The sequence below is a fragment of the Paenibacillus sp. GCM10027626 genome (genome assembly GCF_042676285.1).
GTDB lineage: Bacteria > Bacillota > Bacilli > Paenibacillales > Paenibacillaceae > Paenibacillus_Z.
Genome location: NZ_JBHTHC010000028.1, coordinates 1 through 96,290 on the forward strand (window position 1 = coordinate 1; position 96,290 = coordinate 96,290).

Genomic DNA, 96,290 nt, shown 5'->3' on the forward strand with positions numbered 1-96,290 from the left:
CGGCATATCCATTGGCATACCTTTTCCTAAGGAATGGCTTCAGCCTCTGTTCTGCCGACTCCACCTGTTCTTCATACCTCATGGCCTGTCAGCGATGACGCACGCAGGAGTATTGGCGGGATGGTTTTGGGAAACATGGTTCCATCATTCCCATCCTCAGTTGCAAAGTTAAGATAACATAGATGTAATCTCCTGCTTTTCACGCTGTTATGCGCTTATAGCAGAACTTGTCGAATGGTACCCGTTAGCTTAATAACTAGTGATTTATCAATCTTATTAATTTCTCTCTAGTTTCGGTCAAACGATTCTTGGCATTTGTGGTGTCTGGAGGTTCAACCCATCCGAATCCATCTGATTCATAGCGTGGGAAGACATGCATATGGTAGTGTGTTAAATCATTAAATTTACCACCATTTTGAATAATGGTAATTCCATCAGGTTGGAACTGGGCTTTTAGCAGCTTTGCCAGCACTGCGGATGTCTTCATGATCTCACTGGCAGTAAGTTCATCCAGATCATCGACATCATGGTAGTGTTGTTTTGGAAGTATTAGTATGTGCCCTTCATTTAAAGGAGCAATATCAAGGATGCAAGTTAGAAAATCATTTTCGTAAACAATGTTTGTATCGATCATATTATTGGCAAGTTTGCAACCAAAACACTAATTCTCTGACAAATCATTCCCCCCTCAATACTCCGTTTCAATAATAAGTATTCTGCAATACTTTCCCACTATCCTGCCCGTTAGTTGAGAAAAGCCAGTGCGGTAGACCTTTCGGTATTGAACTATCACGTCAATCTTTCGGAGATAGTTTTACTTATTTCTTCAGGGTTTTTAACATCAATGATTAACTTTGATATTTTAAATTTACCAACAAGAAAATTATTCAAGTCAAAATGAAGGGTATCAACCTCATTATTAAAAAAGTAGAGATGATAACCTCCATTGAATCTAAATAATCCATTTCTTGTTCCTCCAAAAGAAAAACCATAAATCTTGAAAGCATTTGGTATGGGTCTACCTGTTGTTATCCCCTTAATCGAAGAGTATGGAATTTGCAACCCGTTATCTAATTTTAAAAAGGGCGGATTTCCAAGATCGATATTTAAATGGGTTTCCATTAATTGAATTGTACGTTCCATTCGTTTAGTCCACCATTTCATAACGCTTTAGTATTTTTAAAATATATTTTCATATTATACCATATATAATCTTATTTATAGAATTTATTGAGCTAATTTACCCAAGAACTGAACATGCAAGCGAATATTTCGCCGGTTGCATGATGGAATATTACATTATCCTGCCCATTAGCTTAATGAACACAAGGAGCAGGCTGCCGCGGCAAACTTCTCCTTGTGTGCTGAACTAATGTGCTAATCGTCAGATGTCCAATGAAACAAATTCCTCCCCCTAATTTTTTACACGTAAGCGTCTATACATATTTTTTTCATAATGATAACGTACCCTTCGTAGACGGAATAACATCGCCTGTTATCCTAATTGCTTTCTTCAACGCATCGCCGAATGCTACGAAAATTGCCTCATTTATATGGTGTGTATTTCTGCCGTATTCCAAATTGATGTGCATGGTTATCCCGCTATTATGCGCTACAGCGTGAAAAAACTCTTCGGTTAATTCGGTTTCAAACTCGCCTGCTCGTGTTGACGGCATTTCCACGTTAAACACTAAGAAAGAGCGATTAGATATACTCAAATCCACTAATGCTAAGCTCTCATCCATAGGTATACGCGAACTACCATAACGGTTTATGCCTTTTTTATCCCCTATAGCCTTTTTGATTGCTTGCCCCAAGCATATTCCTATGTCCTCAACCGTGTGATGCCCATCTATCTCTAAATCACCTTTGCAATCCACATTTAGTTTTATTCCTGCCCTAAAAGCAAAAAGCGTGAGCATATGGTTAAAGAATGCAATTCCCGTGTTGATGTTGCCTTCACTGTATTCATCGAGATTAAGCTCCAGTTTAATTTCTGTTTCTTTTGTTTTTCTGTTAATTAATGCCTCTCGCACCATAACAAACTCCCTTCTTAACTGAGGTATTGCCTTTTGGTATTGCTAGCCGAATGAATTCGATTAAGACCACACCCTTTATCACTTTACTTCTCTAATATATTATCGCAATAAAGTGATAATGTAAAGTTATGTAAGTCGGTCAGCCACGCTATCCTGCCCGTTACTTTAATGTAAAAACGGCAACCGATCGCGTGGCAGACTGCCGTCATGTCTTGGTGCTGTTTGAGTTTTTACAATGCCCTTCCCATTTTCCGCCGAATTTTCCTGTTCACGATTGAGATATATGATGCATAATAGCACTGTGTAGGAAATCTGCGAAATCCTCATTGCTATATTGATTAAAGTAGTTTTTGAATCGTGCATCGAATTTGTAGGTATTGGCAATGCAAGCCAGTAACTCTGCATCACATGTCATGAATTGCATTAGATTTTTTTTCCACTCCTCGATTAATCGCTGAACTTCATCGGAGGAAGGATCTTGATGGATACAAGATGCAATTTGTTTGAATATTTGTTCAACTTCGGAAAAACGCTCCTCTTTTTCATCTAGTGATAATTTTTCTATCGTTTGATTATACTCTTTATACGCCTCTGTTTCGCCATAAATGAATCTTGCCTCATTTGCATACTGTTCTTTCAATGGCAAAACGGAAGAACTGTTGAAGATCTGCAAATTACTAATATCATTCCCCGAAACGTATTCTTCGAGAGCAACCATGATGGTTTCTAGTCTTTGTTTTCTCGATAATAAGGTTTGTCTCTGCTTCTTTAATATTTGTTTCTGTTCTTGCTTGGTCAGCTTTAAAATGTCCGCAATTTCTTTCAAGGAAAAATCCAATTCCTTTAAGAACAAAATAGTTTGAAGTTTTTCCAAACTGCTTCGATCATATAGGCGATACCCTTTTTCCGTCAGATGTGTCGGTTTAAATAAATGAATTCTATCATAATAATGCAGGGTCCGAGCTGTAATGCCTGTAATCTGGACAATATCTTTAACCGCTAATAATGGTTTCTTCATCCCAAAATCCTTTTACTTCGTCTAGTATTTGAGCAGCAGGTGTTATTGTGGCCTCAAAGATCGTTCTTCCTGTTTTTCTTAAATAATATTGGATTAAATAATATCCGCAAGCGTAGCCAGCGCTAAAAGGCATATTGACCGGTTTAAAGTTTTGAAGTTTTGCGATCTCGTCACCGTAAAGATACGGAGCAAACTTATCAAACCCGGTTAATTGCAATTGCTCTCTAAGCACAGGCTTTATGCGCCTGTTAAGTGTTTCTGCGTTTGTTTTCGTTACCCAAGGGCCGAGCAATTCTTCTCCAAACATGAACGTAGCATAGTTTTCAGCTAGTCCTTCACTTACAATTAGCTCGCCCAAATTAACGGTGTGATCCCACTGAATAAATTGATATCGCACATTATGGTTGCATTCGTGCGCCAGCGAAGCCTTCATTCGAGGAATCGTGTACTCATTAGGCAAGAGTGTACCCCAGATAAACCCGGGAATGCCCCCAAAGCCGCTATATCCTTCGTTTATTGTTAAGGCACGGTTTTCCGGATTCCCTAGTTGAATGGTAAACAAATATTCGGATACGGGGAGATTTATTTCATGTTCAATAAATAGACGGAGGCTTTTCCTTACAGCATCCTCACACTCTGACCAAAAAGAATCTGACGAAATCAACTCTATCTCAGATGAGATCTGCTGGGTAATCTGATCAGGGGATCGATGCATCATACTATTATACGTAATAACGTCAAAACCATTCGCTTCTTCAGCTCTAAAAGGGATTTGTTGAATTTGCCATTGTTTCATAAAGGGAGCCATCATTTCGTTTCTGAATAATTCAAACTTTTCCTCGGGCGAAGTTTGGGCAACTTTTTGATAAATTTGGTCTGAACGCAATGTTTTTATGTTCATATCTCTCACTCCTAGTTATTTATAGTGAGAATTATGCACTATGACCTAACGTCATAGTCAAGTACTTTGGATCAAATACTGAAATTTAGGTACATTTTTGGCTCAACCTTGAAATCAGTGCTTGACTTCCTCTAACGCCAAACTAACTGGATTTTATGTAGGTAAATAAGCCAGATTAGATGATTTTTGCAATCTAACTGGAAATGATGCAGCTAGTTCGGACCAAATCGTTCCCTTTCATCTCGTTCCCCAATTCTAACGGCAGTTTTTCCATTTAGATTAGCTTTCTAGCCAACCCATGCAAGAACGAACTACAGAAATTACATTTAGTTAGCCAAGGCCAAGAACGATCTGTCGTGGAAGCCTCTCAAAGTCAAGGACTGATTATGGTTTTGAGCCACATTTTTCATATTAAAAGTAGGATCGAAAGAGGAATTCCCATATTATTGACCTTCACATTATTTATTTGGCTATACGGAGAGTACCTCTTCACAACCCATTCATAAAATACTCGATAAGCCGAACTGGAATCAGATACAGAAAAAATGAACGTGCCCTGTACTTCTCTACGGCTTAACTTTGTATCGACAAGAAATTTGTCATCCTCTTCATTTAAGAATATATCATAAGTTCTAACTTTATTTTTGAATCCCACAGCAATTAAAGGAATAAACGTCGAGTATATTTATCCCCTTCCTTCCTGATATAATTGATCTCAGCAGAAAGCGGAACATGCTTTAGGTTTATTTGACGCAAACGGGAAGCTGATCTATTTCATCAGGTTTGAGGTGGAGGAGCAATACATGGTACAAAGCATGCGAGGTGATGTTCATGATCAAAATACTTGTGGTGGATGACGAGAGCAGCATCCGGGCGGCTGTAGCTTATGCGCTGCGAAGGGAAGGGTATGAGGTGGAGATGGCTGCGGACGGTCAGGAGGCGCTGGACAAGGTGGAGACGTTCCGACCTACGGTTATGGTGCTTGATGTCATGATGCCTCGTGTAAGCGGTTATGACGTATGCCGCAAGCTGGATGGCCGGCCGCGGCCTGCGATTCTGTTACTGACTGTCAAGGATGATATTGTCGATAAAGTGCTGGGACTGGAGCTAGGCGCTGACGATTACATGACCAAGCCCTTTGATATGCGGGAGCTGCTGGCCAGAGTCAAGGCGCTATCACGCCGGGGAGGTTATGTACAACAAATGCAGCAGGAGCAGCAGGATGTGCTGAGACTGGGAGAATTGTCCGCAGAGCTGTTTAGCCGCGCGGTATCTATTCAAGGTGAACTGCTGGATTTAACGCCTAAGGAATTTGATCTGCTGGTATTGCTGATGCGCAATCCGGGGCGGGTCTATTCACGGGAAGTGCTGCTGGAGAAGGTGTGGGATATGGATTTTGCGGGTGGCACACGCACGGTGGACATGCATGTGCAGCGTCTGCGCAAAAAGCTGGGCAGTCACCACGGGCTCATTCAAACCGTTTACGGAATCGGCTATAAAAGCACGGGGTCACCCTAGATGACCGGCAAATTTCGGCTGGGCCTGAAGGGGAAAATGTCGTTGTTACTCGCCCTGCTTCTCGTTTTTATCGTAACTTGCCTGAGCGTGCTGGTGCTGAGCGGCATCCGTGAGAACCAACGAACCATGCTGGAGCAGTCTTTTACCCAACAGGCAGAAGCCGCCAATCTGCGCGTGCGTGAGGAATATCTGACCGAAGGCAGGATTCCGCCGGACCAGTTTATGAAGCAGACGGGTCAACGGCTGGCCGTGGATTTGGGGGCACAAAGCGGTATGGCGGTGACGCTGTATACGGTGGATGGCTCATTTGCCGGCACCTCGCTGCCATTTCAGCCTCGGGCCGATGTGCAGGATGCTCTGCAATTTACAGCTCAGGGGCAGTGGGCATACATTACCGAAGGGGATCAGCTGTTGTTTCTCGCTCCCCTGTACAATGCCGAACAGCGTCTGGGCACGGTGCAGTTTCATGCTTCGCTCGCCGAGCAAAATGCTTTTTACGCCCGAATTCGCCAGTTGTTTCTTATTGCCGGTGCCACCGTGCTGGGTGTCGGTTTCCTGATCGGTTACCTGTATGTCCGGCGGCAGGTCAATGTCATTGACCGGCTGAACAGAGCGGCATCGCAAATTGGTCAAGGGGATTATCTATCGGCCCCTTCGGTAGTCAGAAAAGATGAGCTGGGCGAGCTTGCACAAGGAATCTATGAGATGAGCGGCAGCATCTCCACGTCTGTCGGTGCTTTGCATGAAGAAAAGCAGAAGCTGCTTGAAACAGTGGGGCGGCTGCGAGAACTGGAGCAGCAGCAAAAGCAGTTCATCGGCAATATCAGCCATGAGCTAAAGACGCCGTTAACCTCGATTATCGCGTACGCCGACTTGTTGAATATGTACAGCGATGATCCTGCCCTGCTGGATGATGCCGGAAGGCGCATCCATGTAGAGGCACAGAGACTGTACAGTCTTGTGGAGAAGGCGCTGCAGTTGTCAGCGATGGATGTTTACGAGTTTGAGACACAGGCGGAGGCCGTTCCGCTGCGACCCTTGCTGGAGGAGGCTGTGGCCCGGATGCAAGGAAAGGCGGACAGCTGCAGGGTTACGATTCATACTTCGTTGGTTGAAGGTGAGGTGTGGGCCGATCCTGAGAACGTGATGCACATCATGCTTAATTTACTGGACAATGCGATAAAATATAACCGACCAGGCGGACAAGTTCACCTGCTTAACTACACTGCAGCGTCAGCAGACGGAGCACACCGGATGATCATCGAGGTTGCCGATACGGGAATCGGTATTCCGGAGGAAGCCGTATCCCGTATTTTCGATCCGTTTTATACGGTCAGTAGAGACCGATCAAGAGCTAGCGGCGGAACAGGACTTGGGCTAGCTCTGGTTCGCAATCTGACCGAGAAGCAAGGGGGATCCGTACAGCTTGTAGAGACGGGGCCGGACGGGGCGCGTCTCAGGGTGGAGCTTCTACTGCATGCCTCCGGTTCGGAAAGGATAAACTATACACAAAATGACGAAGGCGAAACCCGGAATGAATGAGCTCATCCGGGCTTTTCGCCGTGATTCAGACAGTTCCGGCCTCATGGATTGTTTACAAGTTCGTTACAAGCTAGATATCTTTGCGCAATATTGTCTCTCTATACTAAAGGCCATGGGAGAGATTGCAGCGGGTTGGATCGAAAGGAGACAATAACTGTATCAAGCGGCCCGGGTCAGAATAATTTTTTTAAGCAGGAGGTCCTCGATGAATATCAACAAAGGGAAATACATCGCCGGTCTGCTTGCCGCGACCTTGCTGTCAGCCGGCATCTTATCCGGCTGTAACGCAGAGCAGAAGGGCAGCACAGCGCAGGTACGCAGACCGCCGGATACAACTGACCAAACCAGCACCGGGACGGGAGGAAAACGTGAACTGACAGTAGTCAAAGATAGCAAACCGCCTGCTGAGCAAGGGATTGCCGTGCAGCGTATACACCGGATTGATAGCGCAAATATCGAGAAATGGCTCTCAGATCAAGAACTGGAGATCCAAGTAACCACGTTGGAGAAGCAGGCCACCGCTACGAAGGAAGCGCAATATAGCTACAGCCGGTTCCGTTTTGATCTGGAGACTGGCAAGCGGCTGAGCATTGAGGAACAGACAGGAGCGGGTCAGGGAGAAGTCATCAAATCATTCCTATCGCCGGATGGGAAATACAGCTTCATTCAGACCTGGAAGAACAAATATACGGCCGTGAATGCGATCAAAAATATGGCTACAGGGGAGCAGCATGAAGTCGCGGTCGACAATTATATGGAAGTGGGCGGCTGGCTCAATAATGACTCCTATGTTCTTGCCGCCGGCTCGATGAATGGCCGGGGCGAGATATGGAACATATCCGTGGACGGTACCCGGGAGAAGATCGAGCTGCAGGATTCTGAAGTAGAGAGCTTCACCCAATTTGCAACGGGTAACGGGACGATTTATTACACAGATGCCAAAAACCGCATGAAAAGCTTTACCCCTACACAATCCCGGCCAACCCTGCTTGCAACGGATGTCTCCACCTTGAGTCTGTCGCCTGACAGTCAGCGGATTGCCGTTTCCACCGCAAGAAGCGGCGGGCAGGAAGAATCGCGCCTGCTCATCTACGATACGGGTGGTCATGTACAAGGCTTGCTGATCGGTAAAGGCGATTTGCTGTCCCATCAATCCTGGTCCCCCGATTCCTCCAGGCTGGCCTTCGCGGTTTATACCGAGGATAAGGGCGGGATGAATGGTATCTATATTTTTGATACGGTCTCCGGCAAGGTCTCGCCGCTCGGGTTATCGTATTACCCGGTATATCCGCTAAGCTGGAACCCTTCCGGCTCCAGGCTGGGTATCACTGTGGATGATAAAGAGAAGCTTATCGTAACACATATTGTCGATTTCAAAAAATGATTTTGTTAAGAAAAAGGAGAGATTCGTTGTGAAAAAAACACTTTTGTCCGCCATCGTATTGGGAATGACTTTATCGGGAGCCGCCGGTGTATATGCCGGAAGCAAGCTGGAGAAGATCAACGCTTATCTGAATCAAGGCATTACCTTTAAAGTAAACGGAGCCGTTCAATCCTTAACAGACAGTAATGGCAAAAAGCTGGCGCCGATCACCTATCAAAATACGACATATTTGCCGGTGCGGGCCATCTCCAACCTGGCTGGAATCAATGTAGGGTTCGATGCTGCCAGCCAGCAGATTTGGCTGGAAACGAAACAGGCCGGCGATAGCCCTGCAGGTGAATGGACAGCCATCAATTACAGTGACGCACAGATAAAGGCAATCAAAAAGGCTTTCGCCAATTTTGAATCCTTTGAGACGGCCTATGCTCCAAAGCAAATGGCCAAAGACGACAGCTACGTTGAAGCGAAAGCTACGGGCGATGGAGTCAATCTGATCTTTAAGCAAATGACCGTTAATGTGTCGCCACGGGATTATTCCACCGACTATAAATCCAAGGCGGTCAAGCTGTCCAACGGCGTCAGCGCGAAGTGGTATACGCCTTCCGATACGCCGCTGCTGGGCTTCCAACTGGACGACCGGACGGTGACGATCAGTTCTCCTGACGGTTCCCTGAGCAGCAGCCAAATTGAACAGATCGCTGTTAGTGTAGCTGAACTGAAGTAAGTAATAGCAGAAGTACAGTTTTTAAAACCAAAAGGAACTCCTGATTTGGGGTTCTTTTTTGTTTTATAAACATAAGCTATGGGGCTCCATCCGCCGCGGCGCACCAAAACGGGCAGGATAATGAAAAAATCGCCCTTTACAACCGAACATACATTCGATACAATTGAATTGGTTTATTTTCCCACCGATATGAAAAGAAAATGAACGGAGAGATGTTCACTTATGATTATCGAAACCAAAATCATCGAGAAACCAGCCTTTAGCGTCGTTGGCATTACAGAAACGATTCATTTCGATCCGTCTTTGCCGCCTTCACAGAATGCCATTGCAAAGCTATGGAGCCGATTCGGCAAGCGTATTGAAGAAATTCCGGGCCTTCTTGGCTCGCGCAGCTTTGGACTCATGATGCAAAATCCGGACAACTCGTCTGACAAGCCATTTGATTATACGGCCGCCGCGCAAATCTTTCAGGATGGTGACATTCCCGAGGGGATGTCCCGTATTGAGGTGCCGGATGCGCGTTATATCGTGTTGACTCATCGAGGCCCGCTGGATGACATTGGAAGCGGGTTCCATCATTTCTGGGGACATTGGTTGCCTAAGAGTCCTTATGTTTACGACGGCGGAACAAACACAGGTAAGTATGAGTTTGAGTTTTACGATCAGCGCTATACGCATCCAGACGATCCGCATTCTGAGATTGATTTGTATTTTCCTATTCGCGCGAAATAATGCTGACGATAGCGCAAGAAAATTCAAACCATGATAAGGCTGCCGCGTTGAATGGCAGCCTTGTTACGCTGACAGGCAGGATAGTGTAACCATAAAGGTTTTAATACCATTTGGCGAATTAATCAAACCAAACATCGGTTGTCTATGCTTATGATGATGTCGGTTATTATACGCGAACATGGCATACTGGATATGAGCGCAGCGAAGATGTTATTCCTTGAAGCTTACTAGGTTTAAGTCAATGTCCTTGTATCAACTGTGTAAATTATCGAAAATCAGTTCACCAAACGGCTAACTCGGTAAGTGGTTGAGAGGCTTCCATGACAGATCGTTCTTGGCCTTGGCTAACTAAATGTAATTTCTGCAGTTCGTTCTTGCATGATTTGGCTAGAAAGCCAATCTAAATGGAAAAAATGCCGTTAGAATTAGAGAACGAGATGAAAGTGATCGATTTAGTCCGAACTAGCTGCATCATTTCCAGGTAGATTGCAAAAATCATCTAATCCGGCTTATTTACCTACATAAAATCCAGTTAGTTTGGCGTTGGAGGAAGTCAAGCACTGATCTCAAGGTTGAGCCTAAATTTTAATTCAGAATTTAAACGATCGTATCTTTCCACATGATCCGGGAGAAATGCTCATTGCGTTGACGGACAGCTGACGCATTGGGAAATTTCGCGTCAGCTCCTGGGGTCTTTTTTGTGCTGGGTGAATAACAGGTAAAACAAGCAAATTGAAAATCGTCATTCCTTTCGGTACAATTAATTCCAAACATCGTATGATTCCAACCGAGGGGCGATCACTTGCGTAAAGATACCAAAACCATCGGCGAGGTGGCCAAGCTGCTGGGCACAACCGTTAAAACCGTCCGTTATTATGACGACATCGCTCTATTGAAACCATCGAGCCACAGCGAAGGCGGACACCGGTTATATACTCCTGAAGATATTTCCCGTCTGCGGTTGATCACAACGCTGCGCTATCTGGACTTCGGCATTGACGAGATCCGCCAAGTAATGGCCGGAGAGATTCAGCTCACTACAGCACTCGACTGGCAGATTGAAGCGTTGGAGACCCAGGTCAGCACTCTGACCAATATGATTTCGATTCTGCGCCAAGCCAAAGAGCATGATTCAACAGGCACTTCCCTGCATTACTTGAATGAGCTGGTCGACTCTTTGTCCATGAATGCCGATAAGCGAAACCGGTTCATATCCAGCAAAATAGAAGAAATACAGGCGCTCGGTCAGTTGCCGGCCGAATGGCAGGATACCTTTTTATATTTGTTCAATAAATATATTATCAACGAAGTCAAAGTGACGGCTGGGCAAACCGTAGCTTGGAACGAACTGCAAGCGCTTATGAACGATTCGCAGTACCTGGAGGATCTTGTCCATTACGAACTGCACTTTTTCAATATGGTCAGGCACCCCCGCGTTCCCGCTGCGGCCTGGATCAGAATGCTGGAGAACATCCGGGTCCGGGTGGAAGCGGCCCTGCAACAAAGATTTTCAGCAGACAGCGCTGTTGTACAGACTATTGTTGAAGATTTTGTGTTGATGTATGCGAGTCCGGAGCAGTTCCGTGATAAAGCCGCCTTTTTCCGCCAATATGCTCAATCCATGCTTCATGCTCCTACCGAACGGATGGAACGGTTCAATAAGCTGTGCTTGCTCCTCAATCCCAAATGGGACGTCGTTGTAAGAGGCAACGCCTTGCTGATGCAAGGATTGCAATGGAAACTCAGGCAGGAGGACTCTCACTCCGCTCCTTGTTGAAGTGTATACTCCGGATGGTCTCCAAGGTTACGGTCCAAATATTGCAAGGGCTGCCCTTTCAGATAATGGTCAAAAAAATCAAGCGTGTACTCGTTAATCAGCTCATGCGTTCTGCGCGCGTCCACCCCTTCCATCCATTCAAACAAGGGGGTGAGCAGATACAGGTCCGAGAAACTCATATGTTTGCTGTGCTTAAAAACCATCCAATAATTCCCGCCGGCGGTTACCGGCTCATACCGTGCAAACAGCTCATCATAGTAGGCTGCAATCTCTTCCCTGTCCGTCCCCAGCGCGGCAATCTCTGCATCGCCGGTGTGGTCCACCCCTTTTAACGTGTCATCAGCACTCATGAGCAGAAAAGGCTTCTTCAAGCCGTCTGCAGGAATCCGCTTTTCACCGTAAAGCACACCATCCATATTAATACCCGCTTGTATTCTGGAATCGTCCAGTAGCATTTGCACCGTCGTGGCTCCCCCAAAGGAATGGCCGAACATGCCCACATGTTCAAGATCGATCCGGCCGGTAAACAGACCGCCAGGGTCATTCGCAGACAATGCCTCGATTTGGTCAAGCACGAACTTCGCATCTTCCACCCAGACTTGATTGCGCCCGTCCATAAAAGAATACTTCATTTGTTCGTAGCCCGTCTTGCCTTCCGAATCAAACTTCACAACATGCTGGTCTGGAAATACGGAAGCCACGCTGCTATAGGCATGTTCAATCCCTACGACAATATAGCCGTGACTTGCCAATTGCTCGACTTGAAACATGTTCTGATTCTTGTAGCCCATAAATCCATGTGAGAACAAAAGCACAGGATATTTAGATTCCATATCCGCTAGCCCGGCATTCACAATAGCGTGGGTGTTGACCAGTTTCAACCCTGAGAACAAAAACTCCGGCAGCTGCAACAATTCATGCAGTCCTTCTACATACGGAGCAGGATCAGATAAATATGGGGCCGCTTTCCCTCTAGCCTCCGAACTTGCCGGATACCAGATTTGAACCATTAATTCGCGGGAATCACCTGGCGCTTCAGTAAACTTTTCTTCCCGTGCAGAATCGGTCCAATGGTAGGTCACTGTTCCTATCGCGTAGGGGCCTGTGGGTTTCGCAAAAGAAAATATAGGGAACAGGAGCGGCAGAACAATGGCCACGGCAGCATAAACCGCCGCAACTCCTCCAAGGAGTACTGTCTTCCATCGCCGCCGCGGCTTGCTTGCTGGCCTTGCTGCGGCTCGGAAGAAAAGTCTTGCTCCTCCCGCAATCGCCCATATTGTGATCAGATATACCGGAATCATCGGCCACCGCAATCCTTCCACGAATGCATGGACAAGCAGCAAAACAGCACCAATGCCGCCGCCTATCAGCCACTCGCGCTGTGATTTGGAACGCCCCAAGGTTAACCACCCCATCAACAATACATGAAATAAGACAAGCCCGATTTCAATCAATCTCATGATCTATATCCTCCTTGAATTTCTCTTCTGGCTGCCGCCTGATCCCAAGTATAAAACCTCCTTCTAGAGGAGTTTCAACACCTGTTTATTCAAGGAAATACTGGCCAAGTATTCGGAAGAAGCCGGTCTTCTTAACTAATGGGCAGTTTAGTGATGGTGGCTACCGCCAAAAGTATTGCTCCATTTTTCTTCATAATCGGTTCTAAGCGCCGATCTTAATTCCGTGGAACAATTCAAAAAAACGGCCGCTGTTCGCATCATTGCGACAGGGCCGTTTTTTGTTTTTCATACGCTAGCTTCAAATTGCTATTCTTGCCAAACACTCATAGGGTCCCATGGTTTAATCTGATCGACAGTCACATATCTGCGTTCGCTAACTGTTCTCCCGCGCCCCTATCGTATTCACATGGTGCAAAAGCCCCTCCAGCATTTCGTCGGTGAACGCCCCTTTGCTGAAAGCGACTAGCGATCGAAGCGGCATTTCCCGGATAAACACAGCCATCATCTCCGAGCTGTGCTTATCTTGGGAATCGGACAGTTCTTGCGTAAATTGGCGAATGATCGGCTCAACCCGAGGATCGGCGATCAAATCCGACAAGGACGACTGGCGGTCGTATTGCCTTACGATCGAAGTTGTCGAACGGAGGGTTACCGTCTCTTCCAGCAAAATATGCCGAGAAGACTGGCCGATCAGAATATCGAACTCTCCCGTCTCCGCGTGCCAATCTTTAAGCTCTGGATCATAATAAGCGAACGCCCTCTTATCCAAATTAAAGACTATTTCTTTGGCTTCCCCGGCATGGAGCTCGACTTTCGCGAATGCCTTCAGTTCCTTCTCCGGCCGAACCAATCGGCTCACCTTGTCCTTTACATACAATTGAATCGTTTCCTTGCCTGTTCGATCGCCTGTATTTCGAACCCAAAGACGCACGGTGAGCGTTTCTTGATCGCTGAAATCTTTCTTATCGAGATACAAATCGCTGTATTCGAACGACGTATAGCTTAAGCCGAAGCCGAACGGATAAAGCGGCTCGATATTGCGGCTGTCATAATAGCGGTAGCCGATGAAGAGGCCTTCGCGATATTCGCAGCGATCGCCCTCGCCCGGAAAACCGAGGTAAGCCGGCGTGCTTGGCAGATCGACCGGGAACGTTTCCGCAAGTTTGCCGCACGGATTCGCATCTCCGAACAGAATGTCCGCAAGCGCGCCTCCAAAGGCTTGGCCGCCCAAGTAAGCTTCAACGATTCCGCCCGCATGCTTCGCCCAAGGCATCTCCACGGGGGAGCCGTTGCACAAAACGACAATGACCCGCTCCTGAACTTGCGCTACGGCGCGGATAATCTCGGCTTGGTTAAAGGGAATCCGCAGATGCCGCCGATCATACGCCTCCGATTCGCAGCGCTCGGGTAGTCCGACGATAACGATAGCCGCTTCGGCTTCCGCCGCTGCCGCTCTCGCCTCCTCTTCCCACGCCTTGTTGATGGCCTCGCTGTCCAGATCGTAGCCTTGCGCGTAGACAAGCTCTCTGCCTTCGCCCAGCTTGGCGGCAATTGCGGCTTCAACATCGTCCACTTGCGTCGGCTTCATATGCGAACTTCCACCGCCTTGAATTTTCGGCGAACGGACCATTGCTCCTATAAGCGCGATCTTACGCTGCGCCTTGGACAACGGAAGCAGGCTCGCCTCGTTCTTAAGGAGCACCATGCTTTCTGCTGCGGCCTTCCGGGCAAGATTATGATGACGCTCATAATCGCAATCGATCGGCTGCCCGGAACGCTTCGCGGAGAGAACAGCCAATTGCAGCACCCGCTCGACCGCACGGTCCAGCGCTTCTTCGGTCAATGCCCCGCTTTGCACCGCCTTGATAATGCTTGCAGGACCGTAGCCTTCGCTCGAAGGCATCTCCAAATCAAGCCCGGTCCGAATTCCTTCCGACAGCACGTTCACCGCTCCCCAATCGGAGACGACCGCGCCCTCAAACCCCCATTCCTGCTTCAGAATTTGATTCAACAAATGCGGATGCTCCGAGCAATAAGCTCCATTGACCCGATTGTAGGCGCTCATGATCGTCCACGGCTGACTGCCCTTGACGGCAATCTCGAAGGCGTTCAAGTATAGCTCCCGCAGCGCTCTTTCTTCTACGACAGCATCGGTCGTCATCCGCCGCTCTTCCTTATTGTTGCAAGCATAATGCTTCAACGAGGTGCCAACGTTCTGGCTCTGAACGCCGTTAATGTAAGCTTTGGCCATCTCACCCGACAAATAGGGGTCCTCCGAGAAATATTCGAAGTTCCTCCCGTTTAGGGGAGAGCGCTTCAGGTTCACGCCAGGCCCGAGCAAAATATCCACTCCCGCCGCATGACACTCCTTCCCGAGCGCAACGCCGATCTCCGTCAGCAGTTCCCGGTCCCAGGAGGACGCCAGCGCGGACGCCGATGGAAAGCAAGTGGCCGGAGCGCTGTCGCTCACATCGAAGTTGACTTCAAATTCGTCAAGCTTCCTTAACCCGTGGGGGCCGTTCATCATGACGATGGACGGGATGCCCAATCTTTCCAGCGCGTTCGTTCTCCAATAATCCTTGCCTGAGCATAAGCTCGCCTTCTCCTCCAAGGTCATGAGGGAAAGCCATTCCTTTACTTTTGTAGGCTTCATCCGTCTGTTCCTCCCCGCTCCTGCCTATCCTTTTACCGCGCCGATCGCTATGCCTTTAATGAGATATTTTTGAAAGAAGGGATACATGGCGATAATCGGCAGAACGCCGACTACGGCGATTGCCATCTTCACGGTCATGCTGGGCAAATTCGCCCCGGCCTCGCCTAATTGCGCGCTGAACTTGCTTTCCGTCAGAAACTGAATGTCCGTCAGCATTCGATTTAGAATGTTCTGAACACTGAATAGCTTGGAATTCGTCACGTAGATCATGCCGTTAAACCAGTCGTTCCAGTAGATGATCGTCTGAATTAGGCCTACGGTGGCCACGATCGGCATCGACAGCGGCAAAATAATTCTCCAGAAAATTTTGAATTCTCCAGCTCCGTCTATTTGCGCCGCTTCGATTAAGGCCGGAGGGATCGTCGTCATGAAAAAGGTCCGCATCAGCAGCACGTTAAAACCGTTCATCAGCAATCCGGGCACGATAAGCGCCAGAATCGTATTTTTAATATCGAAATATTGCACATAGATCAAATAAGTCGGGGTCAGCCCGCCATTGAACAGCAAGGTAAAAAAAACGAAAAATGCAACTCCCCCGCGCCATGGAACGCCTTGTCTCGACATCGGGTAAGCGAGCATCGCGGTCATGAGCAAACTCGCCGCCGTGCCGAAAATCGTTATAAACACCGTTACGCCGTATGCCCGCACGAGTTGATCGGAATGATTCCATAAGTAACGGTAAGCCTCCAAACCCAGTTGATCGGGAAAAAAGGTGTAGCCCTGCCGCAAGATCGAGCCTTCATCCGATACGGATGAGATGACGAGCAGCAGGAAGGGCAGCACGCAGGCCGCCGCTAGGGCAAGCATCGGAAGATGAAGCCAAATTCCCCTGTTGATCCTATTCATGCTTCTCCACTCCAGTCCCAAACCTTAGAACAATGCGCTGTCCTTGTTGAATTTGCGCACCGCGTAATTCGATAGCAGCACCAGCACGAAGCCGACGATGGACTGGTACAGCCCTGCGGCGGAAGACATCCCGATATCTCCGAGGTTCATAAGTGCCCGGTACACATAGGTGTCGATTACCTGAGTCGTATCGTTTAGCGCTCCCGAGCCTAGCGGAACTTGATAGAACAGGCCGAAATCCGAATAGAAAATTTTGCCGATAGCGAGCAAGGTCATCATAATGATGATCGGGGACAGCAGAGGCAGCGTAATGCTGCGGATTTGCTGCCATTTGGAGGCACCGTCCAGCTTGGCCGCCTCGTAATATTCCGGATCGATCCCGATAATCGCCGCCAAGTAAATGACGCACAGGAAGCCGGCCCCCTTCCACAAGCTGATGATCGTCAGGATGAACGGCCAATACCGTGATTCGCTGTACCACGAAATCTCCTCTATCCCGAGAAACGGAAGCACGGTCTTGTTCATGAAGCCAGTATCCATGCTCAGCAAAGAGTAGGCCAAATAGCTGACGATAACCATCGAGATGAGATGAGGCAGCAACAGCACGCTCTGATAAAATCTCGACATGAATCGGCTGCGAATTTCATTAAGCGCAATCGCGATGCCGACGGCAAAGGCCGTATTCAGAATAATAAAAGAAAAATTATAAAGGATCGTGTTTCTTGTGATGATGTAGGCATCCTGGGTCTTGAACAAATATTCAAAGTTTCTAAGGCCGACCCACTCGCTGCCGAGCAGTCCCTTCGCAAAATTGTAATCCTTGAAGGCGATCAGCAGCCCGAACATCGGCAAGTAGTTGTTGATTAGCAAATAGGCCAAGCCCGGTACCATCATGAGCAGCAGAACACTGTATTTGCGTATGCCGTTCTTCCGGCGGAGCCGATAGGTCTGTTCCATATTACTCCCCGCTTCCCACGCTGATCGTTGATGGCCTAAGAAGCCTAACTGGGCCGAGCAGGCCGGAGGGCTCCTGCTGAACAAACTTGGAAAACCAATCCTGCTGATCCTTGACCAACGTATTCGTTACCTCGATAGTTAACTCGTTCGCCCCTCGCTGCCAAAACTCCGAAATATCCCACACATAGGGAGCGCACAACCGGACTCCGGCTTCCCGTCCGTTTACCCAAACCTGGGCGGTCTCGTATACCTCGCCCAAATCAAGCCAGACAGAGCCAGCAGCTTCTTCGTCCCGCACTTGGCATTCGTACTTCATCGTACCGGAAAATCTCGGCAGCAAATCGCGAGAGCTTATGTTCCGCAAGCTCGTCAATGTCCCCCAAGGCTTGAACTCAGGGTAGTCCTGTGCCGAGGCCAACGAAACATGCCACTCCGTCGGCTCGATCAGACGGCTTGTCGATTCCGACGATGGCGCCGTCTTCCCCGGACTAATCGGATAATTCGCCTCGTCGCCGGGCGGAATGCGCAGCAGGACGGCCGATTCATAAGCGCTGAGCGTGAGATCATGAGCATAATTCCGTCCTTCTCCGATCCGATCCAACGTATTGCCGAAGGCGTCGTAGCGCAGCCATACTCCCTCGCCCGGAAGAATGACGCGAGTGTTCAACGTCTCTTCGGGATGCTCGTTGAACAGCATTACGGTTTCCAGACGGTCATGACGATACTGGTACGCTCGAAGATAAGGCTGTCTTTCGCTTGCCTCCAACTCGTACATGCCCCAATCCCGCAACGTATCGGCAAGCCGAAGCAGAGGCACAACCGCGACCTTGGCCTGATCTTCCAATCTCCTCAACGACTCCGCATATGGCACGGCTTGACTTGCCCGTTTTGGCAGCGAGTCGACAAAGACGATCTGCAAGCCTGATTCTGCCAATTCGGACAGCTTTGCGATCAATTCAATCGGCAACGCTTCTGCACAAGGAACGATTAAGCAGCGATACCGTTCTTCGTGAACGGCAAGCTCTCCTCGAATAACGCTTGAACGAAGCAGCATATCCGCCGGCAGGACATCGCAATCAATTTGACGCTGCATGAGCTGCTTGACGGGCTCTTGGAACAGCATGGATTCCCCGGACCATTCCGCTTCCGCGTGATACAACACCCCCGCAGTCGCCACGTGCTGTCCGTCGTTCAATAAATGGCAAAGCCGGTTTGTATAGGCATTGAGCAGCCCGTAGTATCTGAACTGCGGATTATAGCCCCTCGCATAGAAATGCGGAGGACAGTCCCAATCGGGAAATTCCTTCTGGGAAAAAGCATGGGGAACGAAATGGTTGACGCCTCGGACCAGCATATGATCGGTCAGCCATTTCATCAGCTTCAAGCCTTCCGCCCAGCCGTAAGCTCCGAAAATCTCGCAAAACGTCCGCCCCCGCTTCCGGGGATCGATATGTCCAAGCGATGCCGCCAGCTTGGTCATTCCATAGTGGAAAAAGACGCTGTCCGTCTCGCCGCCCATCCAGGAAAAGGACATTTCATCAAAGCCGGGTACGATCTGCCACAGCACAACGTCAAGGCCCGACATATCTTGGCCCCCCAGCGCGCGGAAGAAGTGTCCGGCCCCGCAGCCGAGTCTGGCGTGGACGTTGTTGTCCTCCATAAGGTGACCAATGTAGGCGACGCCGCGCTCTTGGCACCAGCGTCCAATTCGGCCGCTAAAATGTTCCGCATACAGCTTGCTGACGACATTCATATAGGCATAACGGAGAGCAAACGTATGCGGACCGCCTTCGTGCCACAGCAAGGGGAGATGCCGGCGAAGATTTGGACCGTATTCCTCCTCAAGCAGATCAAGGAGATCGTCTCTCCACGGCAAAGCCATCTCGGCGTTGCCCAACCCCGATGCGTAATCATATGAAGATTTGCTGTTGTAGAAGCCCGGCTCGTCGGAGAAAAAGCCCGCGAACGCAGCGCCAAAATCGTCCTTATAGCGTGCATAATAAGCTTCATAAATCGTATCGATCAAGATTTGCGTCGATTCCGGAACGATCGGGTTCAAATAATCTTTCCTGCGCTCGTCCCCTCCTTCGCGAGTGACGACGAACAAACAAATCGTCCAAAAGCCTTCAGGCACGGGCCAATACAGCACCCCATCCTGTACGGAAGCTTCAAGGTCGATGGGAAGGAACTCGCCGTCCAGCCTTCCCGTGGCCGGATCGCGTCTGGCGGCGGCGGCGCCTACAGGCCTTGCTCCATCCAGAACGGACCAAGGGCGCAGCAGGAAGGAGGCTTCGGGATCCGGGCCTCTCGCATCGATTCGCCGCTCCGACAGAAACTGCCGCTGATGCGCAAGCGGTGCTTCCTTCACCTTGCCTGCGGCATGGCCGGTCGGAAAGTGATCGTCGTCGAACACCCAAATCTGCATGCCGTGAGTCCGTGCCTCGTCCATAATGATGTCCATGTCTCTCCACCACTCCGGACCAAGCATGTCGGGATGGGGCCTGGACTCAACGCATACCGCTCTTATCCCCGCTTCCCTTATGCGCGCAAGCTCCTCGCGGATGACAGCTTCCTCTTCTCCGCGCTGCCAGAGGAACGGGAGAATATAGTTCCGTTCCTCGCCGCCGAGCAATTCCTGCAATTTGCTATTGCCGCTCATCGCTCGCCCCCGCCTTTAGCCCATGCATCCAATTGGCGCTGCTTCTCCGCTATAACTTTATCCAGACCGGCGGATTTCAGCTTTTGATTAAATTGAGGAAGTACTTCATCCGGGTCGACGGAGCCGGTCTCAAGCACAAGGTAGTATTGCGCGATAACGTTGGAGACTGCGGCGATTTCCGTCTTCACGGACTCGGGGTCCATCGTAAAGCCCATCGCTTTCGACTTGACCGCTTGCTCGTTGAACTCCTTCATTTTCTGCCAAATATCAGGGTCTTCCCCCTCAAACACATAAGCGAGAAATTGATTGCCGAACAGCCAGCTCATATTCAAGTTATAGCCGTTCGTCAGCATCGTTACGCCTTCCGGGTACTTGATCACATTGTCGGACACTTTGACATAATGCTTGCCTTCAATGCCCCAGTCCAGCAAATTGACGAGCTCCGCGTCTCCGTACATTAAGTCCAGAAACTTCATCGATGCTTCCGGATTGTCCGCTTGCCGCGGAATGCCCCACATAATGTTCAAAACATGGTCCGTCATCGATACCGGAGCCGATAACTCTGCGCTAACCATCTCCTTGCCGATCGAACGGGATTCCTGCGCATCAAAGCCAGGCTTCAGCTTCGAAAGGTAGCCGAAGGCCCGATCCGCCTTTATTAATTCGATCTGGCTCGACTTGTTCGTAGAAGCATCCTTCAGCAAGTAACCCGCCTCATACCAGCTTCTCATCCGTTTCAAAAGCTCGGCATACTCCGGCGACTCAAAGCTGTTGACAAGCTGCAAGCCGTTGTCGTAACCAGGAAGGACGCCCATTCCGTTGCCTAACCCGTCGTGCCAGCTGTAGTTCGTTAAGAAAGAAAACCCCGCACCGCTTGGAATTAATGGCGTTATCCCCGGTTCTTTATCTTTAATGATCTTGAGCGCGGCTTCCACGTCGTCCAAGGATTTGATTTTGCCTGCATCGATGCCGTGCTTGTCTGCAAGGTCTTTGCGCATCGTGAAACCGTTGGCAGTCGCCAAATCTCTTACCGGCGTTACGCCGTAGATTTGGCCGGCCACCTTGCTTGCGTTCAAATATACAGGATCAAGGGCCTTGCGAATATTGCTCCCATGCTTGTCGAGCAGTTCGTTAAGCGGAAGCAATTGTCCTCGGGATACTTGAGAGCTAAACCCGAACGGCGAGCCTGCAACGATGAGATCCAGCTTCTCGTTGCTCGTCAGCATCAGATTGACCTGCTGGGCGTATGCGCCGTAATTGATCGGCATCAAATTGACGGACACATTGATTTTGGCTGTTGTGATTTTGTTGATTTCAGCTTCTACCGCCTTCAGATCGGGCGGCGTTCCCGTTACGCTCAGAAAGGCGACGTTCAGCTCATCGGTTTTCTGCGGCTTGCCGTCTGACTGAGCTTCCGTCCCGGAAGCGTTCTCCGGCTTCGCCGATTCGCCTGAGCCTCCATTGGAACCGCATGCCGACAACAATAGCAATACGATTACTAAACTTGCGGACAACCATGCCTTCTTGCTCATTGTATTTCCCCCTAGTCTCGTCATTTGGCTTTCTCTTGCCATTGTAGCCGGAGACCGCCGTTTTCTTCTGCTTCAGCTTCGACTTTTGCCTGACGTGATTTCGACTTTGTCATTGGCGCCCCCGCGCTCGCCTGCCGAAATTCTACCGGGGTCAAGCCCGTCTGCTGCTTGAACAGTTTGGCGAAATGGGAGAAGTTTGCATAACCGCTGGCCATCGATACGGCGCTTACAGGAAGCTCCGAATGGGTAAGCAGCTGCTTGGCCAGCTTCATTCTTTCGCGCATAATAAACTCCGGAATCGTGCAGCCAAGCTCCTTCTTGAATAAACGCGTCAAATAGTCCGGATGCAAATAAACGTGGCTGGCTGCCGCCTCCCTGGACAGGTTCTGATCCAGATTGGACATAATGTAACGGGTTGCGCGTTCGACGACATCTCCCATGGAAGACGCCTCCGCATACCCCGCCGCTTTCGTAATGATATGCGCAAGCCAGCGCTCCAGATCCGCCAAGGATCGCGACGCCGCTTCCGATAACCGCAAGCTGCCCCCGTCGCAAAACATAAGATGCGCTTGGACACCTTGCTGCTGCAGTACCGCGTGCGTCATTTGCAGGAAATTTTCTTTGAATGCGAGCAAATATCGGCTGTCGATGTCCGACCGCTGCCTCAGCTTGCTAATAAACGCTGCCGCTTCCTCCAGCAGCCTCTCCTTAACGCCCTGCCGGAGCAACGCCGCCCACCCGCTCATATCGGGCAAGGCAATTGAAGCATCGACGGAACGGTTCTCCGCGGCAAGGCTGACATAATCGGCTCCGTTCACGTTGTTCTGATCCAATCTCAGCAATCGGTGCAGCATCGATGCAACCTCGTGTCCGGGTATGGCTTGCCCCCCGTAACAAGTTAACTCGCAATAAAGGCTTGTTTTGCAAAATTCGACCAATCGGCGGCACATGAGGGCGAGTTCGCTCTCTCCTATGCGCTGATCCGGGGCAACAGACATAATGAGCAGCCAAGAATCGCGGCCAACCGACACGAATACGCTCCCCGGCCCAAGCCTTCCGAACAGTTCTTTGCCCGCATTTTTCAGCGCATACTCCAGCAGCTTTCTGTCTCTAACCAGAAAATCCTGATGCCAATGTCGAACGACCATCAATATCGGAAGCACTTCGGCATCCCTGCAAGCTGAAATTTGCCGGGCGGCCGCTTCGCGAAGAAAATCTCCACGATTAGCCGGAATCGCCTCACTCAACAGATCCATCCAAAATCGCTCAAGGTTCAAGTCCTGCTGATGCGACCACCACAGCTTATTTCGCTGCGCCTCAATCCGCTCTTGCTCCCGGTTCGCAATTTGCGCCGCTTTATGGATAGCCGTTTCCAGTTCCTCCTTGGACAGCGGCTTAAGCAAATAATCGGAGCAGCCAAGACGTACGGCTTCCTGCGCGAACCGAAAATCGGCGTGACAGGTCATCAGAACCGGCACCGTCCGCAGCTTCTTCTGCCTCATCCACTCCAGCAGCTCCAGCCCGGTCCTCTGCGGCATTTCAATATCGCAAAGAAGCACATGAATGTCATGCGCCTGAAAAGCCTGCTCTGCGGCAGAAGAACTATAAGCGACATAAACGTTGGCAACGTCTAGTCCCCCCCAATCCACCATACGCTTAACCGCTTCCACAAAATGAATCTCGTCATCGACGATTAACACGTTCAGCATCGTTGTCGTCCTCTCCCTTGGGGAACGGCTTCAGCGGCAGACGAATCTCAACCCTTGCTCCTCCTGAATCTCCGTCCCGGTTGGCTAACTTCAAGTCGGCACGTCCTTCATACAGCAGCTCCAGCCTGCGCCGCGCATTCCATAAGCCATGCCTGCTTCCGTCCTTACGCTCCAAGCTCCTCCCCTCTGCCAAGCTTTCCAGCACCTCTTGAGGGAAACCGCTCCCTGTATCCTCCATAACGAGAAGCAAGCGAGGCTCGCTTCCGTCCGATTCCAGCTTTCCTCTAAGGGTAAGACGGAACGGCTTTTCCAACGAAAAGGCGTGCTTAACGGCATTCTCCACGAACGTTTGAATAACGAGCGAGGGAACGGCCAGCTCTAATAAATAAGACGGAACCTCGATCTCGCTGTTCAGTTGGCCTGGAAACCGCAGTTCTTGAATCCGAATGTAATTCCGCGTATGCATAAGCTCATCTCCAAGAGAGACGAATGGAGCCCCGCTGCGAAATATATACCGGAAATAGTCCACCAGGCAGCGGGACATTTCCTGAATCAGCTCATAGTCGCCAACGACGGCAAGGCTGTGCATAATGTTCAAGGAGTTCAAATAAAAGTGAGGGTTAATCGTCGTTTGAAGCTGTCTCAGCTCCGCTTGTTGCTTGCTTAATTGTTCCTCGTAAACATGGATTTTCAGCTCTCTAATCTGGGAAAGCATGTCGTTCAAGTTGTTGTACACGACGCGAAACTCTTCGGTCGAGGAGCTGGATTCGGGAATTCCTTGCATATGTCCTTCCCCGATTCGCTTCATCGCGGCGAGAAGCCTCCGAATCGGCAGCAGAATCGTGCGGCGAAGCAGCAGCAGGCTCAGCGGCAGCAGCATGATCGATCCAACTGAAACCACCATGTTCCATTCCCGGAGATTAAACAGGCCCTTTAAGATTTTTTGTTCCGGTATAAGCGCTGCGAGGCGAAAGTTTCCCTGCTTCGATAACGCCCCCACGGTTAAATAACGCTCTGGCTTCCCGGATAAACTGTAGCCTCCCTCGGCGAAGCTAAGATCGATTTCATTCTCACGAATGAATGCGGTATGCATCATCGGTTTTCCTTCTGTCGTGGCGAACAAGGAGAGGCCGCTTTCCCCCAAGTCGATTAGCTTAAGCGGAACAAGCAGGCTGTCCGCCTTCACCCAAGCGCCGACGAAGATGTTTCGATCAGCTTGAAGCAGCCGCATAATATAGTAACTGCCATCGATCTCGCGAACGATCCAATTTCTTGCCTTATGCGGAGACTTCATGGAAGACAAGCTTAGCAATCGGACGATTTCTTCTCCTACCGCGACTCGCTCGGAGTAAGACGGCCGCAAGCTAAACGATTCAATAAGACTGTTGTCGATAGCCGAATAAATAAAAAATTCGTCCATCGTTCCGTAACGGGCAATTTCGTTCGTAAGCTGCTTGGAGAGCTGCACCTTTAACAGCGCCGCCTGCTCCTCGGACTGCCGCTTATCCAACAACGGAAAATTCGGGTCGGAAACGATCATGCCGATGAGGAAGCTGTCGATCTCTTCCAAAATGCCGTCTACTTGATTCATATAAAGCGAAATATAGCTTTGATTGCTCTCGGCTACCTGCGTTCGAACGACTTGCGCGGCGTAATATTGGTTGAAATTAAGCAGGGCGATAAGCGGCAAGAGAATCGCGGCTACGCCTGCCACCAGTTTGAAGCGAATCGTGTGCCTTAACCCGCGACGACGGCTCTCAATCATTGACCTTCCCATAAGCTGAGCAGAAATTCCTTATAACGAATGTTCTGCTCGATTTCCTCGGCTTTCGTCGCATCTTGATTCTGGCGAGAAATTAACACAGACTTCTGCAAATAAATGAAGTAAAGATGCGTCACCATCCGCGTGCGCTCGATCCAAACGAGCTTTTGCCCCGTTTCCTCCGTTTGCAAATCCAGCGAAAACGCGCTTATGGATAGATGGGTTTCCTCGCTGATCAATTCCTTGAACGCCGGCAGCTCCGCCGGATTTTTGCCCATGCTGGCAAAATACACGCTGAAGAGCGAATCGTAATACAGCAAATCCGGGTGGTGCTCCCTCAAAAACAAATATTTATTCAGAATGGCCTCTATCGAAGCGCGAGGCGATTGGAAGTCGAATTCGAGAAGCAGTCTCCCGAACATTTTTTTGAGATTGTCCACGTACACCTCGGTCGCGAGCTGCTCCTTGTCTTTGAAGTGATGGTACAACGTCCGTCTGGACGTACCCGAACGGGCAGCGACGAGAACGAGATCCGAGCCTTCGATCCCCTTCTCGCAAAACGTTGTAAGCGCAGCCTCCTTGATCATTTCCCTCGTAAGTTGCAGCTGCTTTTCTCTAAGCTTCATTGTGCTTTTCCCCCTTGTTCTAGGCTTGCAATCCAGCTTTCTCTGCATCCGCCGGTTCGTCTTCCTTGATTTGAAGAAAGCGGGAGCCCAGCGAGACGCGCTTGTTCTTATGAATGATGCCGTCGAGCCACGTTATTAATTTCGTACCTTCTTCCTCCGCCTCGTAGAAGGCTTTCATCGGCAGCAAAGTATGCGGAGTCGTATGAGTCGTCGAATCGTATTCATGGTCGGTGAGAAAATAATAAAAATTTGGCAATTGTTCGTCAAGCCCGCGGGTGGACGCCCGGAATTGACGGCTCCATTCCTCCGAGCTTTGCCTATTGATCTCGTCCCCTCTGCCGTTCAGCCTATTCTGAAACGAAGTCAGCACTTTGTCGTGGACGGTGCAGGCATGAAGCAGGACCGAATGAGCAGGCATGGCCGTGCCGTTATGGCGGAATGCGGCTCCAATCATATCCGCTTCCATCGGATAAGAGAACGTCCGCTCAAATTCAGCCTTCCAACTGTTGTCCACAATGGCCGGCCATTGATCGGAAACGAGAAAAGAACTGTCCGAGAGATGATAGATTTCGGCACTGGCGTAATGATTCGCGATTTCGCTCCCCCAGAAGGCGGAACCGAAGCCTCCGGCACTGGAGCCTGCAATGAGCAGCTTATCCGGCGTTTCGAAATTCCGGTAAATCCACTGTAACGCTTCCTCTACGTTATTTCTGCCGTTATGCCTGACCGTTCGGGATTTTGACCCGTTTTTGCTCCGATAACGGGCTGTCGTATGGCCGATATGAAAATCGCCGGACGCATAAGGAATAAATACGACGTTCCATTCCGAGAACGGATTGTCGGGGCGTTGGTCGAAAATTCCCCGATGCATGCTAAGGATATAAAAAGGAATTCGCGCGAAGTAATAGCCGAATTGTCCATGCTTGAGATAAGAGCGCAGTGACAAAGGGATATGCGCCGTCTCGCCGTCCCAGCAGGCACCGCCTCCGCAAAAATAAACCATCAAATTGCGGCTTGCACCTTTGCGGGTGTACAAAAAAAACTTCGAACCGTCGGTTGCCGCTGTTTTTGTGCCCAGCTTCACTTTATTCCACTTGCCAGGCTTCGTTTGCTCAAAGCTGGTTTTGCTGCTCGGTCTCTTGAGAACTTTACGGTTGAAATACACGATGGCAAGCACAGCGGCGGCAATGGAATAAAAAAGAACGCGCTTAATCGTTTTCATTGGTTGATTCCCTCTTCCCGTCTTTAATTATCGTCTTTAAGATTTTGGGTGCGAACATGCTTCCAGCCTTTATTGCGGTATATCTCGGGGCTCTTACCCGTAAAGGCGGCAGCGGCTTGCCCGTCCTCTGCCAACCGATAGCGCAACCACGCGGTCAGATAGCCTCTATGCATGCCTCCGTTCCCCATGCTTTCCAGATGATCTGCACATTTAGTCATAGCCATGGCTGCCGCTTGCCCCGGGCGAACCGCATGATAGGCTTTCGCATTGGAAGCTGCCGGAGAAATAATGAAATCGTGCGTACCGGCCATGAAAAACAAGTCGGCAGACTGGTCCTCGACTCCATACACATCCTTTGCATCGCACCATTTCAGATCCGGCAGAGCAATCGTAACAACCGTCTGAAGCGGCTTCTCCAAATACTTGTTGGCGTTCAGAACCCCGGTCGCGCCTTGAGATTGACCAACCGCGCCAATCCGATCCGTCCGAATCTTGCCGTAGAACAGACTTGTTGGCTTGTCATTCTCTCGCAACACATAGAGGGCGGTGTCCGCAATCTCCTTGCCGGTTCCCGTATTGCGGCAATAATTGCCGACAATCACAAACCCCCAAGTGGCCAGATGAGCCAACAAACCTCCATAATTCTCCGGCTGAGCATCCGAGCCGTTGCCCCATATGACAACCGGGCAGGCATCCGTCCGATCTTCCGGATAATCGATCCGATATAGCGGGCGTCCCTGTTCGTCATGAATGACAACGCTGGCGCTTTGGTAAGGCCCCGATTTGCCATACAACCGCTCCAGCGGCTCCGGTCGATAGCGGTATAACCGCTCGCGTAATTTAAGCACATACATAAGCAGCACAAATATAGGCATGACCACCCACTTTATCCATGGGCGTGCTGTCGGCTGTTCCGAGGTCGTCATACGGTCCCGCAATCCTTTCTCATTCATTTTATGTTACACCTCGTTTATTCATTACACACCATGTGTAACAAATTATAATTTTGAAAACCCTTTCTGTCAACGCTGTATTGGAGCGATTTCGGAAGACGGTCTCGATCGAGTATGGACGCGACCCCATGTTACTGCACGGTACCATCAGGGGGGATAGTGATCCGGCTGCCCTCCACTTCATCCTCCCAATGCCGACGACTAGGGCTAACGAACTTGAGACACGCTATTGGCCGAAAAATCAACTTGCCCCGCGTGTAACGAACCTGAGACACGCTATTGCTGGAAAAAAGGCGGGGAAGCGGCCGATTTTCGGTGAATAACGATCGGTAGATTCGTTACAACTCAAGAGGTCCCATTTTGAGCCATATAAGGATTGTCAGGTTCGTTAGCGCCCTTCAAATCTTATCAGATGGATGATGCTGCCAATTAAACAGGTTAGTACTTTAATTAGGAATGAAATGCAAGTACAATAGTACGTGATCAAAAAAAGCGAGCATCAGATTAATTGTGCACGAGAACGTTAGTTCTGATATACTGAGAAAAAAGGAGAAATGTAGCATGGGAGTTTCTGTTTATTACACTTGTATGAGGAACCATAACCTTACCAACAGTGAGGAGCAAGAGATAACGGCCATCATTGATAAATACAATGCGGGTTTTGAAATGAAGGATATTGGAGAAACATTTTGTGTTTATGACTATGATCTGGATGAACCAACAGTAATTTTTGCAGGTTCTACAAAGCTGCCCTTTTCGGATGATTTTGAAGATACATTGCATGCGCTGTTTTATTGGTTGGCCTGTTTGACGGATATTAGAAGAAGTATTTCTAATGGGGATTGGCATGTGCATCTAGATGATACGGATGCCATTTGGGATGAGGAAACGGGTTGGCAAATGCCAGAAGATTAGTATAAAGAGCCTTTCGGCTCTTAAAGGTGGAATAGTGACTAATAGATTCATTGTGAAGGGAATTTATAGATTTGGAGGTAAGGAAGATGTCTCAAATAGATGAATTACATAAAAAAATAGAGGGTTTATTGGCTGAAAAAGTTGTTGATGAAGATATTGAGTACTTTGAAGAGTACAAGAAGATAACAGGAGTAACAGATAAACAAATTGAGGACTTTGAAAGAGATTTTAGCATTTCATTACCAACAGATTTTAAGGCATTTTATAAACTTAAGGATGGCAGCGGCTATCCGCTTAATCTCTTGTATACTTCATATAAAGATAGTTGTATTCCATTTACATTGCTTTCCTTTGATGATATTAGAGATACTAAGAAATTTTTCTGCGATCGCGATAATTTAATGAGCGAATATTACAGCGATGAGGAAATAAGTAAGCTTGATTCTCGTATTAAGCCGTATTTATTTAACAAGCGCTGGTTCCCTTTTGCACAGGTTGTAGGAGGGTCACTGTATTTAATGTTAGACTTTGACCCAACAGAACATGGTACAGTTGGGCAAGTTATCTTTTATGTACATGACCCTGATTTTGTTTATTTTATAGCTCCAACATTTTCAGATCTTTTACAAGATACTATTCAAAATCTTGAAGATGATTGGTATGAAGAATGCCTGTGAAAATAAGGAGATGACATGATCGGCATTTGGTAGAAGAAGGCGGGGCACGGTCGACATCACGGGCAAGCCGCCGGCGACGATCGAATGGGAGTAATGAAAGAAACTCCGAAAACCCACTACATTCAAGGGTTTTCGGAGTTCTTTTTTTAGAGTCAACCCTGCGTGGGGCTGGTCTTCATTTCATAGATTTTTTGGAGCGTATGGACACTCTTCGTCTTCTCGTCATCGTCCTCTGTGTGGAGATACCACTCCACAAGCCTGTACCCGAATACGAGAAGGATCAGCTCGTAGACGCAATGATCGGCGATAGGGGATACATCCGCATACTCCGAAAAGCCTTTGTAATACGCGGGGACACATCGCTGGTAGTATTCGACCATGTGATCGATATCCGCTTCATCCGCAATCAGGCTTGCGAGATCCTCGCCCAGGTAGCCCCATCCGGATGTATCCCAGTCGATGAGCGCGATTTTCCCGTCGGCATAGATCAGATTGGTCACCCAGAAGTCCCGGTGGCATAGCACGAGGGGCAATTTTTCGATGCGGGCGAGTATCTCGTCTGCGTGCTCATCGATGTCGATGAGCATTTGCCGCACGTGCTGCGGGAATTCGCAGTCCTCCGAGCGTATATAATCGTAGACGACCGGCCATGACCGGTAATGCAGATACGTATTCTTCATGAGATCTGCATGGCTCAGGTTGGTCAGGCTCTGCAGCACAGCGGGCTGCTCCGCATACAGCTTTCCTTGATAGCGTCCTAACTCCAGCGCGGCCTGTTCATACATGTCACCAGTCAAGTCTAAACCGGTTACGCCATCGATATATTCCAGCCACAGCTGGAATTCATTTTCTTCGGCATTGATCTCGGCGTGATAACATGTCGGCCAGCGGAAGGCATCCGAGAACGTCGCTCCCAAGTCAGACGCATAGAGATCATATTCCCGGCGCCATGAACCCGGATCGCCGTAACGCTCCCATTTCTTCTGGATTTTCAGCACGATACGGTACGGCAATTTTTCGCCATCCGCGGTTTCGGCGATCCCCGTTACCAGGTACACATTTCCCACAGTTCCGCCCTGTAACGGCATGGTTTGGCAGTCGGCCGAGATGATATCCTTCTTGAACCGTCGGCTTAAGGCATAGATCAGCGTTTCTAATTTAATATTCATTTTTTCCATCCCCCGTTTTTCTTCGTTTGCTTGCTCCACATGGCGATCGTTTTGTTTCGAGCCCTCTTGTCGATGAGGTAGCTCGTTTTATCCTGGACATACTTGTTCTCATGCTGCTGGGCAACATAATGCTCCCACCGTTCACGCGACAACGAACCGTCGGCAAGCGCGGCGAGAACGGCACAGCCCGGCTCGGCCTGATGGCGGCAATCCGTAAATCGGCATTGCGGGAACCATTCTTCCACATCAGTAAAGCTTGCGCGTATGCCTTTGTCGGCATCAAAAAGCCCAAGCTCACGCATACCCGGCGTATCGATGACCATCGCGCCGGAGGGGAGCATGAACAGCTGACGGTGCGTTGTCGTATGCCGCCCCCGGCTGTCGGCCTCCCGGATCGCCTGAACCTTCATTACATCCTGTTCTATCAACGCATTGAGCAGGGACGATTTACCGACGCCGGACATGCCGAGAAAGACGACTGTTTTACCAGGCATCAAGTAGGGATCTAGTTCTTTCAGTCCCAGGCCTGTATGACTGCAGATCGCGTGAACCGGCACATCAGGGATGCTTTGTGTGACTTCTGCGAGCGGGAGATTATAATCTGGGGCGAGATCAGCCTTGGTCAGAATGACGACCGGCTGGCCGCCGCTCTGCCTGGCTTGTGTAAGGTACCGCATGATGCGGGTAACGTTGAAATCCCAATTCAGTGAAGAAAGGATAAACACATAGTCAAAGTTGGTTGCGACGACCTGTTCTACCACGGTTTTCGCATAGCCTGCGTCATGCCCTGAGTAATCCGCGCGTGAGAACTTGGAGCGGCGGGGCAGTACCGTAACAATGAGAGAATCTCCGCTCTCGTTGTAGTGCAGCAAGACAAAATCACCGACGCACGGAAAGTCTACGCGCGTTTCCGCACTGTGATAGAACACGCCTTTGAGCACCGCCGTTACTTCGCCGCGCTCGGTCATGACCGTGAAGCGCTCGCGCCGAAGCTCCGTCACCCTGCCGGGCAATAATCCGTCGGGAATTGCTTCTATTTCTGTGTAGCCATAGGTTTTCAAATCCATCATGTTTTTTTGTTAGCTCCTTTAATGTTGTTTTTTGGACGCAAAAATGCCACGGACAAGCAGCCTCTAAAGAAGCTGCTGTCGCGCGGCATCAGGACGCAAAAAAGATACGACCTTCATCGTATCCTGCAAACAGCAATATTCACGAAAGGTTACTTTGGATGGCATACCAAATAATACGGGCGTTTTCCCGCTTTTTTCGCGTATGCCTGCTATTCAGTTTTAAGACCAAACCACCATATAAGTAGTTGCCATTAAAACACATCTCCCTTCGTGTCAGGAACTTGCTTATCGCTAAGCTGTCTATAAAATAACCTATTTTGGCAAAAAAATCAATGCCTTACAGCGCTAATTGTGTCGGCCTGCTCCATCGAGTCTGAAGTTGATAAAGAACTCGCGAGCATCAGAAGTCAGCATGAGAGCTTCCTCAAGTTGTTTGAAGGAAACGACGTCAATGACGACCTGTTCTTCGAACGACTCGGGGCAGGATAGTCGAATCAATTCGCGAATACTTTGGATATGATATATTTGCGAATTTCGCAAATAAGAAGTTATACACAATTCTCGAAAGGCGGAAAGATATGAAGAAAGATGAAATAATCTTAAAGTCGATCGTCCATCAAACATTTGTTGGGGAATTCTATCCTTACAATGTTGAACAGAAAAATGATGAAGAGATCGACTCATATATCAATAATATAGTAGGGAGTTTAAGCTCAATAAACAACTTGAAAGTCGAAGCAGACTTTAATCACTATGGAAGTGGTTATGCGTCATATGTACCTATCTTCTGCTACAAAAAAGATGGTTCATCAACAGAAATTGTTAAAGAGAACAAGACAATCAATGGTATTTTGCTGTATGTGTGTAGACACGCACCTATCGCTGTATATGGAAGAAGTCAAGTTACACGAGATTCACATGGAGGAAGTCGTGAGTTTTTAACATCCAAGTTAATAGGAACAGTACCTTCTGGAGATTGGATGGAAATAGAGAACAGGATAAAGGAATATTTGAATAATTATCATTTTGAGATTCTAAGTAAAGATTTTCTTGAAGAACCTCTCGATTTTAATATTTCAATTCCTACAAATTTTAATGAAAACGGAAGTTATACGATATTTGATTGTTTCTTTTTCTGGGAGGATTAATCAATTGAATGCTAAACAAGAAGTCGAGAACTGCGTATAACATATTCACGCATGGGGCTTCTCCCCTCGCCGGGGAGAGTATGGTCCAACTCAACGCGAAGATGGCATGATCGTCGTTCAATCCCAAGGAAGGGTTAGTGCCGTGCCCGAGCCAGCCCTATTAAAGGCTAAGTAACGAAATATCAGTAAAGTTTGTGCCAGTGGATAGAACTTCTCTTTTATTGATTTTTATTATTACTATACTGTTTTTCAATTTCATCAAATTCTTCTCTTGTTACCCCCAACAAAATGTTATCATAAAATTTTCCATCCATATAAATAATTCTTCTTCTCCGTCCTTCTTCAATGAATCCAAGATTTCTGTGGAATTTAAGTGATGCTTCGTTTATTTCAACACAGCTGGAATTGCATTTTTGCATGCGTAGTTCATAGAAGCCATATCGCATAATAATTCTTGTTGCTTCTGTTGCGTATCCATTGTTCCTATACCCTCTATTCACTCCCAAACCAAAACTAAACACTCCATTTTTATGGTCTAATGAATTTAAGTTAATGAATCCAACTAACTGATTATTTGATAGCGTTTCGATAGCAAACATTTTTCTGAAATTGTCCTTGAAATTATCAAACCTATCCGACGTTTCAGCAACGTCTATATCATTTTTAGGAAGTTCGATACCCCATTCCATTAACCGAATTGCTTCACTGTCGGTACTTTCCAATTTCCATTGTTCCCAATCACTTCTTTGAGTTGCCCTTAGTCTAATCTTTGTTCCTTGCCAAAAATAACTTGAATCAATGATTGTCATTTATTTGTTCCCCCAACACATGTTTGAATTAAATTGGCTTACATCATTTTCCATTGTACCATATGTTGGACCTGTCGTATCATATTTTACTCATAGTTGGTCAAGATTGGCAATTATGCGCCGCGGCGCTTGTTCGTTTTATTAAGAAGGGCAGTTTAAAAGACAGGCATACCGAACTCATAAGTCGACTAGAACTCAACTCCGACCTACGTTTAGTTGTTATTCTTCACCAAATTTAAATATTGGATCGAGGCATCTTTAACCACTCCGCAATGAGCGCAGGCGGTTAACCTTGGTTGCAATCTCTCGACAATCGCTCCGCTTTGAAGTGATTCCTCCATATTTGCAGTGAACTTTTCTATCGGCCTCCGGAGTTTACCAAAAAATGCGGTGAATAAATCACCTGCAAGCAAAATATTATCTTCAGGGTGTTGACATCCTCCCCCGCCTACACTTTGCTTAGAGGCGGGGGATTCCCCTTATTCGCCTCATTAGCGTGAAGCAGGTTCAGTTACCGTTACCTTAGGATTTTGTTCCATGATCACAGAGGAGATGCGTACTCTCATATCTGTATCCGAGCAAACTCCGGGGTTCAGTTCCGTCCATGTTGAACGTCTTTGGTGTGACGGATAGAACTTCTCGGTTAGGTATTCAGCACAGTCAGATGCCTTATGCAAGGTATCTAGCCCTGCACAACGGCTTTTTACGCCGTCGTTTTGTCTTATATGACAAGTGATGGTCTACGGGATATGACGAAGGCGGCATTGACGTCCGCGTTATCGTGATAGCCGCAAGAGCATTGGAATTGATCTTTCCTGCGATGGTTCCTTCGAATGATTCCGCATTGACTGCATTCCTGAGAGGTTTTATAGGGATTCACCTTCTCCACGTTTAGCTCGGCTAACGCGGCTTTATAGGTGATCTTTTGTTCCAAATCATAGAACGCCCAGGCATGAATATTGCGATCTGCACGCTTCCAATATTTTTTCATCGAACGAATGCGGCTCAGGTCTTCCAGTTTGATGATGGACGCCCCGCTCACACTCGCAAATTGCACGATACTTTTGGCCATGACATGGTTCCAATATTGCATCATGCGCCGTTCTTTATGTTCGAGTCGTTTGAGCGCTTTCATGTTTTTCGCTTGCTGGATTTCCCTTCGCAAACGGGCATACCGCCTGCGGATATGGCCGATACGTTTGCCGTTAAAGGTCAGGTATCTCCCCGTATCGGCATCGGCAGCAACCGCAATGAGGCGTAATCCGCGATCAACGCCAATCGCTTTGTTCGTTTTCGGCGATTCCTGAAGTTGAAAAGAAAGGGTGAAAGCAAAATACCACTTTCCCTTGCGCTCAAAAAGCTGCGCATTCCCTTTTTTCGGTTTCGAGATTCCTTCGTAAGAAGGTTTATAATGTTTGCTGTTTGGATCCATTTCCCCGGTTAGAAGGTAGTTCACCCAAAACAAAGCATAATCGTTGACGCTGGCAGGCACATATTTATCGATGGTTAGATGGCCTTCGATAGTAGGGATGCCGATTTTCAGGTGTCCTTGATCGAAACGGAGCCGCCAGTTCTGATTATCAAACAGAATCGAGATATTCGCTCGAAAGGAAGGAAAACCCTTGGTATTTGCATGCTTCCGCCAATCTTGATACCTGCTGACCGCCTGTTTTCTTGCTTCTTGAAGAAGCGTTGATGGTAGTGGTATGGAACGAAGTAGGCGATCCAGCTCTGTTGCCTTGTATAGCGGGGCTTCCTGTAGGTACAGAAGGGCTTGATTGCTAGCTTGTGAAAAGTGGGATCTCATGGTTCTATACATGTCTTGTTTCACCAATGTTGGCCGATACAAAGGAAGTTTGATCGTAATCGTATTCAGACTCATTTCCAATCCCCCCATATCTACCATTATACCAGAACACCAGTTCGATTTCAAATAGGAAAGAAACTGCTTTAAAATCATGTCGGACAATTGAGATGGCAAAGTTGCCACCCTTGTCCGAAGACGATTCATCTCCTACCTAGGCTTCCGCTTTGAGGAAGGAGTCTTCTCGTCTGTATTTGATAAATTTCCCACCACATTCCGGATATCCGAGTGACAAAAATCAGACATGGTAAACCAGTGGCACAAAAAGAGCTCTCCCCGAATGCGGGAGAGCTAAAGCGCAAGCGGAAACAGGTGGCTACCATTCGCAGCAGCACACTAAATCCTATATTTTTGGTCTTGGAGGGGCGGCCTCGGCGAAAGGGTCGCCTCAGGGAAGGACCGCCACGATGGCGGTGGGGCCGCCACAGCAGGAGAGCGGCCCCGGTGAAAAAAGCGCTTCGGCCTACCGGCCGTCCAGCATCGCCATGATGACCGCTGCCGCCTGGGCTCTCGTGACGATGCCCGCCGGACCGAAGCGGCTGCCGCCGACGCCCTTCATCAGACCCGCTTCCTTTGCTGCGGCTACGTAAGGGACGGCCCACTTCGGGATGAGAACGGCATCGGCGAACGCCGGCAGGACCGTGCCTTCACGGATTTGAACGCCTGCGGCACGAACGATCATCGCCGCCATCTCCGTCCGCGTCACGCTCGCGTTCGGACGGAAGGTGCCGTCGGGATAGCCGGCGATGATGCCTCGCTTCGCGACTTGCGCCACATAGGACTGTGCCCACTTCGCGATGCTGTCAGCATCCGCGAACGCCGCCGCCGCATTGGCATCGCCCGCTGGCAGCTTCAGCGCGCGAGCCAGCATAGCGGCGAATTCCGCCCGGCTGACCGCCCGGTCCGGCTTGAACGTCCCGTCCGCATAACCGGTCACGATGCCAAGCCGCACCGCCTCGCGAATCGAGGCCGCCGCCCAGTGGCCGTCCGGCACGTCCGTCGGCATTTTGACGGTGTCCGGATCGCCCTGTCCGCCCGTGCCGGCATTCGGTCCGTCATCCGGCTCCGCGCCCGGGTTCTCCGGGGTCGGCTCGCCGCCCGTTCCCGGTCCGGTTATCGGCCCCGGCCAGTAACCGCCCGGCTCGACGGACAGGCGCACTTCATACGTTAGCTTCGTGAGGCCGTCCCCGGCCGTGACCTTGATCGTCGCCTTGCCCGAAGTCGACTCGGCCTGCGTGATCGCTACCGCCGCCCCATCGTCCATCGCGGTCGCGCTTATGACGGGTACGGCGGCCGTGCCTGCGGGAAGCTGGACATCGTAGCCGGTTTTATCCGGGGCAAAGCCTGCGATCGGCTGGCCGCCGACGGCGATCCCTTGCAGCCGGGCATCGTGCGACTCTTCATCCTGATACACTTCGATCGCGCTGACGCGGGCAATGCCCAGCCCGTCCCCTTTGTAGCAGATGACCCGGATTTTCTCCGTCGTCACGTCAGGCATGAGGATTTTGATCGCCTCGGACTCGTTGCCTTTGACCGAGTAGAGCGCGACCCACTTCGTCCCGTCCCAGTATTGAACATCGAAGTCCTTCATCTGGAACCCTTTGGTCGAATACACTTCCACATGATTGAAAGTCGTTGGCTCTTTGAAGGCCACCTGCAGCCACTGCGGGTTATCGTAGGAGGTCCCCCCGTCCAGGCCGGACGTCCATCCCGCCCAATCGCCGTGATTGCTCGTAATGGCCTTGATCGGGCGATAGTCGTTGCGATAGTCCGTCGAGGAGGCGGTGACACTAGCTCCTTCGAAGAGCGGATTGACGATCTTGTCATTGAATTTGATCGTGTAATCGTAGGAACCGCTCGTGCCCGAACCGTCCAACGCCGTGGCAACCACCTTCACCGTCCCTTCCTCCAACAGGTAAACGACCCCGGCTTCGCTGATTTGCGCCTTGGTCGTCGGCGTGACGCCGTCGGCCTCGTAAACCTTCCATTCCACACGCTGATCCAGCGAATCGGCCGGTTCGAAGTAGGCCAGCAGCTGGCGGTTGCCACCATCCTTGATCGTAATTTTCGTCGCCTTTGCCGGCGGCTCACTCCTGTCCTGCCGCGCGAGGATGACCGTCTTGGAGGCGCGCTCCCCGCTGCCGTCCCCGGCCAAGGCGACGACGCGCACGATGCCGTTCCCAGCGGCGGTCAGCAGGCCGCCAGCATCGATCGAAGCGAGCGCGGTCGGGGAGCCGTCCAGTGCGGTCACGCTCCAGTCGACCTCGCCCGTCCGGTCCTCGCCCGCCACGGACGCCGACATCTGCAGCGTACCATGCTGCGTGAAGATCGTCGTCGCGTTGCCCGCGCTGCCTACGGTCAGCTTGGGCGCGAGCGCGAATTCGGCGGACGTGACGAGCAGCATCCAGTCTTCCTCGTCCGGCTTCTCAGGCACCGTCCATTGTCCGCCCGCGGGAACGATCTGATCGGAAATCAGCGTGTACTCGCCGGTGCGAGTGTTATACCATTGCGCCTTGTACGTCGTATCTGCCATCCGTTTCAGCGTTCCGATCCCCCGTTCCGTGCCGGGCGCGAAATATACCGTATAGGTCTTATTGCCGTCGACCGCCAGAAACGTCTGCCCGTCGGCAGCAAAATCGGCGTAGGATGTATCGCTGAATACAGGCTTCAGCTTCCACCACTCCAGATTCGAGTAGAAGCGCTTGAAGTACGTCATCTGGCTGCCCGCTTCCGCTTGCAGGCCGTCGAACCAGCGGTAGTACGGGCCGTAATGGAACCAGTCGTCCGGGGAATGATTGATCGCCCACACCCCTTGCGCCCCGTACCCGAAGCCGAAGGAACCGTTCTGGAACGCGATGTACGGCGCCTTGCGCGCATATTCGGTCGTTGTGCTGTTATGCTCGTAGCCGGTTTCGTACGTCACGATCGGCTTGATTTTCGGATACGCCATAAACGATTGATAAAATTCCTTGGTCAACGTCAGCACCTGGGCCGCGAACCAGGAATGGTAGGGCTTGTCGCCCCAGGTCGTCTCGAACGACGCCACCGCCGCCATATGGGCAGTCAGCGGATGCTTGTAGCCGTCGCTGTCATGGATGCCCTTGGCGACCAACTGCCAGTATTGCGGATCGACGCCGCCCATCAGCGGATCGATCTCCTGGGCAGTCGTCCACAGCACCGGATAGGCGCCGTACCGCGCTTGCCAATACCGTCCTAGGCGCTGCAGCAGCTCGGGATCGGTCACGTTCAGCACGCTCGTGAACGTCAGAGCCGCGTTCGCGTGCACCAGCCCGGCATCCGCAACGTATTGGAATTTGCGGTCGATGTCCGCCAGTTTGGCCAGACTGTCCGACCGAATGCCCTGCGATACGTTCAAGCCCATGCCGTTCGAGTAGAGCGGCTCCGACTGGTAGACGGTATAGCCTTGGCTCACGCGATGGTCGACCGCGTATTTGAACTGCGAATCGATGCCCTCGACGTTCGAGGACTCGAAGTCTTCGTCCGGCATCAGCCAATGCGTGTCGCCCAGATAGAAGAACGGCGTGCCGTCGCCGTATGTAAAGTGCCGTTTGCCTTCCTCGGCTTTCAGGAAGCCCCGCTTGTAAATCTCCAGCGGACCGTCGTAGGGAATGGCCGTGAAGGCGATCGGCTCGCTTCGGTTCAAGCCCGCGTCGTCGGGCCGGTTCGAAGCCGTCGTCACCGTCCATTCGCCCTCTCTCGTCGGGGCGAAGCGAACCTTCCACGTCCCGCCGCCGTCCCAGAACGCCGGCCGTGTCAGCACCGTGCCGCCCGGACCTGAGAACGTGGCGGTCACATCCACGTCCCGGAACGGATCGTCGTACGTTGCGACGCTCTCCAGCGCCATTTCCAGCTCACGCCACGTTTCGGCTTCGGGCAGAATGACGACGTCGGCGGAGCCTGAGACGCCCGAACCGTCCGCCGCCGTGGCCGTAACGGTCACGACGCCCGGCGATTTCGCCATCAGTAGGCCGCTGCCGGGATCGATAGTCGCATCGCCGGCCGAATCGCCCTTCGGCGCCACGCTCCAGACTACCGCCTTATCGGTCGCGGAGGCGGGCGCGACATCGGCCGTCAGCTTCATCGACAAGCCGTTCACGACCTCCGGCTTCGCCGGACCCCGGACTGCGATTCGCTCGGCCTGGATCGTCGCGGAGGAGTACACCCGGAATTCGTACAAATTCGCCCACTCGCGCGCGGTAAACCGGACATAGCGGCCCTTCGTCCCGTCAGGAAGCTGCGCTCCCAGCTCGTTTGGCTGCTTTTCCCCATCCGTCGCGGCCGTATCTTTCAAATATTCATAGGCGCTGCCGTCCCCTGCCAGGACTGGCGTCCAGTTCTCGGCATCACCGGACACGTAGATTTTGTTCGTGCCGTTCCAGAAGCGGTTGAACAGCACCTGGACATAGTCGAGCGCCAGCTCGCGCCCCAGATCGACGTAGAAATCGACCGGACCGTAGCCGCCCGCCATCGTGGCGGCATTGCCGTCCGTTATATTGACCGGATCGCCGTCGTTGAATTTCATGCCGTTATAGCCGGTCACGGCAGACCCTTGCGAGACGATTCGCGAACCGGCGGGCGGTTCGGCGTAAGCGGTCTCGGGCGGTTCTCTGTAGATCTTGTCGCTCTCCGCCCGAACGATGCCATCGGGGATGAGCTGCAGCAGCAGGCCGAGCGCCATCATAAGCGCCGTCAAGCCCGCGAGTCGTTTTGTTGCCGCCAATGTTACTCCTCCTTGCGCGGTCCGTCCGGACTTGAAACCGTCAGAACGAACCACGATCGTTAATGATTACAACCTTCAATGATGATAAACTTCAAACTCGTAAATGATCGGCGCATGCTCGACGCCCGACGTGAAATACAGGCGCGCCTTGCCGCCCGTCACGGCCGGGAACGTCAGCGATCGGGGCTGTCCGTTAAGGCACTTCCCTAACAAGAAGCGAACGAACGGGAAAACCTACCGCAAATTAATGCAGTAGTGCAGCGTTGTAACGTCGCAGTAGTGCAGCGTTGTAGCGGTGCAGCAGTGAAGCGTCGTGGCAGCGGTATTCAGCCAGCGCGCCGTCCTCCGTCTCAGGGACGAAAGACGCTGTGGATCGCCTCCAAATAAGCCATGCCGTACTTCGTGTCCGGTTCGAGATACCCCCCTTCCGTCCATTCGTTCCAGGCGTATATCGTCAACATCGGAGGCTTTAGCCGCGCGCGGTCGACGTAAGCCTTGGCCTTCCGCAGCGCCTCCTCGAACGCTCCCGGCGTGTTGCCTGCCGCAATCGGGGTGTAGGGATACTCCCCTCTGCTGTACGGCCGGTCCGGATCGCAGCGCGGACTCGGATCCCAGCCCATCGTTACGTTCGGATAATAGGGCACGGAGGCGAATCGCGCCTGCAGCCCGTCCCACATTGCCGTCGCTCCCTCCGCCCATCGGACGTAATCGGCGTCCGGGAACGTCTCCGGCTCCAGGTGATGCAGCCATACATACGACGTCACGCTGTCGATGCCGAACCGGTCGAGCAAGGCATTCGCATCGGACCCGATAATCGCTTCATGCCGTGGATTCAAACCCCATTCCACGAGATTGAGATGAAGGCCCGCGCAGCCGGCAGCCTCCGCCTTGCGGCGGAAATCCGCCAACGCGTCGGCCGTCTCCGTGATGCCGCCCAATCCCTTCACGAGCGTCATGCATTCATAGATCGAGAAATACGGCTTGCCGTCGATCGTCAAATAGTTGTCGCGGCCGAGATAGGCGCGAATGACGTAATCTGTCATCATGTCGAACCGCTCCCGCGACACCTCGTTATGATTCGCCCACATCAGCGCGAACTTCAGCCGGTCATGGTTGCGTGCCCGCAAGAACCCTTCCTCCAGCGCCCGCTGCAGGAAAGGGCCCTCGCCCCCGCCCATGTCCCAATACCAATCGTACAGGAACGACGTGATGCCGTGATCGGCGGCCGCATCGATCTGCATCTCCGAGACGCGGGGATCGGCTTCGTCGATCTCTCCCCACAACGGCGTCTTCGGCTGCTCATGCCCGGGGAACCGCGGCTTCGCGCTGCGCATTGACGGCCATTCCGTCCAACCCTTCCCCTTGCTCGCCTCATTCTTCGGATCCGCATGCCATTGCGGGAAATAATAAACCGCAACCTCATAGCCGCTCTTCATCGCGTTCGCCCTCCCATTTACGATGTCATTTTGTTGGATTTTACACTTACCCCTTGACCGAGCCCATGACGAGCCCGCGCAGCATATGTTTCTGCGTTAGCACGAACAGCAGCAGCAGCGGCAGCATGGCCAGTACGCTGATCGCGAACACCGGACCGAAGTTGATCGACTGCTGATTGAACATGAACTGTACGATCATCGGCATCAGAGTCATTTTTTCCGGTGAGTTGAGGAAGATGAGCGGCGTCAGGAAATCGTTCCAGATCCCATACACATTCGTCAGGATGAACGTCCCGGTCGCCGGCAGAAGCAGTGGGAAAATAATGACCCAGAACATCCGGAACGATCCGCAGCCGTCGATGTTGGCCGACTCCTCCAGCTCGCGCGGAATCGACTTCGTGAACGCCGCGTAGAGGAACGAAGCGAACGGGATGAAGCCGGCCGTGTACAGGAAGACGAGCAAGGTCCGCGTATTGATCAGCTGAAGGAACGTCGCCAGCTTGAACAGCGGAATGAGCGAGCCGACCGTCGGAATGACCATGCCCGACATGAACAGGTAGAAGCAAAGCTGAAAAATCCGCTCCTTCCGGCGCGACAGCGCGTAGCCTGCCATCGAGGCGACGAAAATCGTCAGCGCCAGCCCGCCCGCCGTCACGAGCAGCGAATTGAGCAGGCTGCGGAAAAATTCCTCGCCCAGCGCCTGCCGGTAATAATCCAGGTAGAGCCGGTCCGGCAGTTGCAGCGGCTTGTAGAAAATACGCGGTTCCTTGAACGACATCAGCACGAGGTACAGGACCGGCAGCAGAAAGAAGCAGGCCGCGACGATCAACGCGATTTCCGTTCCGACGGAGGCCCGTTTGGATCCGTTCATCTAGAGCTCGACCTCCTTGCGGCGGGTTGCGGAAAGCTGCGCGATCGAGATGACGACGATGAAAATCGCCAGCACGATGCCTCCTGCAGTCGCATAACCGTAGTTGTTGTCCCTGAACGCCGCATTGTAAACGGCCAAGAACAGCGTATACGACGAGGTGCCGGGACCGCCGTTGGTCAGAATGTACGGCAGGTCGAACAGCTTGAGCGCGCCGACGACCGTCAGGAAGAGCACGATCGTGACCGCGGGCATCAGCATGGGCAGCGTGATGTGGCGGAACAGCGACCAGCCGCGGGCCCCCTCGATTTCCGCCGCCTCGTACATGTCCTGCGGAATCGCCTGCAGGCCGGCCAGATAAATGATCGCGCAGTAGCCGATCGCCTGCCACTGCGTCAGCAGAATAATCGCCGGGAAAGACGTCCGCACGTTGCCGAGCCAATCCTCGGTTATCGCCTCCAGACCGAGCCGGCCCAGCATCTCGTTGATCAGTCCGTCGTACTGCAGCATCTGTCCCCAGACGACAGAAGCGACGACCAGGCTGATGATGACCGGCAAGTAGAACGCGGTCCGGATAAAGGCGCGCGTCCGGAATTGCCGGTTGAGTAGCACCGCCACGAGCAGCGCGAGCGGATTTTGCACGACGAGGCCGAACGCGGCCATCTTCAGCGAATTCCACAGCCCGTCCGTCATATGCGGATCTTTCCAGATATGCGCATAATTCGCAAAGCCGATGAACGTCGGCTCGCCCATGCCGCTCCAGTCGGTGAACGAATAGTAGATGCTCTGCACGAACGGAACGTAGAAGAACAGAATAAAAATGGCGGCGGCGGGGATCAGGAAGAGGATCGCCGCCCAATAAGCCCTGCGTTTTAAATTCATCGTTTCCGTATCCTCTCCGAAGTAATGGCGCGTCCGGCCACGGCGCGCGTGCAAGGCCTCTTGGGCTCGGGCGCGCGCCGCAGGTCCGGACGCGAAGCGGCTTGCCGGCCGACCGCGCAGGTCAAGGCGCGGGGGTATGCCGCAGGCAAATCAGCTTTGCGGAAGCACGACGGTCGCTTTGTCCTTCGCCATCGCATCCTGCGCCGCCTTCAAGTCCGCCGGGTTGAATTTGACGCCGGAGACGACCTTCGTCAGCACATCGACCATCGCGTTGGCGCTGCTCGTCGGTATGAACGAGGTAAGCCCGTAAGGAAGCGTCAGCCCGCCGTCGAGATACTGCTTCACCGCGTCCATGACCGGATCGGCGAATTTGACGTCGATGTCGGTGAACATCGGCAGTCCGCCTTCGCCCTCCAGCCACGGGCCCATCACTTCGGGACTGAGCATGAGCGCAACGAGATCCTTGGACTCCTGAACCAGCTTCGTCTTCGCGTTAATGCCAAGCCCCGTGCCGGAGCTGAACGTCAGACTGTGTTTGCCCGTCTCGTCCATGAACGGGAAGAAGCCGATCTGGAACTTGTCGTAGCCGCCTTTTTCAATGTTCTCGGCGTTCGCCGACGGCATCCACGGCCCCTGCACGATCATCGCGGCTTCGCCGGAAGCGAACAGCTGCGCCGATTGCGGCCAGTCGATACTCAGCGCGTTTTTATTAAAGTACCCTTTGCTCTTCATCGTGTCGACGTGCTGGTATACCTTCTGGATGACGGCGTCGTCGAAGGAAATCGTGCCGTCGTACAGCTTCTTGCCGTAATCCGCATCGTTCGGGAACGTGTAGGCCTGCAGCCAGTTCATCAGAAACATGTTCGCGGTCCATAGATCCTTGAAACCGAGTGCGATCGGCGTCTTGCCGTCGGCCTTGATCTTCTCGCAGGCGTCGAGGAATTCCTGGACCGTCTTGGGCGGCTGAATACTCAGCTTGTCGAACAGGTCCTTGTTGTACCAAATGCCGCCGCCGATATTGCCCGCTCCCGGCGCGCCGTAGAGCTTGCCCTCGTAGAACAGCGACGGATCCTTCTTGGCAGCTTCGCTCATCCGGGTTACCCAGGGTTCGCCGGAAAGATCCATCAAATTGCCCGCCTTGGCGTAGTCGAGCTTCTGATAGAACGTCACGTCCGGCGCGGTGTCGGACGCGAATTGCGCCTTCAGCTTGTCAAAATAGGTGGAGCCGAGCGTAATGTCCCATTGGATCGTTGCGTTCGGGTACAGCTTTTTGTATCCGTCCTCCACCGCTTTCTTGAACGCCACTTGATGCGAGCGCTCGTCAAGGAACCACGCGCCGGCGCGGATCGTGAACGCCTTGCCGCCAGCCGCTCCCGTCCCGCCGTTCGTCTCTCCCGCATTGCCCGCGCCGGAATCGCCGCCTTGGGCCGCGCCGTTCGTCTGCGTGTTTCCGGCGCCTTCCCCCGTGTTGCCGCCTCCGCTGCCGTTCCCGTTGCCGCCGCAGCTGGCCAGCGCCGCCACGACGATCATCATCGCCGCGAGCAGCAGTATCGCCCTCTTTTTCATCCCCGTACCTCTCTCTCGTATGTGAAATGCAAATGCAAGAACACTTGTCATTGTAACCGTTTACTCGAAAAGTGGGGATACTTGCAGTCGACTTTATCATTGCTCTGTTTTACTCTCGCTTTTGTCGGCGGTTGCCTGCAGCTTGTAGGCGCTCGGCGAGACTCCGACGACTTTTTTGAACAACAGGCTGAAGTGGGCGTAGTTTTTGAAGCCTGACGCATAAGCCGCTTCGTACGCTTTCATATCCTCCCGCAGCAGCTTCGTCTTGGCCGCCTCGATTCGCGTCAGCCACAGCAGATCGGAGAAATTTTGCCCGGTCTCCTTCTTGATCACCCGGCTCAAATACGAATAGTTTACGTTCAGCCGCTTGGCCACCGCCTGCAGCGTCAGCTCGCCGTCGTAGGCCTGCCCGATCAGCTGCCTCGTCTCGGCGACAAGCCGCTTCGGCGCCTGCTCGACCGACTCCGCGATGCGGCTCGCGCAGCTCTGCACGGCCTGCTCGACCTCGCGCATCATTTCGGTCAGGATGACGCTCGACAGCACCTTCTCCCGGATGCGCATCCGCGCCCGCGGATCGGGCTCCAGCCCGAACTCCTCAAGGACGCTCTCCGCCCGTTCGACGAGACGAAGGCAGAGATGCTGAATCTCCTGCTTGCCCGAGCCTACGGTCAGCATCATCCGATATACCTCGCGCAGTGCCTCGGTGATCCCGTCCCGGTCGCTCGTCCGCAGTAAATCCGCGATCCGGTTCGTGGAGAACGTCGCTTGCCGTTCCCGCTCGCCGCGGATCGATTGGACCGTCTCGTAAGCGATGACCGATTTCTTCCCAAGAAGCATCCGGTACTCCATGCATGCGGCGAGCTGCCGGATCGCCTCTTGCAAGCGCAGCAGCGACGGCTCGGCCAGACTGATGCCGACGGACAGATGAAGCTCCGGCGACATCGCCCCGAGCTGGACCATGCCCTTGGCGAGCTCGATCGCCTCCTCCCGCAGCGTCGCCGCGTCGACGGCGCCGCCGCGGAGCAGGACGTAAAGCCCCGCATCCGCCGGTCCCGTCCAGCAGGGAATCAGGCACCGTTCAAGCACCGGCATCACCGCCCCCGTCAAGCTTCGCTCCCGGAACGGGCTGCGTTCGTCGGACGTCCCTGCCACGGCGTCCAGCTCTGCATACAGCAGGACGAATGGCTCGTCCGGCTGACGGCGCTCCGCAAGCCACGCCCGCTTCTCTTCGTCCCGCTCCTCCGGCAACGCAAACAGCGTGAAGAACGCCTCCTGATGCTTCCATTCCAACTGCTGCTGCTGCTGCACCTGCTGCACGGCCCAGACCAAGTCCGCCGCGACGAACGGCTTCGTAATGAAGTCCACCGCGCCCAGCCGGATCGCCTTCTTCGCGTAATCGAACTCATGGTAGGCCGACAGAAAAATGATCGGCAGCTCCGGCTGCTCCCGGCGCAGCGTCTCCGCCAGTTCGATGCCGTCCATGACCGGCATGCGGATATCCGTCAGCAGCACATCTGGCCGATTGCGGCGCGCGATCTCCAGTGCTTCGGCGCCGTTCGCCGCTACCGCCGCCACGCTGCAGCGGATATCGCCCCACTCCGGCATGCCCGCGATATACTCGCGAATTTCCGTCTCGTCGTCCACAACCAATATTCTCATCCCGCCGCTTCCCCCTGCCATAGTTGTATGGGCAGCGTGACCCGGACCGTGACGCCGCCCGCGTCGCGCGCCAGCTTGACGCCATAATCGCTCCCGTAGTGATACCGGATTCGGTCGTTCACGTTGTCCATGCCTGAACCGAGTCCCCGCCGCGTCCGCTCTCGCCAGGACGTCGGCGGCTCTTCCTCCGCTTCTTCGTCACGTTCCGGCGTCTCCGGTGCATCGTTGCGTATTTCGATCGCGAGATGGAAATCGTCCTCGCGAACGGCAATGTCGATTCGTCCGCCGCCCGGCAGCCGGTCGATGCCGTGGATGATGCAGTTCTCCACCAGCGGCTGCAGAATGAGCCGCGGAACGGCGACTTTGCGGAACATCGGCGGCAGATCGACGGAGTAAGCCAGCCGATCCCCGAACCGGTACTGATGAATTTGCAAATAGTTCTCCACGAAAACCAGCTCCGTCTCCAGCGGCACGAAGATATCGCCCGGCGTGATCGAGAACCGGAAAATGCCGGACAGCTTTCGGACGACGTCCGGCACGTATTTCGCCTTCTCCGGCGACTGCGAGATCACGCTGATATATTCCAGGATGTTATACAGAAAATGCGGGTTGATGTACATGCGGATTGCCTTCAGTTCCGCTTCCCGCACCTTCAGCTCGTTCTTGTAATTCGTCTCGATGAGCCGCTCCGTGCGCGTAATCAGCTGGTTGTAGCCCCGGCAAAGCATGGCGATCTCGTCGCTGCCTTTGACCTGCTGGTAGATCTGGTATTCCTCCAGTTCCGCCTTGCGCATCAGCCGATTGAGCCGCCGGATCGGATTCGTGATGCGCCGCAAAATGGCATGCGTCGCGACGACGACAGCCAGCCACGCCGCTAGCGTTACCGCCAGCGCGAATAACGCCTGCTTCTTCACGAGCGTGCTCGTCCCCGCTGGTGCCAGCCGAATGTATTGGAATTCAGCAAACTGGGACTTCTGCCGGACGATGAGCGAGTTGCCCACGCTGCCCGCGGCCGCCAGCTGCCCGATGTCCGTCGGCCTCTTGCTCGACAGAACGAGATTGTCGGCATTGGCGATGTAGAACGCCCCCGGCTCGTACGCGTCGTACAGCTGCGTTACCTTATGCGGATCGACGGTGATCACCAGCATGCCGATCTCCGTATCGGGGGTCATTTTCGCCTCTTCGGCATACAGCTTCAGGTCGCATGCCATCCGCCCGTGGTCGGTGAAGAAGGCCCACTGCGGCACGCCCTTGAATTCGAAGGGCAGCAGCCGGAAGGCTTCGACATACTGTAACCGTTTTCTTTCATCCGTGGAATAAATCGCACCGGCTTTGTTGATGAGGTAGATGTTATCGATGAACTCGCCGACATGATTGCGCGCCTGCTCCAGCTCGGACTGCAGCATTTCCGCCGCGGCGTTCTCCAGCCGGCTGCGATCCTCGCCCGGCTCTTCGCCCCCTTGCCGGGCATCCCGTGCAAGCAGGGACAGAATCGCTTCCTGCTCGCCGAGCTTCGAAAGCCGCTTGCGCACCTCGTAGAGCCGCGCGTCGATTTTGCTCGCGGTTTCGTTCAAATTTTGCTGCACCGCTTCGGTCTCCTTCTTCTCCAGCAGCTGATCGGACCGGACGTAGAAGGCGGTGCTGACGATGCCAAGCGGCACGAGCGTCAGCGCCGAGTAAATGATCAGCATCTTGTACAAGAGACGGGACCGGACCGTCTGGATGAACCGGGTCGGCATGGCGGCGACCTCCTTGCGAATGGGATTGCAGCGCGTTCCTGACGCTTCGCTTGTCTCAAGGCGCGGCTTGCGCGCGGTGTCAACCGGCGAAGGCGGCATGAATCGGCGTAACCAAATTATAAATGCCCGGAATGAGCCTGTCATCCTCTTCGCCGCCATCCCCGACAAAAAAACACCCTCCTTCGGCCGCTTGGGTGAAGGTGCGGTGTTCGGGTCCGATTTCTGTAAGGCAACTTTCGACCGTCCACCCGTTCTGCGCCCCCCACATACAACGGCTGGTCGGATTCAAAGATGATTGCGTCATCCACGAGATACTCCCACTGTTCATCGCTTGAGAGAGACAGACTTCTGCGATCGTCGGCATAGGCGAGAAATCCCTCGAACAGGAATGCTCCCTGGCTTGTTCTCCATACAGAAGCAGGCCCGCTTGCACCTAACCGAAACGGTACGATTCAAACAAGTCTAACACTTGCTCTGCCGACAGCGCCTGGTCATAAATACGGATATCATCGATCATTCCTGCCGTATAATCGATATTCCCAGCGGTCTTGGCGCCGATCCGGATTGGCTCGTCGGAATTCAGCATAGACCCGCTCATTTCTATACTCGTCTTTTGCAGCTCTCCATTCAGGTATAGCTTGGAATTAGCGCCGTCATATGTGACCGTGAGATGTTGCCATTTATTCTTCTGAAGCGGCAGCAGCAAAGAAGACGAATTACCGCTATACCACGAATTGTTGATCGTACTCATCGCGTAGTGTCCTCCTCCATTCGGAGTGATTACAATACGAAATGAATTGATCGTATTTCCATCCTGAGCCTCTTTGCCAATGATGGAGTAATTCTGCTGCGGATAGGCTTTCAATTTCAACCACATCGAGAAAGTGAATTGCGATTTGCCGCCAAGCAGGTCGTTATCGTTGATGACCACATAGTCATCAACGCCATCCAGATCAAGCGCTCCGCCGACAACACCGCCAGAAACGATATTCGCTCCGTTTAGCAATTGTGCCGGTTCGCCAAACCCTTCTCCTAACGATGTATCATCTTCCTCAATGCGATCGAATGACCAATACGCAACGGGATCAGGCAACTCGCTGCTGTCAGGCCCTCCATCCCCTACACCGGTCGGATTCGCAAGCGAATCGATAATGGCTTGCTGAATGACCGGATCAAGGCTGCCGCTGTTGCCATCATTGCGCGCATAGTGTTGCCACCCTGGTCCCCAGGCTGACGTTCCATCCAACATCCAACCGCTCATCCAACTCGCTATCCATTCGGACACCCAGCCCTGCTTTGTCTGCTTCTTCACCAACAGCACCCAATCGGCATCGCTTGGTTTCGCTGGAATCGACCAAGTTCCGGTAGAGGACTTGACGACCATTGGTATCGGGTAATAGTGACCGGTTCGCGGATCGAACCAGGAAGCCGTATAGGCCGCGTTCGCCTCCATATTTCTCAGCTGTCCTGTCCCCGTCCCACTGTTGAAGAAGAAGACGACATACGTATCCTGACCGTCGGAAGACAACAGCGACCGACTCGGATCAACAAAGCTGGAATAAGTGCTGTCGTTGAACCTCGGCTGCAAATTCCACCATTCTAATGAAGTATAGAAGTTTTTGAAATAGGTTAGCTGGTCGCCTGTCTCCAGATTAGCGCCGTCATACCACCAGTAATAATGTTCCGGAATATGGTAACCGGTGCCGTAATCGGCAGGCTCATCGGTCTTCGAATAAATATCGTTCCATAAACCGCCCGCCCCGTAACCATAGCCGTACATGCCATATTGGAACGCCTTGTATGCCTGGCCAAGCGCCTCTTTGCTATCAACCGCGAAATGGTCGTAACCCGATTCATACAATATCGCAGGCTTGGCAGGTGATTGATTCCAGAAATCCTTGGCAACAGCCATGCCGACCATGCCGTCTTTCCATTGCACCGCCCAACCGTCGTGGTACGGTTTGTCAGCCCAGCTTGAGGTAGAAGCAACCGTGGATGTGACGGTCTCCATATGAGGCATGATTGGATGATGATAGGCGTCATGATCCATCAAGCTTTGCCCGACCGCGTACCATTTTTTGATTGTTTCGCTGTTAAAAGCGCCGAGCGCGTTTTTATCGATTTCCTGTGCAATTGTCCAGATGACTGGGTAAGCGCCATAACGTGCTACCCAATATTCGGCAATCTTGGCCATATACGCTTCTGTGTACACGGGATAATCCGCAGGGTCTTTAACCCACGACACCTGAGCATTCGCGTGAACAAGACCGCGATCGGCAATATAAGCAAATTTGCGATCGAGATTGCGAAATCCCTCCAGATCGGCTTCTGTGAAACCGTCGCTCAAATTGGCAACTGCTTCTTCGTCCTCCCCCGCGTGCTCGCCTCCGCCATGCGGCTGCCAGATGGGTTCAGACTGATACACGGTGAAGCCCTGATTCACTCTCTTGTCGACAACATATTTGAATTGCGAAGCAACACCCGGCGCATTGGATGTATCAAACCGTTCATGCGGCAATACCCAATGCGTATCACCCAAATAGAAGAACGGCGTACCGTCATTATAAGTAAGATATCTGCCATCATCGGAGGTTTTCAGAAATCCCCGTTTGTAGATTTCCAGGTCTCCTGTGTACTTCTGAGCATGAACTTTGCCAGTCTTGTTGTTCAGCCCCGTATTGGTCGTATCCGAAGCCGAAATCTGGTAAGTCCAGTTGCCCTTCAGTGTGGGCGCGAATCTTACCTTCCAGGTATCCCCTCCATCCCAATAACCAGGCCGTGTAATGACCGTTTCATTCGGCCCGACAAAGGTGGCGGTAATCGCAACTTCAGTTAGGGGATCCGTATAAGCGATTGTGCTTGTCAGTGTAATTTCAGCAACCTTCCACACCTCGGTATTAATGGTGCCAATGTTATTGCCGCTAGCCATAACTGGGCTATTGGAAACTAACAGGGACATCATCACAAGCATAATGATCAGTTTCCTGTACACTTTTTCGCAACCTCCTATTTTTGGAATTCGCCTTCTTGCGAATGTTTGCAAGAAGGCGATCGTGCAACTTTTTCTACCTGATTACAAATTTTTCATATAGTCGTCATACCCGGACTGATGAATCTGAACGTATTCATCAGCACCAAGCTTCTTCATCTGAGTGAAATAATTGTTCAGGTTATCTTCAGTCAATGCCACTTGGCCCGTAATGAACTTGGCCTCCATCGTGGCGGCATAATCGCTGAGCGGTGTATACAATTCGTTAATCCGCTTGATCTGATCATCTGAAAAGTAAACATCGGGATAGTTCGGCACTACATAAGGAGCAACCTTCTCCTTCATTGACCCTTCCCACCACCGCGACGTTTCGCTCTGCTGAATATTGGCTTGATGTACTTCGTTGAACAGTTCGACTTTATAGACGACACCAAGCTGGTTGCTATTGAAAGGGCTGAGCAAATTCCGATAGTCCCAGGCGCTTTTTATCCCGTTCGGATAGTCGTAATCAATGTTATTTTGCTCATTGACAAACCAGCCGTTGTAGCCCAGTTCGTCTTCGCTGCCTTTCTCAGGGCCAATGTAGAATTCTAATGCGAAATCATCTTTGAAAAACCGGTCAGCGAAGCTTATGGCGACTTCCGGATGTTTGGCTTTCGGCGTAATCATCAGTTTTCCGATTTCGGTCTCCTGCCCTCTCGGCCAGAGCGGCGTCTGATTCCACTTACTGGTCAGTGGTTTAAGCGCTGTATATTCTTTCCAATGATCCGGAGCAATAACTTCCGGCGCTCCGTCTGCCGTTAAGCCTACAATGTTTTGTGAAGATTTGGCTCGGGCCTGTACTTCGGTTTGAGTAAAGATATCTTTATCCATCAAGCCCTCAGAATAAAGCTTATTCATGTATTTCAAATATTCGCCATAGAGAGGATCCGCTTCAGGAAGAACAACTTTCCCGTCCTTGACCGCCATTCCCATGAATCCCGGCTGGTTGAAGCCTAGCGCGGCGGTCACAATCATGCGCTCTTCAAATCCGTGGCCCCAGGATCCGCCAAGCGGAATCTCATCGGCCTTCCCATTTCCATTGGGGTCTTTCTCTTTGAACGCCTTGAGTACCGCATACAGATCGTCCAACGTCTCAGGTTCCTTTAACCCGAGCTTGTTCAGCCAATCTGTATGAATGAAGACGCGATTCCACGTCAATTGCGGATACTTGAAATAGGAAGGCAAACTGTAAATATTCCCGTCGGGTGAAGTCACAGCCGCCTTCAGCCGCGGATTCTCTTCAAAAGCTTTCTTAATGTTAGGCGCATATTTGTCAATCAGATCGTTCAGTGGAATAAACTGCTTGCCCACTTGACCGTATCGGATAATATCGCTGGCGCTAAAACTGGAATGGAAAAATATATCTGGCAAATCACCTGAAGCGAACAAAATATTTTTGCGCTCCGGCCATGCAGCCGCCTCAATCTGGGTCACTTTGAAATCAATGTTCCCTTTCTCTTTCATCCACTTGAAGAACCACATTTGATCGGCCGGACCGGCATTTGAGTTTCTTACCGTAACCATACTCATCGTTACCGGTTCTTTGACGATGGGCAGATTGCTATCCATATTTATATTTTCATCTATCGATTCGGACGGTGAAGCTGTGCCTGTCGGCTGATCCGTGCTCGAAGCCGAAGGTTGTGCTGTTTGTGTCGACTTATTGTTCTGGTTCCCCGAACATCCTACGATCAGGGCAATCACCGACAGACAAATTACGACACACATCATCTTTTTCCTCAATTTGAGCCCTCCTAGACAATCTCTTCGATTCAACCTTTATCTATGATCAAAAGGCACAGAAGCAGCCTTGTGTTGTTGCAGTCTCTAGCCTTTCAGCGAACCGATCATGACACCCTGCACGAAGAAGCGTTGAACGAACGGGTAAGCGACCAGCATCGGAAAGCTTGCAATGAAGATGAGTGCATATTTCATTGATTCCGCCATGTAAGCCTGTTTGGCCACATAATCGAACTCTTCGCTCGTCATCATGGAGACGTCCATCTGCAGTTGTTGGTTCATCAGCAAAATATTGCGCAGCACTAATTGTAGCGGAAACAAATCCCTGTCATTCAGATAAATCAAGGCGCCAAAAAACTGATTCCAGTGCGACACACCATAGAATAGACCCATGACGGCGATAATCGGCAAGGATAATGGAAGCGCAATGCGACATAGAATACCGATGTCTGAAGCTCCGTCGATTTTGGCTGCCTCATACATTTCCTCTGGTATCGTGCTTTGAAAGAAAGTTCGGGTAACAATCATATGGTAAATACTGATCGCTCCGGGCAATATCATAACCCAACGGGTATCCAGCATCCCCAGATTTTTAATCAAGATATAGCTTGGAATAATTCCTCCGCTAAAGAACATGGTGATCACAAAAAAGCCCATGATCCAACCCTTGCCCGCCAACTTCTTCCGGGCTAGCGCAAAGGCGCAAGTGATTGTAACAAACAAATTGACAGCCGTGCCGCAGATCGTATAAAAGAATGTATTGCGGTAGCCGATCCATATATCCGAATTTTTGAATACATTTCTGTAGGCATCCAGATTAAATCCCTGGGGAAATAACCTAATTTCCCCCCTGGCCACCAAAATGGGATCGCTTACAGAAACCGCAATGATATAAATCATAGGATACAATACGATCACAAAGATGAACATTAACAAAAAATAATTGACTGCGCTAAAAATACGATCGCCGGTCGAAGTGATCATCGCGTTTACCTCCATACAAAATCATTAGACTGTACACAACTACCATAGGCTGGTTTCGCTTCGCCTGCGAGCGATTTGATTAACGATAACCAACATGATGAAATTGACAAGCGCATTGAATAAACCAATCGCGGCAGAATAACTGAATTGCCCGCCCACTATACCAATCCGGTAAACATAGGTTTGAATTACATCCGCCGATGACATATTTAACGGGTTTTGCATCAGCAGCACTTTCTCGAAACCGACGGAAAGCAGACTGCCCATATCCAGAATCAGCAAAATAATAATGGTGGGCGCAATCCCCGGAAGATCAACATGCCATATTTTCTGCAACCGATTCGCTCCGTCTATTCGGCTTGCTTCGGTCAACTGTGGGTCAACTGATGAAAGCGCTGCTAAATAAATGATCGTGCCCCAGCCTGCATTCTGCCAAACACCCGAAAACACATACACCGTCTTAAACCATTCCGGTCTTGAAATAAAGTCGACTCTAGGTCCGCCCAGTGCTGCGATCAGATTGTTGATCAATCCTCTGTCTGAATGAAGGAACAGCACCAACATACTGACAATAACAACCGTTGAAATAAAGTGGGGCGCATAAGCAACCATCTGCACAGCGCTTTTAAATTTCTTGTTGGCCACCTCATGAATCATAATGGCGAAAATGATAGGTACCGGAAATCCTACAACGGACTGATAGAGACTAAGCCCCAACGTATTGCCAATCAAGGTCGCAAAATTGGGAGACTCGAAAAATCGAACAAAATGATCCAACCCCACCCAACCGCTTTCCCAGAACCCGTCCAACACATTGTAATCTTTAAAAGCAATTTGGACTCCATACATAGGGATGTACTGGAAAATAAATACAAATGCAAAAGCCGGTACAATGAGCAAATATAACTGATAATCCTGAAAAACCCGAGTAATGCCTTTTCTTTTTTTTAGTGATAACTTTCCAGGCAAAATGCGGTACACTCCCCTCAATGTCAGTAGCTTGCAAAAATAAAAATACAACCGCGAACGGTTGTATGTAAATAATCGAAAATTTTGAAGGTAACTCGTTTCTTCGATAACGGAAATCTGTGAGATTTCACGGCTGCATGCTCGTAAAAAAACGGTATCTTGCGCCGATCCAGCCAAGATCAGTTCTTCTGCAATTGCCGGAATTCCGCCGGTGTGATCCCCTCCAGCTTCTTGAACATCTTAATAAAGTGCGAGGGATTCGAATACCCGACTTCAGCGGTAATATCACTGACACTCTTATTGCTTTCGTACAGCAGCGTCTTGGCTTCATCCATACGCAGCTTTATAATATAATCCTTGAAGCCCAATCCCGTCTCATCCCGCAAATATTTCGTTAAAGCGTAGCTGGACAAGTTGAATTCCTTTGCAAGACTGTCGAGGCTAATATCGTATTCTTTAAAGTGAGCATCGATATAACCGAGAATATCGTGTGCGATTTGCTCCCTCTTGACTTGTCGGGATTGGCACACTTTATCACACGCCGCCTGTATGATGGGTCCGATACTGTCGATGAGTTCATCCATATTGGTCGAATTACTCCACATATTCAGATCGGAATGAGACACAGGCAGATTCAATTTATGCAAAGTTTTCAACAGCGCATTAAGCGTTTCGAAGCATACCAACTTCTCCATGATCACCGATAACTTCTGAACTCTTACCTCCAATTTCAAGTTAACCAACATTTCTTCCGACATTTCGTGTTCTCCTTGCTTGACTGCTTGCAAAAGCCTAAGCAATTGATCGGAGGGGTACCATACGTGATCGGAATATTGCTCCGTTATGTTCTGGAAGGACGCGATTGCATGGTTCATCTGGCCTGATTCGATTGCAGAAACCGCCTCGATATACGATATGCCAATCTCCTTCAGACTGCTGTATGGTTTGCCAATTCCAATTTGAACCGGAATGTCTGCTTCCTCGCATATGCGCAACAACTCTCCGGCAATTTCCCGTACATTCGTTTCAGAATCGGATTCCAGATTGCAAATGACAGCCAGATACTTCTCGTCAATTAACTCAACCGCATAAATCCCTGCGGCTTCTTCACCGAAAAGATCCTGCCGCTTCAGCAGTCTATTGACGGATGCCATCTGCTCATTGTCGGATAGTTCCGGGTTCATGATAACCATGACTACATAGTAGGGACCTTCCAACTTTAGCGAATGTTCGCACAATCCGGCTTCCACAGTACTATCCCAATGCCCCTTCAGCAGCGAATGCAACAAATTTTGCCGAATGAACAACACCTGTTCATCTGCCTTGGCCTTCAATGCGGCGTAATTGTTGACGGTGTCATGAAGCGCCATGTCGATCGTTGTCCATTCATTCCGATCGTTGCTATATTGGGGCGCCGGAAATTCCTTCTTAATGAAGTTTTTCAACTTCTTAATCGGAGAGTAATTGAGATAAGCAAAATACCATGCCGCCAAAAGGCCAAACAATAGTGAGATACATAAAACAATCATCATCCAGAACCTGAGGTTCTCCGCCTCCCGAAGCAGACTGGAAGAGGGGGTTGTCAGAATATATGTGAAGTCGCCTTCAGTTGAAACCGATTTGAACGCGTGGTAAGGCTGTTTGTTTCTATGAATCGAAAGACTATTTATATCTTCCCGATCCAATAAGGACGAGATGTCTGCTTGCCCGATCCCCGGTTCGGTTATGACTGAAAACACCAATTCGCCAGAGGTGTTATAAATGTAAAAGTTACCTTCAAATGTGCCGAGCAAATTTTCAACTCTTGCTCTAACTGCCTGTTCCGTAACGAAATAAATGATGGCAGAATCGCGGCGCAACGTATTCAAAGTAGAAATCGGATAGACATAGATCAGTGAATTGGCTGTACCAATGTTGCGATAGGGCAAAACGGAATCCGATGTAAAGAAGGGAATATCCGTCTGATCAATGAAGTGCAGAAAATTCTTCCAGTCAGGAACCGCAATCTCATAGCTGAAAAAGATGGACGGATCATATTTCCCTTCCATAGAATAGATGGCATCTTCACCCTTCGTATAAAAGAGCATGTTCTGTGCCAAAAACAAGCTACTGTTATATCGCTTTAATTGCTGGATGGCCTCCATCTCATTGACTGGAAACTGGTTCAGCGTATAAGATCTGAAAGTTTTGTTCGAAGAGATTTCTAAAGCGGCAGATGTCATACTTGCAAGTTGCTTGTCCATATCTCTTACCACTTGATGAAATTTTTCCTCATAGTTCGATTTAATTTCTTCATTCATTCGATCGACACTTATATAGAAAGTCACATAACCAAGCAGAACGAAAGGAATCAAAAAAACGATCACATTGGAATAAAAATACTTTTGAAGAACACCAAATTTATGTCTGAAGAAAACTTTTTGGAGCATTTCAACCTCCCCATTCAACTCACATTTGTAAACGCATACATATTTTCATTTCATTTCATTTCTTTACACCCAACTCGTTTCCTTTCATCCGCACACATAACGGTCAGTTTACATGTAAGCCCATACAGGTAAGGTTTACCAGACAAATACAGTATAGCAAAGGGGGGAAAGGAAGCCAAGGAGAAGATGTGGATGGCGATTCACCAGTTGAAAAAAGGGATGTTTGGAAATCACCTGCCGGCCGTTTCAATGGGATATGAAAGCATGGCGCGCCACCCTTCGCACTCTTCAACCATCCGACCTTATTGATCGAAGGGCTTAGCACTTGCGCCGCCGCGGCCTGGCTTTGGATAATGCACGCATCCATCATGCCAAGATGATTCAACCCTTTTTGAAGGAACACAGTGAGCGCGTTTGCTTGTTTATTGGAGGGACCATCATCCCTTTTAAGGAAACACTTCTGTTACTCGCCGGCAAGAACGATGAAGCAAGCGACCTCATCATTATACAGTTCCGTTTGCCGCGCATCCTCGCTACCATATTGATTGGGGCTGCTCTGGCGGTTGCCGGTGCGATGCTTCAAGGCGTCATTCGCAACCCGCTGGCCTCCCCCGATCTGCTCGCCGTGACGGGAGGAGCTTCGGTAGCTGTCGTCGCATTTATGACGCTGTTCACCGGATACAGCATTCACTGGGTACCATTCACGAATTGGAAATATACGGAGGTTCTTTGGCCGTGGGTCGCCGTGTTTATCCCATTATCCATCCTTTACGCCAAAGAGCTGAACGTACAATCACTGGGAGAAGCGACGGCTGTCGGACTCGGGAGCAGGCTTCAGCTCAGCCGGATAGTCTTGTTGTTTTACTGCGTTGCGCTCGCAAGAGCTGCTGTCGGCATTGCAGGCATGATCTCGTTTATCGGATTATTGGCGCCGTATATGGCGAGAAAGCTTGTCGGTCAATTCGTATAAGCTGGTCATCCCCGTATCAGCAATGCTTGGCGCCATGATATTATTGCTCGCAGATCTGGCTCGACGAATGCTCTTCCTGCCGCTCGATATCCCTGCACCATTATTTCATGCGCATGTCTTACCTTGAGAAGAAACGGCTGACGCCGTCCTTGGCGCTATCGCCAAGTTTTTTCTTCTAACACCGGAGTTCAGGGGGTAAAAGCTCTGAAGGAGGGTCGTCTGCAAAGCGGTTTCATCTAAATGGAAGCCACGGACCTTATTTCGTCAATTCCCTTCCTTTTTGAAATCTAACGGAACTGAGCGATCTTAATTAGACGTTTTCTTGCGAAATCGGGCTCATCTTCATCAAATAGCGGCTCACAGTTCCGTTACAATTTCAAATCGGTCGAAAATTCGCAAATAGCGGCTGTGGCATCCGTTAGCATTCGTTCATCACGAACGAAGCGGACCCGAGCGGACCGTGGATCCGTTATCTGTGAACAAACCTGCCAAAATGGCTTCCTCGCGGACCGTAGATCGGTCTCAAAACGCCGCGAAAACCCGGCAGAACCAGCAAATTACGGATCCTGTGTCTGCGAAACCTCTGAATTGTCGATATTCGACAAAATAGCGGATCGTGTGTCCACTTGGCTAAGAAACACTTTACGTTAAGGCCACACCAGCCAAAATTTTATAAATTCTATACCATTGAGAAGAAACGGCTGCCGGCGTCCTTGGCGCGAGGCAAGTTTCTTCCCCTGAAATTTTATAGAATTTATCAGGTAATACATATAAATTCTATAAAATCAGAAAGATGTCCCTTTAATATATTCATAACGTACTAAGCCGCAGCTCATAAAAATACTGCACAACGGGATGCTTCAACTTCATCTTCTCGCTCATGTTTAAAATTCGCTTTTTTCCAACCCGTCTGTCCACCAAAGCCAGAACATTCAATAAAATATCTTGACTCTCTATGCTTTCCTCGATAGAAGTGGATAAAAACTTATTCGCTGCAACGACAAAATTTGATTTACTTAATGCTGCCTGTGCCGACAAAAGCTCCTTGGCATGTTCTGTTATTTTCCTGTTTCTCACAATTACTTTCAGACGATCCTCCGGAACGTTCCCCTGGGTCTCTTTTCGGACTGCTTCCATTTCTTCATTGCTAATCGGGATTTGGATATTAGAATCATTCTTAATCTCCAGCTCCGTCTGATACCATTTGATTTTGTTCGTCGTATCACTCATATTAAGTACGTTCTTTTTGTCTACCATAATATAACAAAGTCCTGCTTTATCAGGTAAATAACGATAGCTGGTTGCCCGGTATTCGAACCTGCCATATAACGCAGGGCAGAGAAAACCCTCCAGATTTTGTTTCAATTTGCTCCAAGACATTGTGCTCTCTCCTTGTTCGACCTTAATAACTGCCTATTGAGGCAGCGGCAGTCCTTCTATTATCCATCATACAATAACCAGTGTCCAAACCTCTATATGCAAATGAAAACTCCTCCACTGCTGGGGATCATGCTTGCTATAAAAAACGGGGCCGACCCGGACATTTGCATGACCTTGAGTCGCCCCCTTTCGTTTTGCCGTTTACGGCAAGATGCCCGGCAAGTTGTAATGCCCCCATTGTCAAGACACGATTTTTGAGGAATAAGTTATCCTAGTCTCATCCAACAGCCTGAAAAAATACAAAAACACCGGGAATTCCCGGTGTTTTCAGGTTTATTTTATGGTGTAGCCAAGAGACGTTATCGTCCAGAAATTGTACAGTCGCCATTGTTGACGGACGTTTGGCTCAACGCATTGTCTGCCACACTCCAGCTCCCTCCGAACGTCATCCACGCCGGCCGCAGGCTGCTGCCGCTGAAGCTGTCACTAAACAGTGCGGACCTGCGCCTCCGTCATTCCCGGGCGCTGTCCAGGCCAACACCGCCTAATTGTCCGTAACCGAAGACACTTTCGAATCCGTTACTGTGCCCGGCGCAATCGTATCCGTAGTCGAAATTTGCAAATACGTATCATCTGCCCGAAACGTTACATTGTTGGTCCACATGTAATACTCGTACCGAATCGTTCGGGTTGCCGATAACAGCGAAACGGTTTGCCCAAAAGATGCCCAACTGGTCGTCGTGCTGATCGGGAGTGAGTCCGTTTGGATGATCGTCCCGCTGCTGTCAAACTGGCGAATGATCAAAGATAAGGAGCCGTTGGCCCCTTCGGACATAAACTTCCCGCCGAAGTGCAAAATGCCGCTCGTACCGCCAGTGATTGACACATCTTGATAGATGCTGTTCGTGCCAACACAGGTGCCGCCGCAGTTGCTTGCCATATAAGGTGTGCCATCCGGCGAGTTGTTCGGCAACCGGTAGACTGCCCAGTTTGTTCTCGGGCCCAATCGGTTCCAATAATCCGAAGTCGACATCCCAAAATCGCTGTTTTTCAGCAAATTGATGGACTTCTCCAGACGATACCAGTAAAGCCCGTCATAGTTCGCATCGTTCGAACGGCGGCCGTATGCCAGATAGATGAAGCCGTCGGTCGGATCTTTATAAAGCCCCGCATATTGCACATTGCAAGGAAGAATGCCGTTCACATCTTCCGAAGCCCGGCTGGAATAAATGACCGGATTGCCGCGCGGGAACTGATCCCAGGTCGTGTTCGTCAAGGAATTGCTGCGAAACAGCCCGTAATCCCAGTTTTGATTGGACGTGCAAACCAGATTGATATCGGCCGCTTCCACCAGATGGTAATAGTAGCTGCCTTCCTGTATCATGCTGCCAGCGCCGCCTCCGATTGAGCTCCCGGTCGCCCAGCTTTCACGCCAGCCTGCCGAATCGTAAAGGGTGGTAACCGCGTCCGCCGGAACGCCTTGCGACGAATCGCCGGCGATCCAGGTATGGAAATCGGCCGTCTTGGCGATGCCGCGATAGCCGTGAACGCCATCGTAGCCGTGGAAGCCTACCCAATAATAAGTACCGTCATACTTGAAAATATTAAACGTGCCCTCGTCTTGAACTTTACCGGGTCCGCCTGCAATCATCGAACAATTTTTCGTTGACGTATTGCAAATCTGATTCCATAGCTGCCCTCCGGTTATAACGGGATTTCCGCCGGTCGGCGCGATCGTGAACAAGCCCATCGGATCGGCGCCTGAACGGGAGAGCATACACCCCTTCCAGCTCGTGCCGTCCGAACATTGAAACAGGAAATGCCACTGGTTCTCGGCCGCATTGTAAATCACATCGCCGTCGGTAGCGTCGCAAGAGTACGGAGTACCGGCAACATGGGGAAGGACAACAACAGGTGCCGACCATGTGGAGCCTTTATTGGTGGACTTGCGCACCTGCATTTCCAGCGCGGTTCCTCCCGAGCAAGTCGAGTCGGGCACATACTTGCGATTGAACAAGTACCAGGTGCCGTCGCTCATCATCTTGACCTGGGCGCCGTCGAAATAGCTTTTGAACCCGGTGCTTGCCTGCGTATCCTTGCGCAGAAACACCCAATCGGCGTTGCCGTTCCAATAATCGGCCATCGTGCCAGGCGTGCCAGTGCCGATGGCTGCATGCGCCGTTGACGACAACGGCGAGGTGCTAGGTACGAAAGCGATAAACGACTGCATGATGAAAGCGATTCCAATAGCAATAAGCCAAACGTTCCTCAGTCTGATCTTGGCTAGCATACAATCATCTCCCTGAATCAAGAGTGAACTTCGTTCTTTATTTTCTTCCTTGACGCTGCGTTCCTTCTGCATGGATATCAAAGCCTGCCTGCTAGCCACCTGCCACCTCAGGTCGCTAAATTAGGGAAACAAAGGCTGTTCTATGCCCGCCGGCTTCACGTCGAGTACCTGATTTCCTCTCCATTTGATTGTGAAGTTTGTATCGAGAAGAGTCTCTTCCGTTACATTCTCCGTCAAATCAAACTCTATAATTACACTAGAATTCTGTTGCATATGATCCATCAGGATATATCCGTTTTCAATCTGCAGACGCTTTCTATCCCCATCAATCTGCACGGATAAACGATGTTCGTCTACCCAGAGGGGAACTCGCACACTTAAAGCGCACTCCCTATGGATAGTAATTTCTATTTTACCGGAATCGGGAAGAAAGCTCGTAAGCGTAATTTCAGGGGTCCGAATATCGAAAAACAGATGGATGATCACCTGTCTTTCTTTCCTTTCAACGATGGATTGATAATATGCGCACAATGCCTGTACCGCCCCGGAAGTAATATCCATCGTCGCAATATCGATTCGTTCACCCGGCAAAAACCTGTCATTCACAAGCGGAAATCCAAAACTGCCTCTCGCCCTCGCGCGAATGTTTTTCAAACCATCTTCCGCGCCATCGGTATTTTCCGGCAGCGATTCCGCATCCATCAGTTGGGCCGGGAGCAAATGGCTTCGCATAAACCTCTCCGCGTCCTCGAAATAACGGGCGTCACTGTGTTGGCCCAATAGCAAAGCAATTTGGATCAGGTCGCCGGTATTGTTCGCTTCGCCCCTGTCGGATTGACCGCTTACAAGTTCCGAACACCACCCCGTGTCGCTTCTGAACGTTCGAAGCCCGCGGTCATAAATTCTTTTGCAGTGGTCGATCATGTTTTGGTCGGCTATGAAGATGGCGTATTCCAGAATGGATTCGACCGTAGACGTAATCGAATGTCCATGATCCCCTGCCGCCTCAGTCAGATCCCCTTCCGGCGTAAACGCGGTCTTCAAATTATAATTCGCGTAACGAGAAGCCAGTTCAAGCGCAAGCATGCTCCCGGTTTCACAATGGTACCGGACAAGCGCCCGGACAAAACGGCCGCTCGTCATGGGGGGCGGTCCTTCCAACCCTTGCAGTCTGTCGATTATCCCTTCTTGTTCCGCTAATTTAGCAGAGAAAGCTCCATCTTTCGTGGTTAAACAAGTAAGCTTGACCAACATACGATCCGCTACTTCCCTTGCCCTTGCAATGCTTCTGTACTTGATTAATGCCACCAGACCCAACAAGCCTTCCCGAATATTATGCATCTGGATAAAACGTTGGCCTTCTTTCTCATAATCGACATACGAATTAAGGCCGTCCCGATTGGAAAATGACGCGAAATGATAAAAGGTCAGCGCCTCTTCGACTTCTGCGGGAATCGGAATGCCCGTAATAGACTCAGCCGTCAAAAGCGCATCCAACGCCCTCCCAGTGCAATGCGGAATGCCGATCGGTCCAGAATGATCCAACCGGATTCGACCATCGGGATGTTTGGTCATGACGAAATAAGGCTCGTTCATCCTATCCTTGTCGATAGAAAATCCGATTAAACTGCCCATTCCCGCTTCTATTCGATTTCTTATGTCCGTCGTTGACACGTTCATTTCTCCTTCACTTTGAATTTACGAATTCAAAAGAATATCTTCTCTTTCCCGGAAGTAAGAGGCGGTCTGGAACACAAGCCGATCAAGCGTTTCCGTGTCGGATTTGCCGTACATGGCAGGATAGGGATCTCCTCCGGGTCCCAGCGGTTCAGCCGTAACATACCTGCCTTCGCGGTTGTAGCCGAGCAAATAGAGCGTCATGATAACGGTATCCAAATCCATGGAACCGCTGCCGAGCGCTCCGCGGCTGCTGTCCGCTATATGCAGATTGAGCAGTTGTTCCCCCGCCGCCATCAAAGCTTCTCCAATATGCGATTCTTCGGATTGCATGTGGTAGACATCCGCGTTAATGTGCTGAACCCCTGCATGAGCTACTGCCTGAATATAGGCTTGGGCGTCGGCAATCGTGTGGATGAAGCTGACCTCGGCCGAGCGGATGGGTTCGATTGCCGCTTTCACATTCACATCGACGAACCGATCGGCCACAATGCTTAAAGTTTCGACGCTGCGGTCGAACTCCATACCGTCGTAAGGAATCGGCCTGCCTACCGCTCCGGGAACAACCAGGACATACGTCCCTCCTATTTCAGCTGTAAACTCGATTTCCCGTTTCAAGTAATCGATGGCGGCTTGCCGGTGAATAGCGCGGTTGCTCGATAAGTCATTATCCTTGGAAAACATCCCGCACACACCGGCAACTTGGATGTCAAATGCATTCAGCACTTCTAAGGTTTCGTGTGGCTTACACCCAAGGTCTCGTCCGTAATGATTTCCATGCAGTTCGATATACCGGATCCCTGCCTGATGCAATCGCTTCGCCGAATCTTGCAGAGGCTCGATCCCAAACCCCCAATTGCTCCAGGAAAGATTCAGACGCCTTTTCAACTTGTCCGGATGATTTTGTTTCAATGTCTCAAAGCCATTTCGAATTTGTTCGTTTTTTTTCTCATAGTTTTGCATGACCATCGATCCCTTCATACAAAGAATAAATTCCTTCAACCGGGCTGATGCCAATGACTTGCTCGCCATGCCACCGCACTTGATACGGTTTATGATAGATAAACTCGTCTTCCTCGCACGTCTCAGGAATGAACTTGACCTCATAAGACAACCCCACTTGCAAATTGCGAATGACGGCATAACGGTCCATCATCAGAAACGCTACAGGTTCGTTATCGACACAAATCTGCAAAGAGGATGGCTTTGTTCTCTCTGGTATGCGAACCAGAATATTCTTCGCCGCCTTGGGCGTGATGACGATTCGGCCTTCTTTGGGCAGATCGCTTCTCACTTCGGCCAGGTTGTTCTCCCAGGAGAACAATAAATTAACCATAATCCCCCATTCCGATTCGGTAATGATATGCTTTGTGAATTCGCAGATCGCCTGAACGGCCCCCTGGGTGATGTCTATCGTATTGATGGCAGAGTCTTCTTTCTGCAAATGGCTGCTGGGCGTCGGGAATCCGAATCCTCCGATCATCCTTTCCTTCATATCGCATTCGTGGTCTCCTGCCGGACTGGGGACTTCCTCTACAAAGTCATTTTTCAGCACCTGACTGGGCAATAAGGAAGAACGCATGAAAATCTCGGCGTGCGAATAATAGTTCCGATCCAAGTGGGCAGCCAACAACAGCTGGATCTGGATCAAGTCGCCCACTTGATTGACTTCGCCTTGATCGGTTTCCAGCCAAGCTTGTTCCTTACACCATCCATACGAGCTGTAAAATTCCCGAAGACCGATTTCATACACTTTTCTAATCTGTTCCGTCAGGATGGGATCCTTCGCGAGAATGGCATATTCCAATATGCCGCTTAGGCTCGAGGTTATGGAATGGATATGGTTGGCGGCTTGATCTTGGATAAGGCCTTCCGGAGAAAAGCAATGCTGCATGGTGCTTCTGCTGTGCGCCGCGCATAGCTTCAGAGCTTTCAGATTGCCAGTCTCCCGATAATACTTCAACATCGCGCCCACCAGTCTTCCCTGGACTAATGGATAAGGATGCTGGATCGTGGCGAACTCTTTTTCCCGACCCATCTTTTTCGTCAAATCATAGGAAAGGGCGCCGGTTGAAAAATCGGTGAGCCGGTATACGATATCCACGAATCCGTCGGCAATTTCAGCGGCAGCTTCATGATTCCTCAATTTGATCAACCAGGTGAGACCCTCCAAACCTTCCCGAAGGTTATGGAATTCCACAAATCTTTTGTTCTCCTGATCGGGATCATAGTAAGAAGGCAGGCAATCCTCATTGCTGCAGCAATCTATCAAATACCTCGTGTAGACATGCTCCCCGTGCTCGGGAATCCGCTCTCCCGTAATTTCTTCCGTATAAAAAAGCGCGTCCAACGCTCTTCCCGTCACATGCGGAATACCGATATGAACGGAATGGTTGGCAAAGGCCGTTCCTTCTTTGGTCCTGATGATGCCGAAGAAAGGTTCTTCATCCTTATCTTTGTCTAACATCCGGCATATGTAGGCTGTTGCCAATTGCAGCCTCTCCGTTAAGTCGGCATCATACCATTGAATGTCCTTTAAGTGCTGTATCATCTTTAGACTCCTCGTCTACGTTTTTTTGACAAACCCGGACAAGTCTTGCTGATAAGATTTGCTCAAGTCCTCATCATGGGCGATATGATACAATTCCGCGATGCCTTGAACGGCATGAAGGCTTTCCCATCTTCCTCCGACAGTTTTAATCCCACTACCCTACTGCCGTCGGCTCCCTCTCACCAGATCTCGGCATAGAAGCAGTCGCCGAAACCGCGAAAGAAATTGATATTATCGATCCCGAAGCAAATCAGTGTAGCATCCGAATTATTAGTACATCAAGAAACCTGGGAGTCATTAATCCAAGCGGTGTGCCGTCATCTAAAAGTTCTGGCCCCGGAGCTTCCTAAAGACCTTGTAGCTTCTCTCTGCACATTCCGATATTGCTATGGGGTGAAATCCATTCACTTCAGCATATAACGTATCGTTCAATGGAGCAATCCAATGCGATGGTATCCGCTCCGCACCAAGTTTGGCGCCCATAATGGAACCAACCGTTGCCCCATTGCAATCCGTATCCCAACCGCCAAGTACCGCAGTTGAGACCGCAAGCGAAAAATCGTCGCCAGCAAAAATAATCGAGGCTGCGACAAGTGCGGCATTATTAATGGTATGAACCCATGAATAATGTTTGAAAGCGTCCCAAATTCGTTCCACCAATTCCTCTTGAGTCGATGATGTGCGAGCAATGTGAACCGCTTCTTTAACTGCTTGAGCTAACCTGCTTTTTTGCGGAATTTCGCTCAGTCCGATTTCAACGATTCGGTTTGCATCCTGTTCTGCAAATGCGGCAGCAATCATCGCGGAGACGAACATTTCGCCGTATATTCCATTTTTAACGTGGGAGAATGATGCGTCACGCCAACCAAGTTCGGCTGCCAATTCAGGACTGCCCGCGGCGGCGTAAGCCCATCCGTCGGCTCTGATTTGGGCGCCAATCCACTCCCGATAAGGGTTCAAGTGCGTACGTACCCATTGCTTTTTTTGCTGCCAATCGTCTGGACGGTCTCCTGCCATGTGGGATGTAACGTGAGCGAAGTTAAGATAAGCTTGTGTCTCAGCTGTGGCTACCTGCCCATAGGTCAGACGTCCGTGCCACATCTTCCCGATATCCCAACTATCCCATTCCAGCCCTTTTTCCTCCATCATGATCAAGCCTAGAACGGTATAACGAATATCGTCATCCGACTCCATGAACCGGATTTGTTCCTTCTCGCTTTTTTTACAGAATGGCGATAGGGACAGGCCGTATTGTTCAGCAGCGGTGGAGAACCCCGGCGTATAGTCGTTGATCGGCCATGCGTCCGCTCCTTCAAACCAGAGCTTCACATTTTTCCAACCGGGATTACCGTTCCCGCCATTAACAAATCCTCCGCTCTCCAACGGTTTTCCCAATGCACAGCCAATACACCTGCCCAGCCATGCGCCGTAAAACTTATCCTTCCATTGTTCCGAAGTTAAGCTGTCTTGTAAACGTCGAGGACCTTCCGGGCGTTCCCGGCGAATTTCCTCCAATTCCGATGGCTCTACATAGAAGAAATCATCTCGCATGGGGAGGTCAGCCAACTGCTCATAAAGGTCTTGCAGCTCCGATTCTTTCTCCGCGTGTTCCGCCTTCTCCTTAAAACCATGAACATTGAAGCCTTCCTCGTGCTTTTGCTGAATCTCCTCGATCACCATACTCTTCAGTGTGCTCCAACCTGCCACTATGTTTTCCTCCATTTCGAATAGGTTCACGCTAAGCGATGCGAACGGGATTCTTGCTTGGGGCGAAGATGGGTGCCTGTTCCAAAGACGTGAGCAGGGAAGAGGCGATCCTCCCCTTCCCTCTCCCTCGCTTCTTCTATACCGATCGGCGATCGAGACCTTCGGACCTTGAACCACAACCTCAGGAAGCCCGCTCTCGGCCGGACATCACTAGGGCCGCCAGACTGCGCGTTGCGGATCCCGGCCGCCCTAGCTTGCCGGACGTTCCTCCAGCCGCTCCAGCAGATTCAGGACGGCCTGGGCCGATTCGGCCCGCGTCGCCGTCGACTTCGGCGCAAAATGGTTCGCACCCTGCCCTTGCATGAGCGCTAGCGAATGCGCCTTGGCCACGTCCGCCCGCGCCCAAGCGGCGATCTCCGTCCCGTCCGTATAGGACGGTTCGCCGCCGGCCGGAGCGGTCGCCGCGCCGCCGAGACCGAGCTCGTACGCCCGGACCAGCAGGGCGGCCATCTGCTCGCGGGTGACGCGTTCGCCCGGACGGAACGCGCCCTTGCCGTCGCCTTTGATCAGCCCGGCCTCGTAGGCCGCGGCCGCAGCCGGGGCATACCAGACGCCGCTCTCGATATCCGCGAACGGAAGCTCCCGGTTGCCGCTCGCTTCCAGACCCAGCGCCCGGGCCAGCAGCGCGACGAACTCCGCCCTCGTGACCGTGCCCGCCGGTTGAAACGCGTTCGCGCCGACGCCGTTCGCGATATGTTTCGCCGCCAGCGTCCGAATCGCCTCGTACGCCCAGTGCCCGCTCGGCACGTCGCCGAACCGCCGGTCGTACTCCAACGCAGCGATGAGGCCCAGTTGCTTTGGCTTGACGGAGAGGCGATGCGCCTCAGTGTCCGTTCGGCCTCCGATGTACGCCCAGCTCTTGCCCGTTTCGTCGTAACGGTAGAGGCCGAGCAACTTCCCGTCGACCGCCGACGGATCGTAAGGCAGCGTGACGGTTATGCCGCCTTCCATCTCCTTGACTTCATGCGACCGGCCGTCCGCCGTCACCGCGCGAACCGAAATCTCGTATGCCTGCCCAGCGAGACGAACGCGGGCCGATTCGCCCGGCCGCACTAGCGACGGGAGAGCGTCCTCCGCCACGCGAGCCATATGAACGACGATCGTCGCCCCTTTCGCGCCGCCCGACGCCTCGAGCAATTTACGCAGCAGCTTGGCGTCGATGCGCAGCGAAGCGCCGTCGCCCGCCTGAACGTCCAGCGTCCGGCCGTCGAGCTGCTCCGCGGAGACCGAGACTTCGTCCGCGTCATCCTCAATTTTCACCGAGAGCATGTCGCTCCCGCCGCCGTTCTTCCCGTCCTCCGGCTTGTCGCCGCCGTCCGCGGATGGAACGCCCGGATACCAGCCGCCGCCGGGATTCACCGGATTTTCCGGATCATCCGGTTTGCCCGCCAGCCGCATATCCGCCCATTTCGCCTGGTCGTCGCCGTCGCCGGCCCACATGAGCTGCCCCCATGCCCCTTTGCCGTCATTGCGGGTGGCGGCGACGGTCATGCCGACCTTGGCGTCGTTCTTCGGCGCGAACGGCATAATTTGGAGCGCGTTCCACGGAATCGCCAGCTCGACCGTATACGTATGGGCCGTCATATCCACGACGGACTTGATCGTCGCGCCCGCAAGCGCGTACTCGTCCTTGCCGCTGTCCGCACCTTGCCGCATGAAGACGTGCGGCCGGCCGTCCGGACCGCTCGGCGTGAAGAAAATCGCATAATCCCCGTTCAAATAAGTGGAACCGCTCTTGTTGTGATCGATGTCGAGGAACAGCATCGATGCTGTCGAAGCGTACATCGTCGCCCCCGTTTCTGTAAAGGCGAACGCATCGTCCTCCCGCTGCTCCAGCACGTACAGATTGGCGTCGTCCCACTTCAGCCGGTACGTGGCCTTCACCTTGCCGGGATCGCCCCAGATTTTGCCAAAGCGCTGCAAATCCGGGTCGCTCGGGCTCACCGTGATCTTTTCGGTGCCGCTCCATTCCCCTTCTCCCGCAACCCCGTCGATGACGATCGGCGCAGCCGTCCAGGCCACTGGATATTCCGGCTTGCTGAAAATGATTTTGACCGGCAGCTCGTAATCGGTGAAGTCCTCGCCGGCCGACAGCCGGATCGACTGCTGCGGCAGCGGGGACTGAATGTCAGGCTTCGCCGTGACGGTCACTTCGATCAGCCGTGTCTGATGCGGCTGCAGCTCGATGCCGTCGTTCGGGAAGGCCACGTCCAGCTCGCCCTCGCCCTTCGCCTGCAGCGTCAGCTTCTTCAACATGCCGCCCCAGCCGCCCGCCGGCTGGCTGTTCGCGATTCTCACATAGACATAGCCCTCATCGTTCTTGTACGCACCAAGTTCGTAGCCCCGCTCGCCCAGGTTGCTCTCGTCTTCCGTCGCCGCCGTTTCTCTGTCGACGATCGTCCAATCTTCCCCGTCGCTCGACAGGGACACCTGGTAGCGATTCGCCAGCGTCAGCTTCGCAACCGGCTCTTCCATCTCTGCCGGCACCGGCAGCCGATAGACGAAATAAGCCGCCAGATCGGCGTACCGTGCGCCGCTGCCCGTCAATTGGGAGCCTCCGTCCTCGAACAAATACTCCGCTTCCGCCGTGGATCCGGCCGCGAACGATAATGCGTCGTACGAGCTCTTGCCGGCGCTCATGTCCGCCGTCTTCGCTTCGGGCGTCCGGTTCGTCACGGCCAGCTTGAGTGTCTTCGTCTGTCCCGGCGCCAGTTCGAGCGTCTCGTTGGTCCACACGTCAAACGGCGCGATCCGCTGCTCGAAGCTGAGAGTGAATCCGTACAGGACGGGGCCGTTACCCCGCGTCTTGTCGGCATTTTCCAGCTTGACGTAGACGAAATCGCCCGCGCTCTTGTAAGCCGACAGATCGATCGTCTTGATCGCCCGGTTGCTTCCATCCGTCACGACGCCCCCGCTGGAATCGGCCGTATGGACCGGTGTCCAGGTCTCGTCGTCCGGCGAAACGCTCAGCGCGTAATTGTTCGCCACGTCGAGCGAGATGCGCGCGTTTGCGTACTGTTTCAAATCGAACTTATAGACGATTTCCGCCGTCAGGTCGGCAAACCGGAACGCTTCGATGGCACCGCCGCTGTTCCTCCACAAGTAAGCCGCATCCTGATTCTCGTTGTTCGTCTTCACGTTCAGATCGGCAAAATCGACCGCCGGCGAATCGGCGACGGGCGTCTCCGACCACTGCACGCGAACCCTAACGCCCTGCTTCCGATGATCGTGGCGGACGAGCAGCGTATTGGAGCGGTTTTCCCATTCCCAGAATACCGTCACCGGCGCTCCACCGTCATCCGTCCCTTCCACCGCCTGCGGATAAAGCCCCTCCGGCGCGCCGATGCGGGCCGCCGCGCGCGAGTCCGGAGTGCCGGCCAGCGTGTAAAGTGTTTCCGCCGCCGTTTCGCTCACGCTGGTCAGATTGCCGCTCGCGAACAAAATCGCGGGTTTGTCGCCCGGGACCCGGCCGGCAATATTATAGAGCAGCGCGCTCGATTGCGCCATCATCTCCGTCTCGCTGGTTATGACCGGCAGCCGGTCGTCGAACAGGTCGATATAGCTGCCGCCCTGCAGGTCGATCCGTGCCGGCTCCTCCAAAGTCTGAATCGCTGTGTACGGCCCGCGGATCGCCTTCATGACGTTCGACTCCGCGTAAACGGCGCCCGCTTGCTCCACGGCGTATTTCGTGATATCGCGAAGGAGCTGCGCCGCCGAGGCGCTCGAAGCGAAGTAGCCGGGCGCCACGCCGGCAACAATCGTCTTGCCGCTGCCGACCGTCTGCTCGTAGACGACCGCCTTGCCGTCGGCCGCCGTATAGAGCGGCACGGCCGGACTGGCCAATGTGCCCGTCGTGACGGCGAATTTGGCCGGGATGTCGATCGTGTCCCGGCCGCCGAAGACGCCGTTGCCGGCGCCTGCCGCGTGCAGCGTGACCGTCCCACTTCCCGTCGTCGTCGCTTCGCCGCTTACGGCAAGGCCGAGCTTGTTCCACAAATCCTGCTTCGGCGAAGGCAGGTTCGCTTCCTTCCACCATTCGGCCAAACCGTCACTGGCTCCCGCTCCCCCCGTATAGACGAGCACGCCGCCCTGGCTGACCCAGTCGCGAAGCGCTTCGTTGACTTTGACGCCGACTCCGTCTCCGCCGTTCCCGTCGACCGCTTTCCAGACGTCGTAGCTGACGAACAGCACCTTCATATCGGCGAGCGCGTTCGCTTTCGTCAAATTTTCCGCGGGGATGACCCGAATCGGCACGCCCTTGGCCACGAGAGGAACCGTCGCGCCGTAGAACGCGCCGATATCCCCGGACGTTGCCATCTGCGAGATCGTATCCGAATACAGGACGCCAATGCCCGGCGTGCCCGCTTCAACCGTCGCCGGCTTGTCGTACATGTCCTGCAGCGCGCGGTAGACGTTCGTTTGAACCATCTTGTAGGGTCCCGGCGCCTGCGCGAATCCCCGCTCCGACCAGGGCACGACCTCGAACTGCTTGAACTGGGGCTGCATCAGTTGGGCCGCGATGGTCGTTTTGTAGAAGGTTTCGTACTCCTGCCAGCTGTACGTTCCCGAATCGGCCTTCGGATCCGCGAGCGCGTAGAGCTGTTTGCCGTCGTCGTCAGCCTTCAGGTTGGCGAACGAGGAATAATCGATGTAAGCGGATTCAAATACCCGCCGTTGGCTCGTTCCGGCATACGGCACGGGCACCAGCGCCGTATCGCTCCAGACTTGGGCGATATACCCGTCGATCGTCGGGATATTGTAGTAATCATAGTTGGACGTCGTGATGCCGTACATCAAATAGCTGAGCGCCGTGTGGGAGGCGATCAGCACCTCGGCGTCGGGATAATTGGTTTTGATTTTCTCCGAGATGTCCTTGAATGAGCGATAGCTCAAGTACACTTTCAGCTTCTGCGACATGTAGCCGGCGTCCGGGGACGATTCGGGATCGACCCAATCGGTGCCGTAGAAAGCCTTCCACTCGCGCTTGAAGGCGTCGGAATAGCCGGATTTCAAAAACACGTCGGGCTCTTCGAAGACGATCCGCTTCGCGCCAGCCTCGATGCTGCGGCGAGACAGCTCGTAGACGTACGCATTCCAATTTTCGGTCGGCACCATGTACGGGACGTTGACGTCAGTCGGATGGGTGAACCGATTGCCGTCGCGGTCGACCTGGATCTCGTCGTAGTGCGTCTTCCCGTCGAAATTGCCCCGCACGTAATCGTTCATGTCCCGGTTGACGGCCATCATGACGTCGACTTGATAGCCTTTGTTCATCCATGAGGCAATATGCGACTCGATGGAAGACGGATTGTTGATATAGGCCATAACGGAATCAGCCAATACATGCGCGTTTTCGTAAGTACCATCGGCTCCCGTCTGGAACGTGGTCCGGACCGGAGCGGCTCCCGCTCCCGAGGCCCCCACCCCTGCACCGGTCCTGCTGGCCGGATCGGGCCCTGCGGGCGGTTCCGCCTTCGCATAGACCGGCGTGGATAGCGTCATCAGCAATATAAGCGGATATAAGGTCAGTTTTCGCAACACGTTATATGCCTCCTTGTAGCTTCATTTTGCGAAGATCGAGCCATGGTCCGGCGTCCGGCCGTTCGCTCTTCCCGCTCCTTCCGATCGTCCTCTCGGGTCATGCGAGGGCCGGCGCTGCCGGCCTTCCGTTTCGCCGAATGCCGCCTTCGGCGCAGGCCCCTCCTCTTCTCTTGCCGAGATAGACGCTCGCTTTCGTCAAGCTCTCAATTAATACTGCGGCTTGCTTTTCTTCGTCTGCAGCGCGTTGACCTCGTCGACGATCTTCTGGCCGCCGGCCTGCAAATACTTGTTGATGGCCGCGTCCCAATCCTGCTCTGTGACCTTGTCGTTGATGATGGCGCCGTCGATGACCGCCTGCAAATAATCGTTGTAGAGCTGCGCGCTCTGCTCCACCTCGACCGGCGAGAAGATCGTCGGGTTGCGGTAATCGGGATACTGCACCTTGTTGTATTCCTCGAACTTGGCCTTCGCCTCCGCAAAAAATCCTCCTATGCCAGAGCCTTCGTAACCGGCCTCGATGGCCTCCCAATCCAGCGCCTCGGACATCGGTGTAATGAACTTGAGCGGCTCGATCTGGCCGTTTTTGTAGTCCGCTTCCGTGTCGTCGTCGGCGAGCGACAGCTTCTTGCCGTTCTCGACTTTGTAAGTCTTGCCCTCGATGCCGTATCTTCTGAAATCCGAGCCGTCCGTCAGCGTCCAGTTCAGGAAGCGGAAGAAGCCGTCCGGGTCATCCATTTTGGCGGACAGATACATGCCTCTATCCCACGCGCCGAAAGGACGAATGCCGCCCATCGTGCCGTTCGGTCCTTCCAGCGGGGACAGGACGCCGATCTTCGCTTCCGGCATCGTCTTCTTCATCGTCGAGAGAATTTCCGGGCCATAGCCCCAGTTGATGCCCAGAACGGCTGCTTTGCCCGTCGTGAACTTCTGCTTGGCGTGATCCCAGTTCTTGGCGATGAGAAACTCGTTGTCGAGCAGCCCGCGCGTCTTCAGATCCTTCAGCCAGAAATAGAAAGCTTTGCCTTCCTTCGTCAAATACCACGGCACGATCGTCTGCGGATTGTCCGTATCCTCCCCGGTCGCCGGTCCCCACGCGAAATGCGGGAAGCCGAACGAAGTTGACAGCGCCCCGAGTCCCCAAATCGTATCCTGCGCGGTGAGCGGAATGAGCTTCGGATCGCTCTCCTTGAGCTTGACGAGCGCCGCCTCCAGCTCCGCGGTCGTCTTCGGCTCGGCGATGCCGTATTTCTCGAACAGATCCTGGCGATAGTAGATGAAGATCGGAATGAGCGGATTAGAGACGTTCGGGATAAAATAAATGTCGCCCTTCTCGTCGGTCAGCGTATCCCAGACGGATTGCGGTACCGCTTCCTTGACTGCCGGATATTTGTCCAGGTATTCGTTGATTTTCAGGAACGCGCCCTGGTCCTGCATGTCCTTGAACTTCTTGTCCGTCGGCCCGGCCGCCCAGAGCACGTCCGGCATGTCGCCGGAAGAGATGATCGTCATGATCTTCTGATCATACTCGGTCACCGGAATGATTTGAGCATCGATTTCGACGTTGCCTTGCTTGAACAGCTCCTTCTCGTACGGACCGCCTTTCGTGTATGTCGCAGCCCCCCACACCGGCCGGACGTAACTGAATTTGACCGGTCCGGCGGCCTCGTCTCCCGCGTTCTCTCCCGAGCCGTTCGACGCGTTCGCGCCGCCCTTCCCGGCATTGCCCTCGTTTCCTTTTTTGCCCGAGCAGGCGGCCAGCAGCGTCGTCGCCATGACGATCACCAGCAGGACGAGCCCCCATTGTCGTACCTTGCGCTTGCGCATGTTCTTTCACCTCATCAATAAATTTGGTGTTGCTATATGAAAAATCCTTGCGGATCTCCCAGCGTGGATCAGCCTTTCACGGAACCGAGCATGATGCCCTTGACGAAATATTTTTGCAGAAACGGATAGACGAGCAGGATCGGAACGACCGCGAAAATAATCGTCGCCGCCTTGATGTTCTCCGGCGTGAGCATTACTTTGGCCGAATCTTGGCTGACCGCGGTCGAGACGCCCCGCATGTTCAGGGCGTTCATGTCGATGACGATGGAACGGAGCAGCACTTGCAAGGACCACTTCGTATTGTCGGTAATGAAGAACAGGCCGGTGAAGAAATCGTTCCAATGGCCGACGGCGTAGAACAGTCCGATCGTGGCGATCGCGGGCTTGGACAGCGGGATGATCATCCGCCACAGAATGCCCATTTCGCTTGCGCCGTCGATCCGCATAGCTTCTTCGAGCTCGTCGGGAATGCTCCAAAAGAAATTGCGCATCAGAATGAGGTTGAACGGAACGACCAGGCCGGAGACGACCAGTACCCAGATGCTGTTCAGCAAGTCGAGACTTTTGAGCAGCATGTAGGACGGGATAAGTCCCGGGCCGAACAGCATCGGGAAGATACAAATCCACAGCAGCGTTTTGTTGCCGGGCATCTTCGTTTTCGACAAGGCGTATGCCCCCGTGATCGTCATCGCCAGATTGAAGAATGTCCCCACCACGGTGGCAAACACCGTCACGGAGAACGAGCGAAGCAGAATCGACGTCGAGAAAATGTAATGGTACGCCTCCAGCGTGAAGCTGTACGGCACCAGCATGAGCGGGTGCTCGTAGATCGCGTGCGCCTCGCTGAGCGACATCGCGAACACGTTCAGCACCGGCAGCAGCGTGATCAGCGCCAGCGCGATCAGAATCAGGTAGATGAGCGCCTGCACCCAGGCGGGATTGCGGTCCAGCAGCTGTGGACGATTGATCAGCTTGATTTCGTTCGTGTCGAATTGCGTTTCCTGCGGCGTTACCATAGCGACTTCTCCCCCGTCCGTCGAATGATGTGATTGGCCGTGACGATGAGAATCGCGGCGATGACGCCCTTGAACAGCCCGACCGCCGTCGCGAGCCCGTAGTTGGATTCCAGCAGGCCGACCCGGTATACGTACGTGTCGATAATATCGCCCACGCCGTAGACGACCGGATTGGACAAAATCAGGATCTGCTCGAAACCGGCGTCCAGAATGCTCGCCAGCTGCAAGATGAGCAGCATCGCGATCATCGGGCGGATGCCCGGCAGCGTAATATGCCAGATCTGCCTCAGCTTGCTGGCGCCGTCCACCTTGACCGCTTCGTACAAATGCGGGTCGATGCCCGTCAAGGCGGCTAAATAGATGATCGCGGCCCAGCCGAATTCCTTCAAAATCCCGGTCACAACCACGAGCGGCCGGAACACGTCGGGATTCGCGGCCAGATTAACCGTCTCCATCCCGAGCTTATCCAGCACGAGATTGATGATCCCGGACGGCCCAATGACGTTGAAGACGATGCCGCCGAAGACGACCCAGGATAGAAAATGCGGAAAGTACGTGATCGTCTGGATCGTCCGCTTGAACCAGACGATCCGCACCTCGTTCAGCAGCAGCGCGAACAGAATCGGCACCGGGAAACCGAAGATCAGCCGGTAGAGGCTAATGAGCAGCGTATTGCGCAGCAGTTCCGGGAATTTGACCGAAGTGAACATCGTCTCGAAGTTTTTCCAGCCGATCCACGGACTGTCCCAGATGCCCAGGAATGGCTGGAAGTTTTTGAAAGCGATTACAACTCCATAAAACGGGATGTAGCTGAACACGATAAAATAAATCACCGTGGGCGCCAGCAAGAGATAAAAATAGCGCCATTTCCAAACGTTCTGCAAAGTGGGTCCCCCAATCTCACAAAGTCTTTGTATGCGTACGTCCGAAACTAAATTCATATTAAGTCATGTATTGTATCATGTCAATATAAAATTTATCATATTGCATTATAACATTATGCTGCAAATGGAATTTATCCTGCTCGACGGATCGCTAGTGTTGCATCCTCAAACCACACCCAATTACCGCGTCCGAGGCGTTTTGCTCATGATAGCGCTCAGATCGGTACCACGCACGCGTCCTTCCTGCAACACATCTCAACCTATTACATCTCAGGGCTGAAACTTCGTATTGGACCTTATTCATCCATAATGGTATAATACATTATAATACCTTTATTGAATGAAAGGAACATATATGACGCAACCAACCGGAAATCAGCCTCTCTATCTCCAAATACGCGGAATGCTCAAAGAAAAGATCGAAAAGGGGGAGCTCAAGCCCGGGGATCAAATTCCGACGGAAGCGGACCTGATTCAGCAATTCGGCGTCAGCCGGATTACGATCAAGAGCGCGTTGAAAATGCTGGTCGAGGAAGGACTCGTCTACCGCATCGCGGGCAAGGGGACGTTCGTCTCCGATCCCCACGCTTCTGCCGAAGCGGCGGCGCCCCCGGTCGAGGAAGCGGAATTGACGGCTCGCAAGATCGGCTTTCTCAGTCCGCTGGCGAACGATTATTTCTCGATGCAGCTGCTGCAGGGCGTCGAAGAAGCGTGCAAGGAGCAGAACGTCGTTTTGATCGTTCGTTCAGCCTCTACGCAGCGGGAGGAGAAAGAAGGCATCCGCTTTCTTCGCGCCGCCGGCGTGGACGGGCTGCTAATCTTTCCCGTGGACGGCGAATCCTACAGCGAAGCGATCCTGAACTTGAAGACGGAGGGCTTCCCCTTCGTCCTGATCGACCGCTATTTGCCGGGCATCAAGACCAATGCGGTCTATTCGGACAACTATCTCGGCGGTTATAAGGGCACGGAATATTTGATCGGGAAGGGCCATCGGCATATCGGCATCGTCTCCGGCACCAAATCCAAGACGTCCAGCTCCGAGGACCGATTCTCCGGTTATCTGGGGATGGCCAAGAAAGCGGGTTTGAAGATCGAGCCTTCGCATTGGCTGACCAGAATCGACGAGATTACGTACTTGGATACGGACGTCAGTCAGGAGATCGTTCGTGACTGGCTCCGCTCCCGACCGGAGATAACGGCCGTCTTCGCCTTCTCCAGCGCGATCGCCTTCTATGTCGCGGAAGCGGCCATCCAACTGGGCAAAAAAGTGCCGGAGGAACTCGCCATCCTGTCGTTCGACACGCCGCCGATCCGCGATTTCGACGGCTTCTACTTCAGCTGCATCGAGCAGCAGGAAGGCAAGATGGGCGAAGAAGCCGTCTCCTTGCTGCGCGAAGCGATCGAAGACCCGGCCATTTCCCGAGAAATCATCATCCCCGTCTCGCTTCGGGAGGGGCGCACGACCTAGGGACCGCCGGCTTTGGCCGCGTTCTTGAAAAAGCGGAAGGAGCCTCGGCTTCCTTCCAGAGGGGGTTATCCCCTCGAAGCCCTCCTTTCCAGTTGGAGGGCAATCTTTTTTATTTTCTGTACCTCAGCGGGGCATGAGTGCTTGCTCGGTCACGTTCCGCAGCCTCCGCAAACGGCAATAGCGAAACCCATGAAGCTCTCTCCTCATGCCCGATCTTGCCGCCGGGAAACTCCTGGGCTTTCCACCGACCCGCCATGACCGGGCTGATTTCATATTTCGCAGCAATTTCGCTGTCACTTTTGTATGGTATAATATAGAAGTATGGTATCGGACATTCCGGGCGCAGAACCCATTAAATCTACCAATTTAGTTATGGCATTTAATAAATCTATAGACAATATGGAAGTATCTTGGAGTGAAAAAAATGAGTATTGATGAGTTTAAAGTATTATTTGATGAAGCCCAGCAAAGCGGTGAACGAATTAAACAGCTTAATTTCCTATGGAAAATAATGCGAAGTCCATTTACCGAGTACCATTATTCATTAATAACTGATGCTGCAACAAGTGATGAGTTCCGTAAAATATTGTGGAGTCGATTTGACGAACATGGAAACGAAGCTGAAAATTTATTACTATCAAAATTAGAAAACAATGAAGATATACCATTTCATGCTGATATTATTTATCAGTTAGGTCTCATTGCGGATAAAAAAGGCGGAGAAAACAAAGACAAAATCTTACAATATGCAAAGCAGTTTTTAAATCGTTCTGATGACTACACTCGTGGCAGAACCATCATCGTATTAGGTTGGATTGGAAGCAACTCAGACATACCGTTACTGGCTAACAGGCTTCTGAATGATACAAACAGCGAATGCCGTGCTTGGTCGGCAAGTTCTTTTATGCAAATGGATTTGAGATTAAAACGGAAAGATCAGTCAATTGATAAAAGCTTGGTTTACCCAGTATTGCTTCAAGCGATAGAAAAAGAAACAGATTATTCTACATTAGGAGTTTTCATAACTTCCTTACAAGAAATATCGGGAAAGAACTTTAGACTTTCAAATACAGCCGTTGAATGTGTAGATATTGAAAAAATTGATAGGGCTAAAAAAAGTGCAATTAATTTTTTAATGAGACAATAGTGGGCTTTAGTTTGATCTGAATTTCGAAAGTCCTTTTTATCAGAGATTCTGTGGAAAGGGCTTTTTAAACCTTCCAACAACACATAGCTTTCAACATGACTCATATCTGTTTCTTTTTAAAGCGTTTGAGTTAACTGTCACACCTCATCTATATTCGGTCGGGCCTGAACTGTGCACATTAGCAATCTATAAGAAACCGGGCCTGCTATTCTTTGTTAAAATATAGACAGCAAGGAGGTTGAATATGGGACGTTTAATCCTGCAGATGAATGTGACACTGGACGGTTGCTGTGACCATACGCAGGTGATTGCAGATGAGGAGCTCCACCAGTATTCGGTGGACATGATGGACCAGTCCGACGGTCTGCTTTTTGGACGGGAAATCTATCAGTTGATGGAAAGTGCCTGGCCAGCCATAGCCAGCAGCGGCGCCGGACCTCAATTCTTGGTCGACTTCGCACGCAAGCTCGATCGGATACCCAAGTACGTGGTCTCGCGGACGCTGGATCAAGTGTCGTGGCAGAACACTTTCTTATTGAAGGGGCCTGTTTCCGAGGAGGTGCCACAGCTTATGGCAGAAGGGAAGAGCTTACTCGTTAACGGCGGTCCCGGCCTCGGTTCCACCCTGGCACAACTGGGATTGGTGGATGAGTATCACTTCCTGGTACAGCCCATCGTTGCCGGACGTGGTCCCCAATTGTTGGGGGGAATTCGTGATCGACTGGACCTGAAGCTGACCGGGACCAAACCTTTCGGCTCTGGCGTCGTGCTGCTCCGCTACACACCCGTTCGTTGACTGCTTGGCTGATAACTGCGGCTTGGCACTGCCACACGAATAATACGAGCACAAGATGTAGCCGGCAAACATTTGTTGGCTGCTTCGTTTACAAATCGTTCATCACCATCTGAACTGGCAGAACAAGCAGGCCTTGGTCTCGGTGGAAACTGAAAATTGGAGGGCGGTATCAAATGGCTAAACTGATCTACGCTACTAACGTATCTTTGGACGGGTACATGGAGGACGAGCGCGGCAATATCGAGTGGGGGATCTCCGATGACGAGACGTATGCGTTCTGGAATGACTTCCAGCGGCCGATTGGCGCCTACCTCTACGGGCGTCGACTGTACGAGACGATGGTGTACTGGGAGACGGCGAGCACCGGCGGCGAGCAACCGGAGGCAAGGCGGGAATTCGCGCAGATATGGCGAGCGGCTGAGAAGATCGTGTATTCCCGGACGCTTCAGGCGGTGTCAAGCGCCAGGACGAGGATCGAGAGCGAATTCGATCCTGATGCGATCCGGCGGCTGAAGGAATCCTCAGGAGCCGACATTACGATTGGCGGCCCCGAGCTTGCCGGGCAGGCGATGAGCGCTGGACTGATCGACGAGTGTCATCTGCTTCTTAATCCGATCGTCTTGGGTGGAGGTAAGCGAGCATTGCCGGACAACCTCCGGATGCCGCTCGAGCTGCTCGGTGAGCGCCGCTTCCGAAGCGGCGTTGTTCATCTTCACTACCGCGTGATCGTTTGACCGCGACGCTAGAGTGAAATTCGTCTCCTCCTCATCAAAACTTACATGAAGTTTAGAAACCTTGCCTCAACATATTTAAAAGCCTAATTCTCTTATCTGAGAATTAGGCTTTTGCATTTACGGTTTAGGCGTCCCGTTATTTGTCAATTCGATATGTTGACACTACGCACTCCACATGTATGGAGCGCTGAGTGCAGCGCATTATATTAAAAGAGAAACAGCCATCAGCGGCGGTTTTCCCATTAACTAACTATCTTCTGCGGTGAACTGCCAATGTCACCTCGATTCACACATCTCGCTTTCGGTATACAGTCGCAGCAATGATGATTGCGGCAAGTGCCCAAGCACCCAAAAGAATGCCGCCTTGCACTGGGGTGAGCGCCCTTGCATGATCGGGCTGCGGAAACCACATCACAACTCCTGCCGTATCCGGAAGATACTTTGCGAAATCTGCTTGGTCCCGTATAAGCGGACCCGCTATGAAGTAATAGCCGAGCATGATAGCGAGCGCAGGAAGCATCCGCCGCAGAACAACTCCGATTGCCGCACTGATCAGTCCAGTCAACGTGAGGTATGCGCTTACTCCCAGCATGGCGGACACAAGATTTGCCCATACAATAGGAGCCCCGGCATCTCCTAAAAGAATTTGAGTTAGCAGTACTCCAGAAGATGATACAACAAATGCAGCAGGGATGAGCACGACTGTCAGCGCGAATAACGCCGCGAAAATCTGGATGCCTCGCCGCGGCATTGCCGTCAGTGTTGTGCGAATCTGACCGCCGTTATATTCGGAGCAAACGGTCAGTATACCAAAGATCATAAGTCCCGCTTGCGCATAGCTGACAGAAGCCAACCCGATTTCCAGCGTGCTCTGCATGGAGGTCAAGCCCTGCAATCCGGCGTTTGAGAAAGCGTAAGCCAGAATAAGATTGACGATAAAGGTACCGCCGAGGGTGAACCATGTAATCGGCAGCGAACATAACTTTGACAGCTCCGCCTTTATCGCCCGGCACATTTCTTGGCCATACGTCCGGGTTATCAACGTACTCATACATCCCTCCGACAAAAGGTAATCGTTCCAAAGATCAACAATGCTGTCACCCAAGCCGCCATGACTACACCGCCCCCAAGCGGTGTAAGTGTACTCCCGGCATCTTTGATTTCAACAAACATGCGAATTCCGGCCATATCCGGCAGATAGTTCGCCAAAGGGGTGATGCGGGTCAGCAAATAAGTCACGGTCACGACGGAGTTATTCAAAATCAAAACGGCCAGCGGCAGAGCGGCGTGCCGTGTCAGGATTGTAATTCCGAAGGCCATAAGCGCGGTAAGCACCCAATAGCATACAACGCCGATAAGACGAGAAATATCGGTAATCTCAAGCGCAGGAGCATGCTCCACAAGGATGAACTGAACCACAATCATTGTGAGAGTGATCGCGATGATGGCGAGAATGGCGCTAACCGTTGCAACGGCAGTCGCTTTCGACAACAGAAAACGAATTCGTGATGGGATAGCGGTCAAACTGGTGGTCATCTGGCGTCCGCCGCCGCCGGATTCTTCACTCTCGGTGAAGTACTCACTACTGATTGCTATAATGCCAACAATAATCACACCCATAACACCGAACCCCAACTCTTCAAAACCGATAGGATATTCGACCGCTGTTTGAACGCCTTTTGTGATTTCGGAAAGCTCCTGAAAGGAGCGGATTCCGGCGATTACAGGCGCAACAAGTATACCAACTGCAACTGCGATCCATATGGTGGGTAAGGAGAGAAGCTTTGAAAACTCTGCGGCAAGCGCTTTTTTCATGAGATGTCCCTCCTCGCGGTAAAAGCGAAGAAGGCATCTTCTAATGACTTATGGGAACCAACGATCTCGTTAAGCGTACCGCTCGCCACAATGTGCCCCTTATTAAGAATAACGATGTCGTCTACCGTTTCGGCGGTTTCCCCCATCAGATGACTCGATAATAATACGGTGCGCCCTGATGCCGCACGTTCACGGAGAAACGTCCTGATCCAACGGATTCCCTCGGGGTCAAGCCCATTCGTAGGTTCGTCCAATATCAAAATCTCCGGATCACCAAGCAGCGCGGCAGCCAAGCCTAGTCGCCGCGCCATACCAAGAGAGTAACTGCCAACCCTCTTCGAGGCAGCATGCGCCAGCCCTACAATTTCGAGGACTTCATTGACCCGAGAACGAGGAAGCCCTGCGGACCTGACAATCCAGTTCAAATGCGCTCGCCCTGTGCGCAACCGATGCGCTCCCGATCCGTCAAATACGGCGCCAACGGTCGTCAGCGGATCGGTAAGCCGGGCGTATGGCACGCCATTGATCAGCGCAGTGCCTGATGTGGCTCGGTCAAGTCCCAATAGGATTCGCAGCGTAGAACTTTTCCCTGCGCCATTGGGACCGAGGAACCCGGTCACGCGGCCGGGCTTAGCTTTAAAGCTAATGCCGTTTAGGATATTGTGCGATTCACGGCGCTTTGTTAACTGTTCGATCGTGAGCAAGCATAACACCTTCCCTGTCTTCGTTATGCTTCACATTCTATCGAACCAAGTCTAAGATCAGGGAAGGTTATTTCTAAGTTTAGTCTAATTTTTTTCCGATCCACACGGTCGTTCCCTCCGCATCGGAATTAAAATGGACTTGCAGTCTCATTTCATTTAGCATGTACTTTGAAATCGTGAGTCCCATGCCAGCGCCGCGATTGGCAGACAGGGCATCCATCCCCGGTCCATGATCTTGAATGATCAACCGCTCTTGACCGATATCCACAGCAATACCGATAAAACGTCCATCGGCCGCATGGCGAAGAACATTTTGAAACAGGTTGTCGAGCACGCGCGTCATCCATTGCGGATCGATTTCCCATGAGAAGGTCGCATCGAACGGCAAGTCCGCGTCTATATGGAAGCCTGCGTTCTCAAATGCCGGATACCACGATGCAACAGATGTTCTCAGGAATCGAACCATATCGGTGGGCGCGGGATGGTAAGGGTATTTACCCGATGTAAGCAGTGTATAGGATAAAAGATCATCCATTAGCTCGCTCATATGTGTGATCGTGTGGTCAATCGCTGTGAGCGAGGCCCCCCCTTCCTGGCTGAGAGGTTCCCTTTGCAATCTGGAGGCGTGCCCGCGAAGAGCGGTCAGCGGCGTCCGTAAATCATGGGACAGATTGGCAATCAGTTGCTTTCTAAGCGATTCTTCTTCTTGCTCCCGCAGGCGGCTATCGCGAAGTTTCCGAATCATTTGATTAAACGAAGCCCTCAACTCATCCACTTCATTCATTCCAGAAGCACGTTCCGGGACCGGTTCCGGAATCCAGGAACCGTCCTCAGGAACAGTCATTGCCTTTTGCAGGCGGATGAGCTGCTGCCGAAGGCGATAAAAAAACACCCCTGAAACGAAAATAAAGGTGGCCATGATGAGGGCGATCAAACCGGATAGGCTGCTAGTCGCATCCGTGCTCGGGTCAGAGCCAGAAGACGGATTCACGCCCGTTACCATCATAAGGATCATTATGGGGAGCAACACTAGGCTCAGAAAATGAATCACTAAGTACCGCCGAAAAAAAGAGCGTTGTTTCATATTTTCACCCGATATCCGATGCCTCGTACCGTCTGGATGATTTCCGGCGCATTAGGATCTTGTTCCAGCTTCTCGCGAAGATGGCGAATATGGACCGACAGAGCTTTGTCTCCATTGATGAATGGTTCTCCCCAAACAGCCGTCCATATTTGCTCTTGCGTAAGAATCTGATTCGGATGGCGCAGGAAACACTCAAGAATTTGGTATTCCTTTCCGGTCAGGTTAACTTCTTCTCCAGTACGCTCGTTGATCACCGTGCGTCCGGAAAGATCAACAAGGATGTGCTGTCCAAGCTTTATATGCTCCGGGAGTCCCGCTCCACTGCGGCGGAGCAGCACTTCTATTCTGGCAGCTAGCTCATCGAGGTGAAAAGGCTTGGTGACATAATCATCGGCAAACTGCAGCCCTTGCAGCTTATCATCGACAGCCGCTCGGGCGGACAGTAGCAAAATAGGCACCGAAGGCGCTGCTTTCTTCAATCGCTGGCCGACCGTAAAACCGTCCAGTCCAGGCAGCATAATATCGAGAATAACCACATGACTTCCCTGTATTTCGTTTTCCGCATTTTCGCCGGATAACAGCCAGTGAACTGCGTATCCCCGCTTTTCAAGCTCCTCCTGTACCCAGCGTCCAATTTCTTGATTGTCTTCAATAAATAGAATACGTTTCGCTTTCATGACACCACTTCCCTTGCTTTTCTTCTCGAACGGGATTTTTATAAGAAGATATCCAAATAGTCGACACCCGTGAATTGAGTGATTCGCCGGGCCAGTTCGGACAACTCATCATAATTCACAAAGTCTGTTGGTTGTTCTTCGACTTGTTTTTTCAAACTTTCTCCCACTTGACTCTCTTGAGACGGCTCTTCCTTTTCAGGAGCAGATTTGCAAGCCGAAAGAAATAACATCAGGGCAATCGAAGAAACAAAAAGTAAATTTTATTTGCTGGCCTCATCCTCTCACTCCTATGCATTTCTTTTGAAAAAATCTTCTTCTGTATTGTCCTTAAATCATATTGAGGAAGTGAGACGTTATCATTAAGATCGACGAACGAGGCTAACACTAGCTTGACAACTTCCAGATTTAGGAATATTTCGCAAATCATTTTATCATAAGCCGAGCAACCCGACTAGTTGATTACCGTCATTTTTATTAATTGCTAATATTGATAATTCATTGGTGAAGAGTGCTCCATATGTATCGGGCCCGGATGGAACTCTAGTTCTCTTATCAATCATAAGTTATAATAACTCCGTTTGCAGTATACTTGATGAACGGTAGTTATGGCATGCTATTCTTTAGATTTCCATCTGCCGCGGCGGGGCTAGCTTTGATTTATCTGGGCTTTTTCCATTACCCGCAATGGCTATGATTTATTTCTTAGTTTTCGTGCTGCAAACTTTCTTGTATCCTCGTAGCTAAAAAACTATATACATTTCAACTGCTCTCCGCTAAATAGCGTCTCTTACTTTTTGTACATTAAATAATCGTGCATAGGGGCCGTTGGCCTTTAGTAATTCTGTATGCCTACCCTGCTCCATTATTTCGCCACGTTCGATTAGAATGATCCTATCTGCATGAGTGATCGTCGAAAGACGATGCGCTATGATGATCGTTGTTCGATTTTGGACCAATCGTTCAAGCGATTCTTGAACCAAATGTTCCGACTCCAAATCAAGTGCAGAAGTTGCTTCATCCAGAATGATCATGCCTGGATCTTTGAGAAAGACGCGTGCGATGGCAATTCGTTGCTTTTGGCCTCCGGAAAGCTTGACGCCTCTCTCCCCTATTTCTGTATTGTAGCCATGCTGCAATTGCATGATAAAATCATGAGCATTTGCCGCTTTTGCCGCCTCAATCACTTCCTCGTCCGTCGCTTCTGGTCTGCCAAATAATATGTTTTCACGAATCGTTCCACTGAACAAAATATTCTCCTGAAGCACGATTCCGATTTGACTCCGCAAGCTTCTTAACGCTATTTTTCTGATATCTTGATTGTCAATATACATGGCCCCCTTCTGTATATCGTAAAACCGTGGGATCAGACTGATGATAGACGATTTTCCTCCGCCGCTCATGCCGACAAGCGCTACCGTTTCCCCAGGCTGTATGTCTAAATCAATATTTTTTAATACCCAATCCGAATCATCCCCATATTTGAACCAAACCCCGTGAAATTGGATTCTGCCTATTAAGGTGTTCACAGGTTTAGCGTCAGGGCATCCGTTATATCATAGGGTTCGCGCAAAAACTCAAGCACACGTTCCAGCGATGCGCTTGCTTGTGTTAATTCTGTTGACGAAGTCACAAGGCGACGCAGGGGGGTATACAATCGTTCCAGATATCCAAAAAACGCAACAAAAGCTCCTACGGAGAGGTGTCCCTGAATGACTTGGTATCCACCGTAGGCGATGACCAATAACGGTGAAATATCTGTTAACGTATTGATGATTCCGTATGTCAGTGCATTCCAACGGGTATGAGCCAATGCTCGCTCAAGGAGTTGCTCATTTTTGCGTCCAAATTGCCCCTTTTCATAATGTTCCAATGTAAAGCTCTTAATAACCGGTATACCGTTTACTCGTTCATGTAAATACCCTTGCATTTCCGCAAGCGACTGAGACCTTGCTTTAGTCAAGGTACTTAGTCTCCTGTACAATACTTTAACTGCAACTACATAAAGAGGGAGAATCGCAATAGCGATAAGTGTAAGCGAAGAATCCATGTAGCTCATGATTCCCAATACTATAGAAAGGGTAACGATGTCAAGCCAAATATTCATCATTCCCGTTTCCACCAAGCTTTTCGTCTGTTCTACATCATTCATCATTCGGGAAATAATTTCTCCCACTACCCTATATTAATCAACTGCTTTTCACTTCTACATAAAAGTATAGGACTGCACCGTAAAATGACTGCCAGAAAAAAATAAGGAGAGACAATCGATGTTGTCTCCCCTTCCTGTTATTTAATTAGCTTATTTACGGTGATCAACAATTCATCCAAAACTTCACGATCGCCTTCTTCAATCCGTTCAATAACACAACTTTTTAAATGATGTTCCAGCAGTTGTTTCCCCAGTCCATTAAGAGATGCTTGGATCGAAGAGATTTGATGCAGCACATCATCACAATACGTATCTCGTTCGATCATTCCCTTCACCCCGCGCACTTGCCCTTCGATACGATTCAGTCTTTGAAACAAATTGTTTTTTGTTTTTTCGGAATGATGACTCTTCCGCTCTGTAGAGGATGTATGGTCGCATGAGGCGGTCTCATGGTTGGTATCACTCATTGGAATCAGCTCCTTCTCATTTAAATTTAACATCCCCCCTCCCCCTATGTAAAGGGGGAAAACCAGACGGTGGAGAGTGATTCTGAGAGTACGTCACATGAAAAAAAGGTGCAGTTCCTCAATATAATTGAGAAGCTGTACCTTTTATCGCTAATAATTAAGGGCATTATGAAGAGCTGGCTACCGGCGAATATTTACCGGACAGTCAACTTATGCTTTCTTCAACAAACCGCTTATTTCATTGAGATTTTCCGCGAAGCCAACGAACACCTTATCGCCAATCACAATCGTCGGCACAACTTGTTTTCCGGTCAGGTTCCAGACTTCTTCCGGATACTTAGGATCTTCTTCGCAGTTTAAATCCGTATAAGGGATCTCATTCTCTTTGAAGTAGCGTTTGGCAAAATTACAGTCACTGCAGCTCGGGATTGAATAGATTTTTACTGGTTCTTCCATGTTAAATGTTTCACTCCCTTGTCGTTGAATGACTTACACGACGTCATATCCTTGCTCTTCGATGGTTTCCTTGATCAGCTCGATCGAAATTTGATTTTCGTCGAACGACACGTCCACCGAGTTGTTCTTCAGATCGACCTTTCCTTTCGCCCCGATTTCTTTAAGCGCACCCTCAATAGAATTGACACAGTGCTGGCAACTCATGCCTTCAACTTGCAGTGTGATGTTTTTCATTTTTCCTCATCCCTTCGCTTCACTAAAATGGTTAATGTTCGTAGCATTTCCTGCGTGAGGTACACGTACTCTTGTTTATTAGTATACCCCACTACCCTATAAATAGTCAACATCTTTATTTACCTCATCTCCCAAAATCGTGCCAATCCCATCCCTATCCCATACATTTTTCGGATGATCCATCACAAAAAAAGAGGACACCCTCCCTTCGGAGCCGGATTCGAACCGGCCTATTCGAAGGCAAGATGCCCTTTCTGCTTATATTTTCATATTGCTGCTATGCCCGGGTGAAAGTTTGGCTTCCGGATCGATGTAAACTTTGGCATTGTTAATGGCAGTCGGCGCTTCTCCGAAGCCAACGGCAATCAGCTTCAGCTTGCCTGGATAAGTCGAGATATCTCCGGCCGCGAAGATGCCGGGAATGTTCGCCTCCATCTTCGTATCAACAACGAGCGAACCGCGCTCGACGACAAGTCCCCACTCTCGGATCGGTCCCAGTGAACTAACGAAACCGAAATTGATGATAACTTCGTCAACATCGACCAGCATCTTTGTTTGGGTCTTCACGTCGGTCAGTACAACCTGCTCGATGCTTTCCTCTCCGTGAAGCGCCGTAATCTCGGCCGGCACGACGACATTGACTTTGGACTGCGTAAGCAACTCGACGCTATGCTCATGAGCCCGGAATTTATCACGGCGATGAACGAGCGTCACCCGCTCCGCGATCGGCTTGAGCATCAGCGACCAATCCAATGCGGAATCACCACCACCGCTAATGAGCACTTTTTTGCCGCGGAATCGTTCCAGATCGCTGACGAAGTAATGAAGATTCGAATTCTCGAAACGCGTCGCTTCCGGCAGTTCCAACCTGCGCGGCTCGAAGGCACCGACACCAGCAGTGATGATGATGATGGCTTTTGCTTGGTGAATAGCGCGATCCGTGACGATTTCAAACGACCGTTCACCGAGCTTGCGCACAGCCAGCACCTTTTCCTCGAGTCTGACGTCAGTTCGGAACAACTCCATCTGCTTCTTTAAATGATCGACAAGCTCCTGGGCTTTCACTTTAGGGAAGCCGGCTACGTCGTAGATATTCTTCTCCGGATACAAAGCGGCGAGTTGGCCGCCGAGCTGCGGCATACTTTCTATTAGCGTAACCGACATCTGTCTCATACCGCCGTAGAAGGCCGCGAACATGCCGGCAGGACCGCCTCCAATAATGGCTACGTCCGAATTCGTGATGATTTTGTCGTACATTCTTTAGTACCCCCCGAAGCAATTCTTTCTTCATTTAGGAAAATGGCTGATCAGAAATCTTGATCGAATCGGTGGGGCAGCCGTCTAGCGCATCTTGCAAATCATCCCACAAACTTTCGTCGATCGCCGAGATCCCGCGATTGTCGTCTCCGTTGAATATGACGTGGGCCAAGCCTTCATCGTCGTAGTCGAAAATATCGGGTGCCGCCGCTCCACATGCTCCGCATGCAATGCAAGTGTCCTTGTCCACGCATGTATATTGAGCCATCTTATACGCTCCTTCGCGTTTTTCTCCAGTATGATTTAACAAACCCGGCCGAAGCTCGACCGGGTTTTCTCTTTAAAGCGATAATTTCAGTTAGATTTTCCACAAAGCTTATGAAATGGTAATAACAATATATTACACCAGAACGGCGTTATATCCTTTTTTCTGAATGGCTTCCTGAATCTTGGAAATTTGAACTTTTTCTTCGTCAAACCGTACATCTACCGTGCCCTGCTCAAAGTTAACCCGACCTTCAGCGCCGATTGCGCTGATCGCACCTTCAATTTTCGGAACACAAGAACGGCAAGTCATGCCCTGTACTTGGACGGTTGCTTCTTTCATTGGTTTTCACCTCCTTTCAATGGCTTCCTTTATCCTGCGATTTCTTGCAACTGCTCAAGCGAAATCCGATTGACAAATTTGTTGAACTTTTCTTTGCCTTTGGCATGTTCCTTATAATAATCAATGATGGCCGTAATGGCGGGAATGAGTTGTTCTTCCGTGACTCCCTCGCGAAGCAGCTTGGCGAAGGAGGTTTTAAGCCCCTTCGATTCGCCGCCAACATAAATATTAAACTTATCACGCATTTTGATCACGCTGATATCCTTAATGAGCGGTTCACTGGTACCTAACGCGCATCCGGCATAGCCGATCTTAAGCGGTGCAGGGGTTTCAATGCCAGCTATTGCTTGATTCAAGGCTTTGGCCGTTTCAAGCCCCGCTTCTTCGGCACCTTTACAGAAATTGCAGGCGATTAAACTCTTGGTTACAAACCCGGCAGGATTCACTTCAAGACCGTTACGCTCAAGTTCTTCCTTGATGGCTTCCCGTCGTTCGATCGGCACTTCTGCATAGAGCTGTTTGAAGGTGGTCATTTCCACTTTCGCATCTGTGCCTATGATCGTGCCGATTTGGACAAGTTGGTTTGGCGTGAATAAGCTGCCGCCAAGTTGTATCGCTGGACTTATAGCGATTTTTACTTTTTCACCCACTATTATCCACCCCTCTGTTCAAACTTAACGAATCACTTAATATCGACTACGAAAGGTATGGTGAACACTTTTCCTTGATGTTGAAATTGTCCCCAGATTTTATACGTACCGCTTTTCGGGAAGGAAGTCATAAACTCAGCCTTCGGTCCGGTCGCCTTTTCGTCCATCGGATGGACATGGAGGTATTTCTCTGCGTCATCCGATAAAACAACGACGTGACCAACAGCGCCCAAATATTGCTCCAGGTTGCTGATCCCTTCCTTCGTTTGAGCATCTGCAATATTAAACGTAAGCGTGACTTCGTCTTGCGCCTTCGTGCTGCTTAACGTAAGCTCGACCTCTTTGCCATCGACAACCTTCACAAGCTTCGTGTCAGCTTTGACGGCCTCCTGCGCTTTTTCTGTTCCTTCCACCTTCACCCACTCGCTAAGTGTGGTGCTCGATCCGCCCTTCGGAACAAAATCGGCAAAGAGTTTGTATTCTCCCCCACTTGGAAACGAGGTCTCGATCGTAAACTTTCCGTTCCCGTCAATTTGAGGATGAATATGGGTAAAGTAAGAGAGATCTTTACTAACTCCGATAAGATGCAGCAATTTTTCATGACTTAATTCAAAATCTTTGACCAAATTGCCCTTGGCGTCTGTGATCTCAATGTTGAGCTGCGAATTTTCGTTTGCCTTTGCTGCTCCGGATGCAAATGCAAATGAAGCTTTAAAGCTGCCTGCTGGTTGTTCGCTAGCATTATGGCTATGGCTGCCATGCTCTTCATGGCCTGAATTTGCATCTTCTTTAGCGGCTCCGCAGGCAGACAATACACTGAAGGCCAACACACCTGTTAAAAGCAGCACCAGTTTTCTCTTCATATAAACTTTCTCTCCTTCTCATAATCCTTTGTTAGTGTCTTACTTTCACCCGTTGCAACCGAAGTGCGTTGAGGACAACGGAAACCGAACTCAGTGCCATCGCTGCACCGGCAACCCACGGCGCCAGCAAGCCGATCGCAGCAATCGGGATGCCTAACGTGTTATAACCAAGCGCCCAAAACAGGTTTTGCTTAATATTAGTCATCGTTTTACGACTCATATAGATCGCATCAGGAATGCTCGACAAGTCTCCGCGCATCAAGGTGACATCCGCCGCTTCCATCGCCACGTCTGTCCCTGTGCCGATCGCCATGCCAATGTCGGCCGTCGCAAGGGCTGGCGCATCGTTGATGCCGTCTCCGACCATCGCCACTTTTTTGCCTTTCGCCTGCAGTTTTTTCACTTCTTCCGCTTTGCCTTCAGGCAGCACTTCAGCACGTACATGGTCGATACCGACTTGGGCCGCGATCGCCTTCGCCGTCCGTTCATTGTCGCCTGTGATCATGATGACTTGAATGCCCATCTCTTTCAGACGGCTTACGGCTGCCTTCGACGTTTCCTTAATCGTATCCGCCACCGCAACCATGCCTGCGTATCGGTTATCAATTGCAACCAGCATCGCAGTCTTGCCCGCCTCCTCCAAACGGGACATCGGTTCGTACGCCGCCTTCGCATTGACTTCATACTTTTCCATCAACCGGCGTGTACCCACAAGCAGCTCACGGCCTTCTACGACAGCCTTGATGCCGAATCCCGGAATCGCTTCGAACGATTCTGTTCCAGGAAGCTCAACATTCTTGGCCCGGATGCCTTCCACAATCGCTTCCGCCAGCGGATGTTCCGAATTTTTCTCCGCCGCGCCGACCAGTCTGAGGAATTCCGCCTCGTTACCTTCGGCTAAAACATCTGTCAATTCCGGCTTGCCTTTCGTTACCGTGCCGGTTTTGTCGAGAATGATCGCATCGATCTTGTGCGTCTGCTCCAGATGCTCTCCCCCCTTGAACAAAATACCGAGTTCCGCCGCGCGTCCCGATCCCGCCATGATCGACGTCGGGGTGGCCAATCCAAGCGCACATGGGCAGGCAATGACGAGAATCGCAATTGCTTTTTCCAAAGCGCCTGCAAAATCGCCGGGGGTGACGAAGAAATACCACACCAGGAAAGCCACAACTGCTATACCCACGACAATCGGAACAAATATGCCTGAGATGACATCCGCTACCCGCTGAATCGGCGCTTTGGAGCCTTGCGCTTCTTCCACGACCTTGATTATTTGCGCAAGCGCCGTTTCTTTGCCGACTTTCGTTGCTTTAATCCGAAGCATGCCGTTTTTGTTGATCGTGGCTCCGATAACCGCGTCGCCAGCTCTCTTCTCCACCGGGAGACTTTCGCCCGTAAGCATCGATTCATCTACCGACGACACGCCCTCAAGCACTTCTCCATCCACCGGTACTTTATCACCCGGACGAACAAGAACGACATCCCCTGCGATCACTTCATCAACCGGAATCATCAGCTCTTGGCCATCGCGAATGACCAAAGCCGTTTTCGCTTGCAGCCCCATTAACGATTTAATCGCTTCGGAGGTCCGGCCCTTCGCGTTTGCTTCGAACAGTTTCCCCATAATGACGAGCGTAATCAGAATCGCGCTTGTCTCGTAGTACAAGGACGGTCCGTGGTGATGCCCGCCGTTGCCACCTGCCATGTACCAATCGATCGTCAAGTACAGGCTGTAGAAATAAGCAGCCGAAGTGCCAAGCGAAACCAGTACGTCCATGTTCGCACTGCGATTGCGCAGCGCCTTATACGCGCCAACATAAAACTGTTTGCCGATATAAAATTGCACCGGAGTGGCCAAAATAAGCTGGAACCACGGGTTCATCAGAAAATCCGGCATGTAAATCCACGAAGTAAACGAAAAGTGAGCGACCATCGTCCATAGCAGCGGGAAGGAGAGAATCGCCGAAATTAACAACTTCCGCTTCTGCTGCCGAATTTCATTCAGGCGATGATCGCCTGAGTTTTGATTTTCCTGCTTGATCGTGGCTTTATATCCAAGCTTTTTGACCTTGCTCTGCATATCCTCGACCGAAACTTCGCCCGATGAATACTCGACGCGAGCCGTTTCCATCGCGAAGTTTACAGTGGCGCTTGTCACGCCCGGCATCTTGCTGAGTCCCTTTTCAATTTTGTTGGCACATGCAGCGCATGTCATGCCTTCGAGATTAAATTGCGCAACTTCCGTAACCGTACCGTATCCAAGCTTTTTAATGGTTTCTTCCAGATTTTTTCGATCCACCTTTGCCGGATCGTAAGTAACGTTTGCTTTTTCTAAGGCAAAGTTGACGTTGGCGGAGGAGACCCCTTCCATTTTATTAAGGCCCTTCTCAATGCGGTTTGCGCAAGCGGCACAAGTCATGCCTGTGATTTGCAACGTTGATTGCTTTGTCTGAGCGGCTGTAGCTTCCACAATGTTTCACTCCCTTATCGTTGAATGATTTTGCTTCACTAAAATGGTTAATGTTCGCAGCATTTCATCCGCGATCGTATCGCTATCCTTTAGGCTGGTGCTTGCCGCATATGCTTTCAGGTGATGCGACATGAGCACAACCCCAACTGCATTTAATGCAGAATGGACAGCCTCAAGCTGGTTTAAGATTTTATCACAATATTCATCTCGCTCCACTTGCCTCTGTACCCCGCGAACCTGCCCTTCAATTCGGTTCAATCTTATCTGGATGGAGAGCCGGCCCTTCGGCGTCATGTAACTTGATTCTTGATTTTCAGGAAATGATGCCATCGATTCTGTCGTATTCATTTCCACCACCTCGTGAATTAGTATACCCCTCCACCCTATATAAAGTCAAACATTTTATTACCGTACCCCCTCTACCTATATTTTGATTCGAAGAAAAAGCAGCGAACGCTGCCCCAACTTACTTGATTAACTTGTTCATGGTGACCATAAGCTCTGTTAACACTTCGGAGTCCCCTTCCTGGATCCGCTCGATAACACAGCTTTTCAGATGATACTCCATTGACATCCTCCCCCGCCTACACTTTGCTTAGAGGCGGGGGATTCCCCTTATTCGCCTCATTAGCGTGAAGCAGGTTCAGTTACCATTACCTTAGGATTTTGTTCCATGATCACAGAGAAGATGAGTACTCTCATATCTGTATCCGAGCAAACTCCGGGGTTCAGTTCCGTCCATGTTGAACGTCTTTGGTGTGACGGATAGAACTTCTCGGTTAAGTATTCAGCACAGTCAGGTGCCTTATGCAAGGTATCTAGCCCTGCACAACGGCTTTTTACGCCGTCGTTTTGTCTTATATGACAAGTGATGGTCTGCGGGATATGACGAAGGCGGCATTGACGTCCGCGTTATCGTGATAGCCGCAAGAGCATTGGAATTGATCTTTCCTGCGGTGGTTTTTCCAAATGATTCCGCACTGACTGCATTCCTGAGAGGTTTTATAGGGATTCACCTTTTCCACGTTTAGCTCGGCTAACG

At 51.2% G+C, this 96,290-nt stretch carries 72 protein-coding genes and 3 pseudogenes; 14 read left to right on the plus strand and 61 right to left on the minus strand.

What is annotated here, in order from left to right; genetic code table 11:
* Window positions 1-256: 256 nt before the first annotated feature.
* From ACFQ0N_RS33330 to ACFQ0N_RS33350, 5 genes and pseudogenes are all read right to left on the minus strand, one after another.
* Window positions 257-649 (minus strand): annotated as a pseudogene (locus tag ACFQ0N_RS33330) (HIT family protein); the annotation flags it as partial.
* Window positions 650-789: 140 nt separating this feature from the next.
* A complete protein-coding gene (locus tag ACFQ0N_RS33335; RefSeq protein WP_379334435.1) occupies window positions 790-1,143 on the minus strand; it encodes a hypothetical protein in 354 nt (117 codons plus the stop codon).
* A 308-nt stretch (window positions 1,144-1,451) separates the two neighbouring features.
* A complete protein-coding gene (gene hisB, locus ACFQ0N_RS33340; protein WP_379334504.1) occupies window positions 1,452-2,036 on the minus strand; it encodes an imidazoleglycerol-phosphate dehydratase HisB in 585 nt (194 codons plus the stop codon).
* 271 nt (window positions 2,037-2,307) lie between these two features.
* Entirely contained in the window at window positions 2,308-3,057 is a 750-nt protein-coding gene (locus ACFQ0N_RS33345; protein ID WP_379334436.1) for a MerR family transcriptional regulator, read from the minus strand.
* Entirely contained in the window at window positions 3,032-3,958 is a 927-nt protein-coding gene (locus ACFQ0N_RS33350) for a DUF2268 domain-containing putative Zn-dependent protease (protein ID WP_379334437.1), read from the minus strand. Before ACFQ0N_RS33350 ends, ACFQ0N_RS33345 begins: the two co-directional genes overlap by 26 nt.
* An 831-nt stretch (window positions 3,959-4,789) precedes the next feature.
* Between ACFQ0N_RS33350 and ACFQ0N_RS33355 the strand changes: the two genes are divergently transcribed.
* The 6 genes from ACFQ0N_RS33355 (at window position 4,790) to ACFQ0N_RS33380 (ending at window position 11,635) form a co-directional block, all read left to right on the plus strand.
* Window positions 4,790-5,476, plus strand: a complete 687-nt coding sequence (locus ACFQ0N_RS33355; RefSeq protein ID WP_379334438.1) for a response regulator transcription factor — start codon at window positions 4,790-4,792, stop codon at window positions 5,474-5,476.
* On the plus strand, window positions 5,477-7,018 hold the full coding sequence (locus ACFQ0N_RS33360) for a sensor histidine kinase (protein ID WP_379334439.1): 1,542 nt from the start codon (window positions 5,477-5,479) through the stop codon (window positions 7,016-7,018).
* Between the two features lie 205 nt (window positions 7,019-7,223).
* Window positions 7,224-8,402, plus strand: a complete 1,179-nt coding sequence (locus ACFQ0N_RS33365) for a TolB family protein (RefSeq protein WP_379334440.1) — start codon at window positions 7,224-7,226, stop codon at window positions 8,400-8,402.
* A 28-nt stretch (window positions 8,403-8,430) separates the two neighbouring features.
* On the plus strand, window positions 8,431-9,126 hold the full coding sequence (locus ACFQ0N_RS33370) for a stalk domain-containing protein (protein ID WP_379334441.1): 696 nt from the start codon (window positions 8,431-8,433) through the stop codon (window positions 9,124-9,126).
* A 222-nt stretch (window positions 9,127-9,348) separates the two neighbouring features.
* The gene (locus ACFQ0N_RS33375) at window positions 9,349-9,858 is read left to right on the plus strand and encodes a GyrI-like domain-containing protein (RefSeq protein WP_379334442.1); all 510 of its coding nucleotides are present in this window, start codon (window positions 9,349-9,351) and stop codon (window positions 9,856-9,858) included.
* An 802-nt stretch (window positions 9,859-10,660) separates the two neighbouring features.
* Window positions 10,661-11,635: a MerR family transcriptional regulator gene (locus ACFQ0N_RS33380; RefSeq protein WP_379334443.1), complete on the plus strand. Its 975-nt coding sequence runs from the start codon at window positions 10,661-10,663 to the stop codon at window positions 11,633-11,635.
* Here ACFQ0N_RS33380 and ACFQ0N_RS33385 read toward each other — a convergent pair.
* From ACFQ0N_RS33385 to ACFQ0N_RS33435, 11 genes are all read right to left on the minus strand, one after another.
* Window positions 11,617-13,095, minus strand: a complete 1,479-nt coding sequence (locus ACFQ0N_RS33385) for an alpha/beta hydrolase family protein (RefSeq protein ID WP_379334444.1) — start codon at window positions 13,093-13,095, stop codon at window positions 11,617-11,619. The genes ACFQ0N_RS33380 and ACFQ0N_RS33385 overlap by 19 nt on opposite strands.
* Window positions 13,096-13,468: 373 nt before the next feature.
* Window positions 13,469-15,748 carry a glycoside hydrolase family 3 C-terminal domain-containing protein gene (locus tag ACFQ0N_RS33390; protein ID WP_379334445.1) on the minus strand — a complete coding sequence of 760 codons (2,280 nt, stop codon included), beginning with the start codon at window positions 15,746-15,748 and terminating at the stop codon, window positions 13,469-13,471.
* 24 nt (window positions 15,749-15,772) lie between these two features.
* Entirely contained in the window at window positions 15,773-16,654 is an 882-nt protein-coding gene (locus ACFQ0N_RS33395; RefSeq protein ID WP_379334446.1) for a carbohydrate ABC transporter permease, read from the minus strand.
* A 24-nt stretch (window positions 16,655-16,678) separates the two neighbouring features.
* On the minus strand, window positions 16,679-17,611 hold the full coding sequence (locus ACFQ0N_RS33400; RefSeq protein ID WP_379334447.1) for an ABC transporter permease: 933 nt from the start codon (window positions 17,609-17,611) through the stop codon (window positions 16,679-16,681).
* A gap of 1 nt (window position 17,612) precedes the next feature.
* Entirely contained in the window at window positions 17,613-20,270 is a 2,658-nt protein-coding gene (locus ACFQ0N_RS33405; RefSeq protein ID WP_379334448.1) for a glycosylhydrolase-like jelly roll fold domain-containing protein, read from the minus strand.
* A complete protein-coding gene (locus tag ACFQ0N_RS33410; protein ID WP_379334449.1) occupies window positions 20,267-21,802 on the minus strand; it encodes an ABC transporter substrate-binding protein in 1,536 nt (511 codons plus the stop codon). The genes ACFQ0N_RS33405 and ACFQ0N_RS33410 overlap by 4 nt, the downstream gene beginning before the upstream one ends.
* Before the next feature lie 20 nt (window positions 21,803-21,822).
* On the minus strand, window positions 21,823-23,511 hold the full coding sequence (locus tag ACFQ0N_RS33415; protein ID WP_379334450.1) for a response regulator transcription factor: 1,689 nt from the start codon (window positions 23,509-23,511) through the stop codon (window positions 21,823-21,825).
* On the minus strand, window positions 23,486-25,276 hold the full coding sequence (locus tag ACFQ0N_RS33420) for a sensor histidine kinase (protein ID WP_379334451.1): 1,791 nt from the start codon (window positions 25,274-25,276) through the stop codon (window positions 23,486-23,488). The genes ACFQ0N_RS33415 and ACFQ0N_RS33420 overlap by 26 nt, the downstream gene beginning before the upstream one ends.
* A complete protein-coding gene (locus ACFQ0N_RS33425; protein ID WP_379334452.1) occupies window positions 25,273-25,899 on the minus strand; it encodes a TetR/AcrR family transcriptional regulator in 627 nt (208 codons plus the stop codon). The genes ACFQ0N_RS33420 and ACFQ0N_RS33425 overlap by 4 nt, the downstream gene beginning before the upstream one ends.
* Window positions 25,900-25,918: 19 nt before the next feature.
* Window positions 25,919-27,121, minus strand: a complete 1,203-nt coding sequence (locus ACFQ0N_RS33430; protein WP_379334453.1) for a pectin acetylesterase-family hydrolase — start codon at window positions 27,119-27,121, stop codon at window positions 25,919-25,921.
* A gap of 23 nt (window positions 27,122-27,144) precedes the next feature.
* Window positions 27,145-28,074, minus strand: coding sequence for a poly(ethylene terephthalate) hydrolase family protein (locus tag ACFQ0N_RS33435; RefSeq protein ID WP_379334454.1), 930 nt, complete (start codon window positions 28,072-28,074; stop codon window positions 27,145-27,147).
* Between the two features lie 561 nt (window positions 28,075-28,635).
* Here ACFQ0N_RS33435 and ACFQ0N_RS33440 point away from each other — a divergent pair.
* The gene (locus ACFQ0N_RS33440; protein WP_379334455.1) at window positions 28,636-28,989 is read left to right on the plus strand and encodes a hypothetical protein; all 354 of its coding nucleotides are present in this window, start codon (window positions 28,636-28,638) and stop codon (window positions 28,987-28,989) included.
* Window positions 28,990-29,075: 86 nt separating this feature from the next.
* A complete protein-coding gene (locus tag ACFQ0N_RS33445; RefSeq protein WP_379334456.1) occupies window positions 29,076-29,666 on the plus strand; it encodes an SMI1/KNR4 family protein in 591 nt (196 codons plus the stop codon).
* A gap of 152 nt (window positions 29,667-29,818) precedes the next feature.
* Here the strand turns inward: ACFQ0N_RS33445 and ACFQ0N_RS33450 are convergent, their stop codons facing one another.
* Both ACFQ0N_RS33450 and rsgA read right to left on the minus strand, forming a co-directional pair.
* Window positions 29,819-30,835 carry a phosphotransferase gene (locus tag ACFQ0N_RS33450; RefSeq protein WP_379334505.1) on the minus strand — a complete coding sequence of 339 codons (1,017 nt, stop codon included), beginning with the start codon at window positions 30,833-30,835 and terminating at the stop codon, window positions 29,819-29,821.
* Window positions 30,832-31,905, minus strand: coding sequence for a ribosome small subunit-dependent GTPase A (rsgA, locus tag ACFQ0N_RS33455; protein WP_379334457.1), 1,074 nt, complete (start codon window positions 31,903-31,905; stop codon window positions 30,832-30,834). Before rsgA ends, ACFQ0N_RS33450 begins: the two co-directional genes overlap by 4 nt.
* Before the next feature lie 578 nt (window positions 31,906-32,483).
* Between rsgA and ACFQ0N_RS33460 the strand changes: the two genes are divergently transcribed.
* On the plus strand, window positions 32,484-33,053 hold the full coding sequence (locus ACFQ0N_RS33460; protein WP_379334458.1) for a hypothetical protein: 570 nt from the start codon (window positions 32,484-32,486) through the stop codon (window positions 33,051-33,053).
* A 218-nt stretch (window positions 33,054-33,271) separates the two neighbouring features.
* Here ACFQ0N_RS33460 and ACFQ0N_RS33465 read toward each other — a convergent pair whose 3' ends face one another.
* The 15 genes from ACFQ0N_RS33465 to ACFQ0N_RS33535 form a co-directional block, all read right to left on the minus strand.
* Complete coding sequence (locus tag ACFQ0N_RS33465; protein ID WP_379334459.1) at window positions 33,272-33,862, minus strand: GNAT family N-acetyltransferase; 591 nt, start codon at window positions 33,860-33,862, stop codon at window positions 33,272-33,274.
* Between the two features lie 721 nt (window positions 33,863-34,583).
* Entirely contained in the window at window positions 34,584-35,744 is a 1,161-nt protein-coding gene (locus tag ACFQ0N_RS33470) for an RNA-guided endonuclease InsQ/TnpB family protein (protein ID WP_379334460.1), read from the minus strand.
* Between the two features lie 445 nt (window positions 35,745-36,189).
* The gene (locus tag ACFQ0N_RS33475) at window positions 36,190-40,467 is read right to left on the minus strand and encodes an S-layer homology domain-containing protein (RefSeq protein WP_379334461.1); all 4,278 of its coding nucleotides are present in this window, start codon (window positions 40,465-40,467) and stop codon (window positions 36,190-36,192) included.
* Between the two features lie 350 nt (window positions 40,468-40,817).
* Window positions 40,818-41,903, minus strand: coding sequence for a glycoside hydrolase family 99-like domain-containing protein (locus tag ACFQ0N_RS33480; protein WP_379334462.1), 1,086 nt, complete (start codon window positions 41,901-41,903; stop codon window positions 40,818-40,820).
* Between the two features lie 46 nt (window positions 41,904-41,949).
* Window positions 41,950-42,774 (minus strand): carbohydrate ABC transporter permease, encoded by an 825-nt coding sequence (locus tag ACFQ0N_RS33485; protein WP_379334463.1) that lies wholly within the window; start codon window positions 42,772-42,774, stop codon window positions 41,950-41,952.
* Window positions 42,775-43,653, minus strand: a complete 879-nt coding sequence (locus tag ACFQ0N_RS33490) for a carbohydrate ABC transporter permease (RefSeq protein WP_379334464.1) — start codon at window positions 43,651-43,653, stop codon at window positions 42,775-42,777. It abuts the gene before it with no gap.
* A 150-nt stretch (window positions 43,654-43,803) separates the two neighbouring features.
* Window positions 43,804-45,219: an ABC transporter substrate-binding protein gene (locus tag ACFQ0N_RS33495; protein ID WP_379334465.1), complete on the minus strand. Its 1,416-nt coding sequence runs from the start codon at window positions 45,217-45,219 to the stop codon at window positions 43,804-43,806.
* 96 nt (window positions 45,220-45,315) lie between these two features.
* A complete protein-coding gene (locus tag ACFQ0N_RS33500; RefSeq protein ID WP_379334466.1) occupies window positions 45,316-46,878 on the minus strand; it encodes a response regulator transcription factor in 1,563 nt (520 codons plus the stop codon).
* Window positions 46,875-48,617: a sensor histidine kinase gene (locus tag ACFQ0N_RS33505; protein WP_379334467.1), complete on the minus strand. Its 1,743-nt coding sequence runs from the start codon at window positions 48,615-48,617 to the stop codon at window positions 46,875-46,877. The genes ACFQ0N_RS33500 and ACFQ0N_RS33505 overlap by 4 nt, the downstream gene beginning before the upstream one ends.
* A gap of 79 nt (window positions 48,618-48,696) precedes the next feature.
* Window positions 48,697-48,921: a hypothetical protein gene (locus tag ACFQ0N_RS33510; protein ID WP_379334468.1), complete on the minus strand. Its 225-nt coding sequence runs from the start codon at window positions 48,919-48,921 to the stop codon at window positions 48,697-48,699.
* Window positions 48,922-49,050: 129 nt separating this feature from the next.
* Window positions 49,051-51,609 (minus strand): apiosidase-like domain-containing protein, encoded by a 2,559-nt coding sequence (locus ACFQ0N_RS33515; RefSeq protein WP_379334469.1) that lies wholly within the window; start codon window positions 51,607-51,609, stop codon window positions 49,051-49,053.
* Between the two features lie 81 nt (window positions 51,610-51,690).
* The gene (locus tag ACFQ0N_RS33520; protein WP_379334470.1) at window positions 51,691-53,391 is read right to left on the minus strand and encodes a type 2 periplasmic-binding domain-containing protein; all 1,701 of its coding nucleotides are present in this window, start codon (window positions 53,389-53,391) and stop codon (window positions 51,691-51,693) included.
* A gap of 84 nt (window positions 53,392-53,475) precedes the next feature.
* Window positions 53,476-54,372: a carbohydrate ABC transporter permease gene (locus ACFQ0N_RS33525; protein ID WP_379334471.1), complete on the minus strand. Its 897-nt coding sequence runs from the start codon at window positions 54,370-54,372 to the stop codon at window positions 53,476-53,478.
* A gap of 39 nt (window positions 54,373-54,411) precedes the next feature.
* Window positions 54,412-55,341: an ABC transporter permease gene (locus tag ACFQ0N_RS33530; protein ID WP_379334472.1), complete on the minus strand. Its 930-nt coding sequence runs from the start codon at window positions 55,339-55,341 to the stop codon at window positions 54,412-54,414.
* 179 nt (window positions 55,342-55,520) lie between these two features.
* A complete protein-coding gene (locus tag ACFQ0N_RS33535) occupies window positions 55,521-57,770 on the minus strand; it encodes a helix-turn-helix domain-containing protein (protein WP_379334473.1) in 2,250 nt (749 codons plus the stop codon).
* 325 nt (window positions 57,771-58,095) lie between these two features.
* Between ACFQ0N_RS33535 and ACFQ0N_RS33540 the strand changes: the two genes are divergently transcribed.
* Window positions 58,096-58,740: a FecCD family ABC transporter permease gene (locus ACFQ0N_RS33540; protein WP_379334474.1), complete on the plus strand. Its 645-nt coding sequence runs from the start codon at window positions 58,096-58,098 to the stop codon at window positions 58,738-58,740.
* Window positions 58,741-59,550: 810 nt separating this feature from the next.
* Here ACFQ0N_RS33540 and ACFQ0N_RS33545 read toward each other — a convergent pair.
* The 10 genes from ACFQ0N_RS33545 to ACFQ0N_RS33590 form a co-directional block, all read right to left on the minus strand.
* Window positions 59,551-60,120: an SF0329 family protein gene (locus tag ACFQ0N_RS33545; protein WP_379334475.1), complete on the minus strand. Its 570-nt coding sequence runs from the start codon at window positions 60,118-60,120 to the stop codon at window positions 59,551-59,553.
* Between the two features lie 544 nt (window positions 60,121-60,664).
* Window positions 60,665-62,410 carry a hypothetical protein gene (locus ACFQ0N_RS33550; RefSeq protein WP_379334476.1) on the minus strand — a complete coding sequence of 582 codons (1,746 nt, stop codon included), beginning with the start codon at window positions 62,408-62,410 and terminating at the stop codon, window positions 60,665-60,667.
* A 120-nt stretch (window positions 62,411-62,530) separates the two neighbouring features.
* Complete coding sequence (locus tag ACFQ0N_RS33555) at window positions 62,531-64,084, minus strand: hypothetical protein (RefSeq protein ID WP_379334477.1); 1,554 nt, start codon at window positions 64,082-64,084, stop codon at window positions 62,531-62,533.
* Between the two features lie 24 nt (window positions 64,085-64,108).
* On the minus strand, window positions 64,109-65,068 hold the full coding sequence (locus ACFQ0N_RS33560) for a sugar phosphate isomerase/epimerase family protein (RefSeq protein ID WP_379334478.1): 960 nt from the start codon (window positions 65,066-65,068) through the stop codon (window positions 64,109-64,111).
* Window positions 65,037-66,638 (minus strand): hypothetical protein, encoded by a 1,602-nt coding sequence (locus tag ACFQ0N_RS33565; protein WP_379334479.1) that lies wholly within the window; start codon window positions 66,636-66,638, stop codon window positions 65,037-65,039. The genes ACFQ0N_RS33560 and ACFQ0N_RS33565 overlap by 32 nt, the downstream gene beginning before the upstream one ends.
* 321 nt (window positions 66,639-66,959) lie before the next feature.
* Complete coding sequence (locus tag ACFQ0N_RS33570) at window positions 66,960-68,345, minus strand: ADP-ribosylglycohydrolase family protein (protein WP_379334480.1); 1,386 nt, start codon at window positions 68,343-68,345, stop codon at window positions 66,960-66,962.
* Window positions 68,346-68,594: 249 nt separating this feature from the next.
* Entirely contained in the window at window positions 68,595-73,946 is a 5,352-nt protein-coding gene (locus ACFQ0N_RS33575) for an S-layer homology domain-containing protein (RefSeq protein WP_379334481.1), read from the minus strand.
* Window positions 73,947-74,153: 207 nt separating this feature from the next.
* Window positions 74,154-75,770, minus strand: coding sequence for a type 2 periplasmic-binding domain-containing protein (locus ACFQ0N_RS33580; protein ID WP_379334482.1), 1,617 nt, complete (start codon window positions 75,768-75,770; stop codon window positions 74,154-74,156).
* A 68-nt stretch (window positions 75,771-75,838) separates the two neighbouring features.
* Entirely contained in the window at window positions 75,839-76,786 is a 948-nt protein-coding gene (locus tag ACFQ0N_RS33585) for a carbohydrate ABC transporter permease (protein ID WP_379334483.1), read from the minus strand.
* Window positions 76,780-77,670, minus strand: a complete 891-nt coding sequence (locus ACFQ0N_RS33590; RefSeq protein ID WP_379334484.1) for an ABC transporter permease — start codon at window positions 77,668-77,670, stop codon at window positions 76,780-76,782. Before ACFQ0N_RS33590 ends, ACFQ0N_RS33585 begins: the two co-directional genes overlap by 7 nt.
* Window positions 77,671-78,025: 355 nt before the next feature.
* Between ACFQ0N_RS33590 and ACFQ0N_RS33595 the strand changes: the two genes are divergently transcribed.
* From ACFQ0N_RS33595 to ACFQ0N_RS33610, 4 genes are all read left to right on the plus strand, one after another.
* A complete protein-coding gene (locus ACFQ0N_RS33595) occupies window positions 78,026-79,138 on the plus strand; it encodes a GntR family transcriptional regulator (RefSeq protein WP_379334485.1) in 1,113 nt (370 codons plus the stop codon).
* 424 nt (window positions 79,139-79,562) lie between these two features.
* Window positions 79,563-80,285, plus strand: coding sequence for a HEAT repeat domain-containing protein (locus tag ACFQ0N_RS33600; protein ID WP_379334486.1), 723 nt, complete (start codon window positions 79,563-79,565; stop codon window positions 80,283-80,285).
* Between the two features lie 244 nt (window positions 80,286-80,529).
* Window positions 80,530-81,081: a dihydrofolate reductase family protein gene (locus ACFQ0N_RS33605; RefSeq protein ID WP_379334487.1), complete on the plus strand. Its 552-nt coding sequence runs from the start codon at window positions 80,530-80,532 to the stop codon at window positions 81,079-81,081.
* A gap of 173 nt (window positions 81,082-81,254) precedes the next feature.
* Entirely contained in the window at window positions 81,255-81,815 is a 561-nt protein-coding gene (locus ACFQ0N_RS33610) for a dihydrofolate reductase family protein (RefSeq protein ID WP_379334488.1), read from the plus strand.
* 286 nt (window positions 81,816-82,101) lie between these two features.
* Here ACFQ0N_RS33610 and ACFQ0N_RS33615 read toward each other — a convergent pair whose 3' ends face one another.
* The 18 genes and pseudogenes from ACFQ0N_RS33615 to ACFQ0N_RS33700 all read right to left on the minus strand — a co-directional run.
* Window positions 82,102-82,866: an ABC transporter permease gene (locus ACFQ0N_RS33615; RefSeq protein ID WP_379334489.1), complete on the minus strand. Its 765-nt coding sequence runs from the start codon at window positions 82,864-82,866 to the stop codon at window positions 82,102-82,104.
* Window positions 82,863-83,630: an ABC transporter permease gene (locus tag ACFQ0N_RS33620; protein WP_379334490.1), complete on the minus strand. Its 768-nt coding sequence runs from the start codon at window positions 83,628-83,630 to the stop codon at window positions 82,863-82,865. The genes ACFQ0N_RS33615 and ACFQ0N_RS33620 overlap by 4 nt, the downstream gene beginning before the upstream one ends.
* On the minus strand, window positions 83,627-84,334 hold the full coding sequence (locus ACFQ0N_RS33625) for an ABC transporter ATP-binding protein (RefSeq protein ID WP_379334491.1): 708 nt from the start codon (window positions 84,332-84,334) through the stop codon (window positions 83,627-83,629). Before ACFQ0N_RS33625 ends, ACFQ0N_RS33620 begins: the two co-directional genes overlap by 4 nt.
* Window positions 84,335-84,413: 79 nt before the next feature.
* Window positions 84,414-85,385: a sensor histidine kinase gene (locus tag ACFQ0N_RS33630; RefSeq protein ID WP_379334492.1), complete on the minus strand. Its 972-nt coding sequence runs from the start codon at window positions 85,383-85,385 to the stop codon at window positions 84,414-84,416.
* A gap of 29 nt (window positions 85,386-85,414) precedes the next feature.
* Entirely contained in the window at window positions 85,415-86,095 is a 681-nt protein-coding gene (locus tag ACFQ0N_RS33635) for a response regulator transcription factor (RefSeq protein WP_379334493.1), read from the minus strand.
* 773 nt (window positions 86,096-86,868) lie between these two features.
* Window positions 86,869-88,268 (minus strand): annotated as a pseudogene (locus ACFQ0N_RS33640) (ABC transporter ATP-binding protein); the annotation flags it as partial.
* A gap of 113 nt (window positions 88,269-88,381) precedes the next feature.
* Window positions 88,382-88,711: a metal-sensitive transcriptional regulator gene (locus tag ACFQ0N_RS33645; protein ID WP_379334506.1), complete on the minus strand. Its 330-nt coding sequence runs from the start codon at window positions 88,709-88,711 to the stop codon at window positions 88,382-88,384.
* Window positions 88,712-88,921: 210 nt separating this feature from the next.
* Entirely contained in the window at window positions 88,922-89,167 is a 246-nt protein-coding gene (locus ACFQ0N_RS33650; RefSeq protein ID WP_379334494.1) for a glutaredoxin family protein, read from the minus strand.
* Window positions 89,168-89,200: 33 nt separating this feature from the next.
* Window positions 89,201-89,401, minus strand: a complete 201-nt coding sequence (locus ACFQ0N_RS33655; RefSeq protein WP_379334495.1) for a copper ion binding protein — start codon at window positions 89,399-89,401, stop codon at window positions 89,201-89,203.
* Between the two features lie 258 nt (window positions 89,402-89,659).
* On the minus strand, window positions 89,660-90,658 hold the full coding sequence (locus tag ACFQ0N_RS33660; protein ID WP_379334496.1) for an NAD(P)/FAD-dependent oxidoreductase: 999 nt from the start codon (window positions 90,656-90,658) through the stop codon (window positions 89,660-89,662).
* A gap of 34 nt (window positions 90,659-90,692) precedes the next feature.
* Window positions 90,693-90,926: a ferredoxin gene (locus ACFQ0N_RS33665; protein ID WP_379334497.1), complete on the minus strand. Its 234-nt coding sequence runs from the start codon at window positions 90,924-90,926 to the stop codon at window positions 90,693-90,695.
* A gap of 132 nt (window positions 90,927-91,058) precedes the next feature.
* Window positions 91,059-91,265 (minus strand): heavy-metal-associated domain-containing protein, encoded by a 207-nt coding sequence (locus ACFQ0N_RS33670; protein ID WP_379334498.1) that lies wholly within the window; start codon window positions 91,263-91,265, stop codon window positions 91,059-91,061.
* A 29-nt stretch (window positions 91,266-91,294) separates the two neighbouring features.
* Window positions 91,295-91,915, minus strand: a complete 621-nt coding sequence (locus ACFQ0N_RS33675) for a nitrite reductase (RefSeq protein WP_379334499.1) — start codon at window positions 91,913-91,915, stop codon at window positions 91,295-91,297.
* Between the two features lie 32 nt (window positions 91,916-91,947).
* Entirely contained in the window at window positions 91,948-92,778 is an 831-nt protein-coding gene (locus ACFQ0N_RS33680; protein WP_379334500.1) for a hypothetical protein, read from the minus strand.
* A 31-nt stretch (window positions 92,779-92,809) separates the two neighbouring features.
* On the minus strand, window positions 92,810-95,248 hold the full coding sequence (locus ACFQ0N_RS33685) for a heavy metal translocating P-type ATPase (RefSeq protein WP_379334501.1): 2,439 nt from the start codon (window positions 95,246-95,248) through the stop codon (window positions 92,810-92,812).
* 6 nt (window positions 95,249-95,254) lie between these two features.
* Window positions 95,255-95,596 carry a metal-sensitive transcriptional regulator gene (locus tag ACFQ0N_RS33690; RefSeq protein ID WP_379334502.1) on the minus strand — a complete coding sequence of 114 codons (342 nt, stop codon included), beginning with the start codon at window positions 95,594-95,596 and terminating at the stop codon, window positions 95,255-95,257.
* Between the two features lie 118 nt (window positions 95,597-95,714).
* A pseudogene (locus ACFQ0N_RS33695) lies at window positions 95,715-95,813 on the minus strand (metal-sensitive transcriptional regulator); the annotation flags it as partial.
* 292 nt (window positions 95,814-96,105) lie between these two features.
* A partial coding sequence (locus ACFQ0N_RS33700) for a zinc ribbon domain-containing protein (RefSeq protein WP_379334503.1) occupies window positions 96,106-96,290 on the minus strand: 185 nt, incomplete at its 5' end.

Bases quoted from the DNA above. Each gene is read 5' to 3' on its own strand.
- ACFQ0N_RS33335 (WP_379334435.1), bottom strand. From the start codon at position 1,143: ATGGAACGTACAATTCAATTAATGGAAACCCATTTAAATATCGATCTT.
- ACFQ0N_RS33345 (WP_379334436.1), bottom strand. From the start codon at position 3,057: ATGAAGAAACCATTATTAGCGGTTAAAGATATTGTCCAGATTACAGGC.
- ACFQ0N_RS33350 (WP_379334437.1), bottom strand. From the start codon at position 3,958: ATGAACATAAAAACATTGCGTTCAGACCAAATTTATCAAAAAGTTGCC.
- ACFQ0N_RS33355 (WP_379334438.1), top strand. From the start codon at position 4,790: ATGATCAAAATACTTGTGGTGGATGACGAGAGCAGCATCCGGGCGGCT.
- ACFQ0N_RS33360 (WP_379334439.1), top strand. From the start codon at position 5,477: ATGACCGGCAAATTTCGGCTGGGCCTGAAGGGGAAAATGTCGTTGTTA.
- ACFQ0N_RS33365 (WP_379334440.1), top strand. From the start codon at position 7,224: ATGAATATCAACAAAGGGAAATACATCGCCGGTCTGCTTGCCGCGACC.
- ACFQ0N_RS33375 (WP_379334442.1), top strand. From the start codon at position 9,349: ATGATTATCGAAACCAAAATCATCGAGAAACCAGCCTTTAGCGTCGTT.
- ACFQ0N_RS33385 (WP_379334444.1), bottom strand. From the start codon at position 13,095: ATGAGATTGATTGAAATCGGGCTTGTCTTATTTCATGTATTGTTGATG.
- ACFQ0N_RS33390 (WP_379334445.1), bottom strand. From the start codon at position 15,748: ATGAAGCCTACAAAAGTAAAGGAATGGCTTTCCCTCATGACCTTGGAG.
- ACFQ0N_RS33395 (WP_379334446.1), bottom strand. From the start codon at position 16,654: ATGAATAGGATCAACAGGGGAATTTGGCTTCATCTTCCGATGCTTGCC.
- ACFQ0N_RS33400 (WP_379334447.1), bottom strand. From the start codon at position 17,611: ATGGAACAGACCTATCGGCTCCGCCGGAAGAACGGCATACGCAAATAC.
- ACFQ0N_RS33405 (WP_379334448.1), bottom strand. From the start codon at position 20,270: ATGAGCGGCAATAGCAAATTGCAGGAATTGCTCGGCGGCGAGGAACGG.
- ACFQ0N_RS33410 (WP_379334449.1), bottom strand. From the start codon at position 21,802: ATGAGCAAGAAGGCATGGTTGTCCGCAAGTTTAGTAATCGTATTGCTA.
- ACFQ0N_RS33415 (WP_379334450.1), bottom strand. From the start codon at position 23,511: ATGCTGAACGTGTTAATCGTCGATGACGAGATTCATTTTGTGGAAGCG.
- ACFQ0N_RS33420 (WP_379334451.1), bottom strand. From the start codon at position 25,276: ATGATTGAGAGCCGTCGTCGCGGGTTAAGGCACACGATTCGCTTCAAA.
- ACFQ0N_RS33425 (WP_379334452.1), bottom strand. From the start codon at position 25,899: ATGAAGCTTAGAGAAAAGCAGCTGCAACTTACGAGGGAAATGATCAAG.
- ACFQ0N_RS33430 (WP_379334453.1), bottom strand. From the start codon at position 27,121: ATGAAAACGATTAAGCGCGTTCTTTTTTATTCCATTGCCGCCGCTGTG.
- ACFQ0N_RS33435 (WP_379334454.1), bottom strand. From the start codon at position 28,074: ATGAATGAGAAAGGATTGCGGGACCGTATGACGACCTCGGAACAGCCG.
- ACFQ0N_RS33440 (WP_379334455.1), top strand. From the start codon at position 28,636: ATGGGAGTTTCTGTTTATTACACTTGTATGAGGAACCATAACCTTACC.
- ACFQ0N_RS33445 (WP_379334456.1), top strand. From the start codon at position 29,076: ATGTCTCAAATAGATGAATTACATAAAAAAATAGAGGGTTTATTGGCT.
- ACFQ0N_RS33450 (WP_379334505.1), bottom strand. From the start codon at position 30,835: ATGAATATTAAATTAGAAACGCTGATCTATGCCTTAAGCCGACGGTTC.
- rsgA (WP_379334457.1), bottom strand. From the start codon at position 31,905: ATGATGGATTTGAAAACCTATGGCTACACAGAAATAGAAGCAATTCCC.
- ACFQ0N_RS33460 (WP_379334458.1), top strand. From the start codon at position 32,484: ATGAAGAAAGATGAAATAATCTTAAAGTCGATCGTCCATCAAACATTT.
- ACFQ0N_RS33465 (WP_379334459.1), bottom strand. From the start codon at position 33,862: ATGACAATCATTGATTCAAGTTATTTTTGGCAAGGAACAAAGATTAGA.
- ACFQ0N_RS33470 (WP_379334460.1), bottom strand. From the start codon at position 35,744: ATGAGTCTGAATACGATTACGATCAAACTTCCTTTGTATCGGCCAACA.
- ACFQ0N_RS33480 (WP_379334462.1), bottom strand. From the start codon at position 41,903: ATGAAGAGCGGCTATGAGGTTGCGGTTTATTATTTCCCGCAATGGCAT.
- ACFQ0N_RS33485 (WP_379334463.1), bottom strand. From the start codon at position 42,774: ATGAACGGATCCAAACGGGCCTCCGTCGGAACGGAAATCGCGTTGATC.
- ACFQ0N_RS33490 (WP_379334464.1), bottom strand. From the start codon at position 43,653: ATGAATTTAAAACGCAGGGCTTATTGGGCGGCGATCCTCTTCCTGATC.
- ACFQ0N_RS33495 (WP_379334465.1), bottom strand. From the start codon at position 45,219: ATGAAAAAGAGGGCGATACTGCTGCTCGCGGCGATGATGATCGTCGTG.
- ACFQ0N_RS33500 (WP_379334466.1), bottom strand. From the start codon at position 46,878: ATGAGAATATTGGTTGTGGACGACGAGACGGAAATTCGCGAGTATATC.
- ACFQ0N_RS33505 (WP_379334467.1), bottom strand. From the start codon at position 48,617: ATGCCGACCCGGTTCATCCAGACGGTCCGGTCCCGTCTCTTGTACAAG.
- ACFQ0N_RS33510 (WP_379334468.1), bottom strand. From the start codon at position 48,921: ATGACGCAATCATCTTTGAATCCGACCAGCCGTTGTATGTGGGGGGCG.
- ACFQ0N_RS33525 (WP_379334471.1), bottom strand. From the start codon at position 54,372: ATGATCACTTCGACCGGCGATCGTATTTTTAGCGCAGTCAATTATTTT.
- ACFQ0N_RS33535 (WP_379334473.1), bottom strand. From the start codon at position 57,770: ATGCTCCAAAAAGTTTTCTTCAGACATAAATTTGGTGTTCTTCAAAAG.
- ACFQ0N_RS33545 (WP_379334475.1), bottom strand. From the start codon at position 60,120: ATGTCTTGGAGCAAATTGAAACAAAATCTGGAGGGTTTTCTCTGCCCT.
- ACFQ0N_RS33550 (WP_379334476.1), bottom strand. From the start codon at position 62,410: ATGCTAGCCAAGATCAGACTGAGGAACGTTTGGCTTATTGCTATTGGA.
- ACFQ0N_RS33560 (WP_379334478.1), bottom strand. From the start codon at position 65,068: ATGAAGGGATCGATGGTCATGCAAAACTATGAGAAAAAAAACGAACAA.
- ACFQ0N_RS33565 (WP_379334479.1), bottom strand. From the start codon at position 66,638: ATGATACAGCACTTAAAGGACATTCAATGGTATGATGCCGACTTAACG.
- ACFQ0N_RS33580 (WP_379334482.1), bottom strand. From the start codon at position 75,770: ATGCGCAAGCGCAAGGTACGACAATGGGGGCTCGTCCTGCTGGTGATC.
- ACFQ0N_RS33585 (WP_379334483.1), bottom strand. From the start codon at position 76,786: ATGGTAACGCCGCAGGAAACGCAATTCGACACGAACGAAATCAAGCTG.
- ACFQ0N_RS33595 (WP_379334485.1), top strand. From the start codon at position 78,026: ATGACGCAACCAACCGGAAATCAGCCTCTCTATCTCCAAATACGCGGA.
- ACFQ0N_RS33600 (WP_379334486.1), top strand. From the start codon at position 79,563: ATGAGTATTGATGAGTTTAAAGTATTATTTGATGAAGCCCAGCAAAGC.
- ACFQ0N_RS33605 (WP_379334487.1), top strand. From the start codon at position 80,530: ATGGGACGTTTAATCCTGCAGATGAATGTGACACTGGACGGTTGCTGT.
- ACFQ0N_RS33610 (WP_379334488.1), top strand. From the start codon at position 81,255: ATGGCTAAACTGATCTACGCTACTAACGTATCTTTGGACGGGTACATG.
- ACFQ0N_RS33615 (WP_379334489.1), bottom strand. From the start codon at position 82,866: ATGAGTACGTTGATAACCCGGACGTATGGCCAAGAAATGTGCCGGGCG.
- ACFQ0N_RS33620 (WP_379334490.1), bottom strand. From the start codon at position 83,630: ATGAAAAAAGCGCTTGCCGCAGAGTTTTCAAAGCTTCTCTCCTTACCC.
- ACFQ0N_RS33635 (WP_379334493.1), bottom strand. From the start codon at position 86,095: ATGAAAGCGAAACGTATTCTATTTATTGAAGACAATCAAGAAATTGGA.
- ACFQ0N_RS33645 (WP_379334506.1), bottom strand. From the start codon at position 88,711: ATGAGTGATACCAACCATGAGACCGCCTCATGCGACCATACATCCTCT.
- ACFQ0N_RS33650 (WP_379334494.1), bottom strand. From the start codon at position 89,167: ATGGAAGAACCAGTAAAAATCTATTCAATCCCGAGCTGCAGTGACTGT.
- ACFQ0N_RS33655 (WP_379334495.1), bottom strand. From the start codon at position 89,401: ATGAAAAACATCACACTGCAAGTTGAAGGCATGAGTTGCCAGCACTGT.
- ACFQ0N_RS33660 (WP_379334496.1), bottom strand. From the start codon at position 90,658: ATGTACGACAAAATCATCACGAATTCGGACGTAGCCATTATTGGAGGC.
- ACFQ0N_RS33665 (WP_379334497.1), bottom strand. From the start codon at position 90,926: ATGGCTCAATATACATGCGTGGACAAGGACACTTGCATTGCATGCGGA.
- ACFQ0N_RS33670 (WP_379334498.1), bottom strand. From the start codon at position 91,265: ATGAAAGAAGCAACCGTCCAAGTACAGGGCATGACTTGCCGTTCTTGT.
- ACFQ0N_RS33680 (WP_379334500.1), bottom strand. From the start codon at position 92,778: ATGAAGAGAAAACTGGTGCTGCTTTTAACAGGTGTGTTGGCCTTCAGT.
- ACFQ0N_RS33690 (WP_379334502.1), bottom strand. From the start codon at position 95,596: ATGAATACGACAGAATCGATGGCATCATTTCCTGAAAATCAAGAATCA.